General features: G+C 55.3%; 106 protein-coding genes, 7 tRNA genes, 3 rRNA genes and 1 pseudogene (2 of these 117 running past the window's edge). 56 read left to right on the forward strand and 61 right to left on the reverse strand.

The window, feature by feature from the left end; all coding sequences use genetic code 11:
• Both SK51_RS01810 and SK51_RS01815 read left to right on the forward strand, forming a co-directional pair.
• On the forward strand, positions 1 to 552 hold the 3' portion of the coding sequence (locus tag SK51_RS01810; protein WP_023305312.1) for an SDR family oxidoreductase. 297 nt of this gene lie to the left of the window's left edge; the window shows 552 of its 849 coding nt (coding positions 298-849); the start codon falls outside the window, past its left edge; its stop codon occupies positions 550 to 552.
• Positions 553 to 633: 81 nt separating this feature from the next.
• Complete coding sequence (locus tag SK51_RS01815) at positions 634 to 1,485, forward strand: AraC family transcriptional regulator (RefSeq protein WP_023305311.1); 852 nt, start codon at positions 634 to 636, stop codon at positions 1,483 to 1,485.
• A gap of 21 nt (positions 1,486 to 1,506) precedes the next feature.
• Here the strand turns inward: SK51_RS01815 and SK51_RS23770 are convergent, their stop codons facing one another.
• Together SK51_RS23770 and SK51_RS25405 are read right to left on the reverse strand one after the other, a co-directional pair.
• Positions 1,507 to 1,866 carry a DUF4156 domain-containing protein gene (locus SK51_RS23770; RefSeq protein WP_023305310.1) on the reverse strand — a complete coding sequence of 120 codons (360 nt, stop codon included), beginning with the start codon at positions 1,864 to 1,866 and terminating at the stop codon, positions 1,507 to 1,509.
• 416 nt (positions 1,867 to 2,282) lie between these two features.
• Entirely contained in the window at positions 2,283 to 2,459 is a 177-nt protein-coding gene (locus SK51_RS25405; protein WP_023305308.1) for a hypothetical protein, read from the reverse strand.
• A 435-nt stretch (positions 2,460 to 2,894) separates the two neighbouring features.
• On the opposite strand from SK51_RS25405, the gene SK51_RS01820 reads away from it, so the two are divergent.
• The gene (locus tag SK51_RS01820; RefSeq protein WP_023305307.1) at positions 2,895 to 3,500 is read left to right on the forward strand and encodes a response regulator transcription factor; all 606 of its coding nucleotides are present in this window, start codon (positions 2,895 to 2,897) and stop codon (positions 3,498 to 3,500) included.
• Positions 3,497 to 6,994 (forward strand): ATP-binding protein, encoded by a 3,498-nt coding sequence (locus SK51_RS01825; protein ID WP_048206575.1) that lies wholly within the window; start codon positions 3,497 to 3,499, stop codon positions 6,992 to 6,994. The genes SK51_RS01820 and SK51_RS01825 overlap by 4 nt, the downstream gene beginning before the upstream one ends.
• 9 nt (positions 6,995 to 7,003) lie before the next feature.
• Here SK51_RS01825 and SK51_RS01830 read toward each other — a convergent pair whose 3' ends face one another.
• Positions 7,004 to 7,612 carry a hypothetical protein gene (locus SK51_RS01830; protein ID WP_023305305.1) on the reverse strand — a complete coding sequence of 203 codons (609 nt, stop codon included), beginning with the start codon at positions 7,610 to 7,612 and terminating at the stop codon, positions 7,004 to 7,006.
• A 309-nt stretch (positions 7,613 to 7,921) separates the two neighbouring features.
• Here SK51_RS01830 and SK51_RS01835 point away from each other — a divergent pair, with 309 nt between their 5' ends.
• Complete coding sequence (locus SK51_RS01835) at positions 7,922 to 8,887, forward strand: DMT family transporter (RefSeq protein WP_023305304.1); 966 nt, start codon at positions 7,922 to 7,924, stop codon at positions 8,885 to 8,887.
• Positions 8,888 to 8,967: 80 nt separating this feature from the next.
• Here the strand turns inward: SK51_RS01835 and SK51_RS01840 are convergent, their stop codons facing one another.
• Entirely contained in the window at positions 8,968 to 10,611 is a 1,644-nt protein-coding gene (locus tag SK51_RS01840; RefSeq protein ID WP_048206576.1) for a methyl-accepting chemotaxis protein, read from the reverse strand.
• Between the two features lie 245 nt (positions 10,612 to 10,856).
• Between SK51_RS01840 and ytfE the strand changes: the two genes are divergently transcribed.
• Positions 10,857 to 11,519 carry an iron-sulfur cluster repair protein YtfE gene (gene ytfE / locus SK51_RS01845; protein ID WP_023299148.1) on the forward strand — a complete coding sequence of 221 codons (663 nt, stop codon included), beginning with the start codon at positions 10,857 to 10,859 and terminating at the stop codon, positions 11,517 to 11,519.
• Positions 11,520 to 11,605: 86 nt separating this feature from the next.
• Here ytfE and cycA read toward each other — a convergent pair whose 3' ends face one another.
• Both cycA and fklB read right to left on the reverse strand, forming a co-directional pair.
• Positions 11,606 to 13,015, reverse strand: a complete 1,410-nt coding sequence (gene cycA, locus SK51_RS01850; protein ID WP_022646840.1) for a D-serine/D-alanine/glycine transporter — start codon at positions 13,013 to 13,015, stop codon at positions 11,606 to 11,608.
• A gap of 314 nt (positions 13,016 to 13,329) precedes the next feature.
• Positions 13,330 to 13,950, reverse strand: a complete 621-nt coding sequence (gene fklB, locus SK51_RS01855; RefSeq protein ID WP_022646839.1) for a BamJ family beta-barrel-assembly machinery protein — start codon at positions 13,948 to 13,950, stop codon at positions 13,330 to 13,332.
• Between the two features lie 231 nt (positions 13,951 to 14,181).
• On the opposite strand from fklB, the gene SK51_RS01860 reads away from it, so the two are divergent.
• Positions 14,182 to 14,820 (forward strand): OapA family protein, encoded by a 639-nt coding sequence (locus SK51_RS01860; RefSeq protein WP_023299147.1) that lies wholly within the window; start codon positions 14,182 to 14,184, stop codon positions 14,818 to 14,820.
• Positions 14,821 to 14,866: 46 nt separating this feature from the next.
• On the opposite strand, the gene SK51_RS01865 is transcribed toward SK51_RS01860, so the two are convergent.
• From SK51_RS01865 to rpsF, 5 genes are all read right to left on the reverse strand, one after another.
• Positions 14,867 to 15,796, reverse strand: a complete 930-nt coding sequence (locus SK51_RS01865; protein WP_023299146.1) for a DMT family transporter — start codon at positions 15,794 to 15,796, stop codon at positions 14,867 to 14,869.
• A 152-nt stretch (positions 15,797 to 15,948) separates the two neighbouring features.
• On the reverse strand, positions 15,949 to 16,398 hold the full coding sequence (rplI, locus tag SK51_RS01870; RefSeq protein ID WP_006810372.1) for a 50S ribosomal protein L9: 450 nt from the start codon (positions 16,396 to 16,398) through the stop codon (positions 15,949 to 15,951).
• A 41-nt stretch (positions 16,399 to 16,439) separates the two neighbouring features.
• Positions 16,440 to 16,667, reverse strand: a complete 228-nt coding sequence (gene rpsR, locus SK51_RS01875; RefSeq protein ID WP_000135199.1) for a 30S ribosomal protein S18 — start codon at positions 16,665 to 16,667, stop codon at positions 16,440 to 16,442.
• Positions 16,668 to 16,671: 4 nt separating this feature from the next.
• Positions 16,672 to 16,986, reverse strand: coding sequence for a primosomal replication protein N (priB, locus tag SK51_RS01880; RefSeq protein WP_022646836.1), 315 nt, complete (start codon positions 16,984 to 16,986; stop codon positions 16,672 to 16,674).
• A gap of 6 nt (positions 16,987 to 16,992) precedes the next feature.
• Positions 16,993 to 17,388 (reverse strand): 30S ribosomal protein S6, encoded by a 396-nt coding sequence (gene rpsF, locus SK51_RS01885; protein ID WP_003856034.1) that lies wholly within the window; start codon positions 17,386 to 17,388, stop codon positions 16,993 to 16,995.
• 340 nt (positions 17,389 to 17,728) lie between these two features.
• On the opposite strand from rpsF, the gene yjfY reads away from it, so the two are divergent.
• Positions 17,729 to 18,004, forward strand: a complete 276-nt coding sequence (yjfY, locus tag SK51_RS01890) for a DUF1471 family protein YjfY (protein WP_023299144.1) — start codon at positions 17,729 to 17,731, stop codon at positions 18,002 to 18,004.
• 133 nt (positions 18,005 to 18,137) lie between these two features.
• Here yjfY and SK51_RS01895 read toward each other — a convergent pair whose 3' ends face one another.
• From SK51_RS01895 to ulaA, 6 genes are read right to left on the reverse strand one after another with little or no spacing between them, the layout of a single operon-like run.
• Positions 18,138 to 18,824, reverse strand: a complete 687-nt coding sequence (locus tag SK51_RS01895) for an L-ribulose-5-phosphate 4-epimerase (protein WP_023305303.1) — start codon at positions 18,822 to 18,824, stop codon at positions 18,138 to 18,140.
• On the reverse strand, positions 18,817 to 19,677 hold the full coding sequence (locus SK51_RS01900; protein ID WP_022646833.1) for an L-ribulose-5-phosphate 3-epimerase: 861 nt from the start codon (positions 19,675 to 19,677) through the stop codon (positions 18,817 to 18,819). The genes SK51_RS01895 and SK51_RS01900 overlap by 8 nt, the downstream gene beginning before the upstream one ends.
• A 9-nt stretch (positions 19,678 to 19,686) precedes the next feature.
• Positions 19,687 to 20,337, reverse strand: coding sequence for a 3-keto-L-gulonate-6-phosphate decarboxylase UlaD (gene ulaD, locus SK51_RS01905; RefSeq protein WP_022646832.1), 651 nt, complete (start codon positions 20,335 to 20,337; stop codon positions 19,687 to 19,689).
• Between the two features lie 12 nt (positions 20,338 to 20,349).
• Complete coding sequence (gene ulaC, locus SK51_RS01910) at positions 20,350 to 20,817, reverse strand: PTS ascorbate transporter subunit IIA (protein ID WP_023305302.1); 468 nt, start codon at positions 20,815 to 20,817, stop codon at positions 20,350 to 20,352.
• A 9-nt stretch (positions 20,818 to 20,826) separates the two neighbouring features.
• Positions 20,827 to 21,132, reverse strand: coding sequence for a PTS ascorbate transporter subunit IIB (gene ulaB / locus SK51_RS01915; protein ID WP_003856022.1), 306 nt, complete (start codon positions 21,130 to 21,132; stop codon positions 20,827 to 20,829).
• Positions 21,133 to 21,144: 12 nt separating this feature from the next.
• Complete coding sequence (gene ulaA / locus SK51_RS01920; RefSeq protein WP_023305301.1) at positions 21,145 to 22,545, reverse strand: PTS ascorbate transporter subunit IIC; 1,401 nt, start codon at positions 22,543 to 22,545, stop codon at positions 21,145 to 21,147.
• 359 nt (positions 22,546 to 22,904) lie between these two features.
• On the opposite strand from ulaA, the gene ulaG reads away from it, so the two are divergent.
• Both ulaG and ulaR read left to right on the forward strand, forming a co-directional pair.
• Positions 22,905 to 23,969, forward strand: coding sequence for an L-ascorbate 6-phosphate lactonase (ulaG, locus tag SK51_RS01925; protein WP_023299142.1), 1,065 nt, complete (start codon positions 22,905 to 22,907; stop codon positions 23,967 to 23,969).
• Positions 23,970 to 24,079: 110 nt separating this feature from the next.
• Positions 24,080 to 24,835 (forward strand): HTH-type transcriptional regulator UlaR, encoded by a 756-nt coding sequence (ulaR, locus tag SK51_RS01930; protein WP_003856014.1) that lies wholly within the window; start codon positions 24,080 to 24,082, stop codon positions 24,833 to 24,835.
• Here the strand turns inward: ulaR and yjfP are convergent.
• Positions 24,832 to 25,554 carry an esterase gene (gene yjfP, locus SK51_RS01935; protein ID WP_023305300.1) on the reverse strand — a complete coding sequence of 241 codons (723 nt, stop codon included), beginning with the start codon at positions 25,552 to 25,554 and terminating at the stop codon, positions 24,832 to 24,834. The two genes, ulaR and yjfP, sit on opposite strands and share 4 nt — an antisense overlap.
• A gap of 137 nt (positions 25,555 to 25,691) precedes the next feature.
• Here yjfP and bsmA point away from each other — a divergent pair, with 137 nt between their 5' ends.
• The 3 genes from bsmA to SK51_RS01950 all read left to right on the forward strand — a co-directional run bounded on the left by bsmA (position 25,692) and on the right by SK51_RS01950 (position 28,547).
• Complete coding sequence (gene bsmA, locus SK51_RS01940) at positions 25,692 to 26,021, forward strand: biofilm peroxide resistance protein BsmA (RefSeq protein ID WP_003856011.1); 330 nt, start codon at positions 25,692 to 25,694, stop codon at positions 26,019 to 26,021.
• A gap of 148 nt (positions 26,022 to 26,169) precedes the next feature.
• Complete coding sequence (yjfN, locus tag SK51_RS01945; protein ID WP_017694671.1) at positions 26,170 to 26,445, forward strand: DUF1471 family protease activator YjfN; 276 nt, start codon at positions 26,170 to 26,172, stop codon at positions 26,443 to 26,445.
• Between the two features lie 170 nt (positions 26,446 to 26,615).
• Positions 26,616 to 28,547, forward strand: coding sequence for a methyl-accepting chemotaxis protein (locus tag SK51_RS01950; protein ID WP_032676646.1), 1,932 nt, complete (start codon positions 26,616 to 26,618; stop codon positions 28,545 to 28,547).
• Here the strand turns inward: SK51_RS01950 and SK51_RS01955 are convergent.
• Entirely contained in the window at positions 28,544 to 30,166 is a 1,623-nt protein-coding gene (locus tag SK51_RS01955; protein ID WP_022646825.1) for an isovaleryl-CoA dehydrogenase, read from the reverse strand. The genes SK51_RS01950 and SK51_RS01955 overlap by 4 nt on opposite strands.
• A 195-nt stretch (positions 30,167 to 30,361) precedes the next feature.
• Between SK51_RS01955 and SK51_RS01960 the strand changes: the two genes are divergently transcribed.
• Positions 30,362 to 31,636, forward strand: coding sequence for an MFS transporter (locus SK51_RS01960; protein WP_023305299.1), 1,275 nt, complete (start codon positions 30,362 to 30,364; stop codon positions 31,634 to 31,636).
• A gap of 91 nt (positions 31,637 to 31,727) precedes the next feature.
• Here the strand turns inward: SK51_RS01960 and rlmB are convergent, their stop codons facing one another.
• From rlmB to nnr, 14 genes are all read right to left on the reverse strand, one after another.
• Positions 31,728 to 32,459 (reverse strand): 23S rRNA (guanosine(2251)-2'-O)-methyltransferase RlmB, encoded by a 732-nt coding sequence (rlmB, locus tag SK51_RS01965; protein WP_003856001.1) that lies wholly within the window; start codon positions 32,457 to 32,459, stop codon positions 31,728 to 31,730.
• Positions 32,460 to 32,523: 64 nt separating this feature from the next.
• A complete protein-coding gene (gene rnr, locus SK51_RS01970) occupies positions 32,524 to 34,965 on the reverse strand; it encodes a ribonuclease R (protein WP_023299135.1) in 2,442 nt (813 codons plus the stop codon).
• A gap of 38 nt (positions 34,966 to 35,003) precedes the next feature.
• A complete protein-coding gene (gene nsrR, locus SK51_RS01975; RefSeq protein WP_003855998.1) occupies positions 35,004 to 35,429 on the reverse strand; it encodes a nitric oxide-sensing transcriptional repressor NsrR in 426 nt (141 codons plus the stop codon).
• A 192-nt stretch (positions 35,430 to 35,621) separates the two neighbouring features.
• Positions 35,622 to 36,920, reverse strand: a complete 1,299-nt coding sequence (locus tag SK51_RS01980; RefSeq protein ID WP_048207165.1) for an adenylosuccinate synthase — start codon at positions 36,918 to 36,920, stop codon at positions 35,622 to 35,624.
• 104 nt (positions 36,921 to 37,024) lie between these two features.
• Positions 37,025 to 37,222: a DUF2065 domain-containing protein gene (locus SK51_RS01985; RefSeq protein ID WP_003855996.1), complete on the reverse strand. Its 198-nt coding sequence runs from the start codon at positions 37,220 to 37,222 to the stop codon at positions 37,025 to 37,027.
• Between the two features lie 71 nt (positions 37,223 to 37,293).
• Positions 37,294 to 38,298 carry a protease modulator HflC gene (hflC, locus tag SK51_RS01990; RefSeq protein ID WP_022646821.1) on the reverse strand — a complete coding sequence of 335 codons (1,005 nt, stop codon included), beginning with the start codon at positions 38,296 to 38,298 and terminating at the stop codon, positions 37,294 to 37,296.
• Positions 38,299 to 38,300: 2 nt separating this feature from the next.
• Positions 38,301 to 39,560, reverse strand: a complete 1,260-nt coding sequence (gene hflK / locus SK51_RS01995) for an FtsH protease activity modulator HflK (RefSeq protein ID WP_022646820.1) — start codon at positions 39,558 to 39,560, stop codon at positions 38,301 to 38,303.
• A gap of 56 nt (positions 39,561 to 39,616) precedes the next feature.
• Positions 39,617 to 40,897 (reverse strand): ribosome rescue GTPase HflX, encoded by a 1,281-nt coding sequence (hflX, locus tag SK51_RS02000; protein WP_003855991.1) that lies wholly within the window; start codon positions 40,895 to 40,897, stop codon positions 39,617 to 39,619.
• 74 nt (positions 40,898 to 40,971) lie between these two features.
• Positions 40,972 to 41,283, reverse strand: a complete 312-nt coding sequence (gene hfq / locus SK51_RS02005; protein ID WP_006810391.1) for an RNA chaperone Hfq — start codon at positions 41,281 to 41,283, stop codon at positions 40,972 to 40,974.
• A gap of 85 nt (positions 41,284 to 41,368) precedes the next feature.
• Positions 41,369 to 42,319 (reverse strand): tRNA (adenosine(37)-N6)-dimethylallyltransferase MiaA, encoded by a 951-nt coding sequence (miaA, locus tag SK51_RS02010; RefSeq protein ID WP_023299133.1) that lies wholly within the window; start codon positions 42,317 to 42,319, stop codon positions 41,369 to 41,371.
• Entirely contained in the window at positions 42,312 to 44,156 is a 1,845-nt protein-coding gene (gene mutL / locus SK51_RS02015) for a DNA mismatch repair endonuclease MutL (RefSeq protein WP_023305297.1), read from the reverse strand. The genes miaA and mutL overlap by 8 nt, the downstream gene beginning before the upstream one ends.
• A gap of 9 nt (positions 44,157 to 44,165) precedes the next feature.
• The gene (amiB, locus tag SK51_RS02020; RefSeq protein ID WP_023305296.1) at positions 44,166 to 45,506 is read right to left on the reverse strand and encodes an N-acetylmuramoyl-L-alanine amidase AmiB; all 1,341 of its coding nucleotides are present in this window, start codon (positions 45,504 to 45,506) and stop codon (positions 44,166 to 44,168) included.
• A 16-nt stretch (positions 45,507 to 45,522) separates the two neighbouring features.
• Positions 45,523 to 45,984: a tRNA (adenosine(37)-N6)-threonylcarbamoyltransferase complex ATPase subunit type 1 TsaE gene (gene tsaE, locus SK51_RS02025; protein WP_003855970.1), complete on the reverse strand. Its 462-nt coding sequence runs from the start codon at positions 45,982 to 45,984 to the stop codon at positions 45,523 to 45,525.
• Complete coding sequence (gene nnr, locus SK51_RS02030; protein ID WP_032670904.1) at positions 45,977 to 47,500, reverse strand: bifunctional ADP-dependent NAD(P)H-hydrate dehydratase/NAD(P)H-hydrate epimerase; 1,524 nt, start codon at positions 47,498 to 47,500, stop codon at positions 45,977 to 45,979. Before nnr ends, tsaE begins: the two co-directional genes overlap by 8 nt.
• Between nnr and queG the strand changes: the two genes are divergently transcribed.
• Positions 47,499 to 48,638 carry a tRNA epoxyqueuosine(34) reductase QueG gene (gene queG, locus SK51_RS02035; RefSeq protein WP_015572463.1) on the forward strand — a complete coding sequence of 380 codons (1,140 nt, stop codon included), beginning with the start codon at positions 47,499 to 47,501 and terminating at the stop codon, positions 48,636 to 48,638. The two genes, nnr and queG, sit on opposite strands and share 2 nt — an antisense overlap.
• A 270-nt stretch (positions 48,639 to 48,908) precedes the next feature.
• Here queG and SK51_RS02040 read toward each other — a convergent pair.
• The 6 genes from SK51_RS02040 to orn form a co-directional block, all read right to left on the reverse strand.
• A tRNA-Gly gene (locus tag SK51_RS02040) sits at positions 48,909 to 48,984 on the reverse strand.
• A gap of 45 nt (positions 48,985 to 49,029) precedes the next feature.
• Positions 49,030 to 49,105 (reverse strand) — tRNA-Gly (locus SK51_RS02045).
• Positions 49,106 to 49,150: 45 nt separating this feature from the next.
• Positions 49,151 to 49,226 (reverse strand) — tRNA-Gly (locus SK51_RS02050).
• Between the two features lie 45 nt (positions 49,227 to 49,271).
• Positions 49,272 to 49,347 (reverse strand) — tRNA-Gly (locus tag SK51_RS02055).
• Positions 49,348 to 49,392: 45 nt separating this feature from the next.
• A tRNA-Gly gene (locus SK51_RS02060) sits at positions 49,393 to 49,468 on the reverse strand.
• A 196-nt stretch (positions 49,469 to 49,664) separates the two neighbouring features.
• On the reverse strand, positions 49,665 to 50,210 hold the full coding sequence (orn, locus tag SK51_RS02065; protein ID WP_003855965.1) for an oligoribonuclease: 546 nt from the start codon (positions 50,208 to 50,210) through the stop codon (positions 49,665 to 49,667).
• Between the two features lie 107 nt (positions 50,211 to 50,317).
• Between orn and rsgA the strand changes: the two genes are divergently transcribed.
• The 3 genes from rsgA (at position 50,318) to mscM (ending at position 55,779) form a co-directional block, all read left to right on the forward strand.
• The gene (gene rsgA, locus SK51_RS02070; protein ID WP_072202591.1) at positions 50,318 to 51,370 is read left to right on the forward strand and encodes a small ribosomal subunit biogenesis GTPase RsgA; all 1,053 of its coding nucleotides are present in this window, start codon (positions 50,318 to 50,320) and stop codon (positions 51,368 to 51,370) included.
• 97 nt (positions 51,371 to 51,467) lie between these two features.
• Positions 51,468 to 52,436, forward strand: a complete 969-nt coding sequence (gene asd / locus SK51_RS02075; RefSeq protein ID WP_022646813.1) for an archaetidylserine decarboxylase — start codon at positions 51,468 to 51,470, stop codon at positions 52,434 to 52,436.
• Between the two features lie 19 nt (positions 52,437 to 52,455).
• Positions 52,456 to 55,779: a miniconductance mechanosensitive channel MscM gene (mscM, locus tag SK51_RS02080; protein ID WP_048206577.1), complete on the forward strand. Its 3,324-nt coding sequence runs from the start codon at positions 52,456 to 52,458 to the stop codon at positions 55,777 to 55,779.
• Between the two features lie 40 nt (positions 55,780 to 55,819).
• Here the strand turns inward: mscM and yjeM are convergent, their stop codons facing one another.
• Both yjeM and epmA read right to left on the reverse strand, forming a co-directional pair.
• Entirely contained in the window at positions 55,820 to 57,319 is a 1,500-nt protein-coding gene (gene yjeM / locus SK51_RS02085) for a glutamate/gamma-aminobutyrate family transporter YjeM (RefSeq protein WP_032625184.1), read from the reverse strand.
• 178 nt (positions 57,320 to 57,497) lie between these two features.
• Complete coding sequence (epmA, locus tag SK51_RS02090) at positions 57,498 to 58,475, reverse strand: elongation factor P--(R)-beta-lysine ligase (protein ID WP_003855960.1); 978 nt, start codon at positions 58,473 to 58,475, stop codon at positions 57,498 to 57,500.
• A gap of 310 nt (positions 58,476 to 58,785) precedes the next feature.
• On the opposite strand from epmA, the gene frdA reads away from it, so the two are divergent.
• From frdA to frdD, 4 genes are read left to right on the forward strand one after another with little or no spacing between them, the layout of a single operon-like run.
• The gene (frdA, locus tag SK51_RS02095) at positions 58,786 to 60,576 is read left to right on the forward strand and encodes a fumarate reductase (quinol) flavoprotein subunit (protein ID WP_023305293.1); all 1,791 of its coding nucleotides are present in this window, start codon (positions 58,786 to 58,788) and stop codon (positions 60,574 to 60,576) included.
• Entirely contained in the window at positions 60,569 to 61,303 is a 735-nt protein-coding gene (locus SK51_RS02100; RefSeq protein WP_022646809.1) for a succinate dehydrogenase/fumarate reductase iron-sulfur subunit, read from the forward strand. The genes frdA and SK51_RS02100 overlap by 8 nt, the downstream gene beginning before the upstream one ends.
• A 10-nt stretch (positions 61,304 to 61,313) precedes the next feature.
• Positions 61,314 to 61,709: a fumarate reductase subunit FrdC gene (gene frdC / locus SK51_RS02105; protein WP_003855953.1), complete on the forward strand. Its 396-nt coding sequence runs from the start codon at positions 61,314 to 61,316 to the stop codon at positions 61,707 to 61,709.
• A gap of 10 nt (positions 61,710 to 61,719) precedes the next feature.
• Positions 61,720 to 62,079, forward strand: coding sequence for a fumarate reductase subunit FrdD (gene frdD / locus SK51_RS02110; RefSeq protein WP_000609653.1), 360 nt, complete (start codon positions 61,720 to 61,722; stop codon positions 62,077 to 62,079).
• Positions 62,080 to 62,108: 29 nt separating this feature from the next.
• Here the strand turns inward: frdD and ampR are convergent, their stop codons facing one another.
• Positions 62,109 to 62,984, reverse strand: a complete 876-nt coding sequence (gene ampR / locus SK51_RS02115) for a LysR family transcriptional regulator AmpR (RefSeq protein WP_023305292.1) — start codon at positions 62,982 to 62,984, stop codon at positions 62,109 to 62,111.
• A 132-nt stretch (positions 62,985 to 63,116) separates the two neighbouring features.
• On the opposite strand from ampR, the pseudogene blaACT reads away from it, so the two are divergent.
• A pseudogene (blaACT, locus tag SK51_RS02120) lies at positions 63,117 to 64,262 on the forward strand (ACT family cephalosporin-hydrolyzing class C beta-lactamase).
• 157 nt (positions 64,263 to 64,419) lie between these two features.
• On the forward strand, positions 64,420 to 64,950 hold the full coding sequence (locus tag SK51_RS02125; RefSeq protein ID WP_023305290.1) for a lipocalin family protein: 531 nt from the start codon (positions 64,420 to 64,422) through the stop codon (positions 64,948 to 64,950).
• Here SK51_RS02125 and sugE read toward each other — a convergent pair.
• Positions 64,947 to 65,264 (reverse strand): quaternary ammonium compound efflux SMR transporter SugE, encoded by a 318-nt coding sequence (sugE, locus tag SK51_RS02130; protein WP_015572453.1) that lies wholly within the window; start codon positions 65,262 to 65,264, stop codon positions 64,947 to 64,949. The two genes, SK51_RS02125 and sugE, sit on opposite strands and share 4 nt — an antisense overlap.
• Before the next feature lie 263 nt (positions 65,265 to 65,527).
• Here sugE and SK51_RS02135 point away from each other — a divergent pair, with 263 nt between their 5' ends.
• Positions 65,528 to 66,127 (forward strand): helix-turn-helix transcriptional regulator, encoded by a 600-nt coding sequence (locus SK51_RS02135; RefSeq protein ID WP_023299123.1) that lies wholly within the window; start codon positions 65,528 to 65,530, stop codon positions 66,125 to 66,127.
• Between the two features lie 37 nt (positions 66,128 to 66,164).
• On the opposite strand, the gene ecnB is transcribed toward SK51_RS02135, so the two are convergent.
• The 3 genes from ecnB to efp form a co-directional block, all read right to left on the reverse strand.
• Positions 66,165 to 66,311 carry a lipoprotein toxin entericidin B gene (gene ecnB / locus SK51_RS02140; RefSeq protein ID WP_006178941.1) on the reverse strand — a complete coding sequence of 49 codons (147 nt, stop codon included), beginning with the start codon at positions 66,309 to 66,311 and terminating at the stop codon, positions 66,165 to 66,167.
• Between the two features lie 108 nt (positions 66,312 to 66,419).
• Positions 66,420 to 66,551, reverse strand: a complete 132-nt coding sequence (locus tag SK51_RS02145) for an entericidin A/B family lipoprotein (protein WP_006810410.1) — start codon at positions 66,549 to 66,551, stop codon at positions 66,420 to 66,422.
• Between the two features lie 57 nt (positions 66,552 to 66,608).
• Positions 66,609 to 67,175, reverse strand: a complete 567-nt coding sequence (gene efp / locus SK51_RS02150) for an elongation factor P (RefSeq protein ID WP_003855940.1) — start codon at positions 67,173 to 67,175, stop codon at positions 66,609 to 66,611.
• A 40-nt stretch (positions 67,176 to 67,215) separates the two neighbouring features.
• Here efp and epmB point away from each other — a divergent pair, with 40 nt between their 5' ends.
• Positions 67,216 to 68,244, forward strand: coding sequence for an EF-P beta-lysylation protein EpmB (gene epmB / locus SK51_RS02155; RefSeq protein WP_023305289.1), 1,029 nt, complete (start codon positions 67,216 to 67,218; stop codon positions 68,242 to 68,244).
• A 65-nt stretch (positions 68,245 to 68,309) separates the two neighbouring features.
• On the opposite strand, the gene SK51_RS02160 is transcribed toward epmB, so the two are convergent.
• Positions 68,310 to 68,663, reverse strand: coding sequence for a DUF4156 domain-containing protein (locus SK51_RS02160; protein ID WP_022646802.1), 354 nt, complete (start codon positions 68,661 to 68,663; stop codon positions 68,310 to 68,312).
• 234 nt (positions 68,664 to 68,897) lie between these two features.
• On the opposite strand from SK51_RS02160, the gene SK51_RS02165 reads away from it, so the two are divergent.
• Together SK51_RS02165 and SK51_RS02170 are read left to right on the forward strand one after the other, a co-directional pair.
• A complete protein-coding gene (locus SK51_RS02165; RefSeq protein ID WP_023305288.1) occupies positions 68,898 to 69,545 on the forward strand; it encodes a nucleoside recognition domain-containing protein in 648 nt (215 codons plus the stop codon).
• Complete coding sequence (locus SK51_RS02170) at positions 69,542 to 70,003, forward strand: YjiG family protein (protein WP_023305287.1); 462 nt, start codon at positions 69,542 to 69,544, stop codon at positions 70,001 to 70,003. The genes SK51_RS02165 and SK51_RS02170 overlap by 4 nt, the downstream gene beginning before the upstream one ends.
• A gap of 141 nt (positions 70,004 to 70,144) precedes the next feature.
• Here SK51_RS02170 and groL read toward each other — a convergent pair whose 3' ends face one another.
• Both groL and SK51_RS02180 read right to left on the reverse strand, forming a co-directional pair.
• The gene (gene groL, locus SK51_RS02175; RefSeq protein ID WP_006810416.1) at positions 70,145 to 71,791 is read right to left on the reverse strand and encodes a chaperonin GroEL; all 1,647 of its coding nucleotides are present in this window, start codon (positions 71,789 to 71,791) and stop codon (positions 70,145 to 70,147) included.
• A gap of 39 nt (positions 71,792 to 71,830) precedes the next feature.
• Entirely contained in the window at positions 71,831 to 72,124 is a 294-nt protein-coding gene (locus tag SK51_RS02180; protein ID WP_003855929.1) for a co-chaperone GroES, read from the reverse strand.
• Positions 72,125 to 72,302: 178 nt separating this feature from the next.
• Between SK51_RS02180 and yjeH the strand changes: the two genes are divergently transcribed.
• Positions 72,303 to 73,550: an L-methionine/branched-chain amino acid transporter gene (gene yjeH / locus SK51_RS02185; protein ID WP_022646799.1), complete on the forward strand. Its 1,248-nt coding sequence runs from the start codon at positions 72,303 to 72,305 to the stop codon at positions 73,548 to 73,550.
• 23 nt (positions 73,551 to 73,573) lie between these two features.
• Here the strand turns inward: yjeH and SK51_RS02190 are convergent, their stop codons facing one another.
• Complete coding sequence (locus SK51_RS02190) at positions 73,574 to 74,038, reverse strand: FxsA family protein (RefSeq protein ID WP_003855925.1); 465 nt, start codon at positions 74,036 to 74,038, stop codon at positions 73,574 to 73,576.
• Between the two features lie 335 nt (positions 74,039 to 74,373).
• Between SK51_RS02190 and aspA the strand changes: the two genes are divergently transcribed.
• The 5 genes from aspA to SK51_RS02215 all read left to right on the forward strand — a co-directional run bounded on the left by aspA (position 74,374) and on the right by SK51_RS02215 (position 79,969).
• Positions 74,374 to 75,810, forward strand: a complete 1,437-nt coding sequence (gene aspA, locus SK51_RS02195; protein ID WP_003855923.1) for an aspartate ammonia-lyase — start codon at positions 74,374 to 74,376, stop codon at positions 75,808 to 75,810.
• Between the two features lie 116 nt (positions 75,811 to 75,926).
• Positions 75,927 to 77,228 (forward strand): anaerobic C4-dicarboxylate transporter, encoded by a 1,302-nt coding sequence (locus SK51_RS02200; RefSeq protein ID WP_008502949.1) that lies wholly within the window; start codon positions 75,927 to 75,929, stop codon positions 77,226 to 77,228.
• A gap of 113 nt (positions 77,229 to 77,341) precedes the next feature.
• On the forward strand, positions 77,342 to 77,665 hold the full coding sequence (gene cutA / locus SK51_RS02205; RefSeq protein ID WP_003855908.1) for a divalent cation tolerance protein CutA: 324 nt from the start codon (positions 77,342 to 77,344) through the stop codon (positions 77,663 to 77,665).
• Entirely contained in the window at positions 77,641 to 79,344 is a 1,704-nt protein-coding gene (locus SK51_RS02210) for a protein-disulfide reductase DsbD (protein ID WP_023305286.1), read from the forward strand. Before cutA ends, SK51_RS02210 begins: the two co-directional genes overlap by 25 nt.
• 49 nt (positions 79,345 to 79,393) lie before the next feature.
• Positions 79,394 to 79,969: a transcriptional regulator gene (locus SK51_RS02215; protein WP_017383972.1), complete on the forward strand. Its 576-nt coding sequence runs from the start codon at positions 79,394 to 79,396 to the stop codon at positions 79,967 to 79,969.
• Here the strand turns inward: SK51_RS02215 and SK51_RS02220 are convergent.
• Together SK51_RS02220 and SK51_RS02225 are read right to left on the reverse strand one after the other, a co-directional pair.
• Positions 79,966 to 80,556, reverse strand: coding sequence for a LysE family translocator (locus tag SK51_RS02220; protein ID WP_023305285.1), 591 nt, complete (start codon positions 80,554 to 80,556; stop codon positions 79,966 to 79,968). The genes SK51_RS02215 and SK51_RS02220 overlap by 4 nt on opposite strands.
• Positions 80,557 to 80,591: 35 nt before the next feature.
• Complete coding sequence (locus SK51_RS02225) at positions 80,592 to 81,437, reverse strand: AraC family transcriptional regulator (protein ID WP_023305284.1); 846 nt, start codon at positions 81,435 to 81,437, stop codon at positions 80,592 to 80,594.
• Between the two features lie 169 nt (positions 81,438 to 81,606).
• On the opposite strand from SK51_RS02225, the gene SK51_RS02230 reads away from it, so the two are divergent.
• Positions 81,607 to 81,682, forward strand: a tRNA-Phe gene (locus tag SK51_RS02230).
• A gap of 244 nt (positions 81,683 to 81,926) precedes the next feature.
• Here the strand turns inward: SK51_RS02230 and rrf are convergent.
• The 4 genes from rrf to SK51_RS02250 form a co-directional block, all read right to left on the reverse strand.
• Positions 81,927 to 82,042: ribosomal RNA gene (gene rrf, locus SK51_RS02235) — 5S ribosomal RNA — on the reverse strand.
• Positions 82,043 to 82,111: 69 nt separating this feature from the next.
• Positions 82,112 to 85,016, reverse strand: a 23S ribosomal RNA gene (locus SK51_RS02240).
• Between the two features lie 183 nt (positions 85,017 to 85,199).
• Positions 85,200 to 85,275: transfer RNA gene (locus tag SK51_RS02245), tRNA-Glu, on the reverse strand.
• An 84-nt stretch (positions 85,276 to 85,359) separates the two neighbouring features.
• Positions 85,360 to 86,901, reverse strand: a 16S ribosomal RNA gene (locus tag SK51_RS02250).
• Together the 16S, 23S and 5S rRNA genes with 1 tRNA gene alongside form the textbook arrangement of a ribosomal RNA operon.
• Before the next feature lie 485 nt (positions 86,902 to 87,386).
• Here SK51_RS02250 and SK51_RS02255 point away from each other — a divergent pair.
• Positions 87,387 to 88,337 carry a nickel/cobalt transporter gene (locus SK51_RS02255; protein WP_023305283.1) on the forward strand — a complete coding sequence of 317 codons (951 nt, stop codon included), beginning with the start codon at positions 87,387 to 87,389 and terminating at the stop codon, positions 88,335 to 88,337.
• A 32-nt stretch (positions 88,338 to 88,369) separates the two neighbouring features.
• Here the strand turns inward: SK51_RS02255 and proP are convergent, their stop codons facing one another.
• Positions 88,370 to 89,872, reverse strand: a complete 1,503-nt coding sequence (proP, locus tag SK51_RS02260; protein WP_022646793.1) for a glycine betaine/L-proline transporter ProP — start codon at positions 89,870 to 89,872, stop codon at positions 88,370 to 88,372.
• Positions 89,873 to 90,518: 646 nt separating this feature from the next.
• Between proP and kdgT the strand changes: the two genes are divergently transcribed.
• Positions 90,519 to 91,511 (forward strand): 2-keto-3-deoxygluconate transporter, encoded by a 993-nt coding sequence (gene kdgT / locus SK51_RS02265; protein ID WP_022646792.1) that lies wholly within the window; start codon positions 90,519 to 90,521, stop codon positions 91,509 to 91,511.
• 33 nt (positions 91,512 to 91,544) lie between these two features.
• Here kdgT and SK51_RS02270 read toward each other — a convergent pair whose 3' ends face one another.
• Positions 91,545 to 92,423, reverse strand: coding sequence for a diguanylate cyclase regulator RdcB family protein (locus tag SK51_RS02270; protein WP_023305281.1), 879 nt, complete (start codon positions 92,421 to 92,423; stop codon positions 91,545 to 91,547).
• A complete protein-coding gene (crfC, locus tag SK51_RS02275; RefSeq protein ID WP_023305280.1) occupies positions 92,420 to 94,774 on the reverse strand; it encodes a clamp-binding protein CrfC in 2,355 nt (784 codons plus the stop codon). Before crfC ends, SK51_RS02270 begins: the two co-directional genes overlap by 4 nt.
• Positions 94,775 to 95,365: 591 nt before the next feature.
• On the opposite strand from crfC, the gene SK51_RS02280 reads away from it, so the two are divergent.
• The 16 genes from SK51_RS02280 (at position 95,366) to phnP (ending at position 107,192) form a co-directional block, all read left to right on the forward strand.
• Positions 95,366 to 95,701, forward strand: coding sequence for a zinc ribbon domain-containing protein YjdM (locus tag SK51_RS02280; RefSeq protein WP_022646789.1), 336 nt, complete (start codon positions 95,366 to 95,368; stop codon positions 95,699 to 95,701).
• 80 nt (positions 95,702 to 95,781) lie between these two features.
• On the forward strand, positions 95,782 to 96,213 hold the full coding sequence (gene yjdN, locus SK51_RS02285; RefSeq protein WP_022646788.1) for a VOC family metalloprotein YjdN: 432 nt from the start codon (positions 95,782 to 95,784) through the stop codon (positions 96,211 to 96,213).
• Positions 96,214 to 96,386: 173 nt separating this feature from the next.
• The gene (gene phnC / locus SK51_RS02290; RefSeq protein ID WP_003860210.1) at positions 96,387 to 97,175 is read left to right on the forward strand and encodes a phosphonate ABC transporter ATP-binding protein; all 789 of its coding nucleotides are present in this window, start codon (positions 96,387 to 96,389) and stop codon (positions 97,173 to 97,175) included.
• A 23-nt stretch (positions 97,176 to 97,198) separates the two neighbouring features.
• On the forward strand, positions 97,199 to 98,215 hold the full coding sequence (gene phnD, locus SK51_RS02295; RefSeq protein ID WP_022646786.1) for a phosphonate ABC transporter substrate-binding protein: 1,017 nt from the start codon (positions 97,199 to 97,201) through the stop codon (positions 98,213 to 98,215).
• A 50-nt stretch (positions 98,216 to 98,265) separates the two neighbouring features.
• Positions 98,266 to 99,045 (forward strand): phosphonate ABC transporter, permease protein PhnE, encoded by a 780-nt coding sequence (gene phnE, locus SK51_RS02300; protein WP_022646785.1) that lies wholly within the window; start codon positions 98,266 to 98,268, stop codon positions 99,043 to 99,045.
• Positions 99,046 to 99,065: 20 nt separating this feature from the next.
• Positions 99,066 to 99,791, forward strand: coding sequence for a phosphonate metabolism transcriptional regulator PhnF (phnF, locus tag SK51_RS02305; RefSeq protein ID WP_023305279.1), 726 nt, complete (start codon positions 99,066 to 99,068; stop codon positions 99,789 to 99,791).
• The gene (phnG, locus tag SK51_RS02310) at positions 99,792 to 100,244 is read left to right on the forward strand and encodes a phosphonate C-P lyase system protein PhnG (RefSeq protein ID WP_048206578.1); all 453 of its coding nucleotides are present in this window, start codon (positions 99,792 to 99,794) and stop codon (positions 100,242 to 100,244) included.
• Entirely contained in the window at positions 100,241 to 100,825 is a 585-nt protein-coding gene (gene phnH / locus SK51_RS02315; protein ID WP_023305278.1) for a phosphonate C-P lyase system protein PhnH, read from the forward strand. Before phnG ends, phnH begins: the two co-directional genes overlap by 4 nt.
• Positions 100,825 to 101,889 carry a carbon-phosphorus lyase complex subunit gene (locus SK51_RS02320; protein WP_022646782.1) on the forward strand — a complete coding sequence of 355 codons (1,065 nt, stop codon included), beginning with the start codon at positions 100,825 to 100,827 and terminating at the stop codon, positions 101,887 to 101,889. Before phnH ends, SK51_RS02320 begins: the two co-directional genes overlap by 1 nt.
• On the forward strand, positions 101,882 to 102,727 hold the full coding sequence (gene phnJ, locus SK51_RS02325) for an alpha-D-ribose 1-methylphosphonate 5-phosphate C-P-lyase PhnJ (RefSeq protein ID WP_023299113.1): 846 nt from the start codon (positions 101,882 to 101,884) through the stop codon (positions 102,725 to 102,727). The genes SK51_RS02320 and phnJ overlap by 8 nt, the downstream gene beginning before the upstream one ends.
• Positions 102,724 to 103,479, forward strand: coding sequence for a phosphonate C-P lyase system protein PhnK (gene phnK, locus SK51_RS02330; protein ID WP_006177354.1), 756 nt, complete (start codon positions 102,724 to 102,726; stop codon positions 103,477 to 103,479). The genes phnJ and phnK overlap by 4 nt, the downstream gene beginning before the upstream one ends.
• Before the next feature lie 156 nt (positions 103,480 to 103,635).
• A complete protein-coding gene (phnL, locus tag SK51_RS02335; RefSeq protein ID WP_022646780.1) occupies positions 103,636 to 104,316 on the forward strand; it encodes a phosphonate C-P lyase system protein PhnL in 681 nt (226 codons plus the stop codon).
• On the forward strand, positions 104,313 to 105,449 hold the full coding sequence (phnM, locus tag SK51_RS02340; RefSeq protein WP_023305277.1) for an alpha-D-ribose 1-methylphosphonate 5-triphosphate diphosphatase: 1,137 nt from the start codon (positions 104,313 to 104,315) through the stop codon (positions 105,447 to 105,449). Before phnL ends, phnM begins: the two co-directional genes overlap by 4 nt.
• Positions 105,446 to 105,997 (forward strand): ribose 1,5-bisphosphokinase, encoded by a 552-nt coding sequence (gene phnN, locus SK51_RS02345; protein WP_032670903.1) that lies wholly within the window; start codon positions 105,446 to 105,448, stop codon positions 105,995 to 105,997. Before phnM ends, phnN begins: the two co-directional genes overlap by 4 nt.
• On the forward strand, positions 105,990 to 106,424 hold the full coding sequence (gene phnO / locus SK51_RS02350; protein ID WP_022646777.1) for an aminoalkylphosphonate N-acetyltransferase: 435 nt from the start codon (positions 105,990 to 105,992) through the stop codon (positions 106,422 to 106,424). The genes phnN and phnO overlap by 8 nt, the downstream gene beginning before the upstream one ends.
• 9 nt (positions 106,425 to 106,433) lie before the next feature.
• Positions 106,434 to 107,192 (forward strand): phosphonate metabolism protein PhnP, encoded by a 759-nt coding sequence (gene phnP / locus SK51_RS02355; protein WP_023305273.1) that lies wholly within the window; start codon positions 106,434 to 106,436, stop codon positions 107,190 to 107,192.
• Between the two features lie 55 nt (positions 107,193 to 107,247).
• Here the strand turns inward: phnP and yjdP are convergent, their stop codons facing one another.
• Positions 107,248 to 107,571, reverse strand: coding sequence for a DDRRRQL repeat protein YjdP (gene yjdP / locus SK51_RS02360; RefSeq protein WP_017382647.1), 324 nt, complete (start codon positions 107,569 to 107,571; stop codon positions 107,248 to 107,250).
• Between the two features lie 69 nt (positions 107,572 to 107,640).
• Positions 107,641 to 109,920 carry a hybrid sensor histidine kinase/response regulator gene (locus SK51_RS02365; RefSeq protein WP_023305272.1) on the reverse strand — a complete coding sequence of 760 codons (2,280 nt, stop codon included), beginning with the start codon at positions 109,918 to 109,920 and terminating at the stop codon, positions 107,641 to 107,643.
• A gap of 181 nt (positions 109,921 to 110,101) precedes the next feature.
• Here SK51_RS02365 and SK51_RS02370 point away from each other — a divergent pair, with 181 nt between their 5' ends.
• The 3 genes in view from SK51_RS02370 to SK51_RS02380 are tightly spaced (at most 28 nt apart) and all read left to right on the forward strand, a layout consistent with a single transcriptional unit that may run on beyond the window.
• The gene (locus SK51_RS02370) at positions 110,102 to 111,616 is read left to right on the forward strand and encodes a sugar ABC transporter ATP-binding protein (protein WP_023299107.1); all 1,515 of its coding nucleotides are present in this window, start codon (positions 110,102 to 110,104) and stop codon (positions 111,614 to 111,616) included.
• A 2-nt stretch (positions 111,617 to 111,618) separates the two neighbouring features.
• The gene (locus SK51_RS02375; RefSeq protein ID WP_003860239.1) at positions 111,619 to 112,614 is read left to right on the forward strand and encodes an ABC transporter permease subunit; all 996 of its coding nucleotides are present in this window, start codon (positions 111,619 to 111,621) and stop codon (positions 112,612 to 112,614) included.
• A 28-nt stretch (positions 112,615 to 112,642) separates the two neighbouring features.
• On the forward strand, positions 112,643 to 113,302 hold the 5' portion of the coding sequence (locus SK51_RS02380; protein WP_003860240.1) for an ABC transporter substrate-binding protein. The gene runs 282 nt beyond the window's last position; only the first 660 of its 942 coding nucleotides appear in the window; the start codon lies at positions 112,643 to 112,645; its stop codon lies off the right edge, out of view.

The following is a 113,302-nucleotide window of genomic DNA, read 5'->3' on the forward strand; positions in this document are numbered from 1 at the left end:
GCCTATACCAGCCTGCTGCATGCGGACAGATCCCCGCTGGGTCTGCACGTTGAGCACGTCGAAACCGAAAATACACTGGCGGCTTCAGGCGTGCCTTACGCCCTGCTGCGCAACGGCTGGTACACCGAAAACTACCTGGCAAGCGCGCCGCCAGCGCTGGAACACGGCGTATTTATAGGTGCCGCAGGCGAAGGCAAAATTGCCTCTGCGACCCGTGCGGATTACGCGGCGGCTGCGGCAAAAGTGATTTCTGAAGAGGGTCACGCCGGCAAGGTGTATGAACTGGCAGGTGACAATGCCTGGACGCTGAGCGAACTGGCTGCGGAACTGAGCAAGCAGAGCGGTAAGCCGGTAACGTATCAGAACCTCAGCGAAGCCGATTATGCCGCCGCACTGAAAGGCGTTGGTCTGCCTGCCGGGCTGGCGGAGATGCTGGCGGATTCTGATACCGGTGCGTCCAAAGGCGGCCTGTTTGACGACAGCCGTACCCTGAGCAAACTGATTGGCCGTCCGACCACGCCGCTGGCGGAGAGCATCAAAGCCATTCTGTAATTGTTAAGAATTGGTTATTTTTTGTGGCATCCCTTCGGGTCATCTCGGATAATGAAGCGATGACCCACAAGGAGGCTCACCGTGCAAGGCGTACCGGAACAGTTTACTGATGAGAGAGACAGCGCGCGCTTTCGCCATCTGGCGCAGTTGCCGGGTCTGGAGCTATATCACGCGCATATTGCTGACTACGCCTTTGAGCCTCACACGCATGAAGCCTTCGGTATCGGCACCATTGAAACCGGCGCTGAACGCTTCCGTTACCGCGGAACCCAACACTTAGCCGCTGAAAAATCGGTCGTGACCATGAACCCGGACGAGATCCACACGGGCGAATCCGCCACCGAAGGCGGCTGGCGCTACCGGATGGTCTATATCGAACCCGACCTGCTGGAAGAAGTCACCGGCCTTCGCCACTGGTGGTTTAGCGACGTGACCCGCCACGACCCGCTGCGCTCGCAGCAAATTGGCCAGCTGATTTACGGCCTTTGGCATACGAACGATGCGCTGGCACAAAAAGGGTTGCTGCTGGATCTGATTGAGACGTTCCAGCCGCTGGCCCGTCACGCGCCGGTAGCCCGGGAGGGCGCGCACCGCTTCGAGCGCGTTCGCGACTATCTGCACGACAACTATATGCGCGCGCTCACCCTGGACGAACTGGCGAGCGTCGTGTCGCTCAGCCCGTACCATTTCCAGCGCCAGTTTAAGGCCCATTTTCACGTCACCCCACACCAGATGCTGATGGCCATCCGGCTGTGGCGCGCCAAAGCATTCCTCACCCACGGCATGCCTGCCGCCGAGGTGGCCGCCGCAACGGGGCTGACCGATCAGTCTCACCTGACCCGCGCCTTTACCCGCCGCTACGGCATTACGCCCGTGCGCTACCAGAAGCAGGTTTCGCCGCGCTTAACGGCTCAGGGCTTTATTGCACGTTAAATACTGTGCTTAGATTATTTATCAGTTATTGCAGCGATACACTGTACCGCTTAGCGTGACGTTAGTTTGTTGGCTGGAACCTGAGCCGAAGTAGGCGCTCCCGGTCTGCCCTGCTCGCTGCGTAAGAATAACGACAACGTTACCCCCCATACTGTAAGCCTGGTTTTTTAAATCATTACGTGCGCCAGTCTCAAGATTAGAGTTTGACGTCCATCCACCCGTGAAGAAGTTTCCCTGGCTGCCCGTCACTTCCCCCAGGAATGTACAATTGCCGGTTGGTTCAGTATTAGTAATACGTACCCGTTCAGCGCCCTGGTTCAAGTTATTTGCTGAGCATGCGGTTAACGCCATACTGAATAATACTATCGCTCTTTTTTTCATGTCTTTATTTTATCCCTTTGAAATAAAATGAGTTATCAGGCATTTTTGTTATACACGCGCGATCACTCAAATAGCGTATCAATAATAGAGTAATGTTACATTCAACTCAAGAATTATAATTCCTCATCTAAAGCCGGTCACAAATAAAACCGGTTTTTGCCGGGCTAAATCCTGAGCACGATAATGGTCTTCGCTTTCATTGATTTCTTCATTACTCCTGTTTCCAAAGATCGCGCTTGGGTTTACAACCATTAGTGCAAACACCGCCATTAAGCAGACTAAAAATAGTTTTATCACAATTATTACATTAACGTTCGATCTTAAGACAAACATAATCGCCAGCTCGCTGTGGCTATTAATATGGCGCAGATAAAAAATGAAAAACCATCAAAAACGCTTACCACGCCTGAAATAATCTAGTAGCCTGCTGCCTTATTGGCAGCCTTAATTCTTTTGGATCGCGAGTCTTTCTCATATTTATCTTTCTCCTCTAACACACTTCCAACCGCATCAATCCATGAATTAGCCGTACAGCCGGTAAAAAGCGTTATTGAAAGCAGCAGTAGCGCATTTTTTAAAAAATGTAATTTCATTTGTTTTCCTGTCAACATCGAACTGACTGTATTTTATTTTACCAGCCGAATGGATAACATCAGCGTTGGCGACAATGTACGTAGGAAAAGTCCCACAATCCTGCGTGGAGAGTTGCGTGTTACGGAAATCAGTCAGTGACGATAAAAAGAGGAAAAACCTTACACGTGAAAGCGAAAAGGGACACCTCGTTCTGTAGTAAAAATGGCTATACTGAGCGTTAAGTAGCAAGTAAACAGAACGATTTAACAACCTATTATTCAACACGTTATATACATTTTTACGCATTCAGGTTGTTTTGGTGAAGCCTGATTTGAAATGAACTGACTGCACGGGTTCAACCAACAGCCAGTTTGTCGCCGCACCAGTGGAATGAACCAGGCTAATGCGTTAACATCAGAATAATGCATCGCTTGCCGATTATATTAAGGGTTAGTATGAAAACCGCACTTGTTGTAGACGATCATCCTTCAGTCCGCATGGCATTGAAAATGACATTAGAAAAGATAGGCTTCACTCATGTGGATGAATGTGATAACGGTGCGCAGGCTATAAACCAGATAAAAAAAGGGAAATACAATATCGTCATACTGGATATTGGTATTCCTAACATGGATGGGATGTCGGTTATCGCGGCGGTGCGAAAAGCAGAGATTAATACAAAAATCCTGGTGTTCACCTCACAGTCAGCGGAACTCTATGCCAGCAGATGCATGATGTCCGGCGTGTCTGGATTTTTGACAAAGAATGAGGGTATGGAAGATGTTTCAGCGGCGATCAAAGCCATCAATTCTGGTTTTACATTTTTTCCAAATATAAGCTATGCCAACAATTTTACATCAAGAAAATCATCCTCACTGACAAACCGCGAACTAGAGGTACTGCGTAAAATCATTGCTGGAATGAAAAATATTGAAATAGCAGACAGCATGTGCCTGAGCAGCAAAACAATCAGTACCTATAAAACCCGGATAATGACAAAAATGGGCGTTACGACACTGGTTGATTTGATCGAGATTGCTAAAAGAGAAAAGATTGAATGAAGCGATGGGTTCACTTTAAGCTGCTGCTTATTTTATTGCCATTGTACGCCTGTGCGGAACCACTGAGCGACAAATCTCTGTCTCTGGAACTTTACCCCGATACAATCATCCAGCGTTTTTATAAGCAATCTCTGAAGGTGGGTGTTTACAGACCCGATTATCCGCCTTTCGATATCGTTATTAATGGCGAATACCTTGATGGGATCAATGCCGACATACTGCGGACAATCCGTAATAATTCGGATATCCATTTCTCTGTCACCCTTTTCGATAACGCTGTCGCTGCTTTTGACGCGCTGGCAGAAGGGTCTATTGATGCGATCACGACCACTGGCCCGGTAACTGAAACGAAAAAATCCAGGTATTCTTATCTCCCGGTTATTTCAACGAATAAAATAGTTGAAATCGCACCCGCGGAAAATAAACTCGATACAAAAGATTACGAGACGATTGCCATCGTTGATCGGTTTATTTCTGATGAGTTTATAAAAGAGCGCTATCCTGAAGCAAAAATAAACCGCTACGATTCCGTACTGAATGCGCTTGCCTCTGTCGCCCTCCATAAAAACGATATCTATGTGGGTGATGCAATAAGTGCTGGTTATTTTTATAACAATAGCGTTTTCAACACCCTTCACGTCAGTCGCCAGCTTAATACCATTAACCAGGCAGAAGGAAAAGTATACTTCGCAATACGTAACTCTGATATAAAAACCAGACAAATCATAGAATCCGGGCTACAAAAGATATCCCAGTCAGATCTGTCAGAATTCATAAGGGGCTGGGATAAATCCAGTGATTTTATCACGCCGGGTTCACCACAATATCTCACCGAAAAGGAAGCCCGGTGGTTACAAGGTAAAAAGCAGTTTTATGTTCAGCTGCCAACAACCGCGCCACCTTTTTCAGAGTATGCTAACGGTACGTTTACTGGCATCATCCCTGATGTATTTAGTCTCATTGGCAAAATGCTTAACGTCACGTTTGCATTTTTGCCAGAAAACCCGTCATCAAAGAACATTAACCCTGATGAGATCGTTGGCTTTGCCAGCTCCGTATACAACACCGATACGCGATATCGGTTTACCCGAAGCTTCATTCAGTTTCCTCTTGTTTTCGTTACTCGTCACGGTGAGAGCCTAAAAAAAGTGCCTACACGCGCTCGCCGGATCGCGACTTTTATGGATGTTAATCATCTCGAGGGTTATGATCTCACTTCGCATACCGTTGTGCCTGTATCTTCGACGGCAGCTGCCTATGATTTATTAGGCAGTAACAAAGTCGATGCCGTACTTGATAATTTTGTCTCCGCTAATTATTACACACACACGCATCAATATTCCTTGGCCATAGACGATATAGTTGATGGAAATTTTGCCAAACTTTCCCTGGGCATTTCCGCGCACAATGAAATTTTGTATGAAATAATCAATAAATCATTAAAGAACCTCGCCGGATCTGAACTCGACGATATCACCACGAAATGGACCGCCGCGCCCTCAAAAACAAGTTTCATCGAAGCAAACAAAACCGCCATTCTCTACACGGTAATAGTCCTTCTCCTGCTGGGCATGATTTCCACCGGCTGGGCGCTTGTCCTTCGAAAGCACGTTCGACATGCACAGCGGACCCAGAGAAAACTGGACGATCAGCTGGCTTTGACAAACGCGCTTATCAACGGCACGCCGAATCCCCTGTATGTTCGTAATAAAGATGCAGAGCTCATATCGTTTAATGAGGCCTATACGGAAGCTTTAAAAGATTTCCATATCGAACAGGAATACGCTTTTAGTCAGGCTGAGTTTGAAAATACAACGGCCTCACATCTTTCGTCTCTTGAAACATACCGCCAGGATTTCTTCAGCGTGTTACGGGATAAGGTATCAATATCGAAAGACCGGGCAATTACATTCAGCGATGGGCGCCCTGATGCCGTGATATATCACTGGATGGTGCCATTCCTGGATGCCGAAGGCCGCGTAAATGGCGTTATTGGCGGCTGGATTGACATCACGTCGAGAATCGAAATGGAAGAGAGCCTAAGAGCAGCCAGGAAGGAATCTGAAAGGGCGAATGTAGCAAAATCCACTTTTCTTGCCACCATGAGCCATGAAATTAGAACGCCTCTGAATGCCATTATCGGTATGCTGGAGCTTGGAACAAAAAAACTCCACGATGGAATCATAGAAAGTACCGCATTCGACGTCGCCTATTCTTCGTCAAACGTACTACAGGAACTTATTGGTAATATCCTTGATATTTCCATGATTGAATCTGAAAAACTGGTTATTCATTATACAGAAATGGAGCTCAGAAAAACCATTGAACAGATTATCTCCTTATTCAGGCCTGGCGCGTTCAACAACGGTATCGAGCTTGTACTCCTATATCCAGCAAAGCTCGACGACATCATTGTGACAACAGATGAGCTTCGGTTCAGACAGGTTGTCAGCAATATCATCAGTAATGCCATCAAATTCACGAATGAAGGCGAAGTGCGTGTCGCAGTAGAATGCGTTAATTCTCAAGTCACAGACGTCGCCCTGCTGCAAATTGCCATAACGGATACGGGCTGCGGTATATCGCCTGAAGGGCAACAGACATTATTCCGACCTTTTTCCCAGGCTGATATTAACGGCTATTCTCATCAGTCAGGCTCCGGGCTTGGACTCCTCATCTCTCGCCGGCTTTGTGAAGCTTTGGGTGGAGGCATACAACTTCATAGTCAACCGGGCGTGGGAACCAGAGTCGACATTACGTTAAAAGTGGGCGTAAGCCAACAGAAGAGCAAGCGTGCTGCGGCAGAGGTTATAGATATCCAGCGTCAAAACAGCTCAGCCACCGTTCTTGTCGTTGATGATTTTTACCCAAATCTCATGCTGTTAAATAAGCAGCTGTCATACCTTGGCTACGTCGTGATCGAATGTAGCGATCCTCGTGACGCATATGCTCAGTGGAGAAGCACCGGTGCCGAGATTATTATCACTGACTGTAATATGCCGTATATCTCAGGAATTGAGCTGACAAAATTAATCCGTAAGGAAAACAGCGATACTGTAATTATCGGCCTGACGGCTGATGCCCGCGATGAACAAAGAGGAGCCTGTCTTCAGGCCGGGATGACGGAATGCCTCTTTAAACCCGTTTCGCTCAAAACCCTATCCCTCGCATTAAGCAAATTTGCCAGCGCTATCCAGCCCGCCACAAACGCATGCGCAAAAGCGGAAGATCGGGTCGACCAGCATGTATTTAACTCCTGCTTAGCGCATCTCGACGTCACCATCAGCGATTTGCACGACGCTATCAGCGCGGAAGATTTCTTGCAGATCGCCGAACTTGCTCACCTGATGAAAGGCGGTTTTTATCTTCTGAAGAACGATTCGCTGGCTGACTTATGTACTGAACTGGAAGAAGCCGCAGACAGGAAAACCATCAGCTTCTGCCTTCAGCTTGCGCTACGTCTTGAAGATGCGGTAAGCGATCTCTCGTCATGAACCTTGAGCCTAACCAAGCGCTAATGTTTGGCTTTGACTGAGTATCAGACGCGCTTTTAGATATAATTCCTGACGGCTGTGCGTCCCGATCCGGTCCGACAGTAAAGCGCGCTGACAATAAAGCGTTTTTACCGAGCGAAAGAGCCGTCTGGCCTCAAGAGGAAGTGGGATATCTTTTTCCAGCATTTGCATGGTTCGGTTATCACATCGAGTGAGCAGAGGCAGAACGTTGTCCGAAGCGTGCGAGGCGTAACCGGCAATCCAGCGTCTGATTATTTCAGCCACCGCATAAATGCTGGTATCTGGAGTAATGAACAGTGTTCGTTCATATCCGCTGGTCCCTGACAGCATTCGGAAGCAAGAGTCAGTACAGAAAACAATACGAGGGATCTTCCCTTCCATTGCCGCATCCTCCTTCATCCGCCATACGAACACCTGTGGCAGCGTCATTCCGACAAAGACCTGCACCTGGATCTCTGGCATGGTAATAATGTCTGGCGAAATAATATTCCTGAAAAGCACCACCAGCGCGGAACAAAATACATTATTGGCTCCGCTGATAGAAATACGGGAACGCCCTGTCAGCATCACCTGTTCGGACCATATGACTTCCTGCATCTTCTTTCCTGTAAAATAGGCCGATCGTTCTCATCGTCCCACGTCGTTGATTGCAGGATATGAAAACCGACGTTATGCCGTGGTCGTAAAAATCCGTCGACTATAGTAATGACACCGTCCTTCGAAGCCTGTAGGTCTTATAGGTATGTCTTGTAGGATTAAACTGAAACCACGGAAAAAGTATCCTGGCGGCTGACGCTTTGGCCCCATGTCTTTACATTCCCTGAGCGCTAATGCGCAACCTCATACAATACGCGTGCATCTGTGCCTCCTACACTGGCTACAACATGTATTACTGTGGACGAAAAGATGATTAGCGGCGTGTTGTATGCCCTGCTTGCAGGGTTGATGTGGGGGCTGATTTTCGTCGGCCCGCTGATTGTGCCGGAGTATCCGGCAATATTGCAGTCGACCGGACGCTATCTGGCGCTGGGGCTTATTGCCGTGCCGCTGGCATGGCTGGGGCGTGCGCGTCTGCGCCAGCTGAGTCGCCAGGACTGGCTCACCGCGCTGTGGCTGACCATGATGGGTAATCTTATCTACTACGTCTGCCTGGCGAGCGCCATTCAGCGTACCGGTGCGCCGGTGTCGACCATGATTATCGGCACGCTGCCGGTGGTCATTCCGGTTTTCGCAAACCTGCTTTATAGCCAGCGAGACGGGAAACTGGCGTGGTCAAAAATGGTGCCTGCGCTGGTATGCATCGCCGTGGGGCTGGTGTGCGTGAATATTGCCGAGCTACGCCACGGCCTCGAAAACTTCAGCTTGTGGCGTTACGGTTCTGGGATCTTTCTGGCGGTTATTTCGGTTGTCTGCTGGGCCTGGTATGCCCTGCGCAACGCACGCTGGCTGCGGGAAAACCCGGATAAGCATCCGATGATGTGGGCGACGGCGCAGGCGCTGGTCACGCTTCCTGTCTCGTTGCTGGGCTATGTGGGTGCATGTATCTGGCTGGGTAGCCAGCATCCGGATTTCGCCCTGCCCTTCGGACCGCGCCCGTGGGTATTCGTCGGGTTAATGGTCGCCATTGCCGTGCTCTGTTCGTGGGTTGGCGCACTGTGCTGGAACATTGCCAGCCAGAAGCTGCCGACGGTGATACTGGGGCCGCTGATTGTCTTTGAAACGCTGGCCGGGCTGCTCTATACCTTCCTGATGCGCCAGAGCGTGCCGCCGCTGCTAACGGCCTGCGGGATCGCGCTGCTGGTCGTTGGGGTGGTGATTGCGGTGAGAGCGAAGCCGGAAAAACCGATGGTCGTTCCGGCGTCGGAGGGGTGAGCTTTTCGACCAGCGGCGCTTAGCTTGCAGGGCCTACAAAACCGTAGGCCGGATAAGCGTCAGCGCCACCCGGCACAGTATCAGAACGTTTCCCAGTTCGCTTCAGACGCCGCTACGGGCTGCGCTTTAGGTGCATAGGTCTTTACCGGCGCGGCTTTCACCGCCTGGTTACGGGTGATCTTAAACACCGCCACCGCGTCGTTCAGGCGCGCGGCCTGATCTTCCAGCGCCGCCGCCGCCGCAGACTCCTCCACCAGCGAGGCGTTCTGCTGGGTAACGCGATCCATCTCCGCCACCGCCTGGCCCACCTGGTCGATACCGCGGCTCTGTTCGTCGGAGGCCGACGCAATCTCACCCATGATGTCCGTCACGCGCGTAACTGCATTAACGATCTCTGCCATCGTCGCGCCCGCTTCATTTACCAGCTGAGAGCCCGCGTTAACGCGCTCGCCGGAATCATCGATCAGGGCTTTGATCTCTTTCGCCGCCTGAGCGCTGCGCTGGGCAAGGGTACGCACCTCACCCGCGACAACCGCGAAGCCACGCCCCTGCTCGCCCGCACGCGCCGATTCTACCGCCGCGTTCAGCGCCAGAATATTGGTCTGGAAGGCAATGCCATCGATTACGTTGGTAATTTGCGCAATTTTGCTGGAACTGGTGGCGATTTCGTCCATGGTGCGCACCACGCCTTCTACCACATTTCCGCCCTTCTTCGCGGTGGAGGAGGCGTCCAGCGCCAGACGCGACGCCTGACGCGCGTTATCGGCGTTTTGCTTCACGGTGGCGGTCAGCTGTTCCATGCTGGCTGCCGTCTCTTCCAGAGAAGCGGCCTGCTGCTCTGTGCGGGAAGAGAGATCGTTGCTGCCCGCCGAGATTTCACCCGCGCCGGTGTAGATGGTATCTGCGCCTTCACGCACTACGCCCACCGTGTTGGCCAGCGCAGTCTGCATCTCTTGGACATTGCGCGCCAGGATCGCCATTTCATTTTTACCCTCAGCCTGAATCGGCTGGGTTAAATCCCCTGCCGCAATGGCGCGGATATGGCTGATCACCTCTTCCAGCGGCAGCAGCAGCACGCGGCGCATCGCAATCCAGCTGGAAATAATCACCGCGATCACCAGCAGCATCACCGCAGAGAGGATCCACAGAATGCGTTTGTAGTCGCTTTCATTGTCCTTGATGCCTTTGTCGGTGAGCGCGGCCTGCGCCTCCCGCCACTCGCGATAGACCTTTTGCATCGCGGTCTGCTTCTGTTCGGCATTTTGTTTGAACATATCTTCCAGATTGCCCTGCCCCAGCAGAACGTTCATTTGCGTCAGCGTGGCGGAGTAGATGCGGTAGTGCTCTTCCAGCCTGTCGGCCAGGTGCTCGTCCATACCCGGCGTTTCCGGCAGCGCGTAATATTTATCGTAATGTGTCTGGGCATCAGCCAGCAGGTTTTTCGCGGTATTGACCAGCTCGTTCAGCTGCCCGCCGTTAATCTGCGACGCCATGCTGCTTTGCAGGCGCAGCATGCCGCGGTTAAGGGTGACACGCGCCTGATTCAGGCTGATCCAGGCGTCGGTAAACTCCGCGACGTTCTGGCTGGAAAGCTGAGAAACGGTGAAGTTCTCTTTGTCGTTATTGAGCGCATTAATGAAAATGCCGGCGGAGATCAGTTGCATGATGCCGAGCACAAGCAGCACCGAAATCAAAAGAGTAATGACTTTTATACGTTTAAACATGCGTTGCCTTTTTTATATACAGGTATTGTCTGACCTGTATCTATCGGCACGCGCGGCAGGTTGTTTACTGTTTCTCCACCTTTAAAAACTTTCGAAAGCCCTTTTCTGCATTCAATCAGCAAGTTAAAAGCACGATTTTTTTGTGATCCCCTTCTCATTTTTACCCTTGCCTCTAAAGGGTTATAGTATCCACATAAAGATGCATTTAAAATGCATCTTATATTCCTGATGATGAGGTAACTGCTATGGCCTTCCGCGACCAACCCTTAGGCGAGCTGGCGCTCTCCATCCCTCGCGCTTCAGCGCTGTTCCGTAAATACGATATGGATTACTGCTGCGGCGGTAAGCAAACGCTGGCGCGCGCAGCGTCGCGTAAAGAGCTGGATGTAGAAGCTATCGAAGCGGAGCTGGCTAAGCTGGCAGAACAGCCTGTCGACAAAGACTGGCGCACCGCGCCGCTGGCTGAAATCATCGACCATATCATTGTGCGTTACCACGACCGTCACCGCGAACAGCTGCCGGAGCTGATTTTACAGGCCACCAAAGTTGAGCGCGTTCACGCCGATAAACCTTCCGTACCGCGCGGCCTGGCGAAATACCTGACCATGCTGCACGAAGAACTATCCAGCCACATGATGAAAGAGGAGCAGATCCTCTTCCCGATGATCAAACAGGGCATGGGCAGCCAGGCAATGGGGCCAATCAGCGTGATGGAAAGCGAACATGATGACGCCGGAGAACTGCTGGAAGTGATCAAACACACCACCCACAATGTCACACCGCCGCCAGAGGCGTGCACCACCTGGAAAGCGATGTACAACGGCATCAACGAGATGATCGACGATCTGATGGAACACATCAGTCTTGAGAATAACGTTCTGTTCCCGCGTGCATTATCGGGTAAATAAAAAAGCCCGGTGGCGCTAGCGCTTACCGGGCCTACAACGTCCTCGAACGTAGGCCGGGTAAGCGTCAGCGCCACCCGGCAACATGCTTAACGCATGCCAGCCATCCGTTTCTTACCGATAAACAGCCAGCCCAGCCCCAGCGCGATAAACCACAGCGGCGTGACGATCAGTGCCTGACGGGTATCTTCTTCCAGCGTCAGTAGCACCAGCACGAAGACGAAGAACGCCATGCATACCCAGCACATCAGCTTGCCCAGTGGCATCTTGTAGATCGACTTCTCATGCAGATGTGGACGCTGTTTGCGGTACACCAGGTATGAGCAGAGGATGATGGTCCAGACGAACATAAACAGGATCGCCGACACCGTGGTGATCATGGTGAACGCGCCGATTACGCTCGGGTTAACGTAGAGCATCACCACACCGCCCAGCAGACAGATGCAGGAGAAGGTCAGCCCTTTCGCCGGTACCGCACGTTTAGACAGTTTGGCGAACGCGCTCGGGGCAACGCCCTCCTGCGCCAGACCAAACAGCATACGGCTGGTGGAGAAGACGCCGCTGTTCGCGGAAGAGGCCGCAGAGGTCAGCACCACGAAGTTAATCAGGCTCGCGGCAGCGGGCAGCCCCACCAGCACGAACAGCTCGACGAACGGGCTCTTGGTTGGCACTACCGAGCTCCATGGCGTCACGGACATAATGATGATCAGCGCGAACACGTAGAACATGATGATACGCAGCGGAATGGAGTTGATCGCGCGCGGCAGGGATTTCTCCGGATCTTTAGTTTCCGCCGCCGTGGTTCCCACCAGCTCAATCCCGACAAACGCGAACACCGCAATCTGGAAACCGGCGAAGAAGCCGCTGATGCCTTTCGGGAACCAGCCGCCATCATTCCACAGATGGGCAAACGAGGCCTGAACGCCAGTTGGCGACTGGAAGTGCGTCAGCACCATTACCAGCCCGACGACAATCAGCGCGATGATGGCGACGATTTTGATCATCGCGAACCAGAACTCCATCTCACCGAACATTTTAACGGTCGCGAGGTTAAGGCTCAGCAGCAGGACAATCACCGCCAGCGAGGCCACCCAGTCCGACAGGCCGGGGAACCAGAATTGGGCGTAGGCCGTAATAGCGACAACATCCGCCATGCCGGTAACCACCCAGCAGAACCAGTAGGTCCAGCCGGTAAAATAGCCCGCCCACGGGCCAAGCAGGTCTGACGCGAAGTCGCTGAAGGATTTGTATTCGAGGTTCGAGAGCAGCAATTCACCCATTGCACGCATCACGAAAAAGAGCATAAAACCGATGATCATATAAACGAAGATGATCGACGGGCCTGCAAGACTGATGGTTTTGCCCGAGCCCATAAATAGCCCTGTGCCGATGGCGCCGCCAATGGCAATAAGCTGAATGTGACGGTTCGTGAGATTTCGCCGTAGCGACTGTTCAGACGTCGCCTCTTCTGCGGCGGCGACTTTGACCTGATCTACCATGTGATATTTTCCTGTTTATGCCTGTCTGTGTTGTTAAGGCTCTTCTGGCCTTTAAATACGCCAAAAAAATGACGTTCCCTTTGTAAGGGCTTATCGATAGTAGGTAAGAATCGGCGGGATGAATACTATGATTTGAATATTATGTTAATAATATGTTGAAAGTGAGTGTCATATCACTCATACAGCGCGAAACAGCTCACAAAAATACACGTAACAGTTTCGTTTGCAATACAAAATGTTGATTCCGTCGTAACTCCAGGTTTTATCGCTATTTTCCTCTCCCCGATCGGAGAGAGGAAAATAAGAAAAACCGATTACAGGATTTCCAGCAGCTCGACTTCAAACACCAGGGTGCTGAATGGCGGAATGGACGCGCCAGCGCCACGCTCGCCGTATGCCAGGTTGTGCGGGATAGTCAGTTCCCATTTTGAACCTACTGGCATTAGGGTCAGGGCTTCGATCCAGCCTGCAATCACGCCGTTGACCGGGAATTCAGCCGGTTCGCCACGCGCGACGGAGCTGTCGAACACGGTGCCGTCGATCAGCTTACCGGTGTAGTGTACGCGAACGTGGTCGGTACGCGCCGGGATTGCGCCATCACCCTGATTGATTACGCGGAACTGCAAGCCGGACTCGGTGCTGTTCACGCCTTCACGCTCACGGTTCTCTTCCAGATATTTCACGCCTTCTGCCGCCATCTCTTCGAAACGCGCGCGACGTACAGTGTCAGCACGTTCGTGGATTTCACGCAGCGCACGGTGCACAACGTCAACCGGCACAGCGGGCTGCTTGCCTTCCAGCGCGTCAGCGATACCCGCCACCAGCGCTTCCGGTAACAGACCTTCCAGGCCGGATTCGCTCAGCTGCTGTCCTACCTGCAAGCCGATGCCGTAGCTTGCCTGCGCTTCGATAGTGTCAAAAGTCGGGGTGGTCATGGGTTTTCCTTCCATCACATTTAAAGTAGCGGGCAGCATATCAGCCATGCCCTTATGGGTAAAACTTTGTCTTAAGTAAAGGTGACAAACTGCGACGAAACGGAAACAATAGTAGCCGTCAGGATTTTCCCTAATATATGTCACGAAAGCTGACTTTGTTACGCCCATCAGGCAGTTAGCAAACTACACTTCTCAGGACAGGATAAAAAGACGCGGAGCAGGAGGAGAGCCATGCCCGGGCGATTTGAACTGAAACCTACCCTGGCGAAAATCTGGCATGCGCCGGATAACTTTCGCATCATGGACCCGCTGCCGCCTTTGCACCGCAGAGGCATTATCATCGGCGCGTTGCTGATGGTCATCGGTTTCCTGCTTCCTTCCGGCAGTGACAACGTTGATACCGGGCCGGTAAGCCGCAATGCTGAGCTGGATATCCAGTCGCAAAGCCAGCCGCAGCCTGATTCACAGCCGATGCAGACGCAACTGGTCACACCGTCTAACGATCCGGGCCAGGTTGCGCCGGTTGAGCCTGAACCTGTTCAGGAAGATCAGGAGCAGGCCGCCGCCCCTTCAGAGCCACAGGCGCAACAGCCCACCGGCATTGAGCAGCAGTGGCGTTCGTATCGCGTAGAGCCAGGGAAAACCCTTGCTCAGCTGTTCCGCGACCACAGCCTGCCGGCAACGGATGTGTATGCCATGGCGCAAGTCGAGGGGGCAGGCAAGCCGCTCAGCAACCTGCAAAATGGTCAGATGGTGCAGATCCGCCAGAATGCCAGTGGGGTGGTGACCGGGTTAACGATCGATACCGGAAACGGGCAGCAGGTACTGTTTACCCGCCAGCCGGACGGCAGTTTTATCAGAGCACGTTAATAGCCCAGGCCGGGTAAGGCGAAGCCGCCCCCCGGCACTTTTGTTCTCAGGCACGACGTTTATTCACCCACCAGATCCCTGAGCAGACCAGCACCAGCGCAATCGCGTATTTGATGTCCAGAATGTCTTCGCCGAGGAATATGGCGGAGAGCACCGTTCCTGCTACAGGTATGACAAAGTTGAACGGGGCAATCATACTCACGCGGTTCACTTTCAGCAGCGCGCTCCACAGGGCGAACGCCACGGATGAGAGCAGCGTCAGATACCCCAGCACGGCGACGGCCTTCATGCTGTGCACCTCCAGCGCCCCGCCCGTGGCATAGCCTCCCGCAACCAGTGCCGCCCCGCCTATCGCCAGCTGCCATCCCGTCATCACCGTCGGGTCAACGGTCTGGGAAATGCGTTTCCCGTAAAGCGTGGCCGCAGAGAGAATAAAGGCCGCCAGCACCACAAATCCGTCACCTTGCCAGACAAACTGGAAATCACTTAACCCGCCGTGGAAGTTCACCAGCATCACGCCGGTAAAGCCCAGAACACAGCCCAGCGTTTTGTTATAGCTGAGTTTGTCGTTGTGGTAGATAAAGTGCGCCAGCAGCACGCTGAAGAAGGTCCCGGTGGCATTCATGATCGAGCCGTTCACCCCGGTGGTGTAAGCAAGGCCGATATAAAAGAAGGTGTACTGGATGGTGGTCTGGGTCAGCCCGAGGATCGTGAGCTGACCAAACTGCGTGGGTGTGAGCCTGCCAATCGGTTTACGCTGGGCCAGGGCAAAGAGCAGCAGCAACGCACCGGCAAACAGAAAACGGTATCCGGCAAAGACGACTTTGGACGGAATATCATCGGTCGCGATCTGGAAGAGTTCGTAGCCGCTTTTAATGGCCGGGTATGAGCTTCCCCAAAGCAGACAGCAGAGCGTGGCGCAGGCATAGGCCACATTTCGACGGGCAAAGACGGGCGTGGGCAGAGCGGTATCCATGACAAATCTCATAAATAAAATTGCGTTTCAATTTATTATCAGAGAATGCATCAGGAATAGCGGCCTTACAATCGCAAAACATGACGTAGGGTCACGCTAAAAAGCAAAACGCCGGCACAAGGCCGGCGCTTCGACGTGAGCAGAGTAAAAAATTACTCAGCTACTACGTTAACAACCAGTTTAGCGAACACTTCGCTGTGAACCTGGAAGTCAACTTCGTGCTCACCAGTGGTACGCAGAACGCCGTTCGGCATGCGAACTTCGCTCTTAGCCACTTTAACGCCTGCTGCAGTGACTGCATCAGCGATATCGCGGGTACCGATGGAACCGAACAGTTTACCTTCGTCGCCAGCTTTAGACGCGATGGTAACGGTGCCCAGTGCGTTGATTGCTTCAGCGCGAGCGTTAGCAGCCGCCAGAACGTCAGCCAGTTTGGCTTCCAGTTCAGCACGACGTGCTTCGAAAAACTCTACGTTTTTCTTAGTAGCTGGAACAGCTTTACCCTGTGGTACCAGGAAGTTACGAGCGTAACCCGCTTTAACGTTTACCTGATCACCCAGGCTGCCCAGGTTTGCTACTTTATCAAGCAGAATAACTTGCATTACCTTATCCTCTTAAAGTCGTATTAATGGACCGTGCCCGATTACTGATGACGATCAGTGTACGGCAGCAGAGACAGGTAGCGAGCGCGTTTGATAGCGCGAGCCAGCTGACGCTGATATTTTGCACGAGTACCGGTGATACGGCTTGGGACAATCTTACCGCTTTCGGTGATGTAGTTTTTCAGCGTTGCGATATCTTTATAGTCGATCTCTTGAACGCCTTCCGCGGTGAAACGGCAGAACTTGCGACGACGGAAATAACGTGCCATTTGGCTAGTCTCCAGTATCTATCAAATCAATCTGCTCGGCATGCAGAACCATTTTGCTCAGGCCGTTCTTTGCCTTGTGGCAAGAGATGAACCCCTGAACGATTACTGCACTACCGACCGTTAAACTGTGAGTAATGGCCTGGTTTTCGTGTCCGCTAATGATAACGGGCATTTGGCACCACGCCTGCCGGTGAAACCCGGCTTCCTCTTGCACAGAACGATGCTCAAGCACGAACTGGCAATGCGGAATTCCTGATGGGCTGACCTTTCGAAGGGGGGTCCTGCACACGGTGCCGGACAACACCAGACGGTTGGTCATCAGAAATTACTCTTCAGAATCCCCAGCATCAGAATCATCTGCGGTTTCGTTTGCGAAATCATCGCGACGCTCACGGCGCTCGTCTTTCGCTTTAACCATCGGAGATGCTTCGGTCACTGCGTGTTTGGTACGCATAACCATGCTGCGGATAACGGCATCGTTGAAGCGGAAGGTAGTTTCCAGCTCATCAATCACTTCCTGCGGCGCTTCAACGTTCATCAGAACGTAGTGAGCTTTGTGCAGTTTGTTGATTGGGTAAGCCAGCTGACGGCGGCCCCAGTCTTCCAGACGGTGGATCGTGCCTTCTGCACCAGTGATGGCAGCAGAGTAACGCTCGATCATACCCGGAACCTGTTCGCTCTGGTCAGGATGGACCATAAAAACGATTTCGTAATGACGCATCGAATTGCTCCTTACGGATTATTCAGCCTCCTGTCTGGGTCAGCCGAGGCCCGGGGAGGCAAGGAACGTGTTAAAGGTCGGCTGAAAAATTGACGCGTCATAATACTTGCGCGCCCCGCTAAACACAAGGTGATTGCACAAATAATTCGCACAAAGGGTAAAGCTGTTCTAAGTGGGTGATTTAAAATCTCACTTATCAGAAACGCTGTTTTTTTGAACAACACCATCAGAAATGGTCACCCATCGCAACCCGAGTAGCGATTACACTTTAATCAGAAGCCTTAAGCAGAGAAGGAGAGCATTACCCCATATCACAGCACGCAGTTGTGGAGCGCATATCATGAAAAGAATCGCATTCGCCATTTTGGCTGCGCTTTTGCTCAGTGCAAACGCGATGGCAGCCATCAAGATAGACAGCCGACAGGCCAGAAACATGGATGATGTGCAGAGCTTAGGCGTTATTTACATCAATCATAACTTCGCCACTGAAAGTGAAGCAGATCAGGCGCTTAATGAAGAAACCGATGCGCAGGGCGCAAAATACTATCACGTCATACTGACACGTGAGCCCGGCAGCAACGGCAATATGCGCGCCAGCGCAGATATTTACCAGTAACGCTTTATCTCCAGCACCAGGAAAGCCAACGAAAATCATAGCTATATATGATTGCCCCCTGCCGGGGGCTTTTTTTATGAATGGCTCCGGAATACCACCGGTTACAACAGTTTCGGTATTCCAGAGCACTTATTCACTTCTGCCCGTAATAAGCATTCGGGCCGTGCTTACGCATGAAATGCTTGTTCATCAGATAATCATCAATGCCCTGAAGCTGTGGGTTAATGCCGCGCGCAATCCACGCCATTCGAGCCACCTCTTCCATCACCACCGCGTTATGCACGGCGTCATGCGCATCTTTACCCCAGGAGAATGGACCATGCTGGTACACCACAATACCCGGCGTATGCAGTGGTTCCGTCTCACCCAGCGTTTCGATAATGACCTTGCCGGTGCTAAGTTCGTACTCGCCTTCGACCTCAGCCTGCGTTAACGCCCGCGTGCAGGGAATATCGCCGAAGAAGTAGTCCGCGTGCGTCGTACCCAAAGCAGGGATCGCCAGCCCGGCCTGTGCCCAGGCGGTGGCGTGCGTGGAATGGGTATGCACAACACCACCCAGGGACGGGTAACGCTGGTACAGCGCCAGATGGGTTGCCGTATCTGAAGAAGGACGCCATTTGCCTTCAACAACGTGTCCTTCCAGGTCAACCACCACCATATCGTCCACTTTCATGGCGTCATAGGCCACGCCGCTCGGCTTAATCACCACCAGCCCCCGATCGCGATCGATGGCGCTTACGTTGCCCCAGGTAAACGTCACCAGTCCATAGCACGGGAGATCCATATTGGCCTCAAAGACCTGCTGTTTCAGCTTAAGCATGTTCCGCCTCCAGTAAGCCTGCCCGCGCCATGCGCTCGCGCACCCAGTCCCGGGCTTTCGCCACTTCTGCCGCCGGGTCGTCCGCGGTTTCGCTCCACATCTCAATCAGGTAAGGTCCGCAATAACCTGTCTGTTTGAGCGTCTGGAAGCACCGTTCGAAATCCACCACCCCGGTGCCGAACGGTACGTTTTTAAACACGCCGGGACGGGTATCTTTTACGTGCACCGCCACGATATGCCCGATGCCCGCCTGAAGCTCCATCTGTACGTCGTTATCCCATGCCGACAGGTTGCCGATATCCGGATAAAGCTGGAACCACGGATTGTTCAGATAGTGCGCGTAGCCCAGCGCCTTGCTGATGGAGTTCATCAATGGATAATCCATGATCTCCATCGCCAGCGTCACCTGCGCACGGCTTGCCATCTCAACGCTCTCTTTCAGGCCGTCACGGAAACGACGGCGCGTCTCATCGTTGGCTTCCTGATAGTAAACATCGTAACCCGCCAGTTGGATCACGCGGATGCCAACATCCTGTGCAAAGCGAATGGCTTTACGCATGATCTCCAGCCCTTCGGCGCGTACGGCATCATCTTCGCTGCCAAGCGGAAAACGACGGTGAGCGCTCAGGCACATGGATGGCACGCGCACGCCGGTTTCGGCAATGGCGCTCACCAGCGCCAGACGCTGGTCGCGGCGCCAGTCCAGGCGAGAAAGACGCTCGTCCGTCTCATCCACCGACATTTCGACAAAATCGAAACCCAGCTGCTTCGCCAGCTGTAACCGCTCCAGCCAGCACTCCCCCGCAGGGAGTGCCTTTTCATAGATGCCAAGCGGGACCTGTTTTGACAACATACCCGCTCCTTAACCCCAAAGCTGAGCGATTGAGCGTTTAAACTGACGCGCAGCTTCCACCGGAGATTCCGCATCGCGAATGCTACGACCGGCAATAAAGACGTGGATTGGAATACCCTTGAACAGCGGCAGATCTTCCAGCGCCAGACCACCGGTCACGGTCACTTTGAAGCCCATATCGGCCAGGCGTTTGATCGCGTTGATATCGGCTTCGCCCCACGCCACACCTGCGGCCTGCGCATCACGGCTGCGGTGATAAACCACCTGCTGGATACCCGCTTCGCGCCACTCCTGTGCCTGCTCCCAGGTCCAGAAGCCGGTCAGTTCAATCTGCACGTCGCCGTTGAACTCTTTCGCCACGTCCAGCGCGCCTTTCGCAGTGTTGATATCTGCACAGCAGATCACGGTGACCCAGTCGGCGTTGGCTTCAAAGCACATGCGAGAGAGAATTTTGCCCGCATCGGCAATTTTGGCATCCGCCAGCACGATTTTATGCGGATAGAGCGCCTTCAGGTCACGAACCGCACGAACGCCTTCGCCCACGCACAGAATGGTGCCGACTTCGATGATGTCCACCTCTTCCGCAATCAGACGGGTGGTTTCGTAAGCGTGAGACAGCGTCTGGTTATCCAGCGCGACCTGCAACATTGGTAATGACATTTTCAATTCCTCTTAAACGGCCGCCGCAGCGGCGTTATCAATTAAATCCAGCACGTCCTGCGCGGTACGGCAGGCACGTAAACGGTCAAAATTAGCTTCGTCATCAAACAGGTTAACGATCTGCATGATGCCCACCTCCTGGTGGGTGTTGGCATCGACAGCTGCCATGGTGATCAGAATGTCGACCGGGTCGTTATCTTCGTGGTTGAACACCAGCGGGGTTTTCAGCGTCACCAGCGCAAAACCGGTTTTCTTGACACCCTCTTCCGGGCGGCCATGCGGCATTGCCAGCCCCGGGGCAATCACAAAATAGGGGCCGTGCTGCGCCACGCCATCCAGGATGGCCTGGTAATAACGCGGCTCGACAACGTCCGCCTTAACCAGCAGGTCCACGCTCAGCTTCACCGCTTCCTGCCAGGTACTGGCTTCGGCCTGTAAAAGGATGGAGTTATTCTCAGCCAGCGAATCACGTAGTTTCATGTGGCATCCTTACTTCACGTCTTGTGGGAAGTGCTCTTTGATCACTTCCAGCAGTTTTGGCCCAAAATCCGCAGGCGACAGCATGTTGCGCACGCCTACCACGTATTTGTTGCCCGACACGCTAATCTCGCCGGCAATGTGCGTTGAAGCGATGATGATGTCCGCGCCGTTCAGTTCACTTTTGTATTCACCCACTGCGCAGCTGTTCACCGTGTGGTCAATGTTTGACTGGGTTAAAAACTGGTCCACTTTCATTTTCATGATCATGGAGCTTCCTTGCCCATTGCCACACACAGCAAGGATACGTACGGTCATAATCGAAACTCCTTAGTGAGCAGAAACTTCTGCTGTTTGTTTTTCCGCATCTTCTTCAGCTCGCAGCGAACGGCCAGCGAAGAACATATAAGTCAGTGCAATCAGGATGATGACGGCCATAAAGACCAGCCCGACGGACGCAAAGCCCTGCATCATCGGCGGTGCCAGAATTGACCAGTCCGCCATGCCCATCCAGGCGCTCATGCCGGTGAGCTTGACCGCCCACACGCACCCGAAGATTTCAACCATGCCCATCACCAGGCAGATCTTGAGCGCGGCGCGCCATCCGCCGAAGTGGTTAGCAAACACGCCGATAGTGGCGTTGGAGAAGAACATCGGGATAAAGCCAGGAATAATCAGGATTGAGGAGCCACAGCCCACCAGGATGCCGACCGCAATCAGCTGGCCGATGGTGCCCCACATAAAGCCCCAGACGACGGCGTTTGGCGCAAAGCTATAGATAGCCGCACAGTCAATCGCCAGCACCGCGCCAGGGATCAGGCGCTGAGAGATACCGTTGAACGCTTCCGACAGCTCGGCGACGAACATACGCACGCCCTGAGTGATGATGAAAATGGCCACGGCAAAGGAGAAACCGGTTTGCAGGATATAGACCGTCCAGTGGGTTTTACCCGCCATCACCTGCACCACGTCAATGCCAAAGGAGAGCAGGATGGCACCGAAGAAAAGGGTCATCACAATCGCCGTGGAGACGATGTTGTCGTGGAAGATATTCAACCAGCCAGGCAATTTGAGGTCTTCAACACTCTCCTCTTTTTTACCCAGGTACGGTGCAACTTTGTACGCAATCCAGGAGGCGAACTGCTGTTGGTGACCGATGGAGAAGCCGCAGCCGTCAGTAACGTCCTGCGTTGGCTTATACATCATGTTGGAGGTGATGCCCCAGTAAAGCGAGACCAGCACTGCCGTGCAGATGACCGTGGTCCACATTGGGTAGCCGAAGATATAGAGAGAAACGGCAATCAGCCCCGCCTGCTGGAACATGATGTGCCCGGTGAGCATGATGGTGCGAATACCGGTGATGCGGCGCAGGAGCACGTAAATGATGTTCAGCGCCAGCGCGAGCAGTACCGCATACCCAACCCAGCTGTACGCATCCCCCATGCGATCGATGGTGGCCATCATGGACGCGTAAGTGTCAGAGATGGCGCCGTTAATGCCATATACCTCAGACATTTTGGCAACGACCGGCTTAAACGTGCTGGTCAGAATGCCAGACCCCGCCTGCAACAGCATAAAACCAATGATGGTTTTGATGGTGCCTTTGATAATCACGCTGACGCTTTTGCGCAGCAGGATGTACCCCAGGCACGTCACGATACCCAGCAACAGCGGGGCGTTGGTCATTACCTGATTAAAGAAAACGGTAAAGACGTTGTAGAGGATCTCCATAACTCTCTCCAGAAAATGAGAACACGAGGGGCAATCCCTGTGTGGTTGGTGTCATAACTCTATTAATCACAAATAATCACCACAAGATTGCATTTGATTATTTGTGACGGATCACGCAATTTATTTCCATGGAGTTAGTAATGATTTTCACTACCGATCCAGAAAGATAAATAAATTCTTAATTTTCAATATATTAATTATATGTAGCGGTTATCTTAACAACGACGAGGTGTATTTTCTGTGATGTGGCGAGGGGAATTTTCCGCAAATCAGCCATTGCAAATCGATTCAAACAGTGCCAGCATTAATCACAACAAGTCACAGTATGATTACTTTTGATTAAAACCAGGAGTCAAACGATGAGTAAAGTGAAAACCATCACCCGTGAATCATGGATTTTGAGTACCTTTCCGGAGTGGGGTAGCTGGCTGAACGAAGAGATCGAGCAGGAACAGGTTGCTCCTGGCACATTTGCGATGTGGTGGCTTGGATGCACCGGGATCTGGCTGAAATCAGAAGGCGGCGCCAACATTTGTGTTGATTTCTGGTGCGGCACCGGCAAACAGAGCCACGGCAATCCACTGATGAAAAAAGGCCACCAGATGCAGCGTATGGCCGGCGTTGAAAAGCTCCAGCCGAACCTGCGCACCACGCCTTTTGTGCTTGATCCTTTCGCCATTCGCCAGATCGACGCCGTTCTTTCTACCCACGATCACAACGATCATATCGACGTGAACGTGGCGGCAGCGGTAATGCAAAACTGCGCGGACGACGTACCCTTTATCGGGCCGCAGACCTGCGTGGATTTGTGGATTGGCTGGGGCGTGCCAAAAGAGCGCTGCATTGTGATGAAGCCGGGCGACGTGGTGAAAATCAAAGACGTTGAAATTCACGCGCTGGATGCCTTTGATCGCACCGCGCTGATCACCCTGCCTGCCGACCAGAAAGCCGCAGGCGTACTGCCAGACGGGATGGACGAGCGCGCAGTGAACTACCTGTTCAAAACGCCTGGCGGTTCCCTGTATCACAGCGGTGACTCTCACTACTCCAACTACTACGCGAAGCACGGTAACGAGCACCAGATTGACGTGGCGCTTGGCTCTTACGGTGAAAACCCGCGCGGGATTACCGACAAAATGACCAGCGCGGACATGCTGCGCATGGCCGAAGCGCTGAACACCAAAGTGGTGATCCCCTTCCACCACGATATCTGGTCAAACTTCCAGGCCGATCCGCAAGAGATCCGCGTCCTGTGGGAGATGAAAAAAGACCGACTCAAGTATGGTTTCAAGCCGTTCATCTGGCAGGTTGGCGGCAAGTTCACCTGGCCGCTGGATAAAGACAATCTCGAGTACCACTACCCGCGTGGTTTTGATGATTGCTTCACCATTGAGCCAGACCTGCCGTTCAAGTCCTTCCTCTGATTGTGCAGCCCAATCGCCAGACACAGTGTCTGGCGATGTCATATTTAATTTAGTAATTTCATGCTATTTCAAATATCATCTTTTCAAATCAATTCTTTTCGGAATAGCTCATGACGGAAGCGCAACGGCATCAAATTTTACTGGAACTCCTGGCGCAAACAGGGTTTATCACCGTCGAGAAAGTGATCGAACGTTTAGGGATCTCCCCTGCTACCGCGCGGCGGGACATTAACAAGCTGGATGAAAGCGGCAAGCTGAAAAAAGTCCGCAACGGCGCAGAGGCCATCAGCCAGCAGCGTCCACGCTGGACGCCGATGAATATTCACCAGGCGCAGAATCACGATGAAAAGGTGCGGATTGCCAGAGCGGCATCACAGCTGGTGAATCCCGGGGAAAGCGTGGTGATTAACTGCGGCTCGACAGCGTTTTTACTGGGCCGAGAGATGTGCGGCAAGCCGGTGCAAATCATTACCAACTATCTGCCGCTGGCCAACTATCTCATTGACCAGGAACATGAAAGCGTGGTGATCATGGGGGGCCAGTATAACAAGAGCCAGTCCATAACCCTGAGCCCGCAGGACAGTGAAAACAGCCTCTACGCCGGGCACTGGATGTTTACCAGCGGCAAAGGCCTGACGGCGGATGGCCTGTATAAAACCGATATGCTCACCGCAATGGCAGAGCAGAACATGCTCAACGTGGTGGGTAAACTGGTGGTGCTGGTCGACAGCAGCAAGGTCGGTGAACGCGCCGGCATGCTTTTCAGCCGCGCCGAGCAAATCAGCATGGTGATCACCGGCAAAAACGCCAACCCCGAGATCCTCAGCAAGCTCGAGGATCAGGGTGTCACGGTGCTGCGCGTTTAAAGGTGCTGACGGAAAAACTCCACGGTGGCTTCCAGCGCAGCCGGAGTAATACGGTGCCGGACACCGGCACCCCACAGGCAGGTCAGATTGCTGTCCAGCCCTTCACGCTGTAGCGCCTGTTGCAGACGGAACGTTTCACCGGGCGGTACGACATCGTCGGCATCCCCATGCCACAGCAGCAGGGGACGATCGGCCAGCTGCGAAAGCGCATGGCTGACGTCCCATTCAGACAACAGGGCTTCAATCTCCTGAGGTGCCTGCGGCGGGAACAGCGTCTTTGCCAGTGACATAAAGTAGCCCGATCCCATCAGGCAAGCCACGGGCGTCACCTCCGGATGCCTGGCCATGATCCCCAGCGCCGTCATTCCGCCCATTGATGCGCCTGCGACCGCCAGCCGTTTCCCCTCCACCAGCCCGGCCTGTAAAAGCGCGTCACGCAGCCCGGCGAACTCGGTCAGATTGCCGTGCAGCGTTTGCCAGAACAGCCCCAGCCGCGCCTGTTCATCGCCCGTAAAGCGTGCCCCATGATTCGGCGCATCAGGCATGACCACCCGGAAACCGGCCTGCGCCAGCGCGACGGCAAAATAGCTGTAGACCAGCTTTGAGGAGAGAAAGCCATGATAGAAAACTACCGTCGGTAGCGGCTGTTCACCTTTACCAGCCGGAAAAGCATGGATGATTTCATGCTCACTAAGCAGGCGAGTTTCAATTTCAATCATTGTCGATCCTGTGCTGATGAATGATTCATAATGTTGAGAGCTGGATTACGGTTTCACGATATTTTCATTCGAAATCTACGTCCCAGATAACACTTCGGGAACATTCCCCCAAAACTAAATTCGCAGACCACTACACTATGGCTATCAGGAAAAGAGACAGGTTTATGCGCAGGCTTACCGCTTTATTGCTGGTCTCACTGCTCAGCGGATGTTCCGTATTGCAGGGTACGCCAGAGCCGGCACCGCCGGTTACCGATCATCCTCAGGAGATTCGTCGTAATCAGACGGAAGGATTACAACGCCTGGGAACCGTATCCGCGATGGTTCGCGGTTCACCGGATGATGCAGAAGACGCAATTGAAGCACAGGCCGTTGCCGCAAAAGCAGATTATTACGTCATCACGATGATTGATGAAACCATTATTACGGGACAGTGGTATGCACAAGGCATTTTGTACCGTAAGTGAGCATCATCATTTGAACGACCTTTACACTGCTTTGCGTCCGTAGACATTTTCCTGTCCACAATAAACTCCATGCCAGCAACAATGGAAATGAGTTTATTCGCGAAGGATTGCCCGGCGGATACCGGAGACACGTGAAAAGGAGCTGACGATGAAACGAACCCTTGCTTTAACGACGCTATTGCTTTCAGCGGGCCTGCTGAGCACCACGGCGCAGTCGGCTGAATTTGCCAGCGCGGATTGCGTCACGGGCCTGAATGAGATTGGTCAGATCTCCGTCAATAATATCACGGGGAGTCCGCAAGACGTTGAACGTGTCGTCGCCCTGAAGGCCGATGAACAGGGCGCATCCTGGTATCGCATCGTCCAGATGCAGGAAGATAACCATGTTAATCACTGGCGCGTGCAGGCTATTCTTTATGCATAATCCCCTCCGATAAAAGCCACTTAATTTTAGTGGCTTTTCACTTTTGCAAATTTTTTATCTCTCCCGAAACTCAATAAAAACAAACACGTAACATTCAGTTACATTAAACAGATAAACGTTCTCTCCGCTCTGCCGTTGAACAGCCATCACTTTTCAATAATGAGCAATATATGATCACCTTTTTCCGCCGGGCAGGACTGGGCACGAAGCTATCGCTGCTAACAGGTGTAAGTGTCGCTACGCTTTTTTTGCTGTTCACTTTCCTGTTGAGCCACAACGCCAGCCAGCAGCTTGAAGATCTTGCGGTTGAAGACCTGCATAACCAGTCCACCGGCATGGTGGATATGGTAGAGATGTTCAACACCAGCCTGAGCGAAGAGGTTGAAAGCTATACCCGTCTGTTCACCACCTTTTTGCCACAGCCATTAAACAGCGACAGCAGCCAGAGCCGGACCATAAATGGGCTTACCGTTCCTTTGCTGAAAGGCGGCGAAACGGAGTTGCATGAAAACAATACGCTTTCTGATGACTTCCTGAGCCGAACGGGAGCCATCTCGACGCTGTTTGTCCGCAGCGGTAACGATTTTGTCCGCGTGGCGACGTCGCTGCGCAAAGAGAATGGCGACCGCGCCATCGGAACCGTTCTTGATACCACCAGCCCGGCATTTGCCGCCGTCACTAAAGGGGAGGTCTATCGTGGCCTCGCGCTGCTGTTCGGCAAGCGCTATATCACGCAGTACCAGCCTGTTAAGAATGCGGAAGGCCAGGTTATCGGGATTATCTTTGTCGGCGTGGACATCACCCATTCGTGGAACGTCATGCGCGAGAAAATCCTTAACCGTCGTCTGGGCGAGAGCGGTCACTTCTTTGTACTGGATCGCAGTAGCGGCAAAACGCGCGGACAGTATCTGTTCCATGCCAGCGAAGAGGGCAAACTGCCTAACTGGGACACGGCGACACAGCAGCAGCTTCTGAGTGATAAAGCCGGCACGCTGGAACGCGTGAGCGCGGATGGCCGTACGCTCAAAGTTGCCTACACGCCGCTGCCGGGCTGGAACTGGACCATCGTGGGTGAAGTGGATAAAGCCGTACTGCTTTCAAGCGTCACCACACTGCGCGATCGCTTCCTGATGGCGGGCGTGGTGCTATCCGCTCTCTTCGCGGGCCTGTTCGTTATCCTCATTCGCCGGATGCTAACCCGCCCACTGCGCGAGGTGATCGCGCTTGCCCGGCAGTATGCCGCAGGCGATCTGCGCGCCAGCCTGCCGGTTACCCGCCAGGATGAAGTCGGCCAGCTGATTGACGCCATCAACGGGATCGCGGAAGGCCTGCAAAAAATTGTGTTGCAGGTCCGCGAGGCCGCAAGCGAGATCCATCTGGGGACTAACGCGCTGGCTTCAGACACCGGCGAGATCTCTGAACAGATCAACAAGCAGGCCAGCAGCGTTGAGGAGACCTCCGCCAGCATGGAGCAATTAGCCGCCACCGTGCAGCAAAATGCCGCCAACATGGAGCAAACGCAGCAGCTGGTGGGTGAAACCTCGCGCGCGGTGCATCAGGGTGGAGAGACGGTGACCCACGCAGTCTCCACCATGGATGATATTCGCGATGCATCGAAACGCATTGAAGACATCACCCGCGTGATTGAGTCCATCGCTTTCCAGACCAATATCCTGGCGCTCAATGCGGCGGTTGAAGCGGCGCGGGCGGGCGAGCACGGGAAAGGTTTCGCAGTGGTGGCACAAGAGGTACGCGCCCTGGCCGCACGCAGCGCCAACGCGGTAAAAGAGATTGAACAGCTGATTGGGGATACGCTGAACAAGGTGAGCGAAGGCCATGCGCTGTCTGAGCAGACGCGTCTGGCGATGGATGCCATCATTGTTCATATCGATAACATCAGCCAGCTTGTCACTGAGATCAACCACGCCTCCCGCGAGCAGTCGGCGGGAATTGGCCAGGTGAATCTGGCGATGACGCACATCGGTGAGGCATCGCACATCAATGCCGATCGCATCTCACGCAGCGAGCAGACAGCACAGACGCTGCGCGAGAAGGGTTCACATCTCACCCGGCTGGTGAGCCTGTTCCAGCTGAAGGCTTAACCGACCCGGCCCGTGGCGCGCAGCAGCAGGTCGTTTTGCACCTGCTCGCTCATCAGCGTGCCGCCCCGGGTATCCAGCATCATGCGGCACCACGCCTGCGCCACGGGCGGCGATGCGTGCCGCAGCATTTGACTTCCGGCCCCGAGTAAAAAGAGCTGCTGCGCGATCTCCCTGCCCTGCGCTTCCTGCGGTTTCCGCAGCTTCTGCTGTAGCTGACGCCAGCTGCGATCGAAGTGCCTGTCCTGACCTTTGACCTGCGCGAAATCATCGGCGAGCAGGTCGAGAATGCCCGGCTGCTTCGCCAGCACGCGCAGTACATCCAGGCACATAATATTGCCAGAGCCTTCCCAGATGCTGTTGACGGGCATTTCACGGTACAACCGCGGAAGCTCACTCTCTTCGCAATAGCCTGCACCGCCCAGCACCTCCATTGCCTCTGCCACAAACGGTATACCCGCTTTGCAGACGCTGTATTTTGCCGCCGGAGTGAAAAGCCGCGCCCATGCGGCTTCCTGCGGGTCGTTGCGGTTGTCCCACGCCCGGGCGAGTCGGAACAGCAGTGCCGTGTGTCCCTCCAGCACCAGCGCCATACGGCTTAGCACGTCGCGCATTAACGGCTGGTCGATCAGATTTTTGCCGAAGGTCTGCCGCTGATGGGCATGATAAAGCGCCACCGAGAGCGCACGGCGCATCAGTCCGTGACTGCCCAGCGCGCAGTCAAAGCGCGTCAGCCCGCCCATCTTCAGAATTTGCCGGACGCCTTCCCCCTCTTCGCCCAGCAGCCAGCCGGAAGCATCAAGAAATTCAGCCTCACTGCTGGCATTTGAGCGGTTGCCGAGCTTGTCCTTCAGACGCTCAAGGCGCACGGCATTACGTTGCCCGTCGGGTAAGAAACGCGGGACAAAAAAGCAGGACAACCCGCCCTTCGCCTGCGCCAGCACCAGATGCGCATCGCTCTGCGGCACGGAGAAAAACCATTTGTGCCCCACCAGCCGGTAACTGCCATCGCTGCATTTCTCTGCTTTGGTAGTATTACTGAGTACGTCCGAACCGCCCTGCTTTTCCGTCATCCCCATGCCGATCAGCAGGCCGCGCTTTTGCGCCCCCGGCGCGAGATGGGGGTCGTAGCGATCGCTCATCAGCGGCGTTAACCACTCATGAAACGGTTTGGGCAGCGACCGTTGCAACAGCGGCGTGGCCGCAAAGGTCATGGTCACCGGGCAAAGCGTTCCCGCCTCTACCTGAGCATGAAGTACGAAACGCGCGGCCCTGGCGACGAAAGATCCTTTCCGCGCCTCCTCCTCCCACGCCAGGTTGTGCACCCGGTTGGCGCAAAGCCCCTGCATCAGAAGATGCCATGCCGGATGAAAGCGGACGTCATCCAGCCTCGCTCCCGTGGCGTCATAACGCAGCAGCTCCGGCGGATTAACGTTCGCCAGTCTGCCCAGCTCCAGCGACTCTGCCGTACCCAACTGCTGGCCGATGCTGGCAAGAAGATCCACATCCCACTCAGCCCCTTCGCGCGCTACCGCATCGCGCAGGGCGCAATCAGAGAGAAAAAGGTTGCTGTTCGATAGCGGTGCGGGTTGATTAAAAACGGTATGTGTCTGCCAGTGCATGCTGTCTCCCTCCTTTCATTGGCAATAAAGGTAAGTATGGACAGAGGGCATGCACGCTGCATGGGAGGGGGGTCACACGATGACGATCGTGTTGATATCATTCGTGAAATAGCTCACAGAACATAAGAATAAACTATTTCATTACTTCACTAATGCTGAATAATTTATTCTTACCCCGTTTTTGTGAGGATCGTTATGCAACAGGATGCGCACAAGCGTGCATTAATTGCAGGCTCCATCGGTAATTTCATCGAGTGGTATGAATTTGCGGTCTATGGTTTTCTGGCAACGGTGATTGCCAGAAACTTCTTCCAGCTTGAGGGGGAAGCGGAGCTCACCAGCCTGATCCTCACCTGGGCCTCATTCGCCATCGCTTTCTTCTTCCGCCCGCTGGGTGCGGTGGTCTTTGGCCGCATTGGCGACAGGATTGGCCGTAAACCGACGCTGATTATTGTGCTGGTATTGATGACGCTCGCCACCGCTGCCATCGGTATTGTGCCGGTCTACGCCAGTATCGGGATTGCCGCGCCGCTGATCGTTACACTCCTGCGTATTCTGCAAGGACTGTTCGCGGGCGGTGAGTATGGCGGCGCGGTCTCGTTGATGACGGAGTTCGCCCCGCGCGGCAAGCGCGGTCTTTACGGGGCATGGCAGTCCTTCACCGTGGCGCTCGGGCTGTTAGCAGGCGCAGGCATTGTCGCGTTGCTCTCTGCCCTTCTCTCCCCTGAAGCCTTGCACGACTGGGGCTGGCGCATTCCGTTCTTCCTGGCGTTGCCGATGGGTGCGGTCGCGCTATGGCTGCGGGTAAGCATGGAAGAGACACCGAGCTTTGTGCAGCAACGGGAAAAACCGGTTGTTACTCAGGCCAGCACCGCCGCCACGTTCAAAACCATTCTGATGGGCATTGGTCGCGTGATGGTCTGGTCTGCGGCGGGTTATACCTATCTGGTGATTATGCCGACCTATCTGCAATCTGCGCTGCACACCGGTTTTAACCAGGCGCTGCTGATTGCGGTGATTTCTAACATTGGGTTTGCGTTCACGATCATTCCGTCGGGCATGCTGAGCGACAGGATCGGGCGGCGGACGGTGATGATTATCGCCACCGTGCTCCTGCTGATCCTCGCCCTGCCGCTGCTGAAAATTTTGCAGGCGGAGTCCAGCACGCTGGCTGTCAAAGCGATTGTAGTGCTGATTGCGGGAGGTCTGGTTGGGATGCTGGCAGGGCCGGGGCCGGCAATGCTGTCTGAGATGTTCCCGACGCGCGTGCGTTATACCGGGCTGGGGCTGGCCTATTCTCTGTCGAATGCGATCTTCTCGGGCTGTGCGGGGCTGATCATTACCGGGCTGATTAAAGAGACGGGCAATCTGGATATTCCGGCGTACTACGTGATGGCAACGGCGGTGGTGAGTATTTTCGCGCTGATGACGCTGAGAAAGGATGACCATTTGCGGTCGTTAGAGGAGTGAGATTGTTGCCCGGTGGCGCTGCGCTTACCGGGCCTACGGTACCATGCTTTTGTAGGCCGGGTAAGGCGAAGCCGCCACCCGGCACAACAGGCTACCCGCGCTGACGCACCGCTTCAAACAGGCAGATACCCGTCGCAACAGAAACGTTCAGGGACGATACGCTGCCCGCCATCGGGATGCTGATCAGCTCATCGCAGTGCTCGCGGGTCAGGCGACGCATGCCTTCACCTTCTGCCCCCATCACCAGCGCCATACGGCCGGTCATTTTGCTCTGATACAGGGTGTGATCCGCTTCACCGGCCGTGCCGACGATCCAGATATTTTCTTCCTGCAACAGACGCATGGTGCGCGCCAGGTTAGTCACGCGGATCAGCGGAACGTTTTCCGCCGCGCCGCAGGCCACTTTTTTAGCGGTAGCGTTAAGCTGCGCGGAACGATCTCTTGGCACAATCACCGCATGCACGCCTGCTGCATCGGCGCTACGCAGGCACGCGCCCAGGTTGTGCGGGTCGGTTACGCCATCGAGGATCAGGAAGAACGGGTTATCCAGCTCAGCGATCAGATCCGGCAGATCGTTCTCCTGATACTGACGGCCCGGCTTCACGCGCGCGATAATGCCCTGGTGTACAGCACCTTCGCTTTTCTCATCCAGATACTGACGGTTCGCCAGCTGGATCACGACGCCCTGCGCTTCCAGCGCGTGGATCAGCGGCATCAGACGTTTGTCTTCACGCCCTTTCAGAATAAAAACTTCCTGAAAACGCTCCGGCGCGCGCTCCAGCAGGGCCTGCACCGCGTGGATGCCGTAAATCATTTCACTCATTGATGGTTCTCGTAATAAATATTTTCCCTCTCCCCGTTGGGGAGAGGGTCAGGGTGAGGGGAAATTACTCCGCCTGCTGTTTCTTCGCCGCGCGCTTCGCTTTGGTTGCGGCCGCTATTTTTTGGGTCTTGGTCGACGGTTTTTTCGCTTTACGAGCGTCTTTTTTCGCCGCCTTGGGCTTCTGCTGCTTCTCGCCACGGAAGGCGCTGTCTGGCTCAAAGTTTACTCTTTTACCTGCCTGACGTCGCTTGCCGCCCGCTTTACCGTTGCCGCCTTTTTTCGCTTTCTCACGCTCGGTTTTCCCGACGTTACGCGGAGCACGTTCGCTGGAGATGAGGCTGAAGTCGATTTTACGGTCGTCCATATTCACGGCTTCAACCTTCACTTCCACCCGATCGCCCAGACGGTAGGTCTGACCGCCGGATTCACCGATCAGACGTTGTCCGACCTGGTCGAAGCGGTAGTAATCGTTATCAAGGCTGGAAACGTGCACCAGACCGTCGATAAACAGCTCATCCAGACGTACGAAGAAGCCAAAGCCGGTGACGCTGGCAATCACACCTTTAAAGACGTTACCCACCTGATCCAGCATAAAGTCACACTTCAGCCAGTCCGCCACGTCGCGCGTTGCTTCATCCGCACGACGCTCGGTCATGGAACAGTGCTGGCCCAGTTGCAGCATCTCTTCCATGGAGTAGTGATACCCACCGGTTTCGGTCGTATTGCCTTTGTGACCCTGCTCGTGCGCCAGCAGATACTTGATCGCACGGTGCAGGGACAGATCCGGATAACGGCGAATCGGCGAGGTAAAGTGCGCATACGACTGTAACGCCAGACCAAAGTGGCCCCGGTTTTCCGGATCGTAAATCGCCTGCTTCATGGAACGCAGCAGCATGGTTTGCAGCATTTCCGCGTCAGGACGATCGCTGATGGATTCCAGCAACTCGGCATAATCGCGTGGCTCAGGCTTATTGCCGCCAGGCAGTTCCAGGCCGAGTTCGGCCAGCACGGAACGGAACGAGGTTACGGCTTCCGTGGTTGGCTTATCGTGAATACGGAATAGCGCAGGCTCTTTGGCTTTCTCAACGAAACGTGCCGCCGAGATGTTCGCCAGGATCATACACTCTTCAATCAGCTTGTGCGCATCGTTACGCTGAGTCTGCTCGATTCGCTCGATACGACGCTCAGCGTTAAAGATGAATTTCGCTTCTTCACTCTCAAACGAAATCCCACCGCGCTCTTCGCGCGCCTGATCCAGCGTTTTGTAGAGGTTGTGCAGCTCTTCGATGTGTTTGACCAGCGGCGCGTACTGTTCGCGAAGATCCTGATCGCCCTGCAACATATGCCAGACCTTGGTATAGGTCAGGCGCGCATGAGAACTCATCACCGCTTCGTAGAACTTATAGCCCGTCAGACGTCCCTTGCTGGAGATGGTCATTTCGCAGACCATACACAGGCGGTCCACCTGCGGGTTGAGGGAACACAGGCCGTTCGAGAGCACTTCTGGCAGCATCGGTACAACCTGCGACGGGAAGTAGACCGACGTACCGCGGCTGCGCGCTTCGTTATCCAGCGGCGTGTGTGGACGTACGTAATAACTCACATCCGCGATAGCCACCCACAGACGCCAGCCGCCACCGCGTTTTTTCTCACAGTACACGGCATCATCGAAGTCACGGGCGTCTTCACCATCAATGGTGACCAGCGGCAGATCGCGCAGATCCACGCGGCCTGCTTTGGACTCTTCCGGCACTTCTTCACGCAGGTTTTCGATCTGGTCTTCAACCGCTTTCGGCCAGACGTAAGGAATTTCATGGGTGCGCAGCGCCATATCAACGGCCATGCCGGTGCCCATGTTATCGCCCAGCACTTCGACGATTTTACCTACCGCTTTGGTACGGCGGGTCGGGCGCTGGGTAAGTTCAACCACTACCACAAAGCCCATGCGTGCGCCCATCACCTCTTCAGGCGGGATGAGAATGTCGAAGCTCAGACGGCTATCGTCCGGCACCACAAAGCCTACGCCCGCATCGGTAAAGTAACGGCCTACAATCTGGCTGGTTTTCGGCACCAGCACGCGGACCACGCGCGCTTCGCGGCGGCCTTTACGATCTGCACCCAGCGGCTGCGCCAGGATCTGGTCGCCGTGAATACACATCTTCATCTGTTCGGATGAGAGGTACAGGTCGTCTTTACGGCCTTCCACGCGCAGGAAGCCGAAGCCATCGCGATGACCAATAACGGTGCCTTTCAGCAGATCGAGGCGTTCTGGCAGCGCGTAGCACTGGCGACGAGTAAAGACCAGCTGGCCGTCGCGCTCCATGGCGCGCAGGCGGCGGCGAAGGGCTTCAATTTGCTCTTCACCCTCAATGTTTAATTCAACGGCAAGTTCTTCACGATTGGCGGGTTTTTCGCGTTTTGTTAAGTGTTCAATGATGAACTCGCGGCTGGGGATAGGATTCGCGTATTTTTCGGCTTCGCGTTCCTGGAAAGGATCTTGTGACATGTCGGTTCCTCCGTTGTCAGCTCCGGTGGAAATTTTCTTCATTCCACCAGCAATAATTTATAAAGCGGTTGATTCTCTTCAACCAAATCGGCCAGCGTGTAGTTATCCAGTTCCTTGAGAAAACTTTGCACGGCCTTTGAAAGCGCCTGTTTCAGGCGGCAAGCGGGCGTAATGTGGCAAAACGCGCTGCTACAGTTCACCAGAGATAGCGGCTCCAGTTCACGTACCACATCGCCGATACGGATACTCTGTGCCGGTTTACCGAGACGGATCCCTCCATTCTTCCCGCGGACGGCAGCAACGTATCCGGCACGACTAAGTTGATTGATTATTTTGACCATATGATTACGGGACACACCGTACACCTCTGTGACTTCAGAGATGCTGGTCATCTTCCCATCGGGTAACGACGCCATGTAAATCAGCGCGCGTAAGCCGTAATCGGTGAAACTTGTTAACTGCACATCAACCTCAGGAAAAAGGGAAAACGCGGTCAAACCGCAGAGATATTCATTAATGATGATAAACCAGCCAGATAGTTAGCGGCTAATTTATTTGACAGACGGGGCGAAAAAGCGGAGATCCAGGAGCGGTCGCCGGATGGCGCTGCGCTTATCCGGCCTACGGGTTTCCCCGCAGGCCAGCAGTCACGAAGATTATGCGTCGAACGGGTCGCGCAGGATCATCGTTTCAGTACGATCCGGGCCGGTAGAAATAATATCGATCGGCACTTCGGTCAGTTCTTCAATACGCTTAATGTAGTCCAGCGCAGCTTTTGGCAGGCCACTACGTTCTTTCACACCGAAGGTGGTCTCAGACCAGCCCGGCTTGGTTTCGTAGATTGGCTCAATGCCTTCCCAGTCGTCAGCGGCCAGCGGAGTGGTAGTCACTTCGCGACCATCTGGCAGACGATAGCCCACGCAGATTTTCACTTCTTTCAGGCCGTCCAGTACGTCCAGCTTGGTCAGGCAGAAGCCAGACAGGGAGTTGATCTGCACAGCACGACGCACGGCAACGGCGTCCAGCCAGCCGGTACGACGACGACGACCGGTGGTTGCGCCAAACTCGTTACCCTGCTTGCAGAGGAACTCGCCGGTTTCATCAAACAGCTCGGTCGGGAATGGACCTGCACCCACGCGAGTGGAGTACGCTTTGATGATGCCCAGAACGTAATCCACATAACGTGGGCCCAGGCCGGAGCCAGTTGCCACGCCACCCGCGGTGGTGTTAGAGGACGTTACGTACGGATAGGTACCGTGGTCGATGTCCAGCAGGGTACCCTGCGCACCTTCAAACATGACGAAATCGCCACGCTTGCGCGCCTGGTCCAGCAGATCGGACACATCAACAACCATGCCGGTCAGAATGTCAGCAATCGCCATGACGTCATCCAGCACTTTCTGGTAGTCAACGGCTTCGGCTTTATAGAAATTCACCAGCTGGAAGTTGTGATATTCCATCACTTCTTTCAGTTTTTCAGCGAAGGTCGCTTTGTCGAAGAGGTCGCCCACGCGCAGACCGCGACGAGCCACTTTATCTTCGTATGCCGGGCCGATGCCACGACCGGTAGTGCCGATCGCTTTCGCGCCACGCGCTTTTTCACGCGCCACGTCCAGCGCCACATGATAGTCCAGGATCAGCGGGCAGGCTTCGGAGAGCAGCAGACGCTCACGAACAGGGATACCACGGTCTTCCAGACCTTTCATCTCTTTCATCAGCGCAGCTGGAGACAGCACAACGCCGTTACCGATGATGCTGGTGACGTTTTCGCGAAGAATGCCTGATGGAATAAGATGGAGGACGGTTTTTTCACCGTTGATTACGAGAGTATGGCCTGCGTTGTGACCGCCCTGGTAGCGTACAACATATTTAGCCCGTTCAGTCAGAAGATCGACAATCTTCCCTTTACCTTCGTCACCCCATTGGGTGCCCAGTACGACGACGTTGTTACCCATTTTTTTCAAAATCACCGTTTGCTTAAAAATGGATTCTACCATCGCTTTTTCAGATATACAGCACTTTTTGACCCTAAAATATGCCGATTGCGGTTAGTTTTTGATCAGCCAATCGTTTTCCTCAACATGTAGTAGATAACGATACCGGCAACCACAAGTCCACCACCAAAACGACGCAAAATATTGTCCGGAAGTTGGCTCATTGTCGCGATCATCCGTCGCCATGCGCGTGGATAGAGCATCGGGCCGAGGCCTTCCAGCACCAAAACCAAAGCCAGTGCGAGCCAGATCGTTGAATTCATTTTTCATCCTTATAAAAGAAAACCACCGCTCCGTGAAGAGCGGTGGTTTGAATACTCAAACGAGCCTGAGTTTATCGCGTTGCGTTAGTCGGCGTCTTCATATAACGGAAGAAATCGCTGTCCGGGCTGAGTACCATCACATCCTGGTTGCTCTGGAAGCTATTCTCGTAAGCACGCAGGCTACGGATAAAGGCGTAGAAGTCGGGATCCTGGCTGAAGGCATCGGCAAACAGCTTCGCGGCTTCGGCATCGCCTTCACCACGCAGGATACGGCCTTGACGCTCAGATTCCGCCAGCGTCTTGGTCACTTCGTAGTCCGCTGCGGCACGCAGTTTCTCGGCCTCTTCCTGACCCTGTGAACGGTGACGACGGGCTACCGCTTCACGCTCGGCGCGCATACGGTTGTAGATCGCCTCGGACACCTCCGCTGGCAGGTTGATCTGCTTGATACGCACGTCAACCACTTCGATACCCAGTGCAGCCATACTGTTCGGGTTGATCACCGGTACTTTACCGTTGGTTTCAGCCTGAACGCGTTCAGCCGCTTTGGCAATCGCGTCATCCGCTGCCGGTGTTTCCACTTCGTCTTCGGTACCCGCTGTACCTGAGTTCAACGCATCACGCACTTCCAGGGTCAGACGACCACGGGAGTCGGTCACGATGTCTTTTACATCCAGACGACCAATTTCAGAACGCAGACGGTCAGAGAACTTACGTTTCAGCAGCACTTCTGCCTGAGAAACATCACCACCGCCGGTTGCCAGGAAGTAGCGGCTGAAGTCGCTGATACGCCATTTGATGTAGGAATCAACGATCAGGTCTTTCTTCTCTTTAGTCACGAAACGGTCGGCCTGGTTATCCATGGTCTGGATACGTGCGTCGAGCGTTTTGACTGACTGAATGAAAGGCACCTTGAAGTGCAGACCCGGCTCGTAGATCACCGGACGCTTGTCGCCGTCACGCACGACGCTGCTAAACTGGAACTTGATCCCACGTTCGCCCTCTTTCACCACAAAGATGGAGGTGTAGAGCACGACCAGTGCGATGATGATGATCGCAATAACTGACTTACGCATCCTTATTCCCCCTGACGCTGGTAGTCGTTACGCTGCGCGTTAGCACGGCGTTGGTCCATAATGTCACCATCGTTCGAAGAAGGCGTTGTGTTCGCGCTGGAGCTGCCAGACGAGGCTGGCGGCAGACGCAGCAGGTTGTTGGCTCCGCTGTTGTCTTTTGCTGCCGGTGCAGAACCGCCTTTAAGCATCTGATCCAGCGGCAGGACCATCAGGTTTCCGCCTTTGTTGTCGTTAACCAGCACTTTACGCGTATGGCTCAGCACTTTTTCCATGGTCTCGATATAGAGACGCTCACGGGTAATTTCCGGCGCGGCTTTATATTCCGGCAGGATCTTCGCGAAGCGAGCCACTTCACCCTGTGCTTCCAGGATGGTCTGGGTCTTATACGCGCGCGCTTCTTCCAGAATACGCTGCGCCTGACCGTTTGCACGCGGCTGAACTTCGTTGGTATACGCTTCCGCTTCACGGATGTACTGCTGTTCGTTTTCACGCGCGGCAATCGCATCGTCAAACGCCGCTTTCACCTCTTCCGGCGGACGTGCAGCCTGGAAGTTGACGTCCAGCAGGGTGATACCCATGTTGTACGGACGGATGGTCTCTTCCAGCTCGCGCTGGGTATCGCTACGAATAACGGTACGACCTTCGGTCAGGATACGGTCCATGGTGTATTTACCGATCACGCCACGCAGGGCGCTGTCGGTCGCCTGACGCAGGCTGTCATCCGCGCTGGTCACGCTAAACAGATAACGCTCAGGATCGGTCACGCGGTACTGGACGTTCATCTCAACGCGCACCACGTTTTCGTCAGAGGTCAACATCACGCCAGACGCCGCCAGTTCACGGACGGACTCCACGTTCACTGCGGTCACGTTATCAATGAAGGTCGGTTTCCAGTTCAGGCCCGGCTCAACCAGATGGCTGAACTTACCGAAACGGGTTACCACGCCGCGCTCTGCTTCTTTAATGGTGTAGAACCCGCTGGCTGCCCAGATGATGACTACCGCCGCGGCCACAATGCTTACTACGCGGCCACCCATAGGCGGGCGCGGACTCTGAGTGGAGTTGCCACCCGAGCCAGAACCTTTTCCTCCGCCAAGGCCACCAAGCTTTTTGCTCAGTTTGCGGAAGATATCATCCAGATCCGGCGGCCCCTGCTCGCGACCACCTTTGTTGCCATTTCCCCCAGAGTTGCCGCCTTGATTATTGCTGCTTCCCCACGGGTCGCGGTCTTGTCCGTTATTACCGGGCTGATTCCACGCCATGTATATGCTCCATATTTGTTATGCAAGGGCGAATTTTTCAGGCTTCCCCTTTCTGATCAGACGATATAGTCCGCCAGCGCAGGTTCTTGTTTACAGAGGCGACGCCAGTCAACGATCGGCATACGCACCTGCATCCCCACGCTGCCGTCATCCTCCATCCACTCTTTTTCTATCGCCTGAAGCTGATAAAACCGGCTACGCAGCCTGCCTTCCTGTGGCGGCAGTCGCAGCGTGTGCTGAGCTACCTCACCGGAAAGACGTTCTGTCAAAGCCTGGAAAAGCAGTGGCACACCAATCCCGGCCTGAGCAGATAGCCAGACCCGAATTGGTTTGTTCTCTTCATCTCGGTCGATACGCGGTTCGAAATCGTCCAGCATATCGATCTTGTTCATCACCAACAGGGTGGGAATTTCGTGGGCGTCAATCTCTTCGAGCACCACATTCACCGCGTCGATGTTCTCCTGCACGCGTACGTCAGCCGCATCAATCACGTGCAGCAGCAGGGTCGCCTGACGCGTCTCCTGCAACGTCGCTTTAAACGCCGCCACCAGATCGTGCGGCAGATGGCGGATAAACCCTACGGTATCCGCCAGTACCGTTTCACCGACGTCTGCGACGTCAATACGGCGCAGCGTAGGGTCCAGGGTCGCAAACAGCTGGTCTGCGGCATACACCTGGGCCTCGGTTATCTGGTTAAACAGGGTGGATTTACCGGCGTTGGTATAGCCCACCAGCGACACCGTTGGGATGTCGGCTTTGGTTCGCGCCCGACGCCCCTGTTCGCGCTGTTTCTCGACACGCTCCAGACGAGAAAGGATCTGGGTTATACGGCCACGCAGCAAACGACGGTCGGTTTCGAGCTGGGTTTCACCCGGGCCACGTAAACCAATCCCGCCTTTTTGTCTTTCAAGGTGTGTCCAGCCACGCACCAGACGCGTCGCCAGATGGCGCAACTGCGCCAGCTCAACCTGCAACTTACCCTCGTGGGTACGCGCACGCTGAGCAAAAATATCTAAGATCAACCCCGTGCGATCGATAACACGACATTCGCAGAGAGCTTCCAGGTTACGTTCCTGAGCCGGAGACAGCGCATGATCAAACAGCACGACTGATGCGCCGGTTGCTTTTACGGCATCCGCAATTTCAACTGCTTTACCTTCACCAACAAAGTACTTCGGGTGCGGCGCTTTACGGCTACCGGTAATCACCTGCATTGCTTCGACACCGGCGGAAGAGACCAGAGATTCAAACTCCTGGAGGTCTTCCATATCTTTGTCTTGCGAAAAATAGATGTGTACCAGCACCGCCTGCTCACCGGCGTCATAACGGTCAAACAAGCGTAAACCTCTCTAAAAAGATCAGCGGGGAACGCAGGATCCCTGGCTCCCCGTGTGGAAAACAGCCCAAAACCTTATTCGGTTTCTTCGCTGTCCTGCGCAGGAGCAGATGAACCCTGCGCGTTGCTGCCATGATGGTAGTTACTGCCAGTGCCGCCGCCAGCGTTATTGCTGTGATGAGATACCGGACGGGACGGAACAACAGTAGAAATCGCGTGCTTATAGACCATCTGGCTGACCGTGTTTTTCAACAGGATCACGAACTGATCGAAAGACTCAATCTGACCTTGCAGCTTAATACCATTCACCAAATAAATAGAAACTGGAACACGCTCCCGACGCAATGCGTTCAGGAACGGATCTTGTAAAGATTGCCCCTTAGCCATTCTATCTTTTCCTTATATGCTTGTTTTGTACTTAGAACCTTGCGATTCTGAAAAATTGCGCACGATACGGCTTAATTGTACACATTCAGTCAGCGATATCACCAATAACCTCAATCACTTCGTTTAACGCCTGTTGTGGTTTTTCACTGTCTAACCAGTGAACACCCTCCCAACCACGCAACCAGGTGATCTGGCGCTTCGCTAACTGTCTCGTGGCGCAAACACCTCGATAAACCATTTCATCGTATGAAATCTCGCCTTCAAGATACGACCACATCTGGCGGTATCCCACACAACGAATGGAAGGCATGTCCGTATGCAAATCTCCACGGGCAAAAAGCGCCCGCACTTCTGCTTCAAAATCTGAAGCCAACATCTGATGAAAACGCTGCTCAATTCGTTGATGGAGCAGTTCACGGCTCGCCGGGGCGATGGCGAACTGATGCACCTGATACGGCAGAGCGTCTCCTGACGTTTGCGTCAGTTCCGTTAAAGTTTTACCCGAAATGAAAAAAACTTCCAGTGCCCGGGAAAGCCTTTGCGGATCGTTTGGGTGGATCCGCGCTGCGGCAACCGGGTCAATCTCTTCCAGTTGCCTGTGCAAAACGTCCCACCCCTGCTCTGCCGCCTGCCGCTCAATCTTCGCTCTCACTTCCGGATCGGCCGATGGCAGAGGCGATAACCCCTCCAGCAGCGCCTTAAAGTAGAGCATCGTGCCGCCAACTAACAGCGGTATGCGTCCCGCGGCGGTAATCTCGGCCATCTCAGCTAAGGCGTCGCGGCGAAAATCTGCTGCGGAGTAAGCCTGTGCCGGGTCGAGAATATCCAGTAAACGGTGCGGTGCCGCACGCAGTTCGTCTGCGTTGGGCTTCGCCGTGCCGATGTCCATTCCTCGGTAAATGAGGGCTGAATCAACGCTAATCAACTCTACTGGCAAAACTTTACGTAACTCAATGGCTAACGCCGTTTTACCGGAGGCCGTTGGCCCCATTAAAAAAATCGCCTTTGGCAGGCTCGCCTTACTTACATCAGTCATGTTTCAGGGCGGTCATCGCCGTTTTTAAATCAACAGGTTGTAACAAACCACCTGGCGGCGCTTTCACTAGTTGTGGACAGAGGCGTTCCACCTCTGCCAGAACGGTAATCGCCTGCGCCATACTCCACGGCGAATGTTCGCTGGCCAGATGGCGGGCGATCCACTGCGCGGTATCGGCGGCATCAAACGTCGTTTGTTGCGCCAGGTAGCCTATCAGTTCAGGAATCAAGTTTTGTAAATTTTGTTGGCGTAAGGGTAAAGGCACTGCGCGAATTGTCACATGCTGCGCGTCCAGTACGATTTCAATCCCCATTTCGGCAAGAAGCGCCTGGGCACGCTGCAAAACCCCTGTTTCTTCATGGTTTATTTTCAACCGAACCGGGATCAGTAACGGCTGAGCACAGGCGGCGTTTTCCCCTGGCGTCAGTTGCGCCTGTTTAAGCCAGCGTTCCGCTACCGGCAACGCCAGCAGCATCAATTTCCCCTCGCGTTCAAGCAGTGCCATGTCCGGGGCGACAATCGTCAATACCCGGCCAAAACTCTGGCTATGTCCGTCAAGGGAAGACGGCGATACCTCAATATGTTCTTTCCGTTCCACGGCTGGGGTGTCCAGCAATTTACGGTATAACGCCCCTTGCTGCTTTTGATACCCCGGCTGGGCATTTGGGTAGTTGGCGCCCGTCGGGCGCGGTGCGCTTCCCGCTGACGAAAAACGCGGAGCCACTGGTTCGCGCGCGGGTGCGGGTTCAGCGAAATGGTTACGTCCGGCCGCCACGCGATTTTCTGGCAGCGATCGCGGTGCAGGAATGTCGTTTTCCAGCGGCAGCGTTGGCTCAGCCTGCTTCTGCAAAACGCTAACGACGCCCTGATAGATAAAATCATGCACCAGACGCGACTGGTGGAAACGCACCTCGTGCTTGGCGGGGTGCACGTTAACGTCAACCTGATGCGGGTCGATCTCCAGATAAAGCACAAAGGCGGGCTGTTGATCGGCGCCGAGCTTATCTTCACAGGCCTGGCGAATGGCGTGGTTAATCAGACGGTCGCGCATCATTCGACCGTTGACGTAGCAGTACTGAATCTCAGCAAACGCGGCGCTACTGGCGTTCGGATCGGCAACCCAGCCGCGCAGGGCCAAATCGCCATGCTGCCACTCAATGGCCAGCGCTTTTTCCAGGAACGGCGTGCCGCAGATGGCGCCCAGCCGACGCTCCTTTTGCCCGCCTTCCGCCACTGCCCGGTACTGACGCATCACCTTACCGTTATGACTGAGGTTAAGAGTGACATCAAAGCGTGCCAGCGCGATGCGGCGGATGATCTCGTCGATATGTCCGAATTCGGTCTTCTCGGTTCGCATAAACTTGCGCCGGGCGGGCGTGTTATAGAAAAGATCCAGCACTTCAAGCGTGGTGCCTACCGGGTGCGCCGCTGGTTTAACCGTGACGTCCATATCGCGCCCTTCCGCGTAGGCCTGCCAGGCTTCCTGCTGGTCGGCCGTGCGGGAGGTCAACGTTAAGCGGGAAACGGAGCTGATACTGGCCAGCGCTTCGCCGCGAAAACCCAGGCTGATAATCGCTTCCAGATCGTCAAGTGACGCAATTTTACTGGTGGCATGACGCGCCAGCGCCAGCGCCAACTCGTCCTTTTTGATGCCACAGCCGTTATCACGAATGCGGATAAGCTTTGCGCCCCCGCGTTCAATATCGATATCAATGCGGGTCGCCCCTGCATCGAGGCTGTTTTCCACCAGCTCTTTCACCACCGATGCAGGGCGTTCCACCACCTCACCGGCGGCGATTTGGTTCGCGAGCTGCGGCGGTAGAACCTGAATCGGCATGAACTCTCCTTAATTAGTCGCGGTCATCTCACCCGGCAGCGCGGCGCTTGCCGTCTGGGCTGCCCCGCCCTGCGGCGCAGACTGAAGCGGATGCGCGTCAAAGTATTTACGCAGACCGTTATAAATCGCTTCAGCAATTTGCTGCTGATAGCTGTCGCTTCCCAGTAAACGCTCTTCACCGTGATTACTGATAAAACCCGTCTCTACCAGAATCGACGGAATATCCGGCGAACGCAGGACACCGAGGCTCGCATGTTCCGGACGACGCTTATGCAGCGATCCGACGCTTTGCAACTGGTTGAGTACGTTAGTGGCGACATCATACCCGACGCGCTGAGAATGACCGAACTGTAAATCCAGTACCGCCTGGCTGAGATACGGATCGGCCTGGCTGTTTGCCAGCACATCGCCTGCCCCGCCTAACAGTTCAGACTGCTTCTCGTGCTCTTCAAGCCAGTTCGCCATTTCACTGTTGGCACGACGGTTCGACAGTACCCATACCGACGCGCCGGTGGCGTTACGGTTCGGCGCAGCATCCGCGTGAATCGACACCAGGAAGTTGGCGTTTTGCTTACGCGCCACATCCGAGCGTCCCATCACTGAAATAAAGTAATCTCCGTCGCGGGTCATGACCCCTTTAAACATCGGATCGTCATTCAGAAGCGCACGCAGCTTACGGGCAATGGCGATAGTGACGTTTTTCTCCCGCGTGCCGCCCGGGCCAATCGCGCCAGGATCTTGCCCGCCGTGTCCGGCGTCGATGGCGATAATCACTTTGTCGACACTGACCGGCGTTCGCCGCGCGCTGACCGCCGGACGCGTCACCGTGTTGCTGCTGGTCACGGCGGTAAGTCGGTCATTTTGTGATTTAAACGGATTACGGGCTGGCTCAGACGGCCTTGGGGTATAAACCGGCGCTTCTACGCGTTTTGCTACCACAGGTGCAGGCGGTGGCGGCGGCGGAACATCAGCATTAATGGTAAAAACCACCGTATAACTGGCGCCGTTTTGCTGCTTAACCGCCTTCGTTTTGCCCTTTTCGGTGAGATCGACCACCAGACGCAGAGACTGCGCATCCTTCGGCGTCCCCGAACGGATGCTTTTCACCAGATTGTTGCCGCTGAACTGGAGCGGCAGCCCCTGGATCACCCCGGACTGTTTAATATCGAGCGCCACGCTGCGGCTGTCGATTTGTGAGAAAGCATATTCAGGATCGCCCATAAAGCTGAAGGTAATGCGGGCCTGGCTATCGCCATTCGACACCTGAATATCCGAGAGGCTGGCCGCACCGGCCTGCGCGCACAGCAGAACCGTGGCTGCCAAAATCCAACCTTTAACGCGATTAATCATCCCGTTATCCCTACGCTCAACCGGCTAAACGCGCCAGTAAGGAACAGCCTGATGAGGAAACCGCACTGATGCGCGCCTCACGCCCTTGTGCCTGATAATCCAAGTGAATTTCGACATCCGGGTCAGGCAGCACACCCGCACCTTGTTGCGGCCACTCCACCAGGCAAATGGCGTCGTTGGCAAAGTAATCGCGGATCCCCATAAATTCCAGCTCCTCAGGATCCGCAAGACGATATAAATCAAAGTGGTACACCATGATATTTTCAAGCGTGTACGGTTCTACTAGCGTATAAGTCGGGCTTTTTACGTTCCCGTTATGGCCTAACGCCTGCAAAAAACCACGGCTGAAGGTTGTTTTACCCGCGCCTAAATCACCATACAGATAAATGACGGTCGCCCCCTGACAGGCCTGCGCCACGCGCTTGCCGAGATCTAAAGTGGCTTGTTCATCAGGTAAAGGAATCGCTCGATTAGTCATTTTCTACGTCAATCACATCCGGGTTAACAACACGCCGCAGCGTGCAAAAAAGATCGGTGGCCAGCATACCGCGCGTTCCGTAACGAGCAGCCAGCCTGTCAGCCGCCGCACCGTGGGCCACGCAGCCAGCACAGGCTGCATCATAAAGGGGAAGTTTCTGTCCGAGCAATGCGCCAATGATGCCAGAGAGCACATCACCCATGCCGCCGCTCGCCATGCCTGCATTACCGGCATCAACGATGCCCATCGCATCATCGCTGGCAATAACGGTCCCCGCCCCTTTCAAAACGACAACACCTCCGTAACGTTTTACCAGACGTTGGGCTGAAAGTAAGCGATCGCTTTCAATTTCTGCCACGCTACAGTTAAGCAGCCGTGCGGCTTCGCCGGGGTGTGGCGTCAGAATGCGATTGTGACGCGTATCCGGGTTTATTGCCAGAAGGTTAAGCGCGTCGGCATCCCAGAGCATCGGCTTACGAAAATTCTCGGCCTTTTGCAGGGCCCGTTTACCCCACTCCTGCTGACCCAGGCCCGGACCAATGACTACCACGTCCGCCCACTCAAGACCCTCTTCAATCGCCTGTGGGGCAAGCTCGTGGACCATCAGCTCCGGCCGCGCGGTAATAATCGGCGGAATGTTTTCGCTGCGGGTCAGCACGCGTACTAATCCGGCACCGCTGCGCAACGCGGCCTCTCCTGTCATGCGAATCGCACCTGCCGTGCCATGATCGCCACCGATAATCAGCAGCCGGCCATGATCACCCTTATGGGATGTGGGGCGGCGCGGAGGCAGCCACTGAGCAAGCAGGGAGGCATCAAAGCGGGTGATGTGGGTATCCTGTCCAGCCAGCCAGTTTTCCAGCCCCAATGCGTTGTGATGTAACGTCCCCACGACATCCCGCGCATTTCCGGTAAGCAAACCCGGCTTCAGGGCGATAAAGGTCACGGTGTGCGCAGCCTCAATCGACACGCCCGGCGTCGCGCCGGTTTGCGCCATCAGGCCGGAGGGAATATCCAGCGCCACCACCGGGGCGGGGTGCGCATTAGCGTGGGTAATCAGCGCGGCGACGTCATCGCGAGTCGCGCGCATCAGCCCCGTCCCCAGCAGACCATCAACAATCACGTCGACATCCTCGGGCCAGATAATATCAGGCGCATGAATAATGCCCCCCGCATTCAGCCAGGCCTCTCTCGCCATGCCAGCCTCTTCCGGTAGCGGCTTGTCGCTCTCCAGCGCCAGCAGGGTAACGCGCAGCCCCGCCGCCACCGCAAGACGAGCCACCACATAGCCATCGCCACCGTTATTGCCGTGCCCGCACAGAATCAGGTAGTGCGAGGCATCCGGATAAGCCGTGCGCGCCACGTTAAACGCCGCCTCGCCCGCGCGCTGCATCAGTTCATAAAGGGTAACGCCGAGGCTGTCTGCGGCCTCTTTTTCGGCCCGACGGAGGTCATCCGCATGCCAGATGGAATGTGGTATACTTGCGGGGTTTTTCTTCACAGTATGGTCCGTCATGTCACAGCCCCTCGATCTCAATGAATTAGCGCAGAAAATAAAACAGTGGGGTGCTGAACTGGGCTTCCAGAAGGTCGGTATTACCGATACCGACCTCTCTGCCAGCGAGCCTAAGCTACAGGCATGGCTGGATAAACAATACCACGGCGAGATGGAGTGGATGGCGCGCCACGGTATGATGCGTGCCCGCCCCCACGAGCTGTTGCCGGGTACGCTGCGCGTCATTAGCGTACGCATGAACTATCTGCCCGCTAACGCGGCCTTTGCGCGCACGCTAAAAAATCCTTCGCTGGGTTACGTCAGCCGATACGCGCTGGGACGTGATTACCATAAACTTCTGCGCAACCGTCTAAAAAAGCTCGGGGAAACCATTCAGCAGCACTGTGTTTCGCTGAATTTTAGACCCTTTGTCGATTCTGCGCCTATTCTTGAGCGCCCGATCGCCGAAAAAGCCGGGCTTGGCTGGACAGGTAAGCACTCACTTATCTTAAGCCGCGACGCGGGCTCATTCTTTTTCCTGGGTGAATTGTTGATTGATTTACCCCTGCCGGTAGACGGTCCGGTGGAAGAAGGGTGTGGCCGCTGCGTGGCCTGTATGACCATCTGCCCAACGGGCGCTATCGTTGAACCCTATACCGTTGATGCGCGCCGCTGTATCTCTTATCTCACCATCGAGCTGGAAGGTGCTATTCCAGAGGAATTTCGTCCGCTTATTGGCAACCGCATCTACGGCTGTGATGACTGCCAGCTGATTTGTCCGTGGAACCGCTATTCACAGTTGACGGACGAAGAAGACTTCAGTCCCCGCAAGGCGTTACATGCCCCGCAGCTGATCGAACTGTTCGCCTGGAGCGAAGCCTGGTTCCTGAAGGTGACGGAAGGTTCCGCCATACGTCGTATCGGCCACCTGCGCTGGCTGCGTAATGTGGCCGTTGCGCTGGGTAATGCCCCATGGGATGAAGCCAATCTTCAGGCGCTCGAAAGCCGCAGAGGTGAGCACCCACTTCTTGATGAGCACATAGAATGGGCGATTGCGCAGCAAATTGAGAAGCGAAATGCCGGCGTGGTTGAAGTGCAGTTACCGAAGAAACAGCGCCTGGTCAGGGTGATTGAAAAAGGGCTGCCACGGGATGTGTGATATATTCACAGGCTGTGAATAAAAATAAGAATTCAGGCGCCATAAGGTCTAGCAAACAGGTCAAGTGATCTCAATAACATTTTGAAATCAAATTTTCTTCATAGATTACAGTTAATTACGAAGATATTATTCACCCTGCTAACATTTTGTACAACTGGGATTTATCACAGTTTCTGTGGATAACTCTGTTTACAAGAGTGTTTCAGATACAATAGAAAACGTCCCCAACGAAGCATTTCGCTGTGGATAATTTAGGAAAGAAGAAGAATTTGGAGCGGGAAACGAGACTCGAACTCGCGACCCCGACCTTGGCAAGGTCGTGCTCTACCAACTGAGCTATTCCCGCTTGGGTATTCTGGTGCTGTGCGTATCTTGCGATACTTTCAAATTTTGGAGCGGGAAACGAGACTCGAACTCGCGACCCCGACCTTGGCAAGGTCGTGCTCTACCAACTGAGCTATTCCCGCTTGGGTATTCTGGTGCTGTGCGTATCTTGCGATACTTTCAAATTTTGGAGCGGGAAACGAGACTCGAACTCGCGACCCCGACCTTGGCAAGGTCGTGCTCTACCAACTGAGCTATTCCCGCTTGGGTGTTCTGGTGCTGGCGTATCTTGCGATACTTTTCAAATTTTGGAGCGGGAAACGAGACTCGAACTCGCGACCCCGACCTTGGCAAGGTCGTGCTCTACCAACTGAGCTATTCCCGCTTGGGTGTTCTGGTGCTGGCGTATCTTGCGATACTTTTCAAATTTTGGAGCGGGAAACGAGACTCGAACTCGCGACCCCGACCTTGGCAAGGTCGTGCTCTACCAACTGAGCTATTCCCGCAAATCTGTACTGCTTTTGTTGCTGTCGTAACGTGTAATTCTCTGTCGTTACGGGAGGCGCATTATACGAGAAATCCGTTTAGCTGCAACCCCCCTCAAAGCGATTTTTTTGAAATTCAGTTCAAGTGCTTATTTAATCGGCAAACTGAACAATTTAGCGACAAAAACCCGGCCACGCAAGGCGCCGGATCGCAAAATTAAAGCTTAATAAAGTTTTCGCGATAGTACGCCAGCTCCGCAACAGACTCACGGATGTCGTCCATTGCCTGGTGCGTCCCCTGCTTTGTGAAGCCGTCGAGAATTTCCGGTTTCCAGCGGCGGGCCAGCTCTTTTAAGGTGCTCACATCCAGATAGCGGTAGTGGAAGTAGGACTCCAGCTCCGGCATGTACTTAAACAGGAAGCGACGATCCTGACCAATGCTGTTGCCACAGATAGGCGATTTTCCTGCCGGCACCCACTGCTTCAGAAACTCAAGCGTCGCCAGCTCCGCTTCGCGGTCGCCCAGAGTGCTGGCCTTCACGCGTTCCACCAGCCCGCTGCCAGTATGGGTACGCACGTTCCACTCATCCATCAGCGCAAGCTGGTCATCGGACTGGTGCACGGCAATCGTTGGGCCTTCCGCCAGAATATTGAGGTTAGCATCGGTGACCAGTGTGGCGATCTCAATAATGCGATCGCGCTCGGGATCCAGGCCGGTCATCTCCAGATCGATCCAAATCAGGTTGTTTTCGTCCGCGCTCATGTTATTTTCCACCCTTCTCGCTTAACCGGCAGTAGCAGGTTAACTAGTATTAATTAGAGTGTATCATAGAGGTTTTGCCCGCTATGGGCGACCAGGAGCCAGCGCGATTGAGTAAAAATAAACTCTCCAAAGGGCAGCAGCGCCGCGTGAATGCAAATCACCAGCGCCGTCTTAAAACCACTACGGAGAAGCCCGATTACGACGACAACCTGTTTGGCGAAGCGACGGAAGGCGTGGTGATTAGCCGCTTCGGTATGCATGCCGATGTCGAGTCTGCCGACGGGGACATCCACCGTTGCAATATCCGTCGCACCATCCGTTCCCTGGTGACCGGTGACCGCGTGGTCTGGCGTCCAGGCAAAGCGGCTGCGGAAGGGGTAACGGTTAAAGGTATCGTTGAAGCCGTGCATGAACGCACGTCGGTTCTGACCCGTCCTGATTTCTACGACGGCGTAAAGCCCATTGCCGCCAATATCAACCAGATCGTGATCGTTTCAGCGATTTTACCCGAACTTTCGCTCAACATTATTGACCGTTACCTGGTGGCCTGCGAAACGCTACAGGTTGAGCCGCTCATCGTGCTGAATAAAATCGATCTGCTGGATGACGAGGCCATGGCCTTTGTGAATGAGCAGATGGATATCTATCGCAATATTGGTTATCGCGTTTTGATGGTTTCCAGCCGCACCAAAGATGGCCTGAAGCCGTTAGAAGATGCGCTGACCGACCGCATCAGTATCTTTGCAGGGCAGTCTGGCGTGGGTAAATCGAGCCTGCTTAACAACCTGCTCGGCCTTCAGCAAGAAATCCTGACCAACGATGTGTCGGACGTCTCCGGGCTGGGCCAGCACACCACCACCGCCTCACGTCTCTATCACTTCCCGCACGGCGGCGATGTGATTGACTCCCCGGGTGTGCGTGAATTTGGTCTCTGGCATCTCGAGCCGGAACAAATCTTTAACGGATTTGTCGAATTCCATGACTATATAGGCGCTTGCAAATACCGCGACTGTAAACATGACAACGATCCGGGCTGCGCCATCCGCGAAGCGGTGGAGAACGGTGAAATAGCGGAAACCCGTTTCGAAAATTACCATCGTATTCTCGAAAGCATGGACCAGGTAAAAACGCGTAAAAACTTTTCTGATTCTGATAACTGACAACTAAGCTAAGCGTCGCTAAAATCGTCCCCTTTTTTCAGGTTCCGGCAGCGTACTGCCGGATCAGGAACGACAAAACAATGGCCTGGAGGCTACCTTGTTAAACTCATTTAAACTTTCGCTTCAATACATTCTGCCTAAACTGTGGCTCACTCGCCTGGCGGGCTGGGGCGCGAGCAAACGAGCGGGCTGGCTGACCAAACTGGTCATCGACCTGTTCGTGAAATACTACAAGGTCGACATGAAAGAAGCGCAGAAACCGGATACGGCAAGCTACCGCACCTTCAACGAATTTTTTGTGCGTCCGCTGCGCGACGAAGTGCGCCCGCTGAATACCGACCCGAACGTGCTGGTGATGCCTGCTGACGGCGTGATCAGCCAGCTGGGTAAAATTGAAGACGACAAAATTTTGCAGGCGAAAGGCCATAACTACAGCCTGGAAGCGCTGCTGGCCGGTAACTACATAATGGCGGATCTGTTCCGCAACGGGACTTTCGCGACCACCTATCTCTCCCCACGCGACTACCACCGCGTTCATATGCCGTGTAACGGCATCCTGCGCGAGATGATCTACGTGCCGGGGGATCTGTTCTCTGTAAACCACCTGACGGCGCAAAACGTCCCTAACCTGTTTGCCCGTAACGAGCGCGTCATCTGCCTGTTTGATACTGAATTTGGCCCAATGGCGCAGATTCTGGTAGGTGCTACCATTGTGGGCAGCATCGAAACCGTCTGGGCGGGCACCATTACGCCGCCACGCGAAGGCGTGATCAAGCGCTGGACCTGGCCTGCCGGGGAAGAAGAAGGTTCTGTGGCCCTGCTGAAAGGTCAGGAGATGGGCCGCTTCAAGCTGGGCTCAACGGTAATCAACCTGTTCGCACCGGGCAAAGTTAACCTTGTCGACGAGCTGGAAAGCCTGTCCGTGACCAAACTCGGCCAGCCTCTGGCAGTATCGACGGAGGTCTTTGCAACGCCAGACGTTGCGCCAGCCCCGTTGCCGGAAGAAGAGATCAAAGCCGAGCACGATGCCAGCCCGCTGGTTGACGACAAAAAAGACGAAGGTTAACAACAGAAGGATCGCTGACGTGCGCCCGATTATCGTATTACTGATGGCCTGGTGCCTCAGCATGGGGGCGTACGCAGCGACGGCCCCCGACGCCAAACAGATTACCCAGGAGCTGGAGCAGGCAAAAGCGGCGAAACCCGCTCAGCCGGAGGCCGTTGAGTCGCTCCAGTCTGCACTGAACGCACTTGAGGAACGAAAGGGTTCTCTTGAGCGCGCCCAGCAATATCAGCAGGTTATCGACAACTTCCCCAAACTCTCTCAAACCCTGCGCTCGCAGTTAAACAGCCTGCGTGATGAACCACGCCAGGTACCCGCAGGGATGACGTCCGAGGCGCTGAATCAGGAGATCCTGCAAGTCAGCAGCCAGCTGCTGGAAAAAAGCCGTCTGGCACAGCAGGAGCAGGAACGGGCGCGTGAAATTGCCGACTCTCTCAGTCAGCTTCCACAGCAGCAAACCGATGCCCGCCGTCAGTTAAATGAGGTGGAACGCCGCATTGGGACGCAGACCGGCAACACCCCGCAGAATCAGGCCCAAAATCTTGGGCTACAGGCGGAATCCGCCAGACTAAAAGCGCTGGTTGATGAACTGGAGTTGGCACAGCTTTCTGCTAATAACCGCCAGGAGCTGTCACGGATGCGTTCGGAACTGGCGCAGAAGCAGAGCGAACAGCTGGATGCGTATCTCCAGGCGCTGAGAAATCAACTCAACAGCCAGCGTCAGCGTGAAGCTGAACGTGCGCTGGAAAGCACCGAGTTGTTGGCCGAAAACAGCGCTAACCTGCCCGACAGCATCGTCGCCCAGTTTAAGGTTAACCGCGAGCTTTCTGCCGCGCTGAATCAGCAGGCGCAGCGCATGGATTTGGTGGCCTCGCAGCAGCGTCAGGCCACTAATCAAACCCTCCAGGTTCGTCAGGCTCTCAACACGCTGCGTGAACAGTCCCAGTGGCTTGGCTCATCTAACCTGTTGGGCGAAGCGTTACGCGCACAGGTGGCTCGTCTGCCAGAGATGCCAAAACCGCAGCAGCTTGATACGGAGATGGCGCAGCTGCGCGTTCAGCGTCTTAATTATGAAGACCTTCTTAATAAGCAGCCGCAAATCCGCCAGATCCGTCAGGCTGACGGACAGCCGCTCACCGGCGAGCAAAGCCGTATTCTGGAAGCGCAGCTGCGCACCCAACGCGAACTGCTCAATTCCCTGTTGCAGGGGGGCGATACGCTGATCCTCGAACTCACCAAGCTGAAAGTCTCAAACAGCCAGCTGGAGGACGCGCTGAAAGAGGTCAACGAAGCCACGCACCGTTACCTGTTCTGGACATCCGACGTGCGGCCGATGACCTTCGCCTGGCCGATCGAGATCGTGCAGGATCTGCGCCGCCTCATTTCGCTGGACACCTTCAGCCAGCTGGGTCTCGCCAGCGTGATGATGCTCACCAGTAAGGAGACCATCTTCCCGCTGCTGGGGGCACTGATTCTGGTGGGTTTCAGTATTTATTCCCGTCGCCACTTCACCCGTTTCCTTGAGCGCTCCAGCGCCCGGGTGGGGAAAGTGACACAGGATCACTTCTGGCTGACGCTGCGTACAGTGTTCTGGTCAATTCTGGTCGCGTCTCCGCTGCCGGTGCTGTGGATGACGCTCGGATACGGCCTGCGTGAAGCCTGGCCCTATCCGCTTGCCGTCGCAATTGGCGATGGCGTGACCGCCACCGTTCCGCTGCTGTGGGTGGTGATGATTTGCGCCACGTTTGCGCGGCCAAATGGTCTGTTCATCGCTCACTTTGGCTGGCCGCGTAATCGCGTGGCGCGGGCGATGCGCTATTACCTGATGAGCATCGGGCTGATTGTGCCGCTAATTATGGCGTTGATCATGTTCGATAATCTCAATGACCGGGAGTTCTCCGGCTCGCTGGGACGGCTGTGCTTTATGCTGATCTGCGGGGCATTAGCGGTAGTGACGCTCAGCCTGAAGCGCGCCGGGATCCCGCTCTATCTCGACAAGTCCGGCAGTGGCGATAACATGTTTAACCGTCTGCTGTGGAACCTGCTGCTTAGCGCGCCGCTGGCGGCAATGCTGGCGGCGGCTGTCGGTTATCTCGCCACATCGCAGGCGCTGCTCGCACGACTGGAAACGTCAGTAGCTATCTGGTTCCTGCTGCTGGTGGTCTACCATGTTATTCGCCGCGGCATGCTGATCCAGCGTCGTCGTCTGGCGTTTGACCGTGCCAAACATCGTCGCGCAGAAATACTGGCTCAGCGCGCGCGGGGTGAGGAAGAGCCGAACCACGTCAACAGCACCGAAGGGACTTCAGACGCCGATGACGTCGAACTGGATCTCGATGCGATCAGTACCCAGTCCCTGCGGCTGGTACGCTCAATTCTGATGCTGGTTGCCCTGCTGTCGGTGATCTTCCTGTGGTCGGAAATCCACTCTGCGTTTGGCTTCCTGGAGAACATCTCTTTGTGGGATGTGACGTCGACGGTGCAGGGGGTCGAAAGCCTGGAGCCAATCACCTTAGGGGCCGTGCTGATTGCGATTCTGGTACTCATTATCACCACGCAGCTGATCCGTAACTTCCCTGCCCTGCTGGAGCTGGCGCTGTTGCAGCATCTGGATTTAACCCCCGGCACAGGCTATGCGATCACCACCATTACCAAGTATTTAATCATGCTGTTTGGTGGGCTGGTTGGCTTCTCGATGATTGGTATCGAATGGTCAAAACTGCAATGGCTGGTTGCCGCCCTGACCGTAGGCCTGGGCTTTGGTTTACAGGAGATCTTTGCCAACTTCGTCTCGGGTCTGATCATTCTGTTTGAAAAGCCGATTCGAATTGGCGATACGGTGACCATCCGCGATCTGACCGGCAGCGTCACCAGGATCAACACCCGCGCCACCACCATCAGCGACTGGGACCGTAAAGAGATCATCGTCCCGAACAAAGCGTTTATCACCGAGCAGTTTATCAACTGGTCGCTGTCTGACTCCGTCACGCGTGTGGTGCTGACCGTACCCGCTCCGTCGGATGCCAACAGCGAAGAGGTGACGCAGATCCTGTATACGGCTGCTGAACGCTGTTCGCTGGTAATCGACAACCCGCCGCCGGAAGTCTTCCTGGTTGATTTGCAGCAGGGGATCCAGATTTTCGAGCTGCGTATCTACGCCGCCGAGATGGGACACCGTATGCCGCTGCGCCATGAGATCCACCAGCTGATCCTGGCTGGCTTCCGCGAGCACGGAATTGATATGCCGTTCCCACCTTTCCAGATGCGTCTGGAAACGCTGGACGGACGTAAGACGGGAAGAACGTTGACGTCTGCGGCGCGTTCGCGCCCGGCGGGAAGTTTATAATCCATTTCCCCCTCCCTTCCGGGAGGGGTTTTTTCATCCGCTATGCCACTTCTGCCACGCAGGTCATCATGCGGCGGCGGTAGTTCTCATAAATCCCCATTGCCAGCAGCGAGAAGAAGATCGGTCCGCCAACCATCCACAGCGTGCTGCTCCAGTCATTTGCCTCAACCACGGGCTGAATGACGGTAAAGATGTTGGCGAACGCGACGACCAGCACCACAACAGTGGTCGCCAGCAGCGTCGCCACGCGGGTTTTGAAGATCACAAACGGTCGCTCCAGATCCCGCTTCGCCTTAAAGAACGGGAACGCCAGCGCCAGGAATAGGTACGGAAGCGTCATCGATACGTTTGCCATCAGGGTCAGCTTGTTATAGAACGCCGACGCGGTATCGCCGCCAAAGGACACCAGCAGAATGAACACGCACACCAGCAGGCACTGCATCCACATCGCGTTGGCAGGCATACCGGCAGCATTCAGCTGCGTCATACGTGCGGGCCACAGCGCCTTTGGCGTCCCCTGAATAATCGCTTTCAGCGGCGAGTAGATCAGCGTGAAGAACGCGCCAGTATAGGCGAGGAACATCGACAAACCGGTAATCCGCGCAAACCAGATCCCCAGGGTGGCCGACGTTTCCGGCGCGAGATCCATGGCGTTGCCCAGCGTCACCCCCAGGCTTTTCATCAACACGTAGGTAATGTTGCCGAGGTTGGTGGTGTTATTGCTCAGTACCTGCTGCCAGTTGGTGCTGACGCCCCAGAGGAAAATCGCCAGCGAGTAGCCAATGGAAATGACGATGGCGGCAAAGATAATGCCTTTGGCGAAGTTCTTTTCCGGGTTTTCGGTTTTATCGACCAGCCCGCCCACGGCTTCAATTCCACCGTAAGCAAAGATGGCAAACACCACGAAGGAGAGCATGGCCAGCCCGGACTGGTAACCCGGATTAGGCGATGAAACGAAGTTGACTTCCTGTGCGAAATGCCCGCCGTTCAGGCACAGAATAGCGATACTGACCAGCAGCAGCACCAGGTTCAGGCACATCACGGAAATTCCGCCAACGGCAGTGATACGGGCAATTTTGTTGATGCCTTTCGAGGCCACCCGCGTGACAACCACCATCCAGCACACCGCCAGAATACCGACCACCTGTGTGGAACTCAGCCCCGCCAGAGACCAGACCTGCGTTTTATCCGCACCGAAGAGAAACGTTGAGAACGGCACCCAGACCTTGGCCGCCGTGCTGACCATCCAGACGACATAGGATGAAAACCACATGAACGTACCGATAAACGCATAACGCGGACCGACGCTGTTGTTCATCCACGAATAGATGCCGCCTTCTTCTTTCCTGTACGCCGACCCCATCTCCGCCATCATTAGCGCAAACGGAATAAAGAAGAACAGCGCGGAAACGATATAAAACGGCGTCGCGCTGTAGCCCATCAGATAAAACGCGGACGGGCTATTGGCAAAGCCAAAAACTGACGTAAAAATCATCAGGATGAGCCCGGTAAGGGTCATTTTTTTGAGTGAGTGAGACATATAACCATCCGAAACGGAATTAAATTGCGCGGATGGTAGCAGAGGACCAGACAAATATTGTGGCTATCCGAGTCAAATTAAGAAAAAGACCCGTGCATAGAGAAGATAGTAGTTTTTAATGTGGCAGAGTTAAATGACCAAGTAGGCCGGGTAAGCGACAGCGCCACCCGGCAATCCTTTATGCGCGATCGACCGTAAAGGCAATCACATCGCCCAGTTGTTCTGCGCCCAGCGCCAGCATGACCAGGCGATCCACACCCAGCGCCACGCCGGAGCAGTCCGGCAGACCGGCTTTAAGCGCTTCCAGCAGGTTGGTGTCAATCGGCTGCTGCGGCAGACCGCGCGCGTTGCGCTTGCGGTTATCCTGCTCGAAACGCTGTTGCTGTTCGCGCGCGTCGGTCAGCTCATGGAAACCGTTCGCCAGCTCGATGCCTTTAAAGTACACCTCAAAGCGCTCCGCCACGCGGTGATCTTCGGTGCTGATCTGCGCCAGTGAAGCCTGGCTGGCCGGGAAGTGATAGACAAACGTCGGACGATCTTTGCCAATCTGCGGTTCAACACCAAAGGTGAACAGCAGTTGCAGCAGCGTGTCGCGATCCTCTTCGTTATCCGCCACGTTGCTCAGATCCAGTTTTGCCGCCACTTCACGCAGCTGTGTTTTATCAGCCGACAGCGGATCAATTTCCAGATGACGCTGGAAGGCCTGCTGATAGGAGAGCGTTTCAGCTTCCGCGCAATCCAGCACCTGTTGGAGCAGATCGTCGACTTCGTTCATCAGACGATACATGTCGTAGTGCGGGCGGTACCACTCCAGCATAGTGAATTCCGGATTATGGTGTCGGCCCATCTCTTCATTACGGAAGCTACGGCACAGCTGATAGACCGGACCACACCCGGCCGCCAGCAGACGCTTCATATGGTATTCCGGGCTGGTCATCAGATACAGATTCATGCCCTGAGAGTGGCCTGGGCCAACAAAACGGGTTTCAAACGGGACCAGATGAATATCCGTGACCGTCGCCTGACTCATGCACGGCGTTTCCACCTCCAGGACGCCGCGATCCGCAAAGAAGCGGCGGATCTCCGCCATAATTGCTGCGCGCTTTAGCAGGTTTGGAATGGATGCGCTCGGCTGCCAGGTGGCCGTTTCGCTCATGAGTTATTTCTCCGTTTTCAGACAAGGGCACGAAGTCTACTCGCAAGCCGGGGCAGAGACAAATTTTGCACAGTAAAAGCTCCTTTTCATTGCACAGAGAAATACTGTGACGCCATTCATTAATCACGATGATAAATCACCGCACAGAACAGCAAAAAAATCGAACACGTCAAATTTCCCTCACTTCTACGCGGTTATACTGTTTTACCCATAAAGGAGCAGTAGAATCGCTTCCGCAATCGTCCGTTCGGGCAGGTGAACGTCCTTTAGCTCATCACGTTGCGGGAAAACCAAAATCTGGAGGAATGTCGTGCAAACTTTTCAAGCCGATCTTGCCGTAATAGGCGCTGGCGGGGCTGGATTACGCGCTGCAATTGCTGCGGCACAAGCCAATCCGAACGCCAAAATCGCATTGATTTCAAAAGTCTATCCGATGCGCAGCCACACGGTAGCCGCAGAGGGAGGATCCGCCGCCGTCGCGCAGGATCATGACAGCTTCGAATACCATTTCCACGACACGGTTGCAGGGGGCGACTGGCTTTGCGAACAGGATGTCGTTGATTACTTCGTGCACCACTGCCCAACGGAAATGACCCAGCTGGAACAGTGGGGATGTCCTTGGAGCCGCCGTCCGGACGGGAGCGTCAACGTCCGCCGCTTCGGTGGCATGAAGATCGAACGCACCTGGTTTGCCGCCGATAAGACCGGCTTCCACATGCTGCACACCCTGTTCCAGACCTCCCTCCAGTTCCCACAAATCCAGCGCTTTGACGAACATTTCGTTCTCGACATTCTGGTCGACGACGGTCATGCGCACGGACTGGTAGCAATGAACATGATGGAAGGCACGCTCGTCCAGATCCGCGCTAAGGCGGTGGTGATGGCAACGGGCGGTGCGGGCCGCGTATACCGCTACAACACCAACGGCGGCATCGTCACCGGTGACGGTATGGGCATGGCGCTCAGCCACGGCGTCCCGCTGCGTGATATGGAGTTCGTCCAGTATCACCCAACCGGCCTGCCGGGCTCCGGTATTCTGATGACGGAAGGCTGCCGCGGCGAAGGCGGTATTCTGGTCAACAAAAACGGCTATCGCTATTTGCAGGATTACGGCATGGGTCCGGAAACCCCGCTTGGCGAGCCGAAAAACAAATACATGGAACTCGGCCCACGCGACAAAGTCTCTCAGGCTTTCTGGCATGAGTGGCGCAAAGGCAACACCATCTCAACGCCGCGCGGCGACGTGGTACATCTCGACCTGCGTCATCTCGGCGAGAAGAAACTGCTGGAGCGTCTGCCGTTTATCTGCGAGCTGGCGAAAGCCTATGTGGGCGTCGACCCGGTGAAAGAGCCGATCCCGGTGCGTCCAACCGCGCACTACACCATGGGCGGTATCGAAACCGACCAGCAGTGCGAAACCCGCATCAAAGGGCTGTTTGCGGTGGGTGAGTGTTCCTCCGTCGGTCTGCACGGCGCAAACCGTCTGGGCTCGAACTCGCTGGCTGAGCTGGTGGTCTTTGGTCGCATGGCGGGCGAACGCGCGATGGAGCGTGCCGCAACGGCAGGTGAAGCTAACAGCGCGGCGCTGGATGCGCAGGTTGCAGACATCGAAAAACGCCTGAAAGGCCTGGTGAACCAGGAAGGTAACGAAAACTGGTCGAAGATCCGCGACGAAATGGGGCTGTCGATGGAAGAAGGCTGCGGGATCTACCGTACGCCAGAGCTGATGCAGAAAACCGTCGACAAGCTGGCAGAACTCCAGGAACGCTTCAAGCGCGTGCGCATCACCGACACCTCCAGCGTCTTCAATACCGACCTGCTCTATACCATTGAACTGGGCCACGGCCTGAACGTCGCAGAGTGTATGGCCCATTCCGCCCTGGCGCGTAAAGAGTCCCGCGGCGCACACCAGCGCCTGGATGAGGGCTGCACCGAACGTGACGACGTCAATTTCCTTAAACATACTCTCGCCTGGCGCGATGCGGATGGTACCACCCGTCTGGACTACAGCGACGTGAAAATCACTACGCTGCCACCGGCGAAACGCGTGTACGGTGCAGAAGCAGAAGCCGCCGATAAGAAGGAGAAGGCGAATGGCTGAGATGCAAAAACTGAAAGTTGAAGTGGTGCGCTACAACCCGGAAGTGGACGCCGCGCCGCACAGCGCTTTCTATGAAGTCCCTTACGACGAGCAAACCTCCCTGCTGGATGCGCTCGGCTATATCAAAGATAACCTGGCCCCGGACCTGAGCTACCGCTGGTCCTGCCGCATGGCAATCTGCGGCTCCTGCGGCATGATGGTCAACAAAGTGCCGAAGCTGGCGTGTAAAACTTTCCTGCGTGATTACACTAAGGGCATCAAGGTTGAAGCGCTGGGCAACTTCCCGATTGAGCGCGATCTGGTGGTCGACATGACCCACTTTATCGAAAGCCTCGAAGCGATTAAGCCGTACATCATCGGCAACCCGCGCACGCCGGATCAGGGGCCAAACACCCAAACGCCCGCGCAGATGGCGAAATACCATCAGTTTTCCGGCTGCATCAACTGCGGCCTGTGCTACGCCGCCTGTCCACAGTTTGGCCTGAACCCTGAGTTTATCGGCCCGGCCGCCATTACCCTGGCGCACCGCTATAACGAGGACAGCCGCGACCACGGCAAAAAAGAACGTATGGCACAGCTTAACGGCCAGAACGGGGTCTGGACCTGCACGTTTGTCGGTTACTGCTCCGAAGTCTGTCCGAAGCATGTCGACCCGGCCGCCGCTATTCAGCAGGGAAAAGTGGAAAGTTCGAAAGACTTTCTTATCGCTACCCTGAAACCACGCTAAGGAGTGCATGATGACGACTAAACGCAAAGCCTACGTGCGACCAATGCCGTCCACCTGGTGGAAAAAACTGCCGTTTTATCGCTTCTATATGCTGCGTGAAGGCACGGCTGTTCCCGCGGTCTGGTTCAGCCTCGAATTGATGTACGGGGTGTATGCCCTCAAGCACGGCCCGGAAGCCTGGGCCAGTTTTGTGGGTTTCCTGCAAAACCCAATCATCGTAGTTCTGAATCTGATTGTGCTCGCAGCCGCGCTACTGCATACCAAAACCTGGTTTGAACTGGCGCCAAAAGCAGCGAACATCATTGTAAAAGGCGAAAAAATGGGGCCAGAGCCGGTTATTAAAGGGCTCTGGGCAGTGACGGCAGTTGTCTCTGTGGTCATTCTGTTTGTCGCACTGTTCTGGTAAGGAGACTACTGTGATCAATCCAAATCCAAAACGTTCAGATGAGCCGGTCTTCTGGGGGCTGTTTGGCGCAGGCGGCATGTGGAGCGCCATTATTGCCCCGGTCATTATCCTGCTGGTCGGTATTATGCTGCCGCTGGGGCTGTTTCCGGGCGATGCGCTGAGCTATGAGCGCGTACTGGCCTTTGCGAGCAGCTTTATTGGCCGGGTGTTCATCTTCCTGATGATCGTCCTGCCGCTGTGGTGTGGTCTGCACCGTATCCACCATGCGATGCACGATCTGAAAATCCATGTGCCAAGCGGTAAATGGGTCTTCTACGGCCTGGCAACCATTCTGACGGTCGTCACGTTGATTGCCGTGGTTACCATCTGACTGAACAGGCCCGCCATCCGGCGGGCTTTTTACTTTTTCATCTTCTCCACCAGCCACCGGGAAAATTCGCGCATGGCAGGCGTTTCTGTCCGGGATTGCAATCGGGTAAGCCAGTAACTGCCGAGCTCAATCTGCGTTGCAAAGGGCTGCACAATGCGCTCGCTGGCTAACAGATGGGTAAACATATCGACAGGTGCAATGGCAATACCTACCCCTGCCTGAGCGGCCTCCAGCATGGTCACGGACGAATCAAATACCATCACACGGTGCGTTGGCGAAGGGGGGTGCTCGCCGGCCGCCTGCATCCACGCGGTCCACTCGTCGCGTCGGTAGGAGCGCAGCAGCGTAAACCTGAGGATGTCGGCCGGACAGTGCAGACTGGTGGCGATATCGGGCGTACACAGCGGCGCGAGCGGCGCATGACAAAGAAATTCAGCCTCGGTGCCATGCCACGCCCCGCCACCGTAGCGGATCGTATAGTCAAGCCCTTCGGCAGCCGGATCAACGCGGTTGTTATGGGTGGAAAGCTGAAGATCGATGTGCGGATAGCCACGGCGAAAATCGTCCAGCTGTGAGAATAAAACCCCGATGGCAAACGTACCCACCACGCCGATTTTCAGCTTCTCCTGCGCACGATGGTTAGCGAAGCGATCCAGCATTCCGGCTATACGATCGAACGAATCATTCAGTACCGGCAGTAAGTTTTCTCCCTCGGTAGTCAACATCAGCCCGCGCGACACGCGAACGAACAGCTGACAGTTCAGGTGCTGCTCCAGCGTTTTCACATGCTGGCTAATGGCTGAATGGGTCACGTTCAGCTCAATGGCCGCATGCGTAAAGCTGAGATGTCTCGCGGCGGCTTCAAAGGCTCGAAGCGAATTGAGGGGGAGATAGCTTCGCGTCATGGTCTCTTCCGTTAGAAAAATTAACAGCTAATGCTAAATTTAACCGTTTGTCAGGCACAGTCAAATCCAACAGACTACGCCTGTCTGACGGGCCCGGACATCCCCTTGACTCGCTATTACGGAAGATTACTGATGATGAAAAAATCTCTTTGCTGCGCCCTGCTGCTCGGCATCTCTTGCTCTGCTCTCGCCGCGCCAGTGTCAGAAAAACAGCTGGCGGAGGTGGTCGCGAATACGGTTACCCCGCTGATGAAAGCCCAGTCGATTCCAGGCATGGCGGTGGCCGTTATTTAACAGGGTAAACCGCACTATTACACGTTTGGCAAAGCCGATACCGCGGCCAGCAAACCCGTTACGCCTCAGACTCTGTTCGAGCTGGGCTCTATAAGTAAAACCTTCACCGGGGTTTTAGGAGGGGATGCCATTGCTCGCGGTGAAATTTCGCTGGACGATCCGGTGACCAGATACTGGCCACAGCTGACGGGCAAGCAGTGGCAGGGGATTCGTATGCTGGATCTCGCAACCTACACCGCTGGCGGCCTGCCGCTACAGGTACCGGATGAGGTCACGGATAATGCCGCCCTGCTGCGCTTTTATCAAAACTGGCAGCCGCAGTGGAAGCCTGGCACAACGCGTCTTTACGCCAACGCCAGTATCGGTCTTTTTGGCGCGCTGGCGGTCAAACCTTCCGGCATGGGCTATGAGCAGGCCATGACGACGCGGGTCCTTAAGCCGCTCAAGCTGGACCATACCTGGATTAACGTTCCGAAAGCGGAAGAGGCGCATTACGCCTGGGGCTATCGTGACGGTAAAGCGGTGCGCGTTTCGCCGGGAATGCTGGATGCACAAGCCTATGGCGTGAAAACCAACGTGCAGGATATGGCGAACTGGGTCATGGCAAACATGGCGCCGGAGAACGTTGCTGATGCCTCACTTAAGCAGGGCATCGCGCTGGCGCAGTCGCGCTACTGGCGTATCGGGTCAATGTATCAGGGTCTGGGCTGGGAGATGCTCAACTGGCCCGTGGAGGCCAACACGGTGATCGAGGGCAGCGACAGTAAGGTGGCGCTGGCACCGCTTCCCGTGGCAGAAGTGAATCCACCGGCTCCCCCGGTCGAAGCGTCCTGGGTCCATAAAATGGGCTCTACTGGCGGGTTTGGCAGTTACGTGGCCTTTATTCCTGAAAAGCAGATCGGTATTGTGATGCTCGCGAATAAAAGCTATCCGAACCCGGCACGCGTTGAGGCGGCATACCATATCCTCGACGCGCTACAGTAAAACATTGCGGGTGGCGCTGCGCTTACCCGGCCTACACAACGCATGAACTTTGTAGGCCGGGTAAGGCGAAGCCGCCACCCGGCAAAACACCCTGCACAATCTCCCGCATTTTCCCTGCTGTCATCTACACTTAACAAAAAACAGTAAGGAAACTCCTATGCGCATTCTGCCTGTTATTGCCGCAGTAACAGCCGCGTTTTTAGTGGTTGCTTGCAGTTCCCCTACTCCTCCGCCTGGCGTCACGGTAGTCAGTAATTTCGACGCACAGCGCTTCCTCGGCACCTGGTATGAAATCGCCCGACTGGACCATCAGTTCGAACGGGGCTTAGAAAAAGTCACGGTCAGCTACAGCGCGATGGATGACGGCGGGATCCGGGTCATTAACCGCGGCTATAACCCGGATCGCCAGATGTGGCAGCAGTCAGTTGGTCAGGCCTATTTCACCGGCGCATCTAACCGCGCGGCCATGAAAGCCTCTTTCATCGGCCCATACTACGGCGGGTATAACGTCATTGCGCTGGACAGAGAGTACCGCCACGCGCTGGTCTGTGGGCCGGATCGCAACTATCTGTGGCTCCTCTCACGCACGCCAACGATCTCGGCGGAAATGAAACAGCAGATGCTGCACATAGCGACCCGGCAAGGGTTTGATGTGACGAAGTTAATCTGGGTAAAACAGCCGCATTAGTGCGTACTGAGTTTTAACCCGATGATACCCGCGACAATCAACGCGAGGCTGGCGATGCGCGCCAGACTCGCAGACTCCCCCAGCAGCAGAATGCCGGTAATGGCAGCCCCTACCGCGCCAATTCCCGTCCAGACAGCGTAAGCTGTGCCGACCGGTAAGGTTCGCATCGCCCATGAAAGCATGACGATACTGACAATCATTGCGGCGATAGTGATGACGCTGGGCGTCAGGCGGGTAAAACCGTGGGTGTATTTCAGACCAATTGCCCATACCACTTCGAGCAAACCAGCAATAACAAGAACGATCCAGGACATTTCAGGCTCCTTAACTTAAAGACAAGTTGGGGCCGTCCCCGATGAGTGAAGCGCTTACGGGTCGTCCCGCAAGGCAGAAGTTGCGCCTTATATTTTGGTTAGCGTGGAATTTTTTTTTCAAACTTTTTCTGCTGAACACCTTAAAGCAAGAAATAGCCTCAGTAAGGCACGTAGTTCAGGCATTTATGACTCATCCGACTTCTCTATGATGATAGGCTTTCTGATGGCAGGAAGCCAAACCACTAGCCGACTGCGAAAATTTTATGTTCAAAATTCTTTTGATTGACCGTTGTCACTTCACCCGCGCGGGATTTGAAGCCTGGGTCAATCATTCAGACCTGTTTTCGGGTCATTTCGTCGTAACCGGGGTAAATAATCTTTTCCTCGCCAGAGAGCATATCCTGCAATGGAAACCTGCGCTGGTCATCGCTGATTTATCTGGCTTCCGGCAGGATTTACACCATTTTCAGCAGCTTTCCTCCCTGCTAATTGCCAGCGAAACACTGCCTTTTATTATGCTTCAATCAGGGCAGGAGCAGGAGATGACTGATTATCTGGCGCAGTTCCCGATATGGTCTTCGCTCTCCAAAAATACCGATCTGGAAGCACTGGCGGCGGTGATAAACGATGCGCTAACGTCATGCGCGAGCGCGGAGCTACCGAAAATGGCGGCACCGTTGCTGACGCGTCAGGAAGAAAGAGTTCTGACCTTGTGGATGGATGGTGCGAGCAACCAGAAAATTGCCAGCAATCTTCGCATTAACGGAAAAACGGTATATACGTACAAACGCAATATCCGCATGAAGCTGCATATGGATACGCGCTACTCGCCGTTTTTATCGCTACAGGAAGTGGAGAATTGACGGTACGGTGTAATAACTTGCCGTACCGTCGCTTACATTAGTTCTGAGCTTTAGTTGCTGCGCCAGAAATCGCGCTACCACCGTCGGAGATATCTTCCCCTACGCCACGGGTGGTGTTACATGCAGTCAGTACCGAAGAAAGCACCAGAACAGAAAAGATCGCTGCAATTGTTTTCTTAACCATAATATCTTCCTTTTATAGCCAAAGTTATTTTGTGTATAGCAACTTAAGAATAGACAAAATCTTGCCGTTTGACGGAAAAGGAAGAATTTTTAGGAAAATTAGACGGAATTAGCTGGCCGCATGGGAAATGATATGGCCGAGATCCTGGATATCTTCACCCACGCCACGCGCGGTGTTGCAGCCGGAGAGAATTGCGCTGGAGAGCGCTAACAGAAGCAGAATTTTAACGGTACGTTTCATCTTCCCTGCCTGCAAAATCAGGCGCAGCGGGCGCTGCGCCTTTAATCATGACATAAATTACTTCACGCGGGATACGTATTCGCCGGAGCGGGTATCCACTTTGATCACTTCACCGATCTGTACGAACAGTGGCACTTTAACCACAGCGCCGGTAGACAGGGTGGCAGGCTTGCCGCCAGTACCTGCGGTATCACCTTTCAGACCTGGATCGGTTTCAACGATTTCCAGCTCAACGAAGTTCGGCGGCGTAACCGCGATAGGCTGACCGTTCCACAGGGTCACGATGCACTCAGCCTGATCCAGCAGCCACTTGGCGTTGTCGCCAATCGCTTTCGCGTCCGCAGACAGCTGCTCGAAGGTTTCGTTGTTCATGAAGTGCCAGAACTCACCGTCGTTGTACAGGTAAGTCAGGTTCATATCGACAACATCAGCGCCTTCAGCGGAGTCAGTAGATTTGAAGGTTTTCTCAACACGGGTACCGGTCAGCAGGCGGCGCAGCTTAACGCGCGCAAATGCCTGGCCTTTACCTGGTTTAACGAATTCGCTGGCTTCAACCGCGTACGGTTCGCCGTCCATCATGATTTTAAGACCAGCACGAAAATCGTTGCTATAGTACGTTGCCATAAGGCCCTCTAAATTTGTTAACTGGTAGCTAAGCCACAAAATGGCGCATATTGTAACCCTAAACACCCCGTCCAGAGAAGATTGGTTATCGCAACTTGCCGATGTAATCACCAGTCCTGATGAATTGCTGCGTCTTTTAGACCTCGAACAGCACGAAGCGTTGCGTGCAGGCCGTGAGGCGAAGCGCCTTTTCGCCCTGCGCGTTCCCCGCGCGTTTGTTGCCCGAATGGAAAAGGGTAACCCTGATGATCCATTATTAAAACAAACGCTGACCTCTCAGGATGAGTTTATTACCGCCCCCGGATACAGCACCGATCCGCTGGAAGAGCAGAACAGTGTTGTACCGGGTTTACTGCATAAATACCGCAATCGTGCCCTGCTGCTGGTTAAGGGCGGGTGCGCGGTAAATTGCCGCTATTGCTTCCGTCGCCACTTCCCGTACGCCGAAAATCAGGGTAATAAGCGCAACTGGCAGGTGGCGCTGGACTACATCGCAGCGCATCCGGAACTGGATGAAATCATCTTTTCCGGCGGCGACCCGCTGATGGCAAAAGATCATGAGCTGGACTGGCTGCTGACTCAACTTGAGACCATCCCGCACATTAAGCGTCTGCGCATTCACAGCCGTTTACCGATCGTCATCCCGGCGCGTATCACCGACGCCATGGTCACGCGCCTGGAGCAGTCCCGTTTACAGGTGCTGCTGGTAAACCATATCAACCATGCAAATGAAATTGACGCGGACTTTCGTGCGGCGATGACGCGTATGCGAATGGCAGGCGTGACGCTGCTCAACCAGAGCGTATTACTGCGCGGCGTGAACGACAGCGCCCACGTGTTGGCCGATCTCAGCAATGCCTTATTTGATGCGGGCGTAATGCCCTATTACCTGCATGTTCTGGATCGCGTCCAGGGCGCCTCGCACTTCATGGTGACGGATGAAGAGGCACGGAAGATTATGCGCGAGCTGTTAACGCTGGTTTCAGGTTATATGGTGCCGAAGCTGGCACGTGAGATTGGCGGAGAGCCGAGTAAGACGCCGCTGGATTTGCAGCTGCGGCAGCAGTAAAAAAAGCAGGTGGCGCTACGCTTACCTGCCTACAGGTAAAGCGGCAGCGCCATCAAAATGTTATATCAGTTCGGGCACTTATAGACCTGGCCGTTCATCTGGCTGGCGGTTGGCACAAAGCTGGACAGCATACCCTGCGTCGGGCTGCTCACCCCGTAAATCACGTTGCCGCCCATTGCCGCAGCCTGATTACGCAGGGCATTGGCCGCACCGCGCATAGAGCCGCCCTCCTCGCCGTGCTGCCCTGACATCCAGTTGCTTTGCTCGCCAGAGGCGGTGCCTAACAGCTGGCATTCGCTGCCCGGCTTATCTTCCACAAAGCGAACGCTCTGGCCCGCTGCCGTCAGCTCATTGCTGGTGCTACAACCCGCCAGCAGCAATGCTGCACCTACAATCCCTGCACAGACTTTTATGCGCATGTTATTCCTCGTTTTCAATAAGCTGGACAGTAGTTGTCCGCGTGTAAACCTTATACTAAAAAGATGACCAAAAGAAAAATGCTGAGCATTTCTGCGAGCCAGATTCCGCTGGCACTCCTCCGACATCTTAAATGAATTCTGATAATAACCTTTGGGATATCGTGTTTTAGCCCCCGATCGTTTTTAGTGATGCGACGTACAACTTTTGTACGGGACTAAAAAAAAGGGGGTTTCATGAGTGCATCATCCTCAGGAGAGGAAAAAGTAACCTGGGTGGGCTATCTGGCGTTCGTGCTCACCATCTTATTTTTCTCAGGTTTTTTCGCCAAAAGTACTGAATGGTGGCGCGTGCTGGATTTTACCGTTCTGAACGGCAGCTTTGGACCGGTGAACGGCGCCCTAACGTTTCGCGGCGAGGGTGGCACAGGAGCGAAAGACGGTTTTTTGTTTGCCCTTGAACTGGCGCCCTCAGTCATTTTATCGCTCGGGATCATTGCCGTTACCGAGGGGCTGGGCGGGCTGCGCGCCGCACAACAGCTCATGACGCCCATTCTGCGCCCGCTGCTCGGCGTGCCGGGCATCTGCTCTCTGGCGCTTATCGCCAACCTGCAAAATACCGATGCAGCCGCAGGGATGACCAAAGAGTTGACCGACGAAGGGGCGATTACTGACCATGAACGCGCCATTTTCGCCACCTTCCAGACCAGCGGTAGCGCCATTATTACCAACTATTTTTCTTCCGGTGCCGCACTTTTTACCTTTATTACCGTCCCGGTGATCGCGCCGCTGGCGGTCATTCTGGTATTTAAATTTGTTGGCGCCAACTTCCTGCGGCTGTGGATCGCCCACATGGAAGTTCGTCGCGTTCAGGAGGAAAAATGATCGCCCAGACGCGTAAAAATATCATGGACTTGTTTATCGATGGCGCCCGCCGCGGCTTTACCATCGCCACCACCAGCCTGCTGCCGAACGTGGTCATGGCGTTTGTCATCATTCAGGCGCTTAAGGTGACCGGCCTGCTGGATATTGTCGGCAGGGTATGCGAGCCCATCATGACCCTGTGGGGGCTTCCGGGTGCGGCGGCAACGGTACTTCTGGCCTCGGTGATGAGTATGGGCGGCGGCGTGGGGGTTTGCGCCAGCCTGGTCGTCGCCGGCACGCTCAGCGGCCATGATGCCACCATCCTGCTGCCCGCCATCTACCTGATGGGCAATCCGGTGCAAAACACGGGCCGCTGCCTCGGCACCGCAGGCGTGAACCCGAAATATTACCCGCACATCATCGCTGTCTGCGTCATCAACGCCCTGCTCTCGATGTGGGTGATGCAGCTACTCTTCTGAGGAGATAAAAATGGATTTTTCAGTGCTGGAACCGCATCTCTTCCGCCATGCACATCTTGTTTGAGTAACGGCTCGACGGGCAATAAAAAACCCCGGGCATCGCTGCCCGGGGTTCATTCTGAGAGGTTCAGAACAACATGATTACATCATGCCGCCCATGCCACCCATGCCGCCCATACCACCAGCAGCACCTAAGTCAGGCGCGTCGCCTTTAGGCATGTCGGTTACCATGCATTCGGTCGTGATCATCAGGCCAGCTACAGATGCCGCGTACTGCAGAGCAGAACGGGTAACTTTAGTTGGGTCCAGGATACCGAAGTCGATCATGTTGCCGTATTCTTCAGTTGCTGCGTTGTAACCGTAGTTACCTTCGCCCGCTTTCACGTTGTTCGCAACTACTGATGGCTCTTCACCGGCGTTGGACACGATCTGACGCAGAGGGGCTTCCATTGCGCGAAGCGCAACTTTGATACCTACGTTCTGGTCTTCGTTCTGAGCGGTCAGGCCAGCCAGTTTAGCGGCTACACGCACCAGCGCGACACCACCACCAGCAACTACGCCTTCTTCTACCGCAGCACGTGTCGCATGCAGGGCATCGTCAACGCGTGCTTTCTTCTCTTTCATTTCAACTTCGGTCGCAGCACCAACTTTGATTACCGCAACGCCGCCTGCCAGTTTCGCTACGCGCTCCTGCAGTTTTTCACGGTCGTAATCGGAAGTTGCTTCTTCGATCTGCTTACGGATCTGACCAACACGGCCCTGAATAGCGGCTTCTTCACCCACACCGTCGATGATGGTGGTAGTGTCTTTGTTGATCACAACGCGTTTCGCCTGGCCCAGGTCTTCCAGGGTCGCTTTTTCCAGCTCCATACCAATCTCTTCAGAGATCACGGTACCGCCGGTCAGGGTAGCGATATCCTGCAGCATCGCCTTACGACGATCGCCGAAGCCAGGTGCTTTAACCGCTGCCACTTTCACGATGCCACGCATGGTGTTAACCACCAGAGTCGCCAGCGCTTCGCCTTCAACGTCTTCAGCAATGATTACCAGCGGCTTGCCTGCTTTCGCAACGGCTTCCAGCACTGGCAACATTTCGCGGATGTTGGAGATTTTCTTGTCAGCCAGCAGGATGAACGGGCTTTCCAGCTCAACAGCGCCAGTTTCTGGCTTGTTGATGAAGTATGGGGACAGGTAACCGCGGTCGAACTGCATACCTTCAACCACATCCAGTTCGTCTTCCAGACCAGTACCGTCTTCAACGGTGATCACGCCTTCTTTACCGACTTTATCCATCGCTTCAGCGATCAGTTTACCTACGGTTTCGTCGGAGTTAGCGGAGATAGTACCAACCTGAGCAATGGCTTTAGAGTCAGAGCACGGTACGGACAGCGCTTTCAGCTCTTCAACAGCAGAGGCGACAGCTTTGTCGATACCACGTTTCAGATCCATTGGGTTCATGCCCGCAGCAACGGCTTTCAGGCCTTCGGTGATGATCGCCTGCGCCAGTACGGTCGCGGTGGTGGTACCGTCACCAGCAGCGTCGTTCGCTTTAGAGGCAACTTCTTTCACCATCTGTGCGCCCATGTTTTCGAACTTGTCTTCCAGCTCGATTTCACGTGCAACAGAAACACCATCTTTGGTGATGGTTGGCGCGCCGAAGGATTTGTCCAGCACGACGTTACGGCCTTTCGGGCCCAGAGTGACTTTCACTGCGTCTGCCAGTACGTTTACGCCGCGGAGCATTTTTACACGAGCGTCGTTACCGAATTTTACGTCTTTAGCTGCCATGTTCTTATTTCCTCAAATTCGTACAGTTTCGTGCGTTAATTACGCTTCAACAATTGCCAGAATGTCGCTCTCGGACATGATCAACACTTCTTCATTGTCGATCTTCTCGGATTTCACGCCGTAGCCATCGTTGAAAATGACGATGTCACCAACTTTAACGTCCAGTGGCTGCACAGTTCCGTTTTCCAGGATGCGGCCCTTACCGACAGCGATGATTTCGCCACGCGTTGATTTTGCTGCTGCTGAACCGGTCAGAACGATGCCACCAGCAGACTTGGTTTCAACTTCTTTACGTTTGACGATCACACGATCATGTAACGGACGAATACTCATTGATAGCTCTCCTTTGAGAAAGTCATTATCAGTTATGGATGACGCCGGTCCGCATGCGGTTTTCCGGCTAGTGCCCTGAGAGATGGGGATAGCTTTTTACCCCTTCAAGGGGTAATCGAAAAAAAATTTGCGAAAGTGTTACCATCCACTCTCTTTTGATGGTGGCGGGACGAGGTAAATGAGTGGACTCAGGCAGGAGTTGGGGCTGGCGCAGGGCATTGGCTTACTCTCAACGTCTTTGTTAGGCACGGGCGTTTTTGCGGTTCCCGCGCTGGCGGCGTTGGTTGCCGGCAATAACAGTCTTTGGGCATGGCCGGTGCTGATCGTGCTGGTGTTTCCTGTGGCGATTGTCTTTGCCATACTCGGGCGGCACTTCCCGAGCGCAGGCGGCGTAGCGCATTTTGTCGGCATGGCGTTTGGGCCGCGAATGGAACGCGTCACCGGCTGGCTATTTTTGTCGGTGATACCCGTTGGCCTTCCGGCAGCCCTGCATATCGCAACCGGCTTCGGACAGGCGCTGTTTGGCTGGCACGATGAACAGCTGCTGCTGGCTGAACTCGGTACGCTAGCGATTATCTGGTGGGTTGGCTCACGCGGGGCCAGTTCCAGCGCCAACCTGCAAACGCTGGTCGCCGTGTTAATCGTCGCGCTGATCATCGCCATCTGGTTTGCGGGTGACATTACGGTGGCGGATATTCCTTTCCCCGCGATTAATGACATCGACCACACACAGCTTTTCGCTGCACTATCCGTCATGTTCTGGTGTTTCGTCGGTCTGGAGGCGTTCGCTCATCTGGCATCCGAGTTTAAACAGCCCGAGCGTGATTTTCCCCGCGCCCTGATGATTGGCCTGCTGCTGGCGGGCACCGTGTACTGGGCCTGTACCGTACTGGTGCTGCACTTCAACGCGTTCGGTGAAGAGAAAGCCGCCGCCGCGTCGCTGCCGGGCATCGTGGTGCAGCTGTTTGGCGTTAAAGCCCTGTGGGTAGCCTGCGTGATTGGCTATCTCGCCTGCTTTGCCAGCCTCAACATCTATATTCAGAGCTTCGCCCGGCTGGTGTGGTCTCAGGCACTTTATAAACCGGATAGCCCCCTCTCACGCCTGTCAAAGCGTCAGCTTCCGGTGAATGCGCTGAATACCGTACTTGGCTGCTGCGTGGTGAGTTCCCTGGCCATTTATCTCCTCGACATCAACCTTGACGCGCTGATTATCTACGCCAACGGTATTTTCATCATGATCTATCTGTTGTGCATGCTGGCGGGCTGTCGGCTACTGAAAGGACGCTTTAAGGCGCTGGCGGCTATCGGGTGTGTCCTGTGCCTGCTGCTGCTGGCGATGGTGGGATGGAAGAGTGTGTACGCCATCGTCATGCTGGCGGGGCTGTGGGTGTTTTTACCGAAGCGGCAAAATCCGCAGGCCCGGTGAGCGAGCGCCACCGGGCAAGAAACTTACCGATCGTCTTTATGATCTAACCGGTCGCGCTGCTCATCCTTACGCTGATATTCCCCTTCAAAGGTATCCCCCGGGCCGGTGCTGAAACCACCGCCTGGCATACGGCTGAAACGCAGATGCGGCAGCAGCTTCATGGTCAGATGCTTCTGCACCGGCGGCAACAGCAACAGCAGGCCGAGGAAGTCGGTGAAGAACCCAGGCAGGATCAGCAGCAGGCCAGCAATAATCAGCGACACGCTTTTGATCATCTCGGCGGCCGGGCTTTCACCTGCGGCCATCTTCTGCTGCATTAACAGGAAATTTTTGAAACCCTGATTGCGCACCAGCGACATGCCGATGACGGAGGTGAAGATCACCAGAATCAGCGTCAGCAGGACGCCCAGCACATGGGCAACCTGGATGAAAATCGAAATCTCAATGTAAACATAAAGAAAGAAAGCAATAAATGGTATCCAGCGCACTGGCATCTCCTGTGTGGCAGGTGCCTTCTGGCCCCTGACTGAATGTGTTCGCGAAGCGCGTAGATAAGAAATGGTGACGGTTAGCCAAAATTCAATCGGTTTGCACGGATATTTTTTCTGGAAATATTAAAGCGGTGACATATTTCACAGATTAATAATTATCATGAAATCGGGTCGATAATAAGTGATCCAGCTTACAGCAATTCGCTATCATCAGCATATGATCTCGAACATCTGGCCGATTGAGGGAATAATCGTCGGTCATAAAATATTCAAAACCACATATCTACTGTGTGTTTAGTACAATCCATCGGCAGCTTGAAAAGAAGGTTCACATGTTAAACAACATTCGTATCGAAGAAGATTTGTTGGGTACCAGGGAAGTTCCAGCGGATGCCTACTATGGTGTTCACACTCTGAGAGCGATTGAAAACTTCTACATCAGCAACAGCAAAATCAGCGACATCCCTGAATTTGTGCGTGGCATGGTGATGGTAAAAAAAGCCGCGGCTCTGGCAAACAAAGAGCTGCAAACCATTCCTAAAAGCGCTGCAAATGCGATTATCGCCGCGTGCGATGAAGTGCTGAACAACGGCAAATGCATGGATCAGTTCCCGGTTGACGTCTATCAGGGCGGCGCAGGCACCTCCGTCAACATGAACACCAACGAAGTGCTGGCAAACATCGGCCTGGAGCTGATGGGTCATCAGAAAGGTGAATACCAGTACCTGAACCCGAACGACCACGTTAACAAATGTCAGTCCACCAACGACGCCTACCCAACCGGCTTCCGCATCGCGGTGTATGCCTCTGTCGTCAAACTGGTCGACGCGATTAATCAGCTGGGTGATGGCTTCCAGCGTAAAGCCGTTGAGTTCCAGGACATCCTGAAAATGGGTCGTACCCAGCTGCAGGACGCGGTGCCGATGACGCTCGGCCAGGAGTTCCACGCGTTTAACGTGCTGTTGAATGAAGAGACCAAAAACCTGCTGCGCACGTCCGAACTGCTGCTGGAAGTGAACCTGGGCGCTACCGCCATCGGTACACGCCTGAACACCCCGGATGGCTATCAGCAGCTGGCGGTACAGAAGCTGGCTGAAGTGTCCAACCTGCCGGTTGTGCCTGCAGAAGACCTGATTGAAGCCACCTCAGACTGCGGCGCCTACGTGATGGTGCACAGCGCATTGAAACGTCTGGCGGTGAAACTGTCCAAAATCTGTAACGACCTGCGCCTGCTCTCCTCCGGTCCGCGCGCTGGCCTGAATGAAATCAACCTGCCAGAGTTGCAGGCGGGTTCATCCATCATGCCAGCTAAAGTGAACCCGGTGGTGCCAGAAGTGGTGAACCAGGTTTGCTTCAAGGTGATTGGTAACGATACGACCGTCACCATGGCCTCCGAAGCCGGTCAGCTCCAGCTGAACGTAATGGAGCCGGTGATTGGCCAGGCGATGTTTGAATCTATCCACATTCTGACCAACGCCTGCTACAACCTGCTGGAAAAATGCATTAACGGCATCACCGCGAATAAAGAAGTGTGTGAAGGCTACGTCTATAACTCCATCGGCATCGTCACCTACCTCAACCCGTTCATCGGCCACCACAACGGCGATATCGTCGGGAAGATTTGTGCCGAAACCGGTAAGAGCGTGCGTGAGGTGGTTCTCGAGCGAGGATTGTTGACCGAAGCCGAACTGGACGATATCTTCTCCGCCCAGAACCTGATGCACCCGGCATATAAAGCGAAACGATATACCGATGAAAGCGAACAGTAACCGTTCAGGCTAAGCTTCCGAAAGGCACGTCACTTGTGACGTGCCTTTTTTCTTTATGGCCGTTACCAAAACACAACAATTCAATATCAACTTGTTAATAAGCAAGGCAGGTCTTTATGTTTGGAGCAGAACTCGTCATCGTCCTGTTGGCGATTTATTTGGGCGCACGACTCGGGGGTATCGGCATCGGCTTTGCCGGCGGTCTCGGCGTGCTCGTACTTACCCTGATCTTTCAGATTAAACCCGGCGCAATCCCTTTTGACGTTATCGAAATCATCATGGCGGTTATCGCTGCCATTGCGGCCATGCAGGTCGCTGGCGGTATGGACTACCTGGTGAGCCTGGCGGAGCGTATGCTGCGTCGTCATCCAAAATACATCACCTTCCTTGCCCCACTGGTGACCTGGTTTATGACCATTCTCGCCGGTACTGGCCATACCGCTTTCTCTACGCTGCCGGTCATCACCGAAGTGGCGAAAGAGCAGGGTATTCGCCCGTCTCGCCCTCTTTCTATTGCTGTAGTCGCCTCCCAGATTGCGATCACCGCCTCGCCCATTTCCGCGGCAGTGGTCTTTTTCGCGGGTATTCTCGAGCCGATGGGCGTAAGTTATCTGACGCTGCTGGCGATCTGTATTCCGGTCACGCTGATTGCGGTAATGATCACTGCCGTGCTGTGTAACTTCCTCGGCGCCGAGCTGAAAGACGATCCGGTTTACCAGGAGCGCCTGGCAAAAGGTGAAGTGAGCCTGCGCGGTAGCCAGGTCTTTGAGCTGAAGCCGCATGCAAAACGCTCCGTGCTGCTGTTCCTGATTGGTATCGTCGCCGTGATGTTCTACGCGACCGCCATCAGCGATACGGTAGGTCTGATCCAGAACCCGGTTCTGCCGCGTAACGAAGCGATTGTGGTATTTATGCTGACCATCGCGACGCTGATCAGTATCACCTGTAAAATCGACACCAGCGAAGTGCTGAACGCCAGCACCTTCAAATCCGGTATGAGCGCCTGCGTGTGCGTGCTGGGTGTGGCGTGGCTCGGTGACACCTTCGTGAAAGCGCACATCAGCGATATCCAGACAGTTGCAGGCGACCTGCTGCACAACTATCCGTGGCTACTGGCGGTGGTGCTGTTCTTTGCCGCAACGCTGCTGTACTCCCAGGCTGCGACCACCAAAGCGCTAATGCCTGCGGCACTGATGCTGGGCGTGACGCCGCTGACGGCGATTGCCTCTTTCGCGGCGGTTTCCGCCCTGTTCGTGCTGCCAACCTACCCAACCCTGCTGGCCGCGGTTGAGATGGATGACACCGGCTCGACCCGTATCGGTAAATACGTGTTTAACCACGCGTTCCTCATCCCGGGCGTGGTGGCGATTACGCTCTGCGTGGTCCTCGGCTTTATCATCGGCGGCATTGTGCTGTAAACGGTTAGCCGTTGTAAAAATAGTTAAAAACGGGCCGCGCTGCGGCCCGTTTCATTAATGACCAATCACATGGCGTGATATAGTGAAGACTTTCGTGATGAGGAGGTCGACTTGTGAACACGCCTGATGCTGTTGTTGTACTGTGTACCGCCCCTGATGAAGCTTCTGCCCAGGATCTCGCCGCCAAAGTGCTTGCCGAAAAACTGGCTGCCTGCGTCACGCTACTTCCCGGCGCCACCTCCCTTTATTACTGGGAAGGCAAGCTGGAGCAAGAGTACGAAGTCCAGATGTTGCTCAAAACCAATCTGACCAACCAGCAGGCGCTCCTCGACTGCCTCAAGTCTCATCATCCTTACCAAACCCCGGAGCTGCTGGTGCTGCCAGTGGTCCACGGCGATAACGATTATCTCTCATGGCTCAACGCTTCTTTACGCTGATCCTGCTGCTGTGCAGCACGTCAGTTTTTGCCGGGTTGTTTGACGCGCCCGGCCGTTCGAACTTTATTCCTGCCGACCAGGCATTCGTTTTCGACTTTCAGCAAAACCAGCACGATCTCAGCCTCACCTGGCAGGTGAAAGAGGGTTATTACCTCTATCGCAAGCAGGTCAGCATCACGCCGGCAAAGGCTGACGTCGGCGCATTGCAGATGCCCGCTGGCGAATGGCACGAGGACGAGTTCTACGGTAAAAGTGAAATTTATCGCCAGCGCTTAAGCGTGCCCGTCACGGTGAATCAGGCGGATAAAGGCGCAACCCTGACGGTGACGTATCAGGGTTGCGCCGATGCGGGCTTCTGCTATCCCTCTGAAACAAAGGTCGTTCCGCTTAGCGAAGTGAAAGCGGCGGCCTCCCCTCTCCCCTCAGGGGAAATGGCCAGTGTGAGGGGTGAAGGCGAAGCCGCTTCAGACCTTCCGTTCTCAGCGCTTTGGGCGTTATTGATTGGTATCGGCATCGCCTTTACGCCCTGCGTACTGCCCATGTACCCGCTTATCTCTGGCATCGTGCTGGGTGGTAAGCAACGCCTTTCCACCGCCCGCGCGCTGTTGCTGGCCTTTATCTATGTGCAGGGCATGGCGTTAACCTATACGGCGCTCGGCCTCGTGGTCGCCGCTGCCGGGTTGCAGTTCCAGGCCGCCCTTCAGCACCCCTATGTGCTTATCGGACTGTCAGCAGTGTTTATTCTGCTGGCGCTGTCGATGTTTGGCCTGTTCACTCTGCAACTGCCCTCTTCCCTGCAAACCCGTCTGACGCTAATGAGCAACCGTCAGCAGGGGGGCTCTGCGGGCGGCGTGTTCGCCATGGGTGCCATCGCCGGGCTGATTTGCTCCCCTTGCACCACCGCGCCGCTGAGCGCCATCCTGTTATACATTGCCCAGAGCGGCAACCTTTGGCTCGGCGGCGGCACACTGTACCTTTACGCGCTCGGCATGGGTCTGCCGCTGATCCTTGTGACGGTATTTGGCAATCGTCTGCTGCCGAAGAGCGGCCCGTGGATGGAGACAGTGAAAACCGCGTTTGGTTTTGTCATTCTGGCGCTACCGGTATTCCTGCTGGAACGCATCATCGGTGATGTGTGGGGTACGCGTCTGTGGGCTATGCTCGGCGTGGCCTTCTTCAGCTGGGCATTTATCGTGAGTCTGGGTGCGAAGAAACCGTGGATGCGCCTGCTACAGATCCTTCTGCTGGCGGCCGCGCTGGTGAGCGTCCGTCCGTTACAGGACTGGGCGTTTGGCACCCCGACAGGTCAAACGCAGGCTCATCTGAATTTTATACAGATTAAAAACGTGGATGACCTTAACCGAGCCCTGGTGCAGGCGAAAGGCAAACCGGTCATGCTCGATCTCTATGCCGACTGGTGCGTGGCCTGCAAAGAGTTTGAAAAATACACCTTCAGCGATCCGCAGGTACAACATGCGCTGAGCGATACCGTTCTGCTCCAGGCGAACGTTACCGCCAACAGCGCGCAGGATAAGGCTCTGCTGAAGCAACTTAACGTGCTCGGGCTGCCTACCATCCTGTTCTTCAATGAACAGGGGGAAGAACAGCTGACGCAGCGTGTAACCGGGTTTATGGACGCGACGGCATTCAACGCGCATTTGCGCAATCGCCAACCGTAAACAACACTTTAGACGGGACAAACCGTTGGGAATAGCGGAGGAGATAACCGTGCAACGCGAAGACGTACTGGGACAAGCCCTGCAATTACTTGAGATTCAAGGGATCGCCAGCACCACGCTTGAGATGGTAGCCGACCGTATCGATTACCCTCTGGATGAACTTAAGCGCTTCTGGCCGGATAAAGAGGCGCTGCTGTATGATGCCCTGCGCTATCTCAGCCAGCAGGTGGATATCTGGCGCAGGCAACTGATGCTGAATGAAGAGCTGACCACCGAGCAAAAGCTGCTGGCACGCTATACCGCACTGACGGAGTGTGTCACCAACAACCGTTACCCAGGCTGTCTGTTTATCGCCGCCTGCACCTACTATCCGGATCCCGGACACCCCATCCATCAGCTGGCAGATCAGCAAAAACGAGCCGCGCACGAGTTCACACACGAGCTGCTGACCACACTTGAAGTGGATGATCCGGCAATGGTCGCGAAGCAGATGGAGCTGGTGCTGGAAGGTTGCCTGAGCCGCATGCTGGTGAACCGTAGCCAGGCGGATGTGGATACGGCGCACCGTCTGGCGGAAGATATTTTGCGGTTTGCGCAGTGCCGTATGGGTGGTGCACTGACCTAAGCCAGCATTCCCGTCCAGGCGGAAATAAACAAACACAGCGCCATTGTACGTTGAAATCGCACCATCGCCACGGTGGTGCGGAAAATCCGGTTCACCGCCTTCCCCAGCCACGCCCAGCACAACAAACAGACCACTGAGATCGCCAGAAACCATAGCGCCATCAGCGAAATATCCCGTAATGCATGGTCGCTTGCCGGAGCAAACAGGCTGACGACGGCCAGCGCCATCATCCAGGTTTTTGGGTTTACAACCTGTAATAACGCCGCCGCCCGCGCGGTAAATCGAACATGACGCCTGGAGGAGAGATTCGCGGCCGGGGCGCTAAACAGCTGCCAGCTCATCCAGGAAAGCCACAGCACGCCCGCCCAGCTCATCACCTGACGTATCAGCGGATACTGGCGTAACACTTCTCCTGCCCCAGCGCCTGAAACCAGAACAATAGCGCTGGCGGCAAGACACCCACCCAGGATCGCAGGAACCGTATTTTTTACGCCAAAGTGCTGACTGTTAGCCAGTACCAAAATATTGGTTGGCCCCGGTGTAATCGAGGCGACAAATGCAAACAGCAGGAAGGGTATTAAATTCACAGGTGGCTCCTTTTAGTAGAGCCATGAATGTGCCGTTATTTTCTGGAAACGTCTGGAAGGTTTGTGCACAACCGACGGTAGTGTGCCGGATAAATACGGTACGCCCGCTGGAACCAGCGACCAAGATGGCTTTGATCGGCAAAACCTACTGCCGTCGCCACATCAACAGGCAGTTCCCCATACGCCAGCATCTGTCGGGCCTTTGCCAGGCGCAGCTGGATAAGCCAGGCGTGCGGCGCAAGGTGAAACTCGCGCTTAAAGCAGCGGGTGAGCGTAAAGCGATCCGTCCCCGTCTCCCGCGCAAGGTCTGACAGCCCCACGTTCTCGCCGATATGCGCATAGAGATAGTCGCGGGCACGATGCGCCACAGCGGAGCTTTGTAACTGCGACGGGAGTTTCTTCCGCCAGTGGCAGTGGGCTGTAATCTTAGTGAGCAGGTTATCCATTGTGCTCTGTTGTACGATCTTCATCTCATCGTTATGCAGCGAGGCAAATGTATCACCGATAGCGCGCACCAGCTGAGGCTCTCGCGTCAGCGTTTGGGCAAAGTGGAGGGTGTAACTCCCGGGAGTAGAGTCATACAGCCCTTGAAGCGTACGGGTGAGCCAGTGTTCATCCAGATAAAAGGTCAGATAAGTAAAGCCACCCTCTACCGGTGCATCACCGTCATGTATTTCACCAGGCTCAAGTAAAAAAGCATCGCCCGGCTGGCTACGGTGGCGTTCACGGCGACAGTGGAACTGCTGCGTACCGGAAAGGGTTATTCCGACCAGATAGCTATCATGCCAGTGGGGATCAAAGGCGTGTCCTTCGAAATGCGCCTTAATTGTCTCAATACCTGTTTCTGCATGCTGACGCAGCTCAAGCCAGTCGTTTGCCATACTGCCCTCCTCTTACTGTCAGCATTGTCACATCTTGCCTGAACTGTCTGGAAGATTTGTGCATTTTCAGCGCACAAACGGACAGATTGCCGCAAACTTAAGCAGTTGAACAGCTTTTCCCGAAATAATGTTGACGATCGCGCGCGATTGCGGTTTAATGCGCTCCGTTGCCCGGATAGCTCAGTCGGTAGAGCAGGGGATTGAAAATCCCCGTGTCCTTGGTTCGATTCCGAGTCCGGGCACCACTATTTAAAGAACCCAGCCTATGGCTGGGTTTTTGCTTTTCTGCGCTTATCAAAACCTTACCTAAATTTTATTCCTGTATCTCTTCCCGATGAGGTCGTGCGGCCGGCATTGCCCGGTGGCGCTGCGCTTACCGGACCTACAAAACCCGCATGCCAGATAAGGGGAAGCCGCCATCCGGCATGTTTTTCCGTGCACAAAGCAAAAAACCCCGCACCTTCCGGTACGGGGTTCTTTCTGTTTGATGCCTGGCAGTTCCCTACTCTCACATGGGGAGACCCCACACTACCATCGGCGCTACGGCGTTTCACTTCTGAGTTCGGCATGGGGTCAGGTGGGACCACCGCGCTAAAGCCGCCAGGCAAATTCTGTTAATCTGTATCAGGCTGAAAATCGTGTCTGTCTCTTCGCCAAAACAGCTTCGGCGTTGTAAGGTTAAGCCTCACGGTTCATTAGTATCGGTTAGCTCAACGCATCGCTGCGCTTACACACCCGACCTATCAACGTCGTCGTCTTCAACGTTCCTTCAGGAGACTCAAGGTCTCAGGGAGAACTCATCTCGGGGCAAGTTTCGTGCTTAGATGCTTTCAGCACTTATCTCTTCCGCATTTAGCTACCGGGCAGTGCCATTGGCATGACAACCCGAACACCAGTGATGCGTCCACTCCGGTCCTCTCGTACTAGGAGCAGCCCCCCTCAATTCTCCAGCGCCCACGGCAGATAGGGACCGAACTGTCTCACGACGTTCTAAACCCAGCTCGCGTACCACTTTAAATGGCGAACAGCCATACCCTTGGGACCTACTTCAGCCCCAGGATGTGATGAGCCGACATCGAGGTGCCAAACACCGCCGTCGATATGAACTCTTGGGCGGTATCAGCCTGTTATCCCCGGAGTACCTTTTATCCGTTGAGCGATGGCCCTTCCATTCAGAACCACCGGATCACTATGACCTGCTTTCGCACCTGCTCGCGCCGTCACGCTCGCAGTCAAGCTGGCTTATGCCATTGCACTAACCTCCTGATGTCCGACCAGGATTAGCCAACCTTCGTGCTCCTCCGTTACTCTTTGGGAGGAGACCGCCCCAGTCAAACTACCCACCAGACACTGTCCGCAACCCGGATTACGGGTCTACGTTAGAACACCAGCCATTAAAGGGTGGTATTTCAAGGTTGGCTCCACGCAGACTGGCGTCCACGCTTCAAAGCCTCCCACCTATCCTACACATCAAGGACCAGTGTTCAGTGTCAAGCTATAGTAAAGGTTCACGGGGTCTTTCCGTCTTGCCGCGGGTACACTGCATCTTCACAGCGAGTTCAATTTCACTGAGTCTCGGGTGGAGACAGCCTGGCCATCATTACGCCATTCGTGCAGGTCGGAACTTACCCGACAAGGAATTTCGCTACCTTAGGACCGTTATAGTTACGGCCGCCGTTTACCGGGGCTTCGATCAAGAGCTTCGCGTTGCCGCTAACCCCATCAATTAACCTTCCGGCACCGGGCAGGCGTCACACCGTATACGTCCACTTTCGTGTTTGCACAGTGCTGTGTTTTTAATAAACAGTTGCAGCCAGCTGGTATCTTCGACTGATTTCAGCTCCGTCCGCAGGGACTTCACCTACACATCAGCGTGCCTTCTCCCGAAGTTACGGCACCATTTTGCCTAGTTCCTTCACCCGAGTTCTCTCAAGCGCCTTGGTATTCTCTACCTGACCACCTGTGTCGGTTTGGGGTACGATTTCGTGTTACCTGATGCTTAGAGGCTTTTCCTGGAAGCAGGGCATTTATCACTTCAGCACCGTAGTGCCTCGTCATCACACCTCAGCGTTAACAAGGTACCGGATTTACCTGGAACCTCCGCCTACATGCTTAAACCGGGACAACCGTCGCCCGGCTGACATAGCCTTCTCCGTCCCCCCTTCGCAGTAACACCAAGTACAGGAATATTAACCTGTTTCCCATCGACTACGCCTTTCGGCCTCGCCTTAGGGGTCGACTCACCCTGCCCCGATTAACGTTGGACAGGAACCCTTGGTCTTCCGGCGAGCGGGCTTTTCACCCGCTTTATCGTTACTTATGTCAGCATTCGCACTTCTGATACCTCCAGCATGCCTCACAGCACACCTTCAACGGCTTACAGAACGCTCCCCTACCCAACAACACATAGTGTCGCTGCCGCAGCTTCGGTGCATGGTTTAGCCCCGTTACATCTTCCGCGCAGGCCGACTCGACCAGTGAGCTATTACGCTTTCTTTAAATGATGGCTGCTTCTAAGCCAACATCCTGGCTGTCTGTGCCTTCCCACATCGTTTCCCACTTAACCATGACTTTGGGACCTTAGCTGGCGGTCTGGGTTGTTTCCCTCTTCACGACGGACGTTAGCACCCGCCGTGTGTCTCCCGTGATAACATTCTTCGGTATTCGTAGTTTGCATCGGGTTGGTAAGCCGGGATGGCCCCCTAGCCGAAACAGTGCTCTACCCCCGAAGATGAGTTCACGAGGCGCTACCTAAATAGCTTTCGGGGAGAACCAGCTATCTCCCGGTTTGATTGGCCTTTCACCCCCAGCCACAGGTCATCCGCTAATTTTTCAACATTAGTCGGTTCGGTCCTCCAGTTAGTGTTACCCAACCTTCAACCTGCCCATGGCTAGATCACCGGGTTTCGGGTCTATACCCTGCAACTTAACGCCCAGTTAAGACTCGGTTTCCCTTCGGCTCCCCTATACGGTTAACCTTGCTACAGAATATAAGTCGCTGACCCATTATACAAAAGGTACGCAGTCACCCCATAAAGAGGCTCCCACTGCTTGTACGTACACGGTTTCAGGTTCTTTTTCACTCCCCTCGCCGGGGTTCTTTTCGCCTTTCCCTCACGGTACTGGTTCACTATCGGTCAGTCAGGAGTATTTAGCCTTGGAGGATGGTCCCCCCATATTCAGACAGGATACCACGTGTCCCGCCCTACTCTTCGAGTTCACAGCAAGTGTGCTTTCGTGTACGGGACTATCACCCTGTACCGTCGGACTTTCCAGACCGTTCCACTAACACACAAGCTGATTCAGACTCCGGGCTGCTCCCCGTTCGCTCGCCGCTACTGGGGGAATCTCGGTTGATTTCTTTTCCTCGGGGTACTTAGATGTTTCAGTTCCCCCGGTTCGCCTCGTTAACCTATGTATTCAGTTAACGATAGTGCAACGGATTGCACTGGGTTTCCCCATTCGGACATCGCCGGGTCAAAGGTTCATATCACCTCGCCGGCGCTTTTCGCAGATTAGCACGTCCTTCATCGCCTCTGACTGCCAGGGCATCCACCGTGTACGCTTAGTCGCTTAACCTCACAACCCGAAGATGTTTCACTTCTGATTGCGAAAATTTGAGAGACTCGAACACACCATTAAAGATGTGTCGTTTCAATTTTCAGCTTGATCCAGATTTTTAAAGAGCAAATATCTCAAACATGACTCGCAAGTCAGTTTTGAGATATGACGGCAGGTGACTTTCACTCACGAACCAGCAAGTGGCGTCCCCTAGGGGATTCGAACCCCTGTTACCGCCGTGAAAGGGCGGTGTCCTGGGCCTCTAGACGAAGGGGACGTACAGTCTCAATCGCAAGACGCCTTGCTATTTACTTTTCATCAGACAATCTGTGTGAGCACTGCAAAGGCAGGTTCTTTAAGGTAAGGAGGTGATCCAACCGCAGGTTCCCCTACGGTTACCTTGTTACGACTTCACCCCAGTCATGAATCACAAAGTGGTAAGCGCCCTCCCGAAGGTTAAGCTACCTACTTCTTTTGCAACCCACTCCCATGGTGTGACGGGCGGTGTGTACAAGGCCCGGGAACGTATTCACCGTGGCATTCTGATCCACGATTACTAGCGATTCCGACTTCATGGAGTCGAGTTGCAGACTCCAATCCGGACTACGACGCACTTTATGAGGTCCGCTTGCTCTCGCGAGGTCGCTTCTCTTTGTATGCGCCATTGTAGCACGTGTGTAGCCCTACTCGTAAGGGCCATGATGACTTGACGTCATCCCCACCTTCCTCCAGTTTATCACTGGCAGTCTCCTTTGAGTTCCCGGCCTAACCGCTGGCAACAAAGGATAAGGGTTGCGCTCGTTGCGGGACTTAACCCAACATTTCACAACACGAGCTGACGACAGCCATGCAGCACCTGTCTCAGAGTTCCCGAAGGCACCAAAGCATCTCTGCTAAGTTCTCTGGATGTCAAGAGTAGGTAAGGTTCTTCGCGTTGCATCGAATTAAACCACATGCTCCACCGCTTGTGCGGGCCCCCGTCAATTCATTTGAGTTTTAACCTTGCGGCCGTACTCCCCAGGCGGTCGACTTAACGCGTTAGCTCCGGAAGCCACGCCTCAAGGGCACAACCTCCAAGTCGACATCGTTTACGGCGTGGACTACCAGGGTATCTAATCCTGTTTGCTCCCCACGCTTTCGCACCTGAGCGTCAGTCTTTGTCCAGGGGGCCGCCTTCGCCACCGGTATTCCTCCAGATCTCTACGCATTTCACCGCTACACCTGGAATTCTACCCCCCTCTACAAGACTCTAGCCTGCCAGTTTCGAATGCAGTTCCCAGGTTGAGCCCGGGGATTTCACATCCGACTTGACAGACCGCCTGCGTGCGCTTTACGCCCAGTAATTCCGATTAACGCTTGCACCCTCCGTATTACCGCGGCTGCTGGCACGGAGTTAGCCGGTGCTTCTTCTGCGGGTAACGTCAATCGACAGGGTTATTAACCCTGTCGCCTTCCTCCCCGCTGAAAGTACTTTACAACCCGAAGGCCTTCTTCATACACGCGGCATGGCTGCATCAGGCTTGCGCCCATTGTGCAATATTCCCCACTGCTGCCTCCCGTAGGAGTCTGGACCGTGTCTCAGTTCCAGTGTGGCTGGTCATCCTCTCAGACCAGCTAGGGATCGTCGCCTAGGTGAGCCGTTACCCCACCTACTAGCTAATCCCATCTGGGCACATCCGATGGCAAGAGGCCCGAAGGTCCCCCTCTTTGGTCTTGCGACGTTATGCGGTATTAGCTACCGTTTCCAGTAGTTATCCCCCTCCATCAGGCAGTTTCCCAGACATTACTCACCCGTCCGCCACTCGTCAGCAAAGCAGCAAGCTGCTTCCTGTTACCGTTCGACTTGCATGTGTTAGGCCTGCCGCCAGCGTTCAATCTGAGCCATGATCAAACTCTTCAATTTAAAAGTTTGATGCTCAATGAATTAAACTTCGTAATGAATTACGTGTTCACTCGTTGAGACTTGGTATTCATTTAGTGTCCGAAGACATTAAGAATCCATGTCACTTTGAGTGCCCACACAGATTGTCTGATAAATTGTTAAAGAGCAGTTGCGACGCGCTTCAGCGCTCTGTCGCGAGGTGGCGTATATTACGCTTTCCTCTTTCAGAGTCAACCCGTTATTTCAGGATTTTTTCTCTTCAACCGACCGGGTTGTCTGTGAAGTGATTCACATCTGCCGTGTCGATGGAGGCGCATTATAGGGAGTTCCCGAGCGACCGCAACAGAAAAGTTGCAAAAAAATGACTGACTGCTGTATTCCCCAGCAAAACCCCGCCTTATACCCTTTTACGCACAGAGTTATCCACAATCCATTGACGATCCCGGTGCGATCCCACTAATTGAACACTATACTAGCGGCAAATATTCCTCTCGCAGACCAACCTGATGACGACACAACGACTTCAACGTGACTGGCGTATCCCAACCGCCGGGCTCGCCGTGCTGGTGTTACTTATGGCAGGTTTCGCACTGCATACGCACTGGAATGCATTTATTCAGTGGTGCCTCGCCGCTCAGATCACCCTGCACCGTTATCTGGTGATGTATTTGCTGCAACTTAATAATCATCAGTACAGCGGTGGGCTGTGGTTGTTAACCGGTGCGTTTCTTTATGGTGTACTCCATGCCGTTGGACCAGGACACGGCAAATTTATCGTCGCCACGTATCTCAGCACCAATAAAGAGAGCCAGCTCGCGGCGCGCGTCGTACCGTTTATCGGTAGCCTGATGCAGGGCGTCAGCGCGATCCTCTTTGTCTTTATCCTGGCGGTTGGATTGAACCTCGCGGCAGGGGATATCAGTACCAGCCGTTGGTACGTCGAGAAAATCAGCGCCTTACTGATTGCCGCCTTCGGTGCGTTTATCATTTATCAGGCGCTCAGCAGCCTGCGTCCGCGCAAAATGGCGATTAGCGCCATCAAGCCGCATCATCATAATGAACACTGTGGCTGCGGCCATCACGGCGTAGGGGTGGATCTGGCTAAAAGCGACTGGAAAACCCGTCTGGGCGTGGTGCTGGCCATTGGCGCACGCCCGTGCAGCGGAGCAATTATGATCCTGATGTTCTCGAATGCGCTCGGCATTATTAGCTGGGGAATTGCTGCTGTGATGACAATGTCGCTGGGCACGGCGCTGTCGATTATGGGGCTGTCGCTGGCAGTACGTTACGCGCGTGAACGCACAGTAGCCTGGTTTAGTGGCGGCACTTCCCTGAACTGGGTAATGCCGATGGTCAAAATAGCCGGAGGAGTTGTTCTGATACTGTTCGCAACTATCCTCTTCCTGACGGTGATCCCCGTCAGCGTCAGCGGCGACTATATCGCCGCAGGATGCTAATAAAAGAAAACCCGCCAGCGGCGGGTTTTTTATCACTCGTTAATTCGCGGATGCTGGTCAACCAGGCGAGAACGTTTTTTCTGAAGCTCTTCAATCTCTGCGTCAATATCTTCAATCTTCTGCTCTACGTTATCGTAGTGCTCGCGCAGGATCTCCTTCGCTTCCTGAATATCGGACGCCGCAGGCGTTGCCCCTTTCAGTGGACGGTTCGCCGTCTCCTTCATAGTAATACCGGTAATCAGGCCAATCACCGCAATAACCATCAGATAGTAAGCAGGCATCATCAGGTTCTGCGTGCTCTCCACCAGTGAAGCAGCAAGCGTCGGCGTCAGGCCCGCAATCAGAACGGAGATATTAAAGGCTGCCGCCAGCGCACTGTAGCGAATATGCGTCGGGAACATTGCCGGTAGCGTAGAAGCCATCACCCCGATAAAGCAGTTGAGGATCACCGCCAGCATCAGCAGACCGGCGAAAATCAGCCCCAGCACATTGCTGTTAATCAGAATAAAGGCCGGGATTGCCAGCGCGAACAGTGCGACGCTACCGAGAATAATGAATGGCTTACGGCCAAAGCGATCGCTCAGCAGGCCCATAATCGGCTGCACAAACAGCATGCCTACCATGATGGCGATAATAATCAGCACACCGTGGTCTTCCGAGTAGTGCAGGTTATGCGACAGATAGCTCGGCATGTATGTCAGCAGCATGTAATAGGTCACGTTGGTGGAAATCACCAGACCGATACAGGTCAGCAGGCTGCGCCAGTGTTTGGTCGCAATCTCCTTGAACGACACTTTCGGGCCATCCTGCAACCCTTCACGGTCGCCCTGTTCCAGCTTTTCAACGTGCTGCTGGAACGCAGGCGTCTCTTCCAGGGCGTGACGCAGGTAAAGACCGATGATGCCAAGCGGCAGCGCCAGGAAGAACGGAATACGCCAGCCCCAGTCGAGGAAGTTCTCTTCACCCACTACGGTTGAAATCAGAACCACAACTCCCGCGCCCATGACAAACCCGGCAATCGAACCAAAGTCGAGCCAGCTGCCCATAAAGCCGCGTTTTCGGTCCGGAGAATACTCGGCGACAAAAATCGATGCACCGGTATATTCGCCGCCAACGGAGAAGCCCTGCGCCATCTTACAGATCAACAGCAGGATCGGTGCCCATATACCAATGGTCGCATAGGACGGAATAAGGCCGATACAGAATGTACTTATCGACATGATGACAATAGTAATAGCCAGGATCTTCTGGCGACCATATTTATCACCCAGCATGCCGAAGAACAGGCCACCGAGAGGGCGAATAAGGAAGGGAACAGAGAACGTACCCAGCGCGGCAATCATCTGCAAGCTGGGATCGGCACCGGGGAAGAACACTTTACCAAGCGCATAGGCAACAAAGCCGTAGACACCAAAATCGAACCACTCCATCGCATTACCGAGCGAGGCCGCCGTAATCGCTTTGCGCAGTTTCGCATCATCAATAATGGTGACATCGCGCAGCGTGATGGGTTTTACTTTTTTCCTTCTAAGCATAGCTTTCCTCGTAGACTCAGCCCCGTCCGTTTCACAGCGCATTTGCAAGCTGTGAACCAGAGATCCGCTCCATGCGAATCTCCTTATTCAAGCGTAGCAGGTTTACTTACATTGACGTTTTACCTCAATACAACCGAACCTGTTGACGCCTGTCTGGGCAGTTAAAGACCTTTTTACCCTACCAGCGTTTATATATGTGATCAACTTCACATATATTTTTCCGGTTCGTAAGTTGGCTTCAGGTTTTGTCAATTCACGATAAATAAGGTCATTCTCACCCCCTTTATCAAGCACATCTTAACACCCGTTATTATTCCTCTTAAAACAAAAAACAATCACATTTCTTCACATCGAATTTACACAAAATTTAATTATTAACAGCGGGCATTCCTGTTTACATTCAATATGTGACACAGATAACTAAAACAGTGTTTTATTTTCATTGAATCGCAATTCCAAAGATCGCATGATAAACCCGAACACAATATCCCAGCGGCTTTCAAATGAAGGAATGCTAAGCACCTGAATTTCGCTTTACAGCATAAGTAACGAATAGATTGGTCTTCAAAAAAGGCAATCATTTGAATTTGTTGATCTATTTTTTGAGATTTCCGCCAGCCACGCGGGCGAGATGTGAGGGTTAATGATGAAGATTAAAGCAACAATAGAACGCATCCCGGGCGGGATGATGCTGGTCCCGCTGGTACTTGGCGCGATATTAAATACGCTGGCTCCGAATACCGGTGCTTATTTTGGCGGTTTTACAAAAGGTATGATCACCGGAACGGTGCCGATTCTGGCAGTCTGGTTCTTTTGCATCGGCGCATCTATTAATTTACGTGCAACTGGTACGGTATTACGTAAATCAGGGACGCTGGTCATTACTAAAATTGCGGTCGCCTGGGTCGTTGCCATGATCTGCGCGATGTTCATTCCGGAGAATGGCATACAGACCGGATTCTTCGCCGGATTATCCGTTCTGGCCATTGTTTCAGCAATGGATATGACCAACGGCGGTCTCTATGCCAGCCTGATGAATCAATATGGCACCAAAGAAGAATCAGGCGCGTTCGTGCTGATGTCCCTGGAGTCGGGTCCGCTGATGACCATGCTGATTCTGGGTTCTGCCGGCCTTGCCTCCTTTGAACCCCACCATTTTGTCGGGGCGATCCTGCCGTTCCTGATTGGTTTTGCGCTAGGCAACCTCGATCACGATCTGCGCGATTTCTTCAGCAAAGCCACCCCGGTACTGATCCCGTTCTTCGGCTTCGCGTTGGGCAATACCATCAATCTGAACGTGATTCTGGAAACCGGCCTGCTGGGTATTGTGCTGGGTGTTGCCGTCATCGTCATCACGGGTATTCCGCTAATTATTGCAGACCGCGTCATCGGGGGCGGTAACGGAACCGCAGGTGTGGCCGCCTCGTCGGCCGCAGGCGCTGCGGTAGCTAACCCGGTGATTATCGCCCAGATTAACCCGGCCTTTGAACCGGTGGCGGCTTCCGCCACGGCCCTGGTTGCCGCCAGCGTGATTGTGACGGCGATTCTGGTCCCGATCATCACGGCGCTGTACGCCAGACGTTTTGGACAGGTTCCGGAAACCCAGGCAGAGCCGAAAGCGGTAGAAATGCACCACTAAGTCGTTCGCCCCCTCCTTAAAAAGAGGGGGCAATCACGCACTAAATATCTCTTCCATCATGCCATCCACCAGCCGTTTTGCCGAACAGAGTCTCGGCATACCCAGCGCGACCGTTTGCCAGCTCTGCGTCACTGACCAGCTCACCGGATGTTTATCCGCCTGACACCAGTCCCCCAGCCAGCCAAGCATATCTTTATAATCCATCAGACCAGGAGAAGCGGGCGTCGTCAGCCACTGATGGTAAAAATGCCGGGTGGTGGGAGAAGCGTTAATCCCCTGTGCCAGATAGTTTGCGGCCATGCTGCGCAGGTTATCTTTCAGCATGGCCGCCACATCACTATTCGCCAGACGACAGGCATCGCCAAACGCGCCCCAGCGCAACTCTTCCAGCACGATAAAGCAGCGGCCAGCCAGCGACCAGCCTTCATACTGCCCGGCTCGCCAGCGGGTAAAAATTTGCTCGCTGTGCTCACCCGCCTGAACCGTAAGGCCGCGCTGCGCGAGCGCTTTCTCTTTATAGGCGGCACGCTGGTTGAAATGTGCGGAGAGCGCCTCGTACTGTTGCAACAATCCGGAAGGTTGAGGGAGGCGTGGATTAACCTGCTGGCGCAGGGCTACCAGCTTGTCGGACATGCGGGTCAGCGCCAGGTGTCCGGGGTCGAGCATACCGGCCAGTTTCTCCGCCAGACCCAGCCGCAGTGCTGCATTTTCGTTGAGCATTCCCGCCATTGCCCATGGCCGCAACCGGGTCTGCGTAACGATCTCCTGCGTCAAACGCTCACGAAATTGCAGTTGCTGTGGCCCCAGGAGGGTGTGACGAGCAGCATCCGCCCCCTGGACCAAATCGACCATAAATTTTGGATGAATACACTCCAGCGTCCGCCCGGGACCGTCCAGTAGCTGTGTTGTCATGGTTGCTCTGCCGCGAATAAGGTTTGAATATCATCGCGTAACAGTCGGGTATCTTCCTGAATCCACGCCGCTGTGGTCATACTTTGCTTCAACAACTGGCTAAGCGCCCGGGTTGAATGCTCATTCTGCTGCCGCACGGCAAGGCTATCACGCAAGCTTTCCTGTAACCCGGTCAGGCACAACGAAAACTCTGCAAAAAACGTTGCCATACCTGCCGTAACAGAGACATCGACCTGCGCGGCCAAAGCTTTACGTATTTGATCGCAAAACTGATCGGTATGCTGCGTAAATTTGCCATGAAGCTGAGCGATATCGATGACATATCGGGTGCGCGTCTCCACATACGCTTCCCAGCCCCAGCCGGGATGATTGAGCCAGCGCGAGACGGTATTACGTACGCTGCCCGCCCCTGCAGGCTGACTGGCGGGAGGGGTGTCCTGCACAATGGCATCATTAAATAAGCCGCGCGTATTGAAGTTAAGCTGGTTTGCCTGAAACGCCGGAAAGCTAATCCGCGCCCGAAAGCCGGCATGACTGAGCTGTTCCTTAATTTGCATCTCGATGGGGCGCATCGCCTCATTCAACGATCGGGCGAGCGTAGACTCCAGCTGATCGAAGCGTAACGCCAGCTCCCGGCTAATTCTGCTCTGCGCATTCAGCAAAATCTGCTCGCATGACGATCGGATCTTGCTCAGGACAATCTGTGCCTGCCCTTCATCGTCAAGCACCAGCTGCTGGTGCTCATCCGTGTCGTCTGTACGCATGCTGGATGGCTCGCGCCCGGCTAAATCAAGAATTAACGGGCGGCTAAACATGTCGTCCAGCGCCTGGTGAAGTTCACCTTTCTGACTAAGCAGAAATGTATCCGCTGCGTTGAGCGCCTCTTCAACTTCATGCTGGACCTCATCGCTCACTACGCTCTGCCGCTGACGCAGCATCGCCATGTCCTCTTCCAGGCGCTTAATATTCCGCTCCAGCTCATCAAAGGCGACCGTCAGTCCCTGATGGCGAAAATCCAGGTATTCTCTGGCATTTTGCGCATAGTTCAGCAGCTTATGCGATGCCGACCGCAGGGCGAACAGCGAGGCGTTGGCGTAAGCCGCGTAAATCAGCTTGCGGATGGGCTGTTCGAACAGCGAATCCTCCCACAGCAGATCCGCCGCATGGCGAATATGGTCACTATCGTCGAGATCGGCCGTACGCCAGCGGCGGCCCAGCGCGGCCTCGGCAAAATCCTGCACCCAACGCTGATCCTGATGATCGGGAAGCCGCCCATGGGTGTTCATCTCATAGCGGGCGCGGTTTGCCAGGTAGGCCCACATGGAAGAGACCGGGTAAATTTGTCCCGGAGAAATATTCCCTTTCATCAGCGTGCCGGAAATCATCGCCCGTACCTGCTCTTCATCGTCGCTGTTACGATCTTTCTGATCGAATTTATTGACCAGGGCGTAAAGCGGCACGGATTTCCCCGCCGCCGAAATTGCCTGACGAACCTCAGCATCAGAAATGGATTTAAGCTGGGTATAATCCATCACCGCCAGCACGGCGGAGGCGCGCGCCAGCTGCTCGCTGAGCATTTTTTGCAGGTGCGGCTGACCGGCCTCGTTCGGCCCCGGCGTGTCGAGCAGCGTCAGTTGCCCCAGGTGCGCATCCAGACCGGCGAGGTGCACAAATTCCACCTCAATCACCGGAATATGTTCAATCGCGGCGTACTCAGAAAAAGGAAACTCCACGCCCAGCGCCTGAGAAAGCCGCACCAGATCGTTCAGGCTTTTCAGACAATGAAAGATGGGCTCCGCGCCCAGGTGATGTTTTCCGAACGCCTCACCTCTTTCGATGCGCTCCAGCAGCGTATTCATGTCCTTGTCGATTTCCAGACGCCGCGCCAGCTTGCCGCGATCTTTATCGCACAATTTCGTCTGCAACTGGGAAATCAGGGTATCAATGGGCGCAACGTGCAAAAAATGCAGCACCGGCTCCTTCTGGCCCGGCGTATGGCGGATCAGCGTGGGCAGCGCCGTCATCGGACGATTGCGGTTCGGCAGCACTTCCGTACCCACAATCGCATTAATGGTGGTCGATTTTCCCGCTTTCATGGTACCCACAATCGCCAGCACCATTTCGAGGCGGGTTATTTTGCGTAATTCGTTATTCAGCAACGCCTGCTGAGCGTCGACACCCCGCGCGCTAAAATGTAATGGCAAAACGTTGTTATTAACGCCGCTCATGGCAGCGGCTGTGCTATCCAGCTTTGCAATCGGCATTGATTTTAATGAATCAAGATTGTTCAGAGCCAGCTGTAACAAACGTTCGGCTTCCTGGCTTAATTCAAATATGGTCTGTGTGTGCATGATAAAAGCCTTCCCTTAACGCAAATTTATTACTTTTATTAAGCCACGTTTTTTTAATTATACTGTTCAGGCTTATATGATCACGTATGGAAAACATGTTCATTTAATACAAGTAACTGAAGATAATGAGAATTTAAATCTCACCCTTCTAATACGTGTAAAACATCCCTCTGGTCAGAAGACCAAAAGTAAATAGACAAAACGCATTTTCAGGAAACATCAGGAGATATCATCGTTATTTACCCACCAAAAAAGAGAGGTATTCCCTGACACCAAAAGATGTATAGCATCAGAAAGGATAGATAAATAACGGCTTGTTCCTTCACCTTATCCGAAATGGCACAGCGTAGCAATTTGCTGTAATAAAATATTCGATATATTTATCATCATAACGATCACTGCCGTGCAGGGCATAAGCTTCCCTTAATTCACTGACAGTTCGTGTCATCTTTTACGCATTTTTGCGCTATTTTTCTAAAACAATATCACCGACAAAAGTGGGGATTTGCGTTATACTCGCTGCCTTTTTCGGCACACTGCCGTCATTTAGCTGGCGTTTTCCAGCGTGTTAACACTTTTGAGGATACCAACATGCAACTTCCACACTGCCCGAAATGCAATTCTGAATACACCTATGAAGACAATGGCATGTTCGTTTGCCCGGAATGCGCCCATGAATGGAACGATGCGGAGCCTGCGCAGGACAGCGATACGCTGATTGTGAAAGACGCGAACGGCAACCTGCTGTCAGACGGCGACAGCGTTACCGTTGTGAAAGATCTGAAGGTAAAAGGCAGTTCTTCCATGCTGAAGATTGGTACCAAAGTGAAAAACATCCGTCTTGTTGAAGGCGATCATAATATCGATTGCAAAATTGACGGCTTCGGTCCGATGAAACTGAAATCTGAGTTCGTGAAAAAGAACTGATTGACCCGCCCGGTGACGCTTCGCTTACCGGGCGTTCGGGAACTACACTTAACGGGCTTTTCTTACGTGAGGTAAAGATTATGCCGTTAAGTCCCTACATCTCTTTCGCCGGCAACTGTGCGGAGGCCACCGCCTTCTATCAGCAGGCCGTCGGCGCAGAACTCCTCTACAAAATCACCTTCGGCGAAATGCCTAAAGACGAAAACAGCGAAGAAGGCTGTCCGTCCGGCATGAACTTCCCGGATACCGCCATCGCCCACTCTAACGTCCGCATCGCGGGCAGCGACATTATGATGAGCGACGGGATACCGCCTGGCAGCAGCGCGCAATACGCGGGTTTCACACTGGTGCTCGACACCCAGGATGTGTCGGAAGGCAAGCGCTGGTTCGACAACCTCGCCGATGGCGGCAATATTGAAATGGCCTGGCAGGAGACCTTCTGGGCGCACGGATTCGGCACTGTGACCGACAAATACGGCGTGCCGTGGATGATTAACGTCGTTAAATCGTAGGCTGGATAAGCGCAGCGCATCCGGCAACAGCGTCCGGTGGCGCTGCGCTGGCCGGGCCTACGGTGATTGTCATCAAATCCCCCTCAACTCTTCAAACTCCCGCAACCAACACTTAACCTGAATGTCATATTGATACGCCAGCATGAGGCCACATTTATCGTGAGGCCCAGCACATGCAAACTGTCATTCGCGTCGAGAAACTGAGCAAAACCTTCCATCACAACAAGGCGCTGCATGCCGTTGATCTGACCGTCCAGCAGGGCGAAATGGTGGCGCTGCTGGGGCCATCCGGTTCAGGAAAATCCACCCTTCTTCGTCACTTAAGCGGCCTCATTACCTGTGACAAAACGCCGGAAAGCCGCGTCGAGCTGCTGGGTAACACCGTGCAACATGCGGGGCGTCTGGCGAGCGATATTCGCAAAAGCCGCGCGCAGACGGGCTATATCTTTCAGCAGTTCAACCTTGTGAACCGCCTGACGGTGCTCGAGAACGTGCTGATTGGCGCGCTCGGCAGCACCCCGTTCTGGCGCACCTGCCTGCGCTGGTTCTCCCCTTCCCAGAAACAAGAAGCCTTACAGGCGCTGACCCGCGTCGGCATGGCGCATTTTGCCCACCAGCGCGTCTCAACGCTCTCCGGCGGACAGCAGCAGCGCGTCGCCATCGCCCGCGCCCTGATGCAGAAAGCCAAAATCATTCTGGCCGATGAGCCTATCGCCTCGCTGGATCCGGAATCGGCCCGCATCGTGATGGAAACCCTGCGCGACATCAACCAGAACGACGGCATCACCGTGGTGGTGACGCTGCATCAGGTGGATTACGCCCTGCGCTACTGCGAGCGCATCGTCGCCCTGCGTCAGGGCCACGTGTTCTTCGATGGCGCCAGCCATCAGTTTGATAACGAACGTTTTGATCATCTCTACCGCAGCGTAAACCGCGTCGAAGAACGCGCGCAGGCTGCTTAACGCCCCGATAACGAGGAATGGAAATGAACTACAAAGCCGTTGCCGCGCTGGCCTTCACCAGCATGTTCAGCATCAGCACCCTGTTAAGCCCGGCCTGGGCAGAGGAACAGGAAAAAGCGTTGAACTTTGGCATCATTTCAACGGAATCACAGCAAAACCTGAAGCCGCAGTGGGAACCGTTCCTGAAAGATATGGAAACCAAACTGGGGATCAAAGTGAACGCCTTCTTCGCCCCGGACTACGCGGGCATTATCCAGGGAATGCGCTTCAACAAAGTCGACATCGCGTGGTACGGCAACCTCTCTGCCATGGAAGCGGTAGATCGCGCCAACGGCCAGGTCTTTGCCCAGACCGTTGCAGCAGACGGCTCCCCGGGCTACTGGAGCGTGCTGATCGTTAACAAAGACAGCCCGATCAACAACCTCAACGATATGCTCGCCAAACGCAAAGAGCTGACCTTTGGTAACGGCGACCCGAATTCTACGTCCGGCTTCCTCGTCCCGGGTTACTACGTCTTCGCGAAAAACAACATCTCCGCCAGCGACTTCAAGCGCACGGTCAACGCCAGCCACGAAACCAACGCCCTGGCCGTAGCGAACAAGCAGGTAGACGTTGCCACCAACAACACTGAAAACCTCGACAAGCTGAAGACCTCCGCGCCGGACAAGCTGAAAGCGCTGAAGGTGATCTGGAAATCGCCATTGATCCCGGGCGACCCGATTGTGTGGCGTAAAAACCTCTCCGAAAGCACCAAAGACAAGGTCTACGACTTCTTTATGAACTACGGCAAAACGCCGGAAGAGAAAGCGGTGCTGGCGCACCTGGGCTGGGCACCGTTCCGCGCGTCCAGCGATTTGCAGCTGGTGCCGATTCGCCAGCTGGCGCTGTTTAAACAGATGCAGGGCGTGAAGGACAACAAAGGTCTGAAGGAAGAAGAGAAAACCAGCAAAGTGTCGGAAATTCAGGCGCAGCTGGACGATCTCGACCGCCTGACCGCCGCGCTCGGGGCGATGACCAGCGTGAATAAAGCGGTGCAGTAACTCAAGTCCCCTCTCCCACAGGGAGAGGGAGAACAGATTAAGGAGCCAACATGCAAACCATCACCCTCCCGCCGCCAAAGCGCAGCTGGTTCTCGCTCATAAGCTGGGCCGTTCTGCTGGCGGTGCTCGTTATCTCCTGGAAGGGCGCGGAGATGGATCCGCTGCTGCTCTTCAGGGACTCGGGCAACATGGCGACCTTCGCCGCCGACTTCTTCCCACCTGACTTCAGCCAGTGGCAGGACTACCTCAGTGAAATGGCCACCACCCTGCAAATCGCCGTCTGGGGCACCGCCCTCGCCGTGATCCTCTCCATTCCGTTTGGCCTGATGAGCGCCGAAAACATCGTGCCGTGGTGGATCTACCAGCCGATGCGTCGCCTGATGGACGCCTGTCGCGCCATCAACGAAATGGTCTTTGCGATGCTGTTCGTGGTCGCCGTCGGCCTGGGTCCGTTCGCTGGCGTGATGGCGCTGTTCATCCACACCACCGGCGTACTCTCCAAGCTGCTCTCCGAAGCGGTTGAAGCCATCGAGCCCGGCCCGGTGGAAGGCATCCGCGCAACCGGCGCGAACAAAATCGAAGAGATCCTCTACGGCGTCCTGCCGCAGGTCATGCCGCTGCTCATCTCCTATTCGCTATACCGCTTCGAGTCCAACGTTCGCTCCGCCACCGTGGTCGGCATGGTGGGCGCAGGCGGTATTGGCGTCACCCTGTGGGAAGCGATTCGCGGTTTCCAGTTCCAGCAAACCTGCGCATTGATGGTGCTTATCATCGTCACCGTCAGCCTGCTGGATTTCCTCTCTCAACGCTTGCGTAAGCACTTCATCTGAGAAGCGAGGCTTTGATTGGTATGCACTTATCCAGACATCCGACCAGTTACCCTACCCGCTGGCAAGAGATTGCGGCAAAGCTCGAAGTGGAGCTGCGCACGCACTATCGGTGCGGCGACTACCTGCCTGCCGAGCAGCAGCTTGCCGACCGCTACGAAGTGAATCGCCACACCCTGCGTCGCGCCATCGATCAGCTGGTGGAACGCGGCTGGGTCCAGCGTCGTCAGGGCGTCGGCGTGCTGGTGCTGATGCGTCCGTTTGACTACCCGCTCAATGCTCAGGCGCGTTTTAGCCAGAACCTGCTCGATCAGGGCAGCCACCCCACCAGCGAAAAGCTGCTGTCTGTCCTGCGCCCGGCCTCCCGCCACGTAGCGGACGCGCTGGGGATTCAGGAGGGCGACAACGTCGTTCACCTGCGCACGTTGCGCCGGGTGAACGGCGTGGCGGTCTGTCAGATCGACCACTACTTCGCGGACCTCTCCCTCTGGCCCGTGCTGCAACATTTCGCCAGCGGTTCCCTGCATGATTTTCTTCAGGAGGCGACGGGTATCGCGCTCAAACGCACCCAGACGCGCATCAGCGCCCGCCGCGCGCAGTCTAAAGAGAGCAAGGTGCTGGAGATCCCCAACATGGCCCCGCTGCTCTGCGTGCGCACCCTCAACCACCGTGACGGCGACGTCAACGCAACGGAATACTCCGTCAGCCTGACCCGCGCCGACATGATTGAATTTACCATGGAGCACTGAATGCACTTCGACACCTCCACTCGTCAGCGCTGGATGCGCGTGCTGGCCCACAGCCAGCCTGCTGCGCTGGCTGCCCGCATGAACGCGCTCGGCCTGACGCCGGACTACGACACGATCCGCGCGCCGGAGATCGGCCTGGTGCAGATCCAGGCACGCATGGGCGGCACCGGCGAGCGCTTCTTCGCCGGCGATGCCACCCTCACCCGCGCGGTGATCCGCCTGAGCAGCGGCACGCTGGGCTACGGCTACGTACTTGGACGCGACAAAACGCACGCCGAGCGCTGCGCGGTTATCGACGCGCTTTTACAGGAACAGCCGCATTTTCAGACCTTAATGGAAACCTTTATTGCCCCGCTGGAAGCTGACCGCGCCGCACGCCTTGCCGCGCGTCAGGCCGAAGTGAATACCAGCCGGGTCGACTTCTTTACGCTCGTTCGCGGAGACAACGCATGACGCTTCAACCTGCCTTTACCCTGGCCGTCCAGGATGCCCAACAGAGTTTCCGTCGCCTGCTGAAAGCCATGAGCGAGCCCGGCGTGATCGTCTCGCTGCACCAGCTTTCGCAGGGCTGGCTGCCGTTGAATCTCGCCTCTACCAGCGTGCTGCTGACGCTGGCGGACAACGACACGCCGGTATGGCTGTCAGGGGCATTGCTGAACGATATCGCCAGCCAGAACCTGCGCTTTCATACCAACGCGCCGCTGGTCGAGCAGCCCCAGCAGGCGGTCTTCGCCGTGGCAGACGAGCAAATCAGCCACGAGCAGCTTAACGCCCTGAGCGAAGGCAGCGCCGTCGCACCGGAAACTAGCGCCACGCTGATCCTGCAAGTCTCCAGCCTGAGCGGTGGTCGCATGCTTCGCCTGACGGGTGCAGGCATCGCCGACGAGCGGATGGTCGCCCCCCAGCTGCCGGAGTGCATCATCCATGAGCTGACCGAGCGTCCGCATCCGTTCCCGCTCGGCATTGACCTGCTCCTGACCTGCGGCGAGCGCCTGCTGGCGATCCCGCGAACTACCCACGTGGAGGTGTGCTGATGTACGTTGCCGTCAAAGGGGGCGAGAAGGCGATCGCCGCCGCCCATGCCTTGCAGGCGCACAGACGCCGGGGGGATGACGCTCTTCCCGAGCTGAGCGTCGCCCAGATTGAACAGCAGTTAAACCTGGCCGTCGACCGCGTGATGACCGAAGGCGGCATCGCGGACCGTGAGCTGGCGGCACTGGCGCTGAAACAGGCCAGCGGCGATAACGTGGAAGCCATCTTCCTGCTGCGCGCTTACCGCACAACGCTTGCGAAGCTGGCGGTGAGCGAGCCGGTAAATACGGCGGAAATGCGTTTAGAGCGCCGTATTTCTGCGGTGTATAAAGATATTCCTGGCGGCCAGCTGCTTGGCCCCACCTACGACTACACCCATCGTCTGATGGACTTCGCTCTGCTGGCAAACGGTGAAACACCGCAGCTCAGCGCCTCTGATGCTGAACAAGACGCCTCCCCGCACGTCTTTAGCCTGCTGGCAAACCAGGGGCTGGCGAAGGCGGAAGAAGACACCGGCAGCACGCCGGATGACATCACCCGCACGCCGCCGGTCTATCCCTGTTCGCGCTCGTCCCGTCTGCAACAGCTGATGCGCGGCGACGAAGGCTATCTGCTGGCGCTGGCCTACTCCACGCAGCGCGGCTACGGGCGCAACCACCCGTTCGCGGCAGAGATCCGCAGCGGCTATCTCGATGTCGAAATTGTGCCAGAAGAGCTGGGGTTTGCGGTGAACATCGGCGAACTGCTGATGACCGAGTGCGAAATGGTCAACGGTTTTGTCGCGCCAGAGAATGAAGATCCACACTTTACCCGCGGCTACGGGCTGGTGTATGGCCTGAGCGAGCGCAAGGCGATGGCGATGGCGCTGGTTGACCGTGCGCTCCAGGCGCCGGACTACGGCGAGCATATTGCAGGCCCGGCACAGGACGAAGAGTTCGTGCTGGCCCACGCGGATAACGTTGAGGCCGCGGGCTTTGTCTCGCACCTCAAGCTGCCGCACTACGTCGATTTCCAGGCCGAACTGGAACTGCTGAAACGCCTGCAACGGGAGCGCGCCAATGGCTAACTTAAGCGGCTACAACTTTGCCTATCTGGACGAGCAAACTAAACGCATGATCCGCCGCGCCATCCTTAAGGCTGTGGCGATCCCCGGCTACCAGGTGCCGTTCGGCGGCCGCGAAATGCCGATGCCCTACGGCTGGGGCACCGGCGGTATTCAAATCACCGCCAGCGTGATTGGCGAAGCGGACGTGCTGAAGGTCATCGACCAGGGGGCAGACGACACCACCAACGCCGTGTCGATCCGCAACTTCTTCAGGCGCGTAACGGGCGTCAACACCACTGAAAAAACCGAAGACGCGACGCTGATCCAGACCCGTCACCGCATCCCGGAAACCCCGCTGACGGAAGATCAGATTTTGATTTTCCAGGTGCCGATCCCGGAGCCGCTGCGCTTTATCGAGCCGCGGGAAACCGAAACCCGCACCATGCACGCCCTGGAAGAGTACGGGATCATGCAGGTCAAACTGTATGAGGACATCGCCCGCTTCGGCCATATCGCCACCACCTACGCCTACCCGGTGAAGGTGAACGGCCGCTACGTGATGGACCCGTCGCCGATCCCGAAATTCGATAACCCGAAGATGGACATGATGCCCGCCCTGCAACTTTTTGGTGCCGGACGTGAAAAACGCATCTACGCCGTACCGCCGTTTACCCGCGTAGAGAGCCTGGATTTCGACGATCACCCGTTTACGGTGCAGGAGTGGGACGAGCCGTGCGCCATCTGCGGATCCAAACACAGCTATCTGGATGAAGTGGTGCTGGACGACACGGGCAAACGGATGTTTGTCTGCTCCGACACCGATTACTGCCGCCAACAGAGCGAGGCGAACAGCCAATGAAACCGCTGCTTTCGGTTAACAACCTGACTCACCTTTATGCGCCGGGCAAAGGCTTTAGCGACGTGTCGTTTGAGCTGTGGCCGGGCGAAGTGCTGGGCATTGTCGGCGAGTCCGGCTCCGGTAAAACCACCCTGCTGAAGTCCATCTCCGCGCGCCTGACGCCGCAGAATGGCGACATTTTGTATGAGGGCGCATCGCTGTACGGCATGAGCGAAGCCGAGCGCCGCCGCCTGCTGCGCACCGAGTGGGGCGTGGTGCATCAGCACCCGATGGACGGCCTGCGCCGTCAGGTGTCAGCGGGGGGCAACATCGGTGAACGGCTGATGGCCACCGGCGCACGCCACTACGGCAATATCCGCGCCACGGCGCAGCACTGGCTGGAGGAAGTTGAAATCCCCGCCTCGCGCATCGACGACCTGCCGACCACCTTCTCCGGCGGCATGCAGCAACGTTTACAGATTGCCCGCAATCTCGTCACCCATCCGAAGCTGGTGTTTATGGACGAACCGACCGGCGGGCTGGACGTATCCGTGCAGGCGCGCCTGCTCGACCTGCTGCGCGGCCTGGTGGTGGAGCTGAACCTGGCGGTGGTGATTGTCACCCATGATTTAGGCGTCGCGCGCCTGCTGGCGGACCGTCTTCTGGTGATGAAGCAGGGTCAGGTGGTGGAAAGTGGGTTAACCGACCGGGTGCTCGACGATCCCCATCATCCGTACACCCAGCTGCTGGTGTCGTCCGTATTGCAGAACTGAGGGCGCTGTTGCCGGGTGGCGCTGCGCTTACCCGGCCTACGAACAGCGCACCTGTAGGCCGGGTAAGGCGAAGCCACCACCCGGCAAAACGAACACCGCACCCGTAGGCCGGGTAAGGCGAAGCCGCCACCCGGCAAAACGAATCGCGAGGCAAAAATGATCCACGTTGAAAATGTCAGTAAAACCTTTGTGCTCCACCAGCAAAACGGTGTCCGCCTGCCGGTACTGCAAAATGCCTCATTAGAGGTCAGCAACGGCGAATGCGTGGTGCTGCATGGCCATTCCGGCAGCGGAAAATCCACCCTGCTGCGCTCCCTGTATGCCAACTACCTGCCGGACGAAGGCCATATTCATATCCGCCATAACAATGAATGGGTCGATCTGGTCCAGGCTCCCGCGCGCAAGGTGCTGGAAGTACGCCGCTCGACGATCGGCTGGGTCAGCCAGTTCCTGCGGGTGATCCCGCGGATCTCTGCCCTGGACGTGGTCATGCAGCCCCTGCTGGATCTCGGCGTGCCGCGCGAAACCTGCGCCGCTAAAGCCGCCAGCCTGCTGACGCGTCTCAACGTACCGGAGCGTCTGTGGCACCTCGCCCCGTCGACCTTTTCCGGCGGCGAACAGCAGCGCGTGAACATCGCCCGCGGCTTTATCGTCGATTACCCGATTTTACTCCTGGATGAACCCACCGCCTCGCTCGACAGTAAGAACAGCGCAGCGGTGATGGAACTGATCGAACAGGCCAAAGCGCGCGGCGCGGCGATCGTCGGGATCTTCCACGACGACGCCGTACGCCATCGCGTGGCGGACAGACTGCACCCGATGGGGACAAACGTATGATTATCAATAACGTCAGGCTGGTGCTGGAAAATGAGGTCGTGAACGGCTCGGTTGAGGTCCGGGACGGTGTCATCCGCGCCTTTGCTGAAACCCGGAGCCGCTCACCGGACGCGATGGACGGCGAAGGCGGCTGGCTGCTACCGGGGCTGATTGAGCTGCATACCGATAATCTCGATAAATTCTTCACGCCCCGCCCGAAGGTCGACTGGCCCGCGCATTCAGCGATGAGCAGCCACGACGCGCTGATGGTCGCCAGCGGCATCACCACCGTGCTGGACGCGGTGGCGATCGGCGACGTGCGCGACGGCGGCGATCGGCTGGAGAACCTGGAGAAGATGATCAACGCCGTGGAGGAGACGCAAAAGCGCGGCCTCAACCGCGCCGAGCACCGCCTGCACCTGCGCTGCGAGCTGCCGCACCACACCACCCTGCCGCTGTTTGAGAAGCTGGTGGGCCGCGAGCCGGTCTCGCTGGTTTCCCTGATGGATCACTCGCCGGGGCAGCGCCAGTTCGCCAACATTGAAAAGTATCGCGAATACTATCAGGGCAAATACGCGCTCAACGACGCGGAGATGGCGCGCTACGAAGAAGAGCAGCTCCAGCTTGCGGCCCAGTGGTCGCAGCCGAATCGCCTCTCCATTGCCGCTATGTGCCGGGACCGTAATATTGCCCTGGCCAGCCATGATGATGCCACGCACGACCATGTTCGCGAATCCCACCAGCTTGGGAGCGTGATCGCCGAATTTCCCACCACGTTCGAGGCGGCAGAGGCATCGCGTAAGCATGGCATGAACGTGCTAATGGGTGCGCCGAACATCGTGCGCGGCGGATCACACTCCGGCAACGTGGCGGCAAGCAAGCTCGCCTCCCTCGGCCTGCTGGATATCCTCTCATCTGACTATTACCCCGCCAGCCTGCTGGACGCGGCCTTCCGCGTCGCGGACGACGAAGGCAATAGCTTCACGCTGCCGCAGGCGATTCGCCTGGTGACGAAAAACCCGGCCACCGCGCTCAATCTTCACGATCGCGGGGAAATCGCCGAGGGGAAACGGGCCGATCTGGTGCTGGCGCACCGTAAGGGCGAGCACATTCATATCGACCACGTCTGGCGTCAGGGAAAAAGGGTGTTCTGATGGGAAGACTCATCTGGTTAATGGGCCCGTCCGGCTCCGGGAAGGACAGCCTGCTGTCGGCGTTACGGCAGCGGGAACACTCACAGCTGCTGGTGGCGCACCGCTATATCACGCGCGATGCCAACGCCGGAAGCGAAAACCATATCGCCCTGAGCGAGCAGGAGTTTTTTACCCGCGCCGGACAAAACTTGCTGGCGCTAAGCTGGCATGCCAACGGTTACTACTATGGCGTCGGCATTGAGATCGACCTCTGGCTGCACGCGGGGTTCGACGTGCTGGTTAACGGCTCACGGGCGCATCTCCCGCAGGCTCACGCCCGGTACGAAGCGGCGCTGCTCCCGGTCTGTTTGCAGGTTTCCCCGGAGGTTCTGCGTAGCCGGCTGCAAAAGCGGGGGCGCGAAAACGCGCGCGAGATCGACCAGCGGCTGGAACGTGCGGCGCGCTACACCCCGTCGGGTTGCCATCTCCTCAATAACGACGGAAGTTTGCTACAGTCAGTCGAGACCTTTCTATCGCTTATTCGCCAGAAGGAGAAACAGCATGCCTGACTGCCAGCTTCGCCCCGCCACCGCCGACGATGCGCCGATCGTTTACGCTCTGATCTGCGAACTTAAGCAGGCCGAGTTCGATCATCAGGCGTTTCACGCCGGGTATCTGGCCAACTTGCAGGATCACAATATGCGCTACCAGCTGGCCGAGCTGGACGGGAAGATCATCGGGATGATCGGCCTGCACATGCAGTTTCACCTGCACCACGCCCGCTGGATCGGCGAGATCCAGGAGCTGGTGGTGATGCCGCAGGCGCGCGGATTGAAAGTGGGTAGCCAGTTGCTGGCCTGGGCAGAGGAGATCGCACGCCAGGCAGGCGCCGAGCTGACCGAGCTTTCCACCAGCGTGAAGCGCGTGGACGCGCACCGTTTTTATGTTCGTGAAGGGTATACGCAAAGCCATTTCCGCTTCACCAAACCGCTGTAGAGGTGCGTTATGAGTCTGACGATCACGCTAACAGGAACGGGAGGGGCGCAGCTGGTGCCGGTGTTTGGCTGCGACTGCGCGGCGTGCCGACGGGCGCGTTTACAGGAAAATTATCGCCGTCGCCCCTGCAGCGCGGCGGTGAAATTCAACGATGCGGTCACCTTGCTGGACGCGGGTATTCCACACCTGATGGACGACTGGCCCGCAGGGAGTTTCAGGCAGTTTTTGCTTACCCATTATCATATGGATCACGTTCAGGGGCTGTTTCCTCTGCGCTGGGGCGTGGGGGCGACCATTCCGGTTTACGGTCCGCCGGACGACGCAGGCTGTGACGACCTGTTCAAACATCCGGGCCTTCTGGATTTCAGCCACACGGTGGAGCCGTTTGTGACGTTTGAACTTCAGGGCTTGCGGGTCACGCCGCTGCCGCTCAACCATTCAAAACTCACATTTGGCTATCTGCTGGAGTCCGCCCACAGTCGCGTGGCGTGGCTTTCTGATACCGCCGGGCTACCGGATAAAACGGTGACATTTCTGCTAAATAATCAGCCGCAGGCGATGATTATTGACTGTAGCCATGAACCGCGCCAGGAGACGCCGCGCAACCACTGTGATTTGAATACGGTGATTGCGCTGAACGAGGTGATTGGCTGTCCGCAGGTGATCCTGACGCATATCAGCCATCAGTTTGACGTCTGGATGATGGATAACCCGCTGCCGTCCGGCATTGAAGCGGGGTATGACGGGATGGTGCTGGTGCTGGATTAGGTTTTGCCGGGTGGCGGCTGCGCCTTACCCGGCCTACGCGTTGCGATACCGGGGTTTACCACCGATCGTAATCATCCTCTAACCGGCGCTCATCCTCCTCTAACCGACGCCGGTCGTCATCCAGCTGCCGCTGACGCTCGTCTAAGCGCTGGCGTCGGTCTTCTAACTGCCGGCGACGATCGTCGTACTGGCGGCTGTCGGTTTGACGGCTGCGATCGTAACGATCGTCGTCATCGTCATTACGGCTGCTGCCGGGGTTATAGGCGTCGTTGATCGCCTGCTGAATATTGCCAATAGCATCATCAATCACATCGGCATGCGCCAGTTGGCTGGTTAAAGTCAGCAGACCCAATAACAGAGCGGTAGAGTAACGTTTCATAAGGCCAGACTCGCAGGTGAACTGGCCTTAAAGTAATGACTGGCTGTTAGCGGGAGTAGCGGAGGAATCTCAAATTACCATCACCTTGCGCAGCGCCTGCGCCAGCTGTGCGCGGGTGAACGGTTTTCGCAGTAACGGAACGTCCGGCAGCTGCGGGTTATGCGCCGGGCGCAAATCCTGCCCGCTGATCAGCAGAACCGGCAACTGCGGATAGTGGCTGCGTACATGGCCGATCACCTCCGCACCGCTCAGGCCGCCCGGCAACATCAGGTCGCTGATAAACATACCGATATCCGGTGATGCGTCCAGCATGTTCAACGCCTGCTCGCCGTTTTCGGCTTCAAGTGTCAGGTAGCCAAGCTGGTGCAGTTGCTCGCACAGGGTCTGCCGCACGCCTGCCTCATCTTCCAGGACCAGCACAAGCAGCTCACTTTCTGCCGGGGCCGTGGTCGCCAGCACGACATCATCGGAGAACGCGGGCAGCGTCGAGCGCGGCAGTTGGAGCCGCACGGTGGTTCCCTGCCCCGGCGCGCTTTCGATCTCAACGCGACCACCCGACTGGCGCACAAAGCCGTACACCATCGACAGCCCTAACCCGCTGCCGCTGCCGGTCTGTTTGGTGGTGAAGAACGGTTCAAAGACCTGCGATTTCACCTCCTGCGACATCCCGCAGCCGTGGTCAATCACCTCCAGCGCGACCATATCCTGCCTGCGCCCGTCGCTGCGGGTCACACGCTGGTTCCAGGTGCGAATTTTAATCACACCGTTTTGCCCCTCCATTGCATCACGGGCGTTCATCACCAGGTTGATAATGGCGTTTTCCAGCTGGCTGACGTCAATCCATGCGGGCCACGCCGGGGTTTGCGCTTCAATATCCAGCGTCAGCGTGGCGGGAAGCGAGTGCCGCATCAGCTCGCTCAGGTTCTCCAGCAGCGGCTTCATCTCTACCGCATGGGGATGCAGGGATTGCTTGCGCGAGAAGGCCAGCAGACGCTGGGTGAGCATGGCCCCGCGTTCCGCGGCTTTAAGCGCACGGATGATGCGCGGCGCGTCCGGTGATGCCGAATCGGTCAGCTCCAGACTGCCGATAATCACCGCCAGCAGGTTATTAAAATCATGCGCCAGGCCACCCGTCAGTTGCCCGACCGCCTTCATTTTCTGGCTGTGCAGCAGCGCCTCCTCCAGCCCCTGACGTTCGATGCGGTCAACCTCCATCTGTGAGGTCTTCTCCTTCAGCAGCCGCGTGGTGTGCTCCAGCGAAGCGGTATTGCGGGCGAAAACGTTAAACGCGCGCGCCAGTTCCCCCAGCTCATCACGCCGCTGTAGAGCGGGCACCGACACATCCTGCTCCCCATGAGCGAGACGCGACATCGCCCTTGAGATAGCCGTCAGGTTGGAGCCCAGATTGCGGTAAATATACCAGCAGGCACAGCCGGTGATGATCAGCGCCAGCACCGCGAAGATGCTGATAAACACGCTGATGGATTGCAGCTCGTGATGGCTCTGGGCCGTGCGAAGCCGGGAAGCCTGCGCCACCTGTTCAACGTACTGATTAATGTCGCTGTTTAATATCGCCACCAGCGCCTTGATGTGGAACATGTACCAGCTGATGGACAGATCGCTCTCCTCCAGCTGCGTCGACAGTGGTGCGAGCTTGCGCAGCTCATCATTAAAATCCGGGAGCACCAGGTTGGCCACCGGTTGCAGGGCGCTCGCGGATAACCCCGCGGTTACTGCATCCAGCTGCTGCACCGTGGCGCGCGGTGAAGGGGTATCAATGGCGGCAACGATCAGCCTGTCCATCTCTGCAAGCTGTCGGGCGTCTGGCACATTGCTCGCGTAACGGCGGTTGATATCCTGCAAATGACGCAGGTAGCTTTGGCTTTGATAGAGCGAGCTGAGCAGCGCGTTACGCTCCAGATGCCGCTTTTGCCCGCGCTCCAGCATTCCCGTCACGCTCTGCTGTAATTCATTACTCCTGCGAATAATTCGCGCCACCAGCGCCGGCTCCTGCTGCGCCAGCGGCGCATCGGCAAGTTGATCCAGCGAGTGGCGCAGCGCCATCTGCGTCTGTTTCAGCCGCTCGGCTTCGCCTTTGTACTCCAGCGCACCGACCACCTGCGACAGCCGCACCGCCGCCGTTGCCACATTTGCGGTATCACGGGCGAGGTTCATGCTGCCGGTCATGTCATCCAGCGTTTGCTGTTGGACCTGCTCCTGGATCTGGCTGGCGTGACGAAAGCCGAGCACCGCCACACCGCTCACCATCAGCGTGACGGCGACCACCAGCAGATTAAAAATCAGCAGGCGTCCGCGGGCGCTGGTGAAGAACGGGGGGCGTGAAGACATGGGTTTGGGCTCCTCTGCGGATTGGTGCCCTCACCCTGGCCCTCTCCCACAGGGAGAGGGAAAAGGAAAATGTGATGGCGATTAGCTATTCATAACTATGACAAATATGAACAGCTTCTGACATTTTGCATTTACGCGCCTGTGATGAAGTGCAGATATCGACATTCACAGGAGATCCGCCATGAGCAGAACCCCGGTTTTAGAGATGCGCCACATTGCCAAAACCTTTGGCAATTTCCACGCGCTCAAGGGCGTGGATTTGACGGTTTTCCCCGGTGAGATCCACGCGCTGATGGGGGAAAACGGCGCCGGAAAAAGCACGCTGATGAAGATCCTCGCAGGTGCCTATACCGCCAGCAGCGGCGACATCCTCATCGACGGTAAGCCGTTTCATATCAAAGGGCCGAAGGATGCGCTGGCCGCAGGCATTACCCTGATTTATCAGGAGATGCAGCTTGCTCCTAACCTGACCGTGGCGGAAAACATTTTTCTCGGCAGCGAGCTGTCGCGCGGCGGGCTGGTCCAGCGCAAAGAGATGGCTGCCCAGGCGCAGGCGGTCATTGACCGCCTCGGTGCGCAGTTCAGCGCCACCGACCTGGTCATGAAGCTGACGATCGCCGAGCAGCAGCAGGTGGAGATCGCCCGCGCCCTGCACCGCAACAGCCGCATTCTGGTGATGGACGAACCTACCGCCGCCCTCTCCTCGCGCGAAACCCACCGTCTGTTCGAACTGATTTTGCGCCTGCGCGATGAAGGCATGGCGATTATTTACATCAGCCACCGGATGGCGGAAGTGTATGAACTCTCTGACCGCGTCAGCGTGCTACGCGACGGGCAATACGTCGGCAGCCTGACGCGCGACAGGCTCAACGCCTCCGAGCTGGTGCGCATGATGGTGGGCCGTCCGCTCAGCGATCTGTTTAACAAAGAGCGCGATATTCCCCTCGGCAGCCCGCGTCTTAACGTCCACCACCTCACCGACGGCAAAAAAGTACAGCCGTGCAGTTTGCAGGTGCGCTCCGGTGAAATCGTCGGGCTGGCAGGGCTGGTCGGGGCCGGGCGTTCCGAGCTGGCGCAGCTGATCTTCGGCGTGCGCAAAGCCACCGGCGGCATGATTGAGGTGGACGGCGAACCGGTGGTGATCCACTCCCCGCGCGCGGCCATTGAGAACGGCATCGGTTTTCTTACCGAGAACCGCAAGGAGCAAGGTCTGTTTCTGGAGCTGGCGGCGCAGGAGAACATCACCATGGCGACGCTGGAGCGCGACGCCACCTTCGGCTGGCTGAACCGCAAAAAAGCGCAGTCGATTTCCGACGACGCCATCGCCCTGCTTAATATCCGCGTGCCCCATTCACAGGTGCGCGCGGGCGGGCTCTCCGGCGGCAACCAGCAAAAACTGCTGATCTCCCGCTGGGTGGCGATAGGCCCGCGCATTCTGATTCTGGACGAACCCACGCGCGGCGTGGACGTCGGCGCAAAAAGCGAGATCTACCGCATCATGAACCAGATGGCGCGCAAAGGCGTTGCGATTCTGATGATCTCCAGCGAGCTGCCGGAAGTAGTAGGGATGAGCGACCGGGTGTACGTGATGCGGGAAGGCAGCATTGCGGGTGAACTGCACGGGCGCGACATCTCTCAGGAAAACATCATGACGCTGGCAACCGGCGTAAACGACACACATCATCAGGCGGTGTAATTATGACAACTCCAACCCATCCGCAGCAGGTGGCGAAATCCGCCTCCGCCAAAAAAATGCTGATGAGCGATCTGATGCAAACGATCGGCATTTTGCCGATTTTAATCCTGATTGTGGCGGTATTTGGCTTTATCGCCCCGAACTTTTTCACCGAGAGTAATCTGCTCAACATTACCCGGCAGGCGTCGATCAACATTGTGCTGGCGGCCGGGATGACCTTCATCATCCTGACCGGCGGGATTGACCTCTCCGTGGGCTCGATTCTGGGCACCACGGCAGTGGCGGCGATGGTAGTGTCGCTTATCCCTGAATTTGCGATGCTCTCCATTCCGGCGGCGCTGATGCTCGGTATGGTGCTGGGGCTGTTCAACGGTGCGCTGGTGGCCTTCGCCGGACTTCCGCCGTTTATCGTTACGCTCGGCACCTATACGGCGCTGCGCGGCGCGGCCTATCTGCTGGCGGACGGCACGACGGTTATTAACTCCAACATTAACTTCGAGTGGATCGGCAATAACTACCTCGGCCCGATTCCGTGGCTGGTGGTGATCGCCCTGGCGGTGATTGTGGTGTGCTGGTTCATCCTGCGCCGCACCACCCTCGGTGTTCACATCTATGCGGTCGGCGGCAATATGCAGGCGGCACGCTTAACCGGCATTAAGGTCTGGCTGGTGCTGCTGTTTGTCTACGGCATGAGTGGCCTGCTCTCGGGCTTAGGCGGCGTGATGAGCGCTTCACGTCTCTACAGCGCCAACGGCAACCTCGGTACGGGGTACGAGCTGGATGCGATTGCGGCGGTGATCCTCGGCGGCACCAGCTTCGTCGGCGGGATCGGCACGATCACCGGCACCCTGGTGGGCGCGCTGATCATCGCCACCCTCAACAACGGCATGACGCTGATGGGCGTCTCCTATTTCTGGCAGCTGGTGATCAAAGGGGCGGTGATCATCATAGCGGTGCTGATCGACAAATACCGTACCCGACACCATCAAAGTGCATAACAACAATACCCTACGTGAGGAATACAGCATGAGATTGAAGCCCTTAGTGACCGCGCTCTGTGCTGGCGCGCTGCTGGCCGCAACCCCGTTTGCGCAGGCAAAAGATCTGAAATCCATCGGCGTGACGGTGGGTGACCTGGCTAACCCGTTCTTCGTGCAGATCACCAAAGGTGCCGAGCTGGAAGCGCGCAAGCTGGCGGGGGACAACGTCAAGGTGACGCTGGTCTCCAGCGGGTACGATCTGGGCCAGCAGGTGTCGCAGATCGATAACTTCATTGCGGCGAAAGTAGACATGATCATCCTCAATGCCGCGGATTCCAAAGGGATCGGCCCCGCGGTAAAACGCGCTAAAGAGGCGGGGATCGTGGTCGTGGCGGTGGACGTGGCGGCGGAAGGGGCCGATGCGACCATCACCTCCGATAACACTCAGGCGGGGGAAATGGCCTGTAAGTACATTACCGACCGCCTGAAAGGTAAAGGCAACGTGGTGATCATCAACGGACCGCCGGTTTCTGCGGTACAAAACCGCGTGGAGGGCTGCCAGACCGAGTTCAGGCGCCACCCGGATATCAAAGTGCTCTCGGATAATCAGAACGCCAAAGGCAGCCGCGAAGGCGGGCTGGAGGTCATGACCTCCCTGCTGGCGGCCAATCCGAAGATCGACGGCGTATTCGCGATTAACGATCCG

Source organism: Enterobacter sp. MGH85 (assembly GCF_001037655.1).
GTDB lineage: Bacteria > Pseudomonadota > Gammaproteobacteria > Enterobacterales > Enterobacteriaceae > Enterobacter > Enterobacter intestinihominis.

Excerpts from the sequence above, each read along its gene's own strand:
- hfq (WP_006810391.1), bottom strand. The coding sequence starts at position 41,283 with ATGGCTAAGGGGCAATCTTTACAAGATCCGTTCCTGAACGCATTGCGT.
- SK51_RS01900 (WP_022646833.1), bottom strand. The coding sequence starts at position 19,677 with ATGTTGTCAAAACAGGTCCCGCTTGGCATCTATGAAAAGGCACTCCCT.
- SK51_RS23770 (WP_023305310.1), bottom strand. The coding sequence starts at position 1,866 with ATGAAAAAAAGAGCGATAGTATTATTCAGTATGGCGTTAACCGCATGC.
- SK51_RS01830 (WP_023305305.1), bottom strand. The coding sequence starts at position 7,612 with ATGCAGGAAGTCATATGGTCCGAACAGGTGATGCTGACAGGGCGTTCC.
- yjdP (WP_017382647.1), bottom strand. The coding sequence starts at position 107,571 with ATGAAACGTTACTCTACCGCTCTGTTATTGGGTCTGCTGACTTTAACC.
- SK51_RS02145 (WP_006810410.1), bottom strand. The coding sequence starts at position 66,551 with ATGAAACGTACCGTTAAAATTCTGCTTCTGTTAGCGCTCTCCAGCGCA.
- SK51_RS01955 (WP_022646825.1), bottom strand. The coding sequence starts at position 30,166 with ATGCACTGGCAGACACATACCGTTTTTAATCAACCCGCACCGCTATCG.
- ulaG (WP_023299142.1), top strand. The coding sequence starts at position 22,905 with ATGAGTAAAGTGAAAACCATCACCCGTGAATCATGGATTTTGAGTACC.
- phnO (WP_022646777.1), top strand. The coding sequence starts at position 105,990 with ATGCCTGACTGCCAGCTTCGCCCCGCCACCGCCGACGATGCGCCGATC.
- ampR (WP_023305292.1), bottom strand. The coding sequence starts at position 62,984 with ATGACGCGAAGCTATCTCCCCCTCAATTCGCTTCGAGCCTTTGAAGCC.
- SK51_RS02100 (WP_022646809.1), top strand. The coding sequence starts at position 60,569 with ATGGCTGAGATGCAAAAACTGAAAGTTGAAGTGGTGCGCTACAACCCG.
- SK51_RS02320 (WP_022646782.1), top strand. The coding sequence starts at position 100,825 with ATGTACGTTGCCGTCAAAGGGGGCGAGAAGGCGATCGCCGCCGCCCAT.
- phnH (WP_023305278.1), top strand. The coding sequence starts at position 100,241 with ATGACGCTTCAACCTGCCTTTACCCTGGCCGTCCAGGATGCCCAACAG.
- yjfY (WP_023299144.1), top strand. The coding sequence starts at position 17,729 with ATGAAAAGAATCGCATTCGCCATTTTGGCTGCGCTTTTGCTCAGTGCA.
- SK51_RS02200 (WP_008502949.1), top strand. The coding sequence starts at position 75,927 with ATGTTTGGAGCAGAACTCGTCATCGTCCTGTTGGCGATTTATTTGGGC.
- ulaB (WP_003856022.1), bottom strand. The coding sequence starts at position 21,132 with ATGACCGTACGTATCCTTGCTGTGTGTGGCAATGGGCAAGGAAGCTCC.
- SK51_RS02370 (WP_023299107.1), top strand. The coding sequence starts at position 110,102 with ATGAGCAGAACCCCGGTTTTAGAGATGCGCCACATTGCCAAAACCTTT.
- SK51_RS01950 (WP_032676646.1), top strand. The coding sequence starts at position 26,616 with ATGATCACCTTTTTCCGCCGGGCAGGACTGGGCACGAAGCTATCGCTG.
- SK51_RS02160 (WP_022646802.1), bottom strand. The coding sequence starts at position 68,663 with ATGCGCATAAAAGTCTGTGCAGGGATTGTAGGTGCAGCATTGCTGCTG.
- SK51_RS02375 (WP_003860239.1), top strand. The coding sequence starts at position 111,619 with ATGACAACTCCAACCCATCCGCAGCAGGTGGCGAAATCCGCCTCCGCC.
- SK51_RS01895 (WP_023305303.1), bottom strand. The coding sequence starts at position 18,824 with ATGCTTAAGCTGAAACAGCAGGTCTTTGAGGCCAATATGGATCTCCCG.
- epmB (WP_023305289.1), top strand. The coding sequence starts at position 67,216 with ATGGCGCATATTGTAACCCTAAACACCCCGTCCAGAGAAGATTGGTTA.
- rlmB (WP_003856001.1), bottom strand. The coding sequence starts at position 32,459 with ATGAGTGAAATGATTTACGGCATCCACGCGGTGCAGGCCCTGCTGGAG.
- queG (WP_015572463.1), top strand. The coding sequence starts at position 47,499 with ATGTCACAGCCCCTCGATCTCAATGAATTAGCGCAGAAAATAAAACAG.
- phnD (WP_022646786.1), top strand. The coding sequence starts at position 97,199 with ATGAACTACAAAGCCGTTGCCGCGCTGGCCTTCACCAGCATGTTCAGC.
- yjfN (WP_017694671.1), top strand. The coding sequence starts at position 26,170 with ATGAAACGAACCCTTGCTTTAACGACGCTATTGCTTTCAGCGGGCCTG.
- epmA (WP_003855960.1), bottom strand. The coding sequence starts at position 58,475 with ATGAGCGAAACGGCCACCTGGCAGCCGAGCGCATCCATTCCAAACCTG.
- yjfP (WP_023305300.1), bottom strand. The coding sequence starts at position 25,554 with ATGATTGAAATTGAAACTCGCCTGCTTAGTGAGCATGAAATCATCCAT.
- priB (WP_022646836.1), bottom strand. The coding sequence starts at position 16,986 with ATGACCAACCGTCTGGTGTTGTCCGGCACCGTGTGCAGGACCCCCCTT.
- yjdN (WP_022646788.1), top strand. The coding sequence starts at position 95,782 with ATGCCGTTAAGTCCCTACATCTCTTTCGCCGGCAACTGTGCGGAGGCC.
- phnC (WP_003860210.1), top strand. The coding sequence starts at position 96,387 with ATGCAAACTGTCATTCGCGTCGAGAAACTGAGCAAAACCTTCCATCAC.
- phnK (WP_006177354.1), top strand. The coding sequence starts at position 102,724 with ATGAAACCGCTGCTTTCGGTTAACAACCTGACTCACCTTTATGCGCCG.
- SK51_RS02180 (WP_003855929.1), bottom strand. The coding sequence starts at position 72,124 with ATGAGTATTCGTCCGTTACATGATCGTGTGATCGTCAAACGTAAAGAA.
- SK51_RS25405 (WP_023305308.1), bottom strand. The coding sequence starts at position 2,459 with ATGAAATTACATTTTTTAAAAAATGCGCTACTGCTGCTTTCAATAACG.
- sugE (WP_015572453.1), bottom strand. The coding sequence starts at position 65,264 with ATGTCCTGGATCGTTCTTGTTATTGCTGGTTTGCTCGAAGTGGTATGG.
- amiB (WP_023305296.1), bottom strand. The coding sequence starts at position 45,506 with ATGATTAATCGCGTTAAAGGTTGGATTTTGGCAGCCACGGTTCTGCTG.
- rplI (WP_006810372.1), bottom strand. The coding sequence starts at position 16,398 with ATGCAAGTTATTCTGCTTGATAAAGTAGCAAACCTGGGCAGCCTGGGT.
- mutL (WP_023305297.1), bottom strand. The coding sequence starts at position 44,156 with ATGCCGATTCAGGTTCTACCGCCGCAGCTCGCGAACCAAATCGCCGCC.
- tsaE (WP_003855970.1), bottom strand. The coding sequence starts at position 45,984 with ATGACTAATCGAGCGATTCCTTTACCTGATGAACAAGCCACTTTAGAT.
- orn (WP_003855965.1), bottom strand. The coding sequence starts at position 50,210 with ATGAGCGCGGACGAAAACAACCTGATTTGGATCGATCTGGAGATGACC.
- groL (WP_006810416.1), bottom strand. The coding sequence starts at position 71,791 with ATGGCAGCTAAAGACGTAAAATTCGGTAACGACGCTCGTGTAAAAATG.
- phnP (WP_023305273.1), top strand. The coding sequence starts at position 106,434 with ATGAGTCTGACGATCACGCTAACAGGAACGGGAGGGGCGCAGCTGGTG.
- crfC (WP_023305280.1), bottom strand. The coding sequence starts at position 94,774 with ATGCACACACAGACCATATTTGAATTAAGCCAGGAAGCCGAACGTTTG.
- yjeM (WP_032625184.1), bottom strand. The coding sequence starts at position 57,319 with ATGTCTCACTCACTCAAAAAAATGACCCTTACCGGGCTCATCCTGATG.
- SK51_RS01985 (WP_003855996.1), bottom strand. The coding sequence starts at position 37,222 with ATGAATTCAACGATCTGGCTCGCACTGGCTTTGGTTTTGGTGCTGGAA.
- phnG (WP_048206578.1), top strand. The coding sequence starts at position 99,792 with ATGCACTTCGACACCTCCACTCGTCAGCGCTGGATGCGCGTGCTGGCC.
- yjeH (WP_022646799.1), top strand. The coding sequence starts at position 72,303 with ATGAGTGGACTCAGGCAGGAGTTGGGGCTGGCGCAGGGCATTGGCTTA.
- cycA (WP_022646840.1), bottom strand. The coding sequence starts at position 13,015 with ATGGTAGATCAGGTCAAAGTCGCCGCCGCAGAAGAGGCGACGTCTGAA.
- SK51_RS01825 (WP_048206575.1), top strand. The coding sequence starts at position 3,497 with ATGAAGCGATGGGTTCACTTTAAGCTGCTGCTTATTTTATTGCCATTG.
- ytfE (WP_023299148.1), top strand. The coding sequence starts at position 10,857 with ATGGCCTTCCGCGACCAACCCTTAGGCGAGCTGGCGCTCTCCATCCCT.
- frdC (WP_003855953.1), top strand. The coding sequence starts at position 61,314 with ATGACGACTAAACGCAAAGCCTACGTGCGACCAATGCCGTCCACCTGG.
- rnr (WP_023299135.1), bottom strand. The coding sequence starts at position 34,965 with ATGTCACAAGATCCTTTCCAGGAACGCGAAGCCGAAAAATACGCGAAT.
- aspA (WP_003855923.1), top strand. The coding sequence starts at position 74,374 with ATGTTAAACAACATTCGTATCGAAGAAGATTTGTTGGGTACCAGGGAA.
- miaA (WP_023299133.1), bottom strand. The coding sequence starts at position 42,319 with ATGACTGATGTAAGTAAGGCGAGCCTGCCAAAGGCGATTTTTTTAATG.
- SK51_RS02170 (WP_023305287.1), top strand. The coding sequence starts at position 69,542 with ATGATCGCCCAGACGCGTAAAAATATCATGGACTTGTTTATCGATGGC.
- ecnB (WP_006178941.1), bottom strand. The coding sequence starts at position 66,311 with ATGGTTAAGAAAACAATTGCAGCGATCTTTTCTGTTCTGGTGCTTTCT.
- SK51_RS01980 (WP_048207165.1), bottom strand. The coding sequence starts at position 36,920 with ATGGGTAACAACGTCGTCGTACTGGGCACCCAATGGGGTGACGAAGGT.
- rpsF (WP_003856034.1), bottom strand. The coding sequence starts at position 17,388 with ATGCGTCATTACGAAATCGTTTTTATGGTCCATCCTGACCAGAGCGAA.
- ulaD (WP_022646832.1), bottom strand. The coding sequence starts at position 20,337 with ATGTCATTACCAATGTTGCAGGTCGCGCTGGATAACCAGACGCTGTCT.
- hflC (WP_022646821.1), bottom strand. The coding sequence starts at position 38,298 with ATGCGTAAGTCAGTTATTGCGATCATCATCATCGCACTGGTCGTGCTC.
- phnL (WP_022646780.1), top strand. The coding sequence starts at position 103,636 with ATGATCCACGTTGAAAATGTCAGTAAAACCTTTGTGCTCCACCAGCAA.
- rpsR (WP_000135199.1), bottom strand. The coding sequence starts at position 16,667 with ATGGCACGTTATTTCCGTCGTCGCAAGTTCTGCCGTTTCACCGCGGAA.
- SK51_RS02125 (WP_023305290.1), top strand. The coding sequence starts at position 64,420 with ATGCGCATTCTGCCTGTTATTGCCGCAGTAACAGCCGCGTTTTTAGTG.
- SK51_RS01820 (WP_023305307.1), top strand. The coding sequence starts at position 2,895 with ATGAAAACCGCACTTGTTGTAGACGATCATCCTTCAGTCCGCATGGCA.
- SK51_RS01960 (WP_023305299.1), top strand. The coding sequence starts at position 30,362 with ATGCAACAGGATGCGCACAAGCGTGCATTAATTGCAGGCTCCATCGGT.
- SK51_RS02135 (WP_023299123.1), top strand. The coding sequence starts at position 65,528 with ATGTTCAAAATTCTTTTGATTGACCGTTGTCACTTCACCCGCGCGGGA.
- SK51_RS01865 (WP_023299146.1), bottom strand. The coding sequence starts at position 15,796 with ATGGATACCGCTCTGCCCACGCCCGTCTTTGCCCGTCGAAATGTGGCC.
- SK51_RS02365 (WP_023305272.1), bottom strand. The coding sequence starts at position 109,920 with ATGTCTTCACGCCCCCCGTTCTTCACCAGCGCCCGCGGACGCCTGCTG.
- SK51_RS01835 (WP_023305304.1), top strand. The coding sequence starts at position 7,922 with ATGATTAGCGGCGTGTTGTATGCCCTGCTTGCAGGGTTGATGTGGGGG.
- kdgT (WP_022646792.1), top strand. The coding sequence starts at position 90,519 with ATGAAGATTAAAGCAACAATAGAACGCATCCCGGGCGGGATGATGCTG.
- hflK (WP_022646820.1), bottom strand. The coding sequence starts at position 39,560 with ATGGCGTGGAATCAGCCCGGTAATAACGGACAAGACCGCGACCCGTGG.
- SK51_RS02280 (WP_022646789.1), top strand. The coding sequence starts at position 95,366 with ATGCAACTTCCACACTGCCCGAAATGCAATTCTGAATACACCTATGAA.
- phnM (WP_023305277.1), top strand. The coding sequence starts at position 104,313 with ATGATTATCAATAACGTCAGGCTGGTGCTGGAAAATGAGGTCGTGAAC.
- SK51_RS01860 (WP_023299147.1), top strand. The coding sequence starts at position 14,182 with ATGCCCGGGCGATTTGAACTGAAACCTACCCTGGCGAAAATCTGGCAT.
- phnJ (WP_023299113.1), top strand. The coding sequence starts at position 101,882 with ATGGCTAACTTAAGCGGCTACAACTTTGCCTATCTGGACGAGCAAACT.
- efp (WP_003855940.1), bottom strand. The coding sequence starts at position 67,175 with ATGGCAACGTACTATAGCAACGATTTTCGTGCTGGTCTTAAAATCATG.
- SK51_RS02165 (WP_023305288.1), top strand. The coding sequence starts at position 68,898 with ATGAGTGCATCATCCTCAGGAGAGGAAAAAGTAACCTGGGTGGGCTAT.
- SK51_RS01840 (WP_048206576.1), bottom strand. The coding sequence starts at position 10,611 with ATGTTTAAACGTATAAAAGTCATTACTCTTTTGATTTCGGTGCTGCTT.
- SK51_RS02210 (WP_023305286.1), top strand. The coding sequence starts at position 77,641 with ATGGCTCAACGCTTCTTTACGCTGATCCTGCTGCTGTGCAGCACGTCA.
- fklB (WP_022646839.1), bottom strand. The coding sequence starts at position 13,950 with ATGACCACCCCGACTTTTGACACTATCGAAGCGCAGGCAAGCTACGGC.
- SK51_RS02255 (WP_023305283.1), top strand. The coding sequence starts at position 87,387 with ATGACGACACAACGACTTCAACGTGACTGGCGTATCCCAACCGCCGGG.
- SK51_RS02225 (WP_023305284.1), bottom strand. The coding sequence starts at position 81,437 with ATGGCAAACGACTGGCTTGAGCTGCGTCAGCATGCAGAAACAGGTATT.
- phnF (WP_023305279.1), top strand. The coding sequence starts at position 99,066 with ATGCACTTATCCAGACATCCGACCAGTTACCCTACCCGCTGGCAAGAG.
- ulaC (WP_023305302.1), bottom strand. The coding sequence starts at position 20,817 with ATGAAACTACGTGATTCGCTGGCTGAGAATAACTCCATCCTTTTACAG.
- nnr (WP_032670904.1), bottom strand. The coding sequence starts at position 47,500 with ATGACGGACCATACTGTGAAGAAAAACCCCGCAAGTATACCACATTCC.
- ulaA (WP_023305301.1), bottom strand. The coding sequence starts at position 22,545 with ATGGAGATCCTCTACAACGTCTTTACCGTTTTCTTTAATCAGGTAATG.
- SK51_RS02270 (WP_023305281.1), bottom strand. The coding sequence starts at position 92,423 with ATGACAACACAGCTACTGGACGGTCCCGGGCGGACGCTGGAGTGTATT.
- proP (WP_022646793.1), bottom strand. The coding sequence starts at position 89,872 with ATGCTTAGAAGGAAAAAAGTAAAACCCATCACGCTGCGCGATGTCACC.
- ulaR (WP_003856014.1), top strand. The coding sequence starts at position 24,080 with ATGACGGAAGCGCAACGGCATCAAATTTTACTGGAACTCCTGGCGCAA.
- phnE (WP_022646785.1), top strand. The coding sequence starts at position 98,266 with ATGCAAACCATCACCCTCCCGCCGCCAAAGCGCAGCTGGTTCTCGCTC.
- bsmA (WP_003856011.1), top strand. The coding sequence starts at position 25,692 with ATGGCTATCAGGAAAAGAGACAGGTTTATGCGCAGGCTTACCGCTTTA.